This is a genomic window from Actinacidiphila rubida (assembly GCF_900110255.1).
Taxonomy (GTDB): domain Bacteria; phylum Actinomycetota; class Actinomycetes; order Streptomycetales; family Streptomycetaceae; genus Actinacidiphila; species Actinacidiphila rubida.
Window position 1 is genome coordinate 169,599 of sequence record NZ_FODD01000001.1, and the last position, 114,401, is coordinate 283,999.

The following is a 114,401-nucleotide window of genomic DNA, read 5'->3' on the forward strand; positions in this document are numbered from 1 at the left end:
CAGCGCCCACAGCGGGTCGCGGGCCGCGTCGGTGTCCCGCATCTCCCAGGCGTCGGCGAACGACAGGCGGGACGGGAGCACGTCCACCCGGAACGGGCGGCGGGCGCGCGGCAGGCCTGCGTCCCGCGCGGTTGCGGCCTCGCCGATCGCGGCGATCGCCGCGGCCTGGCCCTGGCCGGTGGAGTCGCCGTTCAGCAGCGCGACCTGCAACTCCACAGCGGACTCCGAGCGGTAGGCCCGGCCCGGCTGGATCTCCTCGGGGATCTTGCGCGGGTTGATCGAGATCAGCGAGAAGTCCCCGCGGTCCGCGAGCCGGAAGGCGATCTTGTCCTCGGTGAGGGTGGAGATGCGGCCGGCCATCAGGGTGCGGTCACCGGTGATGATCAGGTGGATACCGACGGACGCGCCCTCGCGCAGGAAGGTGAAGATCTCGTCGGTGAGCGCCCCGTGGTCGAGCTCGCCGAGCGAGGGCATGAAGCCCTCCCAGCGGTCCAGCAGGATCACGATGTGCGCGAGGCGCTCCTCCTCGGTGGCCGCGGCGGCCCGCTGTTCGCCGATGTCCGCGAACCCGTCCGCCGCCAGTAGCTCCTGACGGTGTGTCATCTCGGCCTTCAGCCTGCCGATGAGACGGATGGCCCGCTCCGACTGGGAGCGGCCCACCACGGCACCGCAGTGCGGCAGCCGGGTCAGCGCGTTCAGCGCGCCGTTGCCGCAGTCGATGCCGTACAGGTGGAGGTCGGCGGCGGACAGCGTCCGTGCCAGGGAGCCGGCGATGGTGCGCAGCAGCTGTGAGCGGCCAGACCGGGGCGCGCCCGCGGCCAGCAGGTGGCCGAACGTGTGGAAGTCGATGGCCACCGGCCTGCGGGCCTGCAACGCCGGCAGATCCTCGACGCCGTAGGGGGCAGCCGGCAGCGAGCCGAACGGGGCCGGCAGCGGCAGCTCGTCCAGCTGCAGGGAGTCGGGCAGCGCGGGCAGCCAGGGGCTGTGCTGGGCGGGGATGCCCATCCGCTCGTTGGCCCCGCAGATCGCCTCGACCAGCACCTTCAGGTCGGTGATCTCGTCGTCCTCGCCCTTGGCTCCCGCCGGGCGCTGCGGCGCGCTCCGGCCGAGCTGCGCCCAGTCCACGATGCCCACCCACGGGGCCACCGTCACGTTCTCCACCGCTCCGGGGCGGCGGCCGCCGACGCGCCCGGACTGGAACGGCACCAGGGACGTCGCGCCGAGTCGCACGAAGGCGCGACCGGGCGTGGACTTGGAGATGTTCCCCGCGTCCGGAGCGTCGATGACGTCGGACGACTCGCTGCCGTCGGTGACCCGCAGCGCGATGCGCAGGTTGGTGTTGGCCCGGATCTCCGGGGAGACGACACCGCTGGGGCGCTGCGTGGCGAGGAGCAGGTGGATGCCCAGGGAGCGGCCTCGCTGGGCGATGTTGACCAGGCCGGTGACGAAGTCGGGCAGTTCGCGGACCATCGAGGCGAACTCGTCGATGACGATGAGCAGCCGGGGCATCGGCTTGAGCTCGGGTGTCCGCTTGAGGAAGTCGGTGTAGTCCTCGATGTCCTTGGCGCCCGCCTCGGCCAGGATGTGCTCGCGGCGCTTCAGCTCGGCGCCCAGGGATTCCAGGGCCCGTTCGACCAGGTGCGCGTCGAGGTCGGTGACCATGCCCACGGTGTGCGGCAGCTGGACGCAGTCCTTGAACGCCGAGCCGCCCTTGTAGTCGACGAGGACGAACGTCATCGCCTCGGGGGTGTTGGCCACCGCGAGGGAGGCCACGATGGTCTGCAGCAGCTCCGACTTGCCGGAACCGGTGGTGCCGGCGATCAGGCCGTGCGGGCCGTCCTTGCGGATGTCGATCGCGAACGGGCCGTCGTAGGACTCGCCGACCATGGCCTGCGTGGAGATCGGGCTCACCCGCCAGCGGGCGGCGATCGCGTCGGGCGTGGGCGGTTCGAGCTGCAGGACGTCCAGCAGGCGGCTGGCCGACGGGATCGCGGAGTCCTCGGCGTCACCGCTGATGTCGCGGATGGGGGACAGGCAGCGGGCGAGCCGCGCGCACCAGGCGGGGGACACCAGGTCGGGGCGGACCTTGCGGATCCGGGCCGAGCCCGCCTGTTCCACGCGCAGCCGGAAAGCCCCGAACTCCGGTTCCACCTGCACCGCCTGGGCCTGCTGGGCACCCGCGTACCAGGCGTTGGCCGACGGGAAGCCGCCCTGCGGCCCGACGCTCCCGCGCGGCTGCGGCACCGAGGCGACCGGGGCCTGCTCGGTGAGGGCCTCGAACTCGGCGACCACCACGGCCTGGCACTCGCCCGGCAGGAAGCGCTCCTCGGAGTCCAGGCAGATCATGAACATCCCGACGCCCGGTCCCTCGCGGAGCAGTTGGACCACGCCGGGCATGGCCCGCAGCCGCCGTGAGCCGTCGAGGACCACCACGATGTCGGGGTCCTTGAAGAACGCCGCGTGGTTGGCGGCGCTGCCCGCCTTCTGCTTGGCCTTCTGGCGGCCGTCCAGGATGGAGCCGAGCTCGGCGATGCGGGCGGCCACCGTCTCCGCGTCGGTGCCCATCAGGGCGGTGGCGTCCTGGCCGTCGGTGGGACGGGCGTGCGGCAGCCACCGCACCCAGTCCCAGCTCTCCTGGCCCGCCTGCTCGGTGAGCACGTAGAACTGCACGTCCATCGGGCTGCTGAGGGTGGCCGCCTGCGCGACCGCCCAGCGGCCCATCGCCCTCGCTCCGTCGCCCGGAGCGGCGAAGCCGACCACGCCCAGGCGCCGGAGCTCCACGGCGACGGGGGCGTTCTCGATCTCCCAGTTGACCTTGCGCCGGTGCTCCTCCTGCTCCGGGTCGTCGAGCACGACCTCGGAGGGGAGCTTGGCGGTGCCGACGCGGATCAGCAGGTGGTCCGCGTCGCTGCGCCGCCGCTCCCACAGGCGGGTCCGCGGGCCCGTCGCGGTGTTGAGCACCGTCGCCGGGTCGGGCGACGCCGCCGCGCGGTCCTTGCGCTCGAGGTCGAGGGCGGTGTTCGCGTCGCCCTCGATGGCCTCCTTGCGTTCGCGGTACTCGGTGACGGTCTTCGCGAACGACTTGCGTCCGTTCTTCTTGTCGAGGAAGTAGTTGCCGACCATGACCAGGGGGCTGGCGACCGCCATGATCAGGTACGTCATGCGGTGCATCATGAACGCCATCGTGACGGCCATGATCAGCGGCATCAGCGCCATCAGCCACGGCAGCGGCCGGGCGTTGGGCTCCTTCGGCGGGCTGGGCAGCCGGAACATCGTGGCCCGCTCGGGCGGGGACAGGCGCGGCGGCCGGTTGTACTCGTACGTCGCGCCGTCCTCGCCGGCCTGCAGCGCGGCGTTCGGCGGCATGTAGGGGCCGAGTTCCAGGAGGCTGTTGCCGAGGGCGAGCTGGTCGCCGAGCGGCCAGTCCTTCGTCTCGCCGCCGATGGTCACCTGGCAGGTTCCGCCCATGCCGACCGTCAGCACGGCCGCGCGGTCGGCGAGTTCGGTGTCGTTGACGCGGACGCGCGCCGAGGGGCCGCGTCCTATCTCCACCCGGCCCAGGCCCAGTCGGTGGACGGCCCCCGCGTCCGGGCCGCCGGCCACGCGCAGTTCGACCATGCCGGCGGGCTCGCCGGGCAGGCAGCCGGCCGGGTCGTAGAGGCTGACCACGGCGCCCTCGCGCAACGGGGACTGCGCCACCGACCAGTTGGGGTCGAGCGCGTACCCGTCGACGTAGACGGCGGGCGAGCCGGGCGTGCGCGCGGCGCCGCCGGAGATGGAGATGATCTCCGCACCGCCGCCGCTCACCTTCTGCCCGAGCGCGCGCGCTACATCGGCGACGGTCGACGCCGGATCGGTGTCGACCAGGACATCGGCGCGGTCCCCGCCGAGCGGGTCGACCACGGTCAACGACAGACGCACGGCGTTCCTCGTTCCCCCGGGATTCGATGTGGTTGTCAAGGACGATAACGGCTGCGGACGGCTCGTGGGGCGCCCGGTGCGGCGCCTGTGGATAACTTGCGCGGGTTTATCCACAGGCCGGTATCGGGGCTGGACACGGGCCCGGGCAGAGGTGGCACAGTGGTCTCAAGCCGGAGCAAAGAGGGGTGGATGGGGCGGGAGTTGAATCGCGTAACGTGAGATGCACATGCCATCTCGCACGTTCTGTTCTGTTGCAAGCCTGTGAGTCGGTTGTCACGGGACACGCCTTGAGGCCCTTTGTAAGGCGCTGATAGCGTGCGGTGACTTGACATCGGCTTTGCGGTCGCCGGACAGAGCGCGACGATCTCTCCCCACGCAGCCGATATCTACAGGACACACGCCGGCTCGACGGGGGCAGTGACGTGAAGACCAGGGAACGATCCGCTGCGGGCGGCGGCGGTGGCCGCCGCGCCGTTCCTGCGCCGGCGCACGGTGCGCCGGTGGGCGGAGACCGGCTGCCGATGGCGCCCCGCGAGCGCAAGCCCGCGCTGGCCGCACTCGCCGTACTCCTGATCCTCGTCGGTGCCCTCGGCGCGACCGTCATGGTCCTGCGCGCGGGCAACAAGATCGAGGTCGTGGCGATCACGCAGGACGTCGCCGCCGGGCAGCCGATCCCCCAGTCGGCCATCAGGGACATCGAGATCTCCGACGTCACGGACATCCAGTTCGTCCGCTGGGGCCAGCGGGGCGACCTGACCAACAACTACCGGGCCGCCACCAACCTCAAGGCCGGCGTGGTGCTGACCGTGCCCCTGATCACCAAGGGCAACACCGGCCTGGCGCCCGGGAAGTCCATCGTCGGACTCTCCCTCAAGGACGGCCAGTTCCCCAGCGGCCTCAACCCGGGTGACACCGTCGCGGCCTACCGCGTGGGCATCGACGCCACCAAGAGCGGTTCCAGCAGCGGCTCCAGCGGCGGCAGCGACTCCCTCGGTTCCGACAGCTCCCTCATCAGCGACCACCTGATCGTGCAGACGGTCGACACGTCCTCGGGCGACCTCGGCTCGGGCAACACGTCCGTCAAGGTGCTCGCGGACTCCAGCGTCGCGGGCAGCCTGACGGTCGCCGCCTCGGCAGGCGACGTCGCGCTCGTGCTCGTACCCGGCAAGAACTGACCCGAGCGAGCGCAGACGTCATGGCACTCATCACCATCGCCGCGGACAAGGGCTCACCGGGCGTCACCACGACCGCTGTCGCACTCGCCGCGGTGTGGCCCCGGCGCGTCCTGCTGGCCGAGGCCGACCCGGCCGGCGGCGACCTCGTCTACCGGTCGCGCGCCGCACACGGCGGCGTCCTCGACCCCAACTCCGGCATGCTCTCGCTCGCCGCGACGGCCCGACGCGGCCTGGCCGCCGAGCAGTTGTGGGACCACGCCCAGCCGCTCACCGGCGGACTCGACGTCCTGGTGGGCCTCGGCAGTGCCGAGCAGGCAGCCGGCCTGTCCGGCCTGTGGCCGATGCTCGGCCAGGCCTTCGCCACGCTCGCCGAGTCGCCCAACGGCGCGGCGGACGTCATCGCCGACTGCGGCCGGATCGGCGCGGACTCGCCCACCATGGACCTGTTCGCACACTCCTCGCTGCTGCTGCTGGTCTCCCGCACCGAACCGGAACACCTGGCCCGCGTCCGCGACCGCGCCGGTGCGCTGTCCGCCAAACTGCACGGCTCCCAGCGCGGCGCCGCCGCGGCGCTCGGCCAGCCGCCGATCGGCGTGCTGCTCATCGCCGAGCCCGGCAGCAGCGCCAAGATCGCCGGCCAGGTCAACGACATGCTCGTCGCCTCGCAGATCTCCGCGCGGGTCGTCGGCACCATCGCCCACGACCCGGCCGGCGCCGAGATGCTCAGCGGCCGCCGCCGCGGCCGCCTGGACAAGTCGCTGCTGATCCGCTCCGCCCGCCAGATCACCGCCGACGTACCGCAGCGGTACGGGGTCTTCCGATGAGTGAGGTGGACCACCAGCTCGTCAAACGCTTCCGTCAGGAGGCGGGCGACCGCATCTCCGAGCAGCGGCGGCTGGACCAGGCCGCCAACCGCCTGGCGATGTCGTCCGAGGACGAGCGGCAGTTCGCGCGGGCGATCATCGCCCAGATCCTGGAGGAGTACGCCCGCTCCGAGATCACCACGGGGCGCACCCCGCCGGACGCGCACGCCGAGGAGGCGTACGCCGCCGCGGTGCACGCCGCCCTGTTCGGTGTCGGCCGGCTGCAGCCGCTGCTGGACGACCCCGAGGTCGAGAACATCGACATCAACGGATGCGACCAGGTCTTCGTCGGCTACGCCGACGGCCGCGAGCAGCAGGCCGAGGCGGTCGCCGAGTCCGACGAGGAACTCGTCGAGCTGATCCAGGTGCTCGGCGCCTACTCCGGCCTGTCCTCGCGCCCCTTCGACTCCGCCAACCCGCAGCTCGACCTGCGGCTGCCGGACGGCTCGCGTCTGTCCGCCGTCATGGATGTCACCCGCCGCCCCGCGCTGTCGATCCGCCGCGCCCGCCTCGGCAAGGTCTTCCTCAGCGACCTCGTCGGCAACTACACGCTCACGCCCGAGCTCGGCTCGTTCCTGGCCGCCGCCATCCTGGCCAGGAAGAACGTGATGATCGCCGGTGCCACCAACGCCGGCAAGACCACGCTGCTGCGCGCCCTCGCCAACGTCATCCCGCCGCACGAGCGCCTGATCACCGTCGAGCGCGCGCTGGAGCTCGGACTCGACCAGTTCCCCGAACTGCACCCCAACGTGGTGGCGTTCGAGGAACGGCTGCCCAACTCCGAAGGCCTGGGCGCGATCACGATGGCCGAACTCGTCCGCCGCTCCCTGCGCATGAACCCCTCCCGGGTCATCGTCGGTGAGGTCCTCGGCGACGAGATCGTCACCATGCTCAACGCGATGTCGCAGGGCAACGACGGCTCGCTCTCCACGATCCACGCCAACAGCTCCGGCGAGGTCTTCAACCGCATCTCGACCTACGCCCTGCAGGCCCGGGAGCGGCTGCCGGTCGAGGCGTCGCAGATGCTGGTGGCCGGGGCCATCGACTTCGTCGTGTTCGTCCAGCGGCGCAACGACTACCAGCGCGGCGGCACTCTGCACCGCGTCGTGACCTCCATCCGCGAGGTCAACGGCGTCGACGGACGCGTACTCTCAAGTGAGGTCTTCGCAGAGGGGCCGGACGGCGTGGCCATGCCCCACGCCCCCATCGCCTGTCTCGACGAACTCCTCGCCAACGGCTACCAGCCCACGGGGGTGTGGCGGTAATGACCGGGGTCTTCTCCATGTCCGTGATGTACGGACTCCTCGCCGGAGCGGTGGTGGGCGGCGGTATCGCGCTGTTCATCGTCGCGATGCGAGGCTGGGCGCCCAAACCCGTCCCGGCCGGACAGACGTCGGCCGACAAGGCGTCCGACCTCGTCCGCTTCCTGTCCCAGCGCGGCTCCATCGCCATCGTCACCGGCCTGGCGGTCCTCGCGCTCACCCGCTGGATCGTCATCGGCGTCGCCACCGCCGTCCTCGTCTTCACCTGGGACCGGCTGTTCGGCGGCGCGGCCGAGGAACGCGCGGCGATGAAGCGCGTCGAGGCCCTCGCCGGATGGACGGAGTCGCTGCGCGACACCATCGCCGGCGCCGTCGGCCTCGAACAGGCCATCCCGGCCTCCGCCCGGGCCGCGGCGCCCGCGCTGCGTGTCCACCTCGACTCCCTGGTGGACAAACTGCGTTCGCGCACCCCGCTGCCCGACGCGCTGCAGCATCTCGCCGACGAGATCAACGACGCCTCGGCCGACATCATCATCGCCGCCCTCATCCTCAACGCGAAGCTGCGCGGCCCGGGTCTGCGCGAGGTGCTCGGCGCCCTCGCCAAGTCCGCCCGCGAGGAAGTGGACATGCGGCAGCGGGTCATGGCCCAGCGGGCCAGCACCCGGCGCAGCGTCCAGATCGTCGTCGTCGTCTCCGTGGTCTTCGTCCTCGGCCTGGCCATCTTCAACCGCGGCTTCGTGAAGCCGTACGGCACCGCCCTCGGCCAGCTCGTCCTCGCCGTCGTGTGCGGGCTGTTCGCCGCCGGATTCTGGTGGCTGCGCAGCCTGTCGAAGATCGAGACACCCGACCGCTTCCTGGTGCAGGCGCCCGAACGGCTCGCCCAGCAGAGCTTCATGCCCGGCGCGTTCGTGCCGGGCGCGGCGCACGGCCAGCCCGCGGCGGGCCACGGCGGACCGCAACAACCGCTGCCGGGCCACCAGGCCATGCCGGGACAGGAGGCCGCCCGATGAACGCGATCTTCCTCACCTGCCTGGTCGGCGGCCTCGTCGGCCTCGGCGTCTTCGCCCTCGTCAGGGCCCTCATGCCCGGAAGGCGCAGCGCCGTGTCGGCCGTGGCGCAGGTCGACGCGATGCGTGCGGCGTCACCGACCGCCGCCGCGGGCCCGGCCGAGACCTCGGGGCTCCGGGGCCGGATCGGTCAGCGCGTCGCCGCGTTCTACCTGCAACAGGGCTGGGAACTGCGCTCGGTGCGCGCCGACCTCGCGGTGCTGGACCGCAGTTGGGAGAGCTTCCTCGCCGGCAAGCTCATGCTGGCGGCGGCCGGTGTCGTCTTCGGTCCCTTCCTGTTCGCCGTCGCCTGGGAAGTGGGCTTTGGCGTCAACCCGGTGATACCGGTGTGGCTCGCCCTGATCTTCGGTGGCGTGTTCTTCCTGCTGCCGGACATCGAGGTGCGGCGGGACGCGGCGGAGAAGCGCAAGGACCTCCGCCGGGTCATCGGCGCCTACCTCGACCTGGTCTCCATGAACCTCGCCGGCGGCCGCGGCCTGCCGGAGGCCCTGATGGCCGCCTCCGAAGTCAGTGACGGCTGGGCCCTGATGCGCATCCGCAACGCCCTCAACGACGCGCGGATCACCGGCACCAGCCAGTGGGTCGCGCTCGGACGCCTCGGGGACCAGCTCGGTATCGAGGAACTCCAGGACCTGTCCGTCACCCTCGGGCTGGTCGCCGACGACGGTGCGAAGGTCCGCGAGTCGCTGGCCTCCCGCGCCGAGACGATGCGCCACCGCGAACTCGCCGAGATCGAGGGGTCCGCGGGTGAGAAGTCCCAGTCCATGCTCGTCGCGCAACTCCTGCTGTGCGCGGGCTTCCTGGTCTTCCTGCTCTTTCCCGCAGCGATGCGTGTGTTCCAGGTCTGATCACCGCCACCACCCAAGCAAGTGACCAACGAGGGGACTCGAACGATGAACCGCATGCAGAACAGCAGTCCGCCACTCGAATTCATGCTCATCTACCTGCGGGCACGCATGGACCGCGTCCGCAACGAGGACATGTCGCGCGGCGCCTCCGCGGTGGAGTGGGTCGTCATCTCGGCCATCGTCGTCGGCATCGTGGCCGTCGTCGGCTTCGTGATCAAGCAGGCCCTGCAGGGCAAGGCCGACAGCGTCGGCAACTGCATCAACAGCACGACCGGCGACGCCAAGAGCTGCTGACCGCTCACCGGGGGACCGAGACATGAACCGAACGACCGACGTGCTGCGCCATGCCGTACGCCGCAGGCTGGACGCCACCCGCGGCGACAGCGGCGTGGGCAGCCGCGCGGGCCGGGGCACGGCCGCGGGCACCGCGGGCCGGCGCCCGTACGGCGACCGCGGCATGACCGCGATCGAGTTCGTGTTCCTCACCCCGGTGCTGTTCTTCATGATCTTCGCGACCGTGCAGTTCGCCCTGTACTTCTTCGCCGACCACGTCGCGCAGGCGGCGGCACAGGCCGGCGCCCGCAAGGCCAGGGCGGAGGCCGACGCCGATCCGAGCGGCTGGCAGGGCAAGGCCACCTCCACCGCACAGGACTACATCGACCAGCTCGGCCCGAACCTGCTGGACGGCCAGGCCATCACGCCGCTGCAGCCCGACCCGGCCACGGTCGGCGTGCTGGTGACCGCCCGGGTGCCCACGATCTTCCCCGGCCTGCACTTCACGGTGCACGAGGAGTCGCAGGGCCCGGTCGAGCGCTTCGTGCCGGACAACGGGGGCTGACCACCGATGGACACAGCGGGGGCTGAGGAGATGTGGACCAGGAAGGCCGCGCGATGGTGCGCGGCCCGATGGCAGGCGGCACCACGCGGTGACCGCGGCATCTCCACCGTCGAAGTGGTGATCCTCGCCCCGGTCATCATCCTGTTCGTGCTGGTCCTGGTCGCCTTCGGCCAACTCGTCGACGGGCGCGGTGCCGTGGACGGCGCGGCTCGCGACGCCGCCCGCGCCGGATCGCTGCAGCGCGACGCGGGCAGCGCCATGCAGGAGGCGCGCGCCTCCGCCGAGGCCGACCTCAACGACACGTGCGTGTCCGGCACGCTGACCATCCACCAGGACTCGGACTTCAAGCCGGGCGAGCTGTTCACGATCACGCTCAGCTGCCAGATCCGCGGCCTGAGCTCACTCGGCCTGGACATCCGCAAGACCCTCACGTCCCAGGCGTCCGCCCCCCTCGACCCCTACCGCCGGGCGGTGCAGTCATGAGCGACACGGCCGTCACGACCCGGAACCCCTCCCCGTCCCCGTCCAGGTGCCGCGCTCTCGCGCACTTCGGCCGGCGCGTGCGGGCGAGACTGCGCGACGACCGCGGGTCCGGCGCCGCGGCCGTCCTCATCTTCGCCCTGGTCTTCATGTCGCTCGCGGCGTTCGTCGTCGACGGCGGCCTGTCCATCTCCAAGCGCGAGCGCGCCGCCGACATCGCCGAACAGGCGGCCCGCTACGCCGCGCAGGACATCGACGTCGAGGCACTGCGCAACGCACCCGCCGGCACCCAGCCCGTGATCAACGACGGCGACTGCGACATGCGCGTCCAGTGGTTCGCCAAGAACTCCGGGCTCGACCAGGCCGACGTCGACGCCACCCACTGCACGCCCAACACCGGACCGCAGCGCGTCGAGGTGATCGTCCAGATCACCTACCGGCCCATGCTCTCCGGGTTCTTCTACGACCACGACATCGTCGTCCACGGAACGGCCGCCGCCGAGTCCGTGACCGGACCCGCCAACTGACCGCCCCACCGAAGACCCGCGAGACCGGCGAAGACCCGAACACCCCGACACACCCCCGAAGACCACCGCGAAGGCAGAGGAAGCAGAGGAACCCGCCATGGCACGCACGACCGCCACGGGACGTAACCGAGCGCAGCAGGGAGCAGCGGCCGCCCGTCCGCCGCGCCAGCGCCGTACGTTCGGCGACTTCGTACGGGCCTTGGGCGCGTTCCTCGCGCTGGCCGTACTGGTCGTCGGTGTGCCGGGCGCCCTGCTCTACTTCATCGGCTCGCCGCTCCCGCACCACTTCAACTCCGACCTGGTCAACCAGCCCATCACCTCCACGACCTTCCTGAACACGCTGGCCGTCGTGGTGTGGCTGGCCTGGGCGCAGTTCACCGCGTGCGTCCTCGTCGAGGCCAAGGCGGTGATCTCCGGGGTCGGCATGCCGCAGCGCGTGCCCGGCTCCGGCGCGAGCCAGCTGCTGGCCCGGCAACTCGTCGCGGCGCTGCTGCTGGTCGGCGTGAGCACCGCCGGCCTGGTGCCGGGGCTGTCCAGCCTCGGCCAGCACCACCAGGTGGAGAGCCAGGCCCGGCCCGGCGTCGCGGCCAGCGCCCAGCAGACGCCCGGGCAGCACCAGGCCCGCCAGGCCGGCACCGCCGTGCCGCAGCAGCAGGGCGCGCAGCACGCCGCCGCCTCCCAGGGCGCCGGGCAGACGACGCAGAAGGCCACGAAGTTCTACCGGATCCACCCCCCCGAGGGCCGCCACCACGACTCGCTGTGGGAGATCGCGCAGCGCCACCTCGGCGACGGGCGCCGCTACAAGGAGATCTACGAGCTCAACAAGGACCGCGTGCAGCCCGACGGCTCGCGCCTCTCCCAGGCCAGCCTGATCCGGCCCGGATGGGTCATGGAGATGCCCGCCGACGCGCACGGCGGCGACCTCGTCGAGATGCCCGTCGCGGCCCCGCACGTCGCCTCCGACGTGCAGCACTACGCCCAGCACGGCGGCGCCAAGGACACCACCGCGGAAGGCGCGCATGCCTCCGTGCAGACACCCGCACACGAGGCGGGCGGTGCCGGCGGTGCCGGTGGCGGCTCGGGAGCCGGCGGCGGTGGCGGCCAGCAGGCCGAGGCGGCACCGGAACACGCCGAGGCCGCGCCCGCGGCGCACGCCGAGTCCACGGTCACCGCCGTGTTCAGCGGCATCACGTCCGCCGGAACCCACGGGTTCGGCCTGTCCGAGGCCCTCATCGGCGCCCCGCTGCTCGCCGCCGGCCTGCTCGCCGCGCTCGGCCGCAGGCGCCGCACCGCCCTGTGGCAGTCCGTCACCGCGGGCGGACTGCGCACCCCGCGCACCCCCACCGGTGCGCAGGCCGACGCCGCCGACGCGCTGCGCGTGGGCGCCGACCAGAACACCGTGGCGTTCCTCGACCGCGCCCTGCGCTCACTGTCCGCGCGACTGGACGCCGAGGGCCGCAAGCTGCCCACCGTCTACGCCGCCTGGCTCACCGACGACGCGCTGCACCTCCAGCTCGCCTGGCCCGAGGGCCAGCCGCCGGCGCCCTGGGGCCTGGGCCAGGACCAGACGTTCTGGCAGCTGGACCGCGCCGACCTCGGCGAGGACGACGACGTGTCCGCGGCCGCGCCGTACCCCGGCCTCGTCGCGCTCGGCACCCTCGACGGCGCGCGGCTGCTGCTCAACCTCGAAGCGGTGCCGGGCATCGTCTCGTTGACCGGCTCCCCCGGCGACCGCGAGGCCGTCCTCGCGTCCGTCGCCGCCGAACTCGCCACCAACGGCTGGTCGGACCGGATGACGGTCACCCTCGTCGGCTTCGCCGAGGACCTCACCGCCCTCGCTCCCGCCCGCGTCCGCCACCTGGCCGACGTGCCCGAGGTCATCGAGACCATGTCCGCCGAGACCGCGCAGCGCGCCGGCGCCCTGCGCACCGCCGGACAGGACAGCGTGCTCACCGGCCGCACGGGACGCGCCCAGCACACCCAGTGGGCCCCGCACCTCGTGCTGCTCGCCGTCGAGCCGACCGAGGACGAGGCCGAGAAGCTGGCCGAACTCGCCGCCGACGCGGGACGCCTGGGCATCGGCTACCTCGTCGCCGCCGGCCGGGCCGACCTGCCCGGTGCCGCGTGGGAACTCGAAGTCACCGCGAACGGGCGGCTGCTCGCCCCCCTCCTCGGACTCGACCTGGAGGCGCAGATGCTGCCCGCCGACCAGTACCACGCCGTCCTGCGGCTGTTCAGCGAAGCCGGCGGCGAGGACGGCGGCCCCGGCCCCGACGCCCCGCCGTTCCTGGTGGACCTCAGCGACCAGGGCCGCCCCGGCGTCTACGCCCGGCTGCTCGGCCCGTTCGAGGTCATGGGCATCGAGGCACCCGCGGCCGAACGCAGCCAGCTGCTGCACGAGGCGCTCGCCCTGCTCCTGCTGCACCGCGAAGGCGTGCACCCCCGCGTCCTGGCCTCCGCGCTGTGGCCGCGCGGCGTCACGGAGGACGTCCGCGACGCCCTCATCGAGCGCTTGCGCGACTGGCTCGGCCCCGACCCGGGCGGCTCCGCGCGGCTGTCCTTCGACAGCACCGGCCGCATCGTGCTCGCCACCTCGGTCGTCTCCGACTGGGACGTCCTGCAGACCCTCCACCACGAGGCCACCGAGGGCTCGGCCGCGTCCGACCCCACCGCGCGCCGCCGCCTGCTCACCGACGCGCTGTCCCTCGCGCGGGGGCGGCTCATCGAGGACCGCGCGCCGGGCCGCTACGCCTGGCTCGGCCACGAGATCGTCGACGCGCAGCACCCCGTGCTGGTCGCCGAGATCGCCCTGGCGCTCAGCACCCTGCACCTCGACGCGGGCAAGCCCAAGGCGGCGGTGGCCGCGATCGAGACCGGCCTGGCCGTGTCGCCCGACGACGAACGCCTGTGGCTCGAACTCCTCCGCGCCACCCATGCCACCGGCGACCCGGCCCGCCTCGACGCGGCCGCCCAGTCGCTGATCGCCCGCAGCCAAGCGGTGAGCGGCCCCAGCCGGGGCCTGCCGCCGCGGGTCGAGGCCCTCCTCGACGAACTCCTCCCGGCCTGGCGCGGGAGCATCGCCAACTGACCTCTTCCGGAGAGGTTGTGGGACCGCGGAGGCGTCGACGATCTCCGCGGTGTCGCCGCGGTCGCTTGGGTTGACGCCCGAGGACGTCGGCGACAAGGGGCTCCGCACATGGCACTCCACGGGCGTGTCCGGCCGCACGCCGCGTTGACGTGGGAGGTCACCCGCACGCCCTCGGCCGACCCGAACGGGGCGATGGCGGCGTCAGGACTACCCGATGGGCTGGCATATGCCGAAGTGGCCGTAACCAGCGGGGAGATCCGGACCGTTGTCAGGCAGTGCATAGCGACAACGGACTGCGTCGGTCGGCGGTACGCCGATGACCGACCTCAGGGTGACCGATGACGTGCTCGCCGACGCGGAGCGGCTACTGGCCCAGCTCCACGCCGAGTTCGGCGGCATCCGTCACCATCGCGACGACCTCCGGCACGTCTGGGGCTCAGGTGCCGTCTCCGGCGCCATGGACTCCTTCGTCGACAACTGGTCCTGGTACCGGAAGAAGCTGCTGAGCAGCATCGAGTCCGTGGGCGGACTGGTCAGTTCGGCCCGCGACACCTTCCGGGAGGCCGACCGGCACCTGGCGAAGACCGGGTGAGCCGGCACCGCCGCCGCCCCCGCGACTGGCACCCCCTCGCCGCCTCCGACCCCGTGCCCGGCGACCCCGACGCGATCCTCGACGAGGTCGCCCACATGCGTCAGGTGGCACTGATGCTGCGGGGCGAGGCCAGGGACCTCCGCGTGATCGGACAGGGCGACGGCCTCAAGGGCCGTTACGCCGACGCGCTCCGCCACGGAGCGGACGGCCTCGAGGTCCACCTGCGCGAGACCGCCGAACGCTACGAGCGCGTGCACGGCCATCTCACCAGCTGGGCCCACGCGTTGGAGGACCTGCAGACCGAGGCCGACCGCATCCTGCGCAACGCCCGGACCGTCGCCGAGGTCAACGGGCTGGACGAGAACGGGCACGGGCACGAGAGCGGGGGCGGCAACGAGCACGGCTCCGGTGGCGACGACCCTCTCCAGGGCCACCGCGCCTCCCTGGCGAAGGTAGTGGCCCAGCATGAGGAGCGGGCCGCGCACTACGCGGCCCTCATCCGGCACGAGATCGACGACAAGATCAAGGACAGCCCCTGGGAATGGTTCAAGGACGCCGTCGACGACTGGAGCGGTGCGATCTCCCTCGCCGTCGACGCGATGAGCTACGCGGCCACCGTCATCGCCCTCGTCGCGATCGCCACCACTCCCGCGGGCTGGGTCGCCGGCCTCGCCATCTGGCTCTCCGTCGGCGTCCTCTCCGGCCACCTGCTGCTCGCCGCCGCGGGTGACGGTTCCTGGGCGGACATCGCCATGGACGTCTTCGGCCTCCTCACGATGCGGATCGGCACCGTGGCCCTCAACCGCCTGCGTGGCGTCCGCGAGGCCACGAAACTCGCGGCCCAACTCGCCGCCGAGGAGGAGGCCGCGGCCAACTCCGCCCGTGCGACGCGCACCCTGCGCGACCGGGCCTCCGCCGTCGTCAACCGCCGCGGCGCCACCCGGGCGGAGCGGTCCAGGGCCCGCCACGCCCGCAACATCGCTCGCGCGGCGAACCAGCGTGTGGGCCGCGAGGCGGCCGAGTCCGAAGCCGCCGTCCCCATGGCCCAGGCCTCCCGCTGGGAGGCGGCGTCCGTCGGCGGCGACGTCGAGGAGGCCAACCACTTCAAGGACGTGAAGCGCCTGCGCGCCGCGTACCCGCGCAGCCCGGAGGTGCAGCGAGCGAGCAACGGGGCGGAGCGGGCTCACCGGATGTTCAAGGGGGCGTGGATCGCGGCCTCCGCCAGCGACGGAACTGACAAGTTGCTCGGTAGCAGCGATGTCATTCCGCAGAAGCCCGCTTTCGGCCCGTACGGGGACCTCAAGAACCGATGCAGCAAGGAAGTGGGGAGCGCGTGGTGAGGGTGATGATCTGTGCCCTTGGAGCGGGCCCGGCGATCGTGCGAGGTGATTGTGTTCGACACTGAGACGTCCCATGACCCGCTACTCGCGCGGAGCGACAAGCTGATCCGATTGGGAGCCCTCGTGGCGCCGGTTGGCCTCTGCTTGTTCGCCATGACATCGAGGCTGTGGAATCCCACGAAGCTGGAATTCGAGCTGGTGATGTTCAGCCTGGCAGGGGTGGGCCAAGTGCTGGTCTGGCGCGGCATGCGAGGGGTGTACCTCACGCGAGGTTGGCTGTCTGGCGTGGTTGCCTACGTCTGGCTGGGCGGGGTGCTGAACGCCTGGGCGTTGGCGTTCACCGGGTCCTTCTCGCTCCTGCCCGCGGCGTTCGTCGCCCCCCTCGTCGCCACCGTCGCACGGTTCCGCATGCGCCGCGGGGCGAAGCACGCGGGGGTGCCCGAGTGAACGGGGTGGTGCCGCCCGGTACGTACAGTTTGTTGCTGCCGCCCGGATGGGTGCGGATTCCGTTGCGCGGCGGGACGCGCGAAGCGTTGGACGAGAAGGTGTTCCGGGGGATCGAGGAGATCCCGGCGGGGGTGCCGCGGGACCAGGGGATGGCGTACCGGCTGCATGTGCGGCGCAAGGTCGACCGGATGGTCGAGGAGGCGCGGCGGGCCGGCGGGCTGGACCTGTACGTGCCGGCACGGGTGCGGAGCCGCACCCTGATGGCTTCCTCGTTCCTGGTCTCCGAGATCGTCCGGGGCGAAGACGACGATGGGCGCGAAGTCGCCGGTGGCGAGCCCCGGGCCGAACTCGTGCTGGCGCGACTGGCCGGGGACCGGAGGGCCGGTGACGCGGGGGAGTTGCGGCTGGCGGGGGAGGCGATGGCGGTGCGGTGGGAGTACGTGGCCGGGCCGGACGGCTCGGATCCCGAAGTGGATGCCAGTTCACGGCATGTGGACTACGTGCTCGCGGTCCCGGGCGACTCCGGCCGCTGGCTGGCCGTGAGTTATTCGACGGCGGGGGACGGCGATCCGGACAGCGCGTTCACGCGTACGGCGACAGATCTCTTCGACGCGGTGATGTCCACGTTCCAGTGGAGTTGAGAGGTGGCGGGGCCCGGGTCAGACCCGGGCCTTGAGCCCCGCCTTCTTCGCGCGGTTCCCGCAGATGTCCATCGAGCACCACCTGCGGGTGCCCGGGCGTGAGTGGTCGAGGAACAGCGCGCCGCAGGTGGGGGACGCGCAGGGGCGGAGGCGGGCGAGCAGGGCGGGGGACGTCGCGAGGTCGAGGACGTCACGGGCGACGAGCGAGAGTGCTGCCGCCACCGGTGCGTCCGAGGTCCGGGTGACGGCGCCCGAGGCGGTGAGGCGGGGGACGGGAACGGGTGCCGCGGCGGCCCGGTTCAGGCGGGTGCGGGCCGCGGGGCCCACCACGTCGCCTTCAAGTGCCGCCGTCAGCAGGGCGTAGACGGCCTCCCGCAGTGCCCGCGCCTCGCGGACCTGGGCGTCGTCGGGCGACGGTACGGGCCGGCCGTCATCGGTGCCGAACTGCCGTACCCACTCGGCCAGCGCCTCGGGGTCGACCAGTTCCTCCTTCTGCGCCGGCGTGCCCCGATAACGGAGCGTCCGGACGAAGTCCAGGCACAGCCGGCCCGCACCTTCGCGAAAGCGCGCGGCCGGACCGGAAACCGGCTCGACGACCGGTGCTGCGGCGATGTCCGTCATGCGGTCAGCCTACTGCCCGAACCGGTTTAACTGGTACCGTCAACGACCGGAGAACCGGTTTAACCGGTTCGAGCTCGCAACCCCCGCACCCAGGCGCCCAAGCACCCGGCAGCACCCCTCGCATCGCCCCGGCATCCCGACGCCGCTCGCCCGCCGCCCACGCAGAGAGGCCCCGATGTCCCAGCCCGCCGACACCGCACGCCAGCAGGGACTCGCGCACCCCGCGCCGACGGCAGCGCCCAGCAGCGGGCCGCCCCGCAGCCTGATCGTGCTGCTCGCCGTCTCCTGCGGTCTGACCGTCGCCAACCTCTACTACGCCCAGCCGCTGCTGAGCGAGCTGCGCGCGACCTTCGGGATCTCGTCGGTCACCGCGGGCAGCCTCGTCACCGCGTCCCAACTCGGCTATGCGCTGGGCCTGGTGCTGCTCGTCCCGCTCGGCGACGTCCTGGAGAAGCGCCGGCTCGCGACCGTGCTGCTGGCCCTCACCGTCGTGGCGCTGATCGTCTCCGGCCTGGCGCCGGACTTCCCGGTCCTCGTGCTCGCCTCGCTGGTGTCGGGCACCACGCTCGTCGTCACCCAGATACTCGTGCCGTTCGCCGCCGACCTGGCGCCGGACGAGAGCCGCGGCAGGGTCGTCGGGCAGGTGATGAGCGGACTGCTCACCGGCATCCTGCTCTCCCGCACGTTCGGCAGCCTCCTCGCGGACGCCACCAGCTGGCGGGTGGTGTACCTGACGTCGGCGGGGCTCATGGCCGTGCTGACGCTGGTCCTGCGCACCGCGCTGCCCCGGCGCGCACCCGGGCAGGCCGCGGCGTCGCTCACGTACGGCGCACTGCTGCGGTCGACCGCCCGGATGCTCAAGGTCCACCCGCCGCTGCGGCGCCGGGCCGTCTACCAGGCGGCCATGTTCGGTGCCTTCTCCGTCTTCTGGACCACCAGCTCCTTCGTTCTGACCGCGGCGCCGTTCCACTACGCGCAGTGGCAGGTGGGCCTGTTCGCGCTGGCCGGCGCGGGCGGTGCGCTGGCCGCGCCGCTCGCCGGGCGCTGGGCGGACCGCGGCCTGGTCCGGCCCATGACGGCGGCGGCGTTCGTCGTCGCCGCGCTCGCCTTCGGACTGGCCGCGATCGGACGGCACCACATCCTGGCGCTCGGTGCGGCCGCCGTCGTGCTGGACATGGCGGTGCAGACCACCCTCGTCCTCGGCCAGCAGGTCGTCTACCAGCTCGACGGCGGGGCCCGTGCCCGGCTCAACAGCGCCTACATGGCCACCTTCTTCCTCGGTGGCGCGGTCGGCTCCCAAGCGGGTTCGTACGCCTACCACGCCGGCGGTTGGACGGCCGCGACCGCGCTGGGCGCCGCGATGCCCGTTCTGGCCCTGCTCGCCTGGGCGACCGATCGCCCGAACCGCCGGAAGAGCAAGGGCGTCCTCGACGGCTGAACGCTCCGAGGGCCATCAACCCCGATACGCCTGGGCCCTGTTGACCCCGTTGACCCTGTTGTGCCCGCGGTGGTCGCCCTACGTGCGGGCGACCACCGCCAGGATCTCCGGGAGGCGGTCCAGCAGCCGCGGTGCCGTCCAGCGCAGCACGGCGGAGGCCACCATCAGCCCGTAGACGGCGCCGCACGGCAGGACCATCCACAACAGACCGTGGTTGTCCGTCAGATGAAGGGCGACGGTGAGGGCCAGGACGGGCAGGCACAGCGCGGCTCCGCACAGGGTTCCGCCGAGGACGTTGAGGACGACCAGCCCGCCCTGCCCGGGTGCGGCGTTGCCGAACGGGTTGTCCTGCGGCACCGCATAGGGGAAGCGGACGCTGGCGTAGGCACCGGTTCCTATCAGCGCGCCGAGGAAGGCCAGCGACAGTCCCAGCGTCTCGGGCAGCGCATCCGTCCGGCGGAGCAGCAGCGCCGCCCCCGTGGTGACCACCGCGGTGTACGGCACCGCGATGACGGCCAACGCCAGGGCGCGCCCGCGCAGTTCCCTGACGGCGTCCTCGCGGGTGCCCAACGTCGCGGCGACCATCCAGAACGCGGAACTGTCCGTGCCGAACTGGTTGTACATCTGCATGCCGAGCAGGCCGCCCGCCCACAGGCACTGGTAGATCGTGCCGTGCTGGACCACCGCGACCAGCGGCAGCAGCAGGCCGACGGCCAAGCCCGTGGCCAGCGTCGCCCGCGAGCGCGGGTCACGCCACAGGTAGTGGAACTGGCGCTCCATCACCGGTGCCGTCCGCCCGGCGACCAGCCGCCGCGGCAGCAGGTCCACCACCCCCAGGGAACGTGCCCCGCCGTCCGAGGCGCTCGCACGGCGCCCCGCGCGGCCCAGGCGGATCACCCGGCCGGTCCGGCCCGGCGCCTGCGCGCCCTCCGGTCCCGCCGCCTGGATCGTGGAGGAGTCGGGCGAGACCATCAGCCTGGTCAGGCTGCGGTGCCACCAGCGCAGCAGCAGCGCCAGGAAGGCGGCGCCGCACGCGAACTGCACGCCCATGAGGACGTACGCCCCGCGCGAGGCCGAGCGGACGGCGTCCACGGCCGGTGCCGGCGGTATCCAGCGGAGCACCGCGGTCAGCGAGGTCATCCGGTGCAGGCCGTGGCCCGAGGACAGGGCGCTGGCCCCCAGGTTCGCCAGCTGGGCGCCCACCGCCACCACCAGGCCGCTGAGCAGGGCGAGATCGCGCCCCCTGCGGCTCGTCAGCAGCCGGGTGTTGGCCGCGGCGACCGCCCGCGACAGGGCGACGCAGGTGACGAGCACCAGGGCGACCGCGGGCACCGCCGCGGCCACGGCCGCGGTGCCGTGGGCGACGGCCACCACGGCGCCGGTCGAGGCCAGCAGCGTGAACAGCGGGCCGACGCCGATCAGGGACGACGTGAGCAGCGCCGTGATCAGAGGCCGGGGGCGCAGCGGAAGCATGGTCAGGCGCGTGGGGTCCAGCGTGTCGTCGCCGCCGAAGAAGAACAGCGGCATCACCGCCCAGCCCAGGCCCAGGACGAGTGTGAGGGTGACGGCCGCGGCGGGCGCGTAGTCGTTGCCGCGCAGCGCGATCATGCCGATGCCGAGCCCGAGCGCGTAGAGCAGCGAGAACACCACTCCGACCACCCAGCCGACGGTGCGGCCGCGCGACTGGCGCAGCCCGTTGCGGAGCACCGACACCTTGAGCCGCACGAAGACCGGCACCACCGAAGGCGGGCGTCCCGCGCGCCGGCCGGGACGTTCCGTCCCGGCGACGGACCCCGCGGCGGTCATCGCCCGCCCCTGCCCAGCCAGTCGAGGTCCTGCCCGCCGCCGCGCTCCGCGCCGACCAGGGCGAGGAACGCGTCCTGGAGCGTCGGTGCCGTGCCGCGCACATCGGCGAGCGGGCCGCTGGCGACGATCCTGCCGCCCGCCATCACCGCGACCCAGTCGCAGAGGCTCTCCACCAGCTCCATCACATGGGAGGAGAACACGACCGTGCCGCCGGTGGCCGTGTAGCGTTCCAGCACGCCGCGGATCACCTGCGCGGACACGGGGTCCACGCCCTCGAACGGCTCGTCGAGGAAGAGGACTTCGGGGTTGTGCAGCAGCGCGGCCGCGAGTCCGATCTTCTTGCGCATGCCCGTCGAGTAGTCCACGACGAGCTTGTGCCGGGCGCCCGACAGGTCGAGGACGTCGAGCAGCCGGCCGGTTCTGCGCTCGACCTCGGCGATGGGCAGACCGCGCAATCGGCCGGTGTAGACGAGTAGTTCACGCCCGGTCAGCCGCTCGAACAGCCGCAGGCCCTCCGGCAGGACGCCGATCCGGGACTTCACGGCCACTGGATCCGCCCACACGTCCCGTCCGACGATCTGCACGGCGCCGTCGTCCGGACGCAACAGGCCCGTCACCATCGACAAGGTGGTGGTCTTGCCCGCACCGTTCGGCCCGACCAGGCCCACGAAGCGGCCCGCCGGCACCTCCAGGTCGATCCCCGCCACGGCCGCCTGCTCGCCGAACCGCTTCCACAGCCCGCGCACCCGAACGGCGGGCGGCGGCCCGTCCCCGCCGTCATCGTCCGTGCGCGCGGAGCCGCCGTAGTACGGCTCCAGGCGAGCGGTCTCGCCGCGCGTGGTCCCGCCGGAACCCTGCGACCCGTCCATGGCGCGCCCCTCTCCCCGTGTCTCCCCGTCCACGACGCACGACGCGGCCCGCGTCCCGTGCCTCGTGCCGTGCCCGTCCGTCACGCGTCGCCGGACGTCCGGGCCGTCGGACCTCGTACCCGGCCCGTCCCGCACGCCGATCGCCGCGAATCGTCGTTACCGCAACCTTAGGGGGCACCACTGACAGTGACGATCGACCTGAGGGGTTATTGAGGGATCGCGGCCGCCGAACGGCCCGTCCGCCCCTCGCCGGCAGGGGAGTTCGCCCAGGTCGGCGCGGGGGAGGCCGACCCGCGAGGGGAGGTGAGGGATCGTGCGGAGTCGCCGCGGGAGGCCGTCCCGAGCGTGGCGGCCCGGAACGCGCCGTACCGATCGGCGCCGTCGAGCGCCCGCGACACGGGTCGGCGCCGCCGCGTCCCCGACTTCCCGGGCCGTCCTCGGCGCGGACCGGCGGACCGGCGGACCGGTGGTCCCGGCGCTCCGCCGCCGCGTCCCCGACGGCCCGGTTCAGCGCCGCCGCGAAGCCGCCGCGCTCCGCCCAGCCTGCGCCCCCACGCCCCCGACGCCGCCCACAGTGCCCCCCACCGTGCCCCGCCCGCCGGGCGCGGCCTGTGCGGCCCGTGCGGCCCGCGTGGGCGGGAAGAACGGGGTGGGCGCGGCGGGCGCCGTGGTCCGCGGATCGGCCGCGTCGCGCCCGCAGGCGTACGCCAGCGGATTCAGCAGCTCCTCCACGTCCGGCAGCCAGCGGTTCACCGCGGTCGGCCGGCGGGCCCACTGGACGCTGCCGCCCGCGCACATCCGGGTGGGCGGCGCGGCGATCCAGTCGCCCTCGCCGCGCACCAGCAGGTCGAGGGAGTCCGGCGCCCAGCCGAGGCGGCGCAGGAGTTCCGGCACCTTGGCCGTGGCGCCGGGCAGCACGAAGAACGCCATCCGGCGCGCGGGCGTGGAGATCACCGGCCCGAGCGGCAGCTCCATCCGCTCCATCCTGGCCAGGGCGAGGAAGCCGGAGCTCTCGGGCACGTCGATCGCGTCGAACGTCCGCCCGGTCGGCAGCAGTACCGAGGCGTGCGGCTGCCCGTTCCACATCCTGCGCACCTCCGCGGCGTTGCCGCTGGCCTGCGTCGCCCAGTCGGGCCGCGTGGGGTGCGCGCCGGGCGCCGGGCAGGCGGCCGAGGTGCAGGAGCAGCGCGGCGCCGCGCCCCCGGTCATCTCCAGCCACGTACCGGGCAGCACGTCCCAGTTCCGTTCCTCCGCGTAACGGACCGCGGTGTCGAGCAGTTGGCCGGTGAGCTGCCGCGGCGCTCCGAGGGTGTCTTCCACGCGCTGCACAACTCCCCTCATCAGCGGGGGTTACGGGCCGCCGGGCACGTGCGGCTCATGGCAGGCGCACGGATGCACGGCCGGGGGCGCAGACGGGCACCACGGCCGTGCACGGGTAGTCAACTCGAAGCGGCGAAGTCGCCCTATGAGGGTGAATCGCCGCCAATGTGCGCGTTGTCCCGGCGGTGGGCGGGAAGCGACGCCTCGGAGGGACGACGAGGGGGGAACGATGGCCGCACGACCGCTGGTGGCCCGGCAGCCGAACGAACGGCTGCAGGCGCTCATCCAGGAAGCGGGGTGCTCGAACGCCGGGCTGGCCCGCAGGGTCAACCTGTGCGGGGCCGAGCACGGCCTCGACCTGCGCTACGACAAGACATCCGTGGCCCGCTGGCTGCGCGGCCAGCAGCCACGCGGCCGGGCGCCCGGCATCATCGCCGAGGCGCTCGGGCGCAAACTCGGCCGGGCGGTGTCGATCGACGAGATCGGCATGGCCAACGGCAAGAACCTGGCGACCGGCATCGGCCTGACCTTCGCGCCCACCGTGCCCGCGGCCATCGAGCAGGTCTGCGAGTTGTGGCGCAGCGACGTCGGCCGCCGCGACTTCCTCAGCGGCTCCACCGTCGCCGCCTCCGCGCTCGTCGAGCCCAGCCGCGACTGGCTGATCACCCGGCCCGACCAGGGCGTGGCGCGCAACGGCGGCGCCCGTGTGGGGATGTCGGACGTGGAGGCGGTCAAGGCCACCACACAGGCGCTGACCGATCTCGACCACCGCTTCGGCAGCGGCCATGTGCGGCCGGTCGTCGTGCACTACCTCAACAGCGTGGTGTCCGGGATGCTGGCCGGGAGCTACCGCGAGGCGGTCGGTCGGGAACTGTTCTCCGCCGTCGCCCGGTTGACGGAACTGGCCGGCTACATGGCGGTCGACACCGGCCAACCCGGCCTGGCCCAGCGGTACTACATCCAGGCGCTGCGCCTGGCGCAGGCCGCCGGAGACCGCGGCTACGGCGGGTACATCCTCGCCGCGAGCATGAGCCACCTCGCCGCCTCGCTCGGCAACCCGCGCGAGATCGCCCAACTCGCGCGCGCCGCGCAGGAAGGCTCCCGCGGTCAGGTCACCCCGACCGTGCAGGCGATGTTCCACGCCGCGGAGGCCCGCGGGCACGCCCTGATGGGCGACGCCCGCACCTTCCAGGCCGTCGCCGGCCAGGCGGTCGAGGCGATGGAGCGCTCCGAGCCCGAGCGCGACCCCGTCTGGATCGCGCACTTCGACCAGGCGTACCTCGCCGACGAACTCGCCCACTGCCACCGGGATCTGGGCCAGTCCGCCGACTCGGCCCGGCGCGCGGAGGAGGCCCTCGCCCTGCACCCCGTCACCCGCTCCAGGCGGCGTGCGATCGACCTGCTGCTGCTCGCCGAGGCCCAGGTGCAGGAACGCGACCTCGAACGGGCCTGCCACACCGGCACCCAGGCCGTCACCCTGCTGTCCGGCCTGCGTTCCGACCGCGGCGCGGAGTACCTGGACGACTTCCGCGCCCGCCTCGAGCCCTACGCCGGGGAGGCCGTCGTCCGCGAGTTCAGCGCCCGACTGGAGGAGCGTGAGGCCGCCTGACCGCCCCTGACCGCCCCTGACCGCCCTGCGCCCGGTGGACGGGGTCCGGGCCCTGCCGTGGCCGGGGCGGGCGCGTCGGGCGTCGGGCGCCTGACGAGGCCTTCACCCGGCGTGTGACGGGATGTCGAACGGGGCGGGCGGACGGGGCGCCTGACAGGCCGTGGGCCGACCCGCGCACGAGGCACGCACCGCCCTGCCGGAACGACCGCAACTGGGCCTGCGCACCGAATCGTTACCGGACCGACACCAGACATCCGCAGGCCCGGCAAACCCCTGCGCAAAGCCGCCTCTACCGGGTGGTAGGCCGCCCGTCGCCGTCGACGCGCGGTGTGTGCTGCCGCTCACTCTTTCGGGCACGTGGTCCGGCCCGGGATTGACCGGGTAGCGTGGCCGCTGGTTGCGACCACAGGCAGACGGCTCACAGAGGCGGGAGTGTACGGCGATGCACAGCAGCGGACGCGGCGAGGAATCGCCCGAACCGTACCGGGGCGTCGTCCTCCCCTCGGGCCAGGGCCAGCCGCCGATGACGTACGGCGAGCACGTACAGCCCGCCGCCGGGACGCCCTGGGGCAGCACGCCGGCGCCCGGCGCAGCCCCGCTTCCGCCCCCTGCGGCGGACGCCACGCAGATGCTGCCGCCCTACCCGGGCGGTGTTCCGGCGCACGGCATGCCGCCCGCCGACCCGATGGCGTCGGTCCCTGTGGCGGACGCCACGCAGATGCTGCCGCCCTACCCCGGCGGCGCGCCCATGATGCCGCCGCAGCCGGCCCAGATGCAGGGCGGGGTGCCGCCCGTCCCGCCGCAGCAGCCGCCCCACCAGCCGTACCTGCCCCCCACCCCGCCGCAGGGCCCGCAGCCCGAGGCCCCCGCGGAGGCGACCCAGGCGCTGCCCCTGTCGATATTCCAGGAGCAGGACAACGCCGAGCCCGCCTCCTACGGCGCCGCGCCCTACGGCCAGCAGCCCGGCTACGACCAGGGGTACGGCGGCCAGGACTTCGGTGGCCAGGACTTCGGCGGAGCCCCCCAGGACGGGCAGTCCGGCGTCCAGCACGACAGCGACTACGACCACCTCTTCCGCCAGGACGTCCCGAGCCCGGCGCCGGTGCGGCCGCACATCATCCAGCCGCACGACCGCCAGCAGGCCCCGCAGGGGTACGGCCAGGGCCCCGGCCCCGGCGGACCCGGTTACGGCCAGCAGGGCGGCTACGAGCCGCCGCAGTACGGCTACGACGACGCGGGCGACGGCGGCCGCCGCAAGATGTCGCCCAAGGTGCTGATCGGCATCGTGGTGGCCGGCTGCGTGGTCGCCGGCCTGGTCGTCGGCGGGCTCCTCAACAGCGGCGGCAACGCCAGCGCCGACAACGCGGGCGGCAAGCAGTCCACCGGGGCCGGCACGCCCAGCGCCTCCGCCAGCGGCAGCTCCGCCTCCGGCGACGCCGCCAAGCAGCAGGCCGAGGCCCTGGACGCGCTGCTCAAGACCAGCGGCAGCAGCCGCAGCTCGGTCGTCAACGCCGTCGAGTCGATCAAGAACTGCGACAACCTCGACGGTGCCGCGGGCGACCTGCGCGCCGCGGCCGGCCAGCGCAACGGCCTGGTGACCAAGCTCGGCACGCTGTCGGTGGACAAGCTTCCCGGCCACGCCGACCTCACCGACGCGCTCACCAAGGCGTGGCACGCGTCGGCCTCCGCCGACAGCCACTACGCGAGCTGGGCCGACCAGGCCAAGAACCCCAAGGTCTGCAAGGGCGGCCACGCCCACAGCACCAACGAGCTGCAGACCGCCAACCGCGAGAGCGGCTCGGCCACCGAGCAGAAGAAGCGCGCGGTCAAGCTGTGGAACGCCATCGCCAGCCAGTACGGCCTCACCGAGCGCCAGTACAGCCAGCTCTGACCCGTTCCCCGGCCGGCAGGTCCCTGTTGGTCCCGTGCCCCCCGCGTGCCGCCTGAAGGGCGGCCGTAGGGGCGTCACGCCCTCCTCGACGCCCTTCGGGGCAGAGCAGCGGCCGAACCCCGGAACCCGGTGGGCCGGGAGTGTCCCGGAAACACGCGAAAGGCCCGGAAGGTCCGCACCCTTGTGAGGTGGAACCTCCGGGCCCTCTCCGTCCGTCCGGCGTCAGGTGGGCATCAGGTGGCCGTCAGGCGGTCGTCAGTGGTCCTGCGACAGCGTCGCGGTCAGGTCGATGAAGCCGGGCCGGGCCGACACCAGGCGTCCGTTGCTCACCTGCTGATAGGTGACCTTGGTGTTGACCAGTCGCGAGTAGCCGACGATGCCGCGGGTGTCCGCCTCCGTCCAGCCCAGGCTCGGCGTCAGCCCGCCCGTCGACAGGTTCGTGGTGTGGTCCATCGCGTGCTGCAGGGAGGCCCGCGTGACCGCGGTCTTCGCCTTCATCGCCGACACGACCTTGTCCAGGACCGTGTACGCGATCCACGTGGTCTGCGCGCCCGGGTCGTCCACGTCGATCCGGTCGTCGTTGAAGGCGTACTTGGTGACCGCCGCCTTCATCTCGTTCCACTCCGGGTCGCTCGACGGCGGGTACCAGCCGGTGACGTACGCGTTCTCCAGCGGGCTGTGGGCGCCTCCGGTGGAGTCGACCAGGGACTGCGTCACGCTGCCCAGCACCGACGAGACGCGCACCTTCAGCGGCTCGTCGGTGACGTGCCGCAGCGAGTCGAAGAAGGTGCTGGTGTGGTCGCCGAGCACGGCGGAGACGCAGTCCGTCGTCTTGTTGCGGCCCACCGCGGTCGCGGCGACGTCCGAGTACTGGGTCGCGTTGTCGGGCGTCCGCAGGTCCTTGGCGTCGGCCTTGCCGCCCGCGCGCAGGCCGTCGTCGAGGAAGAACGGGTACTGGTCGCCGGTGGTCGTGTCCGGGCGGACCAGCGTCACCTTCTTGCACAGGTCGGCCAGCTGCCGCCCGTTGCCGGCCAGCAGCGCCGGCAGCCCGCCGTTGATCGGGTACGACTCCACGCTCTGGAACTCGTCCTCGGTGATGCCGAAGCCGCCGATGTACGGGATGTCGTACGTCTCCAGGGCGGAGATGAAGTCGGCGCCCTTCTCGCTGTACGAACCCACGACCGCCACCGCGCCCGCGTCGTTCGCCTCCTGCGCGCACTTCCTGACCGCGACGATGTCGTCCCGCTCGTTGCAGGTGAGGACCTTCAGCGGACGGCCGCCGAAACTGTCGTGGTCCTTGGCGTACTTCTCGTACACCTGGGCCATTGCCAGCATTCCGGGCATATTGGTCGCATTGGTGTCGACCGGGGCCCACGTCATGACGACCACGGGGCCCGGGGAGCCCCCCGTGCCCCCCGGAAGGACCCCGCAGGCACTGAGCAGCGCGGATGTGGCGACAAGAGCGACGGCGGCCCGGCGGGTCCCGCGCACACGCTGTTCAGTCATGTCTCCGGAAGATTCCGTTTTCGTCCCAACGTGGGGGTGACCCGAGGGGAACGAGCGGTCACTTTCGGGTGAATTACAGGTGCTGGTGTTCGAGTGCGTACGATCGGGGACCGTGCAAGGTTCGGAGAAGTCTTCCCGTCGTGCCCGCCGCTCCTCCACGATGGGAGGCATGCCGCACAACGACATGCCGTGGTGGCGCTGGCGCAGCAACGTGCGTTCCGCGCTGCACATGATCAGCGACCCGGTCTTCCAGCGCGACGTCTGGCAGGCCGGCGTGCCGGGCTACGGCGACGTCACCGACGCCGTGTACCGCCTGGTCGAGGACACGTGGCTCGACAACTGGTCCGCCGAGAAGTACGTCGGCACCATATTCCGGGACGCCCAGGAGGCGGCTCTGGTCGACGTGGCCGTGCTGCGCGTCCTCAAGATCCTCCACCAGGTCGGCGCCGACGCACCGGTCCAGGCGTACCTCGACCACCCCGCCTGGCCCGAGGCCGTGAACGCCGCCCGCGAGGCCCATGTGAGGCTCGCCACGGCCGACCAGGACGACGTCGACGCCCCGCCGCGCTCGCTCGAGGTCCTGGCGATCCTCAACCGGACCGCGTGACGCACCCGGCGCACAGCCGACCCACCCGGGGACTCCCACCACGCGCCGGCCCGTCACGGGTGGTCCCACCGCACGCCCCCGCGCCGGACTCCCGTCCGCGTGCCGGACACGTCTGCCCGCGCCGGCCCGCCTGTGCGAGGCTTGCGGCGTGAACGAACAGCCGTCGCCCGCCGCCGGGCCCGCCGCGCGGCAGCAGTCCGCGCAGCAGGAGCAGGCACCGCAGCGGGCCGCCGAGCAGCCGCGCCCGCAGTACGTGCTCACGCTGTCGTGCCCCGACAAGCAGGGCATCGTGCACGCGGTCTCCAGCTACCTGTTCATGACCGGCTGCAACATCGTCGACAGCCAGCAGTTCGGCGACCAGGACACCGGCCTGTTCTTCATGCGCGTCCACTTCTCCGCCGAGCCCGCGGTCACCGCGGACAAGCTCCGCGCGAGCTTCGCCGCCGTGGCCGGCGCCTACCAGATGGAGTGGGCGATCCACCCCTCCGACGAGCGCATGCGCATCGTGCTCCTGGTCAGCAAGTTCGGCCACTGCCTCAACGACCTCCTGTTCCGCAGCAGCATCGGCGCGCTGCCGGTCGAGATCGCCGCCGTCGTCTCCAACCACACCGACTTCCGCGACCTCGCCACCTCCTACGGTGTGCCGTTCCACCACATCCCCGTCACCCGGGAGAACAAGGCCGAGGCCGAGGCCCTGCTGCTGGAACTGGTGGAGAAGGAAGGCGTCGAACTCGTCGTCCTCGCCCGCTACATGCAGGTCCTCTCCGACGACCTGTGCGGCAAGCTGTCCGGGCGGATCATCAACATCCACCACTCCTTCCTGCCGAGCTTCAAGGGCGCCAAGCCCTACCACCAGGCCCACGCCCGTGGCGTCAAGCTCATCGGCGCGACCGCGCACTACGTGACGGCCGACCTCGACGAGGGGCCGATCATCGAGCAGGAGGTCGAGCGCGTCGGCCACGAGGTCACGCCCGAGCAACTGGTCGCCGTCGGCCGCGACGTGGAGTGCCAGGCGCTGGCGCGTGCCGTGAAGTGGCACAGCGAGCACCGGGTGCTGCTCAACGGGCACCGCACCGTCGTCTTCGCCTGAGGCGTCAGTACCCGCACGGAAGTACCCGCACGGAAGTACCCGCACGGACCAGGCCCGTTCGACGCTCCTCGCCCGCTCGGGCCCTTCTCCGGCCCCTCAGCCCATGGACCCTCCGGCCCTTCAGCCCGTCGGCCCGTCGGCCCTACCGTCCTACAACCGGGACAGCGAAGCCGCCGAGTAGAGCACGTCGTGGATCGCCGCGCGATCGCCGTCCTTGCCCGCCGCGGCGTGCTCCGGCTGCAGATGGCCGGCCGCCAGCTGGCAGAACTCCTGCCCGTCCATGGCGACATGGGCGACCATCCCCTCCGCGGACGCCGAGGCGCCCGGCGAGTCCAGCGGCAGATACCAGTTGCCGCCGCCCTCGCCCTCGATCTCCAGCCGCAGCGACCGCCCCGGCGCGCCCGCGGGCAGCAGCCTCGACGGGGACTCGGCCAGTCCGGACCGCCGCCGCGCGGCGAGCGCCGACGGCAGCAACCGCGCGGCCAGGTCGATCATCCGGTGCAGGTGGCGGGGCGCCGGCGGCTCGTACGGGTAGTCCACGGCCTCGGCGATGTCCCCGGCGTGCAGCCAGCACTCGAAGGCACGGTCGACGAACGCGTCCCGCAACGGCAGCGAGGACTCCCCGTAGTCGACCTCCAGCCCCGACGCGCCGGAACCGGCGAACGACACCGTGCGCACCAGGGTGTGGCTCTGCTCGCGCCACGACGACCGCAGCGTGGCCCCCGGCAGGTCGCGCGCGGCCGCCCAGTGGGCCTCGGTCCGCTGACCAGGGTCGACCGGCAGCTCGGCGTCGCCGCGGGCACGCCAGAAGCGCGCTCTCGTCGCCGGTCCCGGACCGCCCGAGCCCTCTGGCTGCTGCCCCGGCGGGACCAAGCCGCCGCCGGGACCCGGCAGGCCCAGCGCCCGCGCGACGAGGCTGTCCACCGCCGTGAGGTGCGCGATGACCTGTCCCACCGTGAACTGCCGCGACACCGGCTCCTCGTCGAACCAGCGCAGCTCGACCGGCGCCTTCCAGTAGCCGTCACCCAGGTCGCGCAGCAGGGCGTCGAGCCGCGCCGCCTCCGCGTCGTAGGGGCCCGCCCAGTCCGGCACCGGGATGCGCGCCGGGCGGCGGCCGAGACAGCCCTCCAGCACCCGCGCGCGCAACAGCGGGTCGAGGTCGAGCGACTCCTCCTGGTGCAGCAGCCCGACGGCGTCCCGCAGCCGCAGCGCCTCGTCCGCGCAGGCCGCGCAATCCGTCAGGTGCACCTCGACGGCGAGCGACTCGTCCTGCGAACAGGCGGTCAGCGCCCAGGCACCGAGCAGGGATTTGAGCGTGGTGTGGTCGTACTGGGGCAGGCCGGCGGATGCGGGCGGCGCCACGGGTCCGCCGCCGCCCGAACTCCGGTCCAGGCCCCTGGCCGTGAGCGAGGGGACAGCCGGCGGGCCGGGCAGCCCCGGGCCGTCGGGACGCCCGTCGTTCGCGTCGTTCGCGTCGGCCCCGTCGGCCCCGTCGGCCCCGACGGTTTCGTCGCGGCGCTCGGGCCGGCCGTGTTGTTCGGCCTCGTCGTGCGGCTCGGGCTCGTCCTGCCGCTCGGATGCGTCGTCCGGCTGGGGTCCGCCGTGCTGCTCGTACTGCTCGGGCTCGGCGTGCTCCTCGAACGGATGGTCCGCGGGCCCGTACGGGCCGCCCTGCCCACCGCCCTGCTCGCGCTGGTGCGGCACGCGGGGCACGTCGCCGTCCTCGTCGTTGCCCCCGCCCTCGCCGCCGTTGCGGTACGCCTGCCCGCTCACCGCACACCTCTCGGCCCGCGGGAGTCCAGGGGGTGCGGCGGCTGTTCGGCGGTCTCCATCGCCGTCGACAGCAACTGAAGCCCCAGGCGCAGCCGGCGCCGGGCCTCGTCCTCGCTCACGCCGAGGCCGGCGGCCGCGGCACGGTAGTCCAGCCGCTCACGGTAGGCGAGTTCGAGCGCCGCACGCAGCGGCGCGGGCATCGACGTCACGATGAAGTCGGCGCGCGCCGCGGTGTTGGCCTCGCGGACCCGCGCCTCGACCTCGGCGGGCGTGGACCGCCCGCGGTGCTCGTACTGCCGCAACTGGTGGACCGCGTGGCGCTGCGTCAGGGAGGCGATCCAGGAACGCAGCGAGCCGTGCTTGGGGTCGAACGCGTCCGGGTTCTCCCAGATGTAGCCGAACACCTCACGCGTGATGAGGTCGGCCGCGTCGTCGTCGTCCATCACGCGGTGGGCCAGGCTGTGCACGAGCGAGGCGTAACGGTCGTAGAGCTCGGCGAGCGCGGCCTCCTCGCCGCGAGCGAGCCGCTGCTGCATCTTGCGGTCCCAGCGCGGCGGTGCGGGTGTCGCCATCTCCCGTCCCCCTTCGCCTCGTCCCACCCTGTCGTCGTCCGTGTGCCCCGTATCAGGCCGGGTACCGACCGTGGCCGGTGGTGCCCGGGCGGTCCGGAGCGCTCCGCACCGACGGTACCGGCCGTCTGCGACGGCGTACGCCGGTTTGCACCAACCTGCTGACGGTCGTGACCGGTTTTGGCGCTCTGTTATGCGGGTGTGACCGGTGAGCGGCAGAGTTACGGCGGAGAACGGGCATAGGGTCGACGGGACGACGAGCTGGCAGGCGACGGCAGGGCGAGGTGGGAACCGGTGCTGGTGACCCGGGCCGAGCGGGACGGCTGGGTGGTGGTGACGGTCGAGGGAGAGATGGACCTCATCTCCTCGCCCGCCGTCCGGCAGAAGGTGCACGACGTGGTGGCCGACGGGCGGCGCAGCGTGGTGCTCGACCTCTCCGACGTGCGTTTCTGCGACTCGAGCGGCGTGGGCGTGCTGATCGGCGCACGCCGGCTCATGCGCTCCTGCGCGGGCCGGCTGCGCATCGTGCTGCCCGAGCACGGCGAGGCCGCCACCGGCGGCGGCGCGCACGTCAACCGCGTCCTCGCCGCACTGGGAGTGCGCCGGCTCTTCGACGTCTACCCCGACCTCGACACGGCCGCCCCGATGTCGGCCTGAGAGCCGGCTTTTCCTCAGCTGTCCTCGTCCCCGACCCCGTCCCCGTCCTCGTCGCCGTGTCCGACCTCGACCTCGACCTCGACCTGCGACGTGCGGACCGCGTAGCCGGCCAGTGACGGCTCCAGCCGGCCGAACGCCTCCCGCGCGGTGGCGTCCAGCGCCGCGAACACCTCCTCCTCGCAGGCCCCGCGCCGCACCCGGCGCTGTGCTTCGGTGAACAGCAGCCGCAGTACCGTGCCCAGTTGGGCCGCGGCGTGGCGCGGCACGAACGCGTCCGGCTCCTCGCCCGCACCCGCCGCGATCACCACGGACAGCGCCTGTTCCTGGTGGTCGAACAACTCCCGCAGTCTCGCCCGCAGTACCGGGCTGTCGTCGATCAGCCGGGTGAAGCCCGGCTGGGTCCACCCCAGCAGCGGGTCGTGCCGCTCGACGGCCGCGAGGTAGTCCCGTCGCACGGCGTCCAGCGCGGACTCGCCGACGCGGCGGGCGGCGACGGCGCGGGCCGGACCGGTGACCACCTCCTCGTGCATGTCGAAGAAGAGGTCCTCCTTGCGCGGGAAGTAGTTGGTGACCGTCATCTTCGAGACCCCCGCGACCTCGGCGACCTCGGCGATCGTCGTCGCCTCGAAGCCGCGCTCCATGAACAGGGCGGTGGCGGCGTGGGTGATCGACCGGCGGGTCTGCTGCTTCTTGAGCTCACGGAGTTGGGCCATGCCGACCAGTTTACTGGGTCGGACCCAAAAATGTGCTTGACTCGGAGATGGGTCTGACCTAAATTTATGTCCAGTACAGCGGATCGAGTGGTCGCGCTGGCCGAACAGGAAGGAGGCCCGTCATGGTGCTGCGGATCATGGCCGTGCACGCCCATCCCGACGACGAGTCCAGCAAGGGGGCCGCCACGCTGGCCCACTACGCCGCGCAGGGCGTCGAGGCGACCGTCGTGACGTGCACGGGAGGCGAGCGCGGCGACGTGCTCAACCCGCTGCTGGACACCCCCGAGGTGCGCGCGGACCTGCCGGCGGTGCGGCGGCGTGAGATGGCCGCCGCGGCCGCCGTCCTCGGGGTTCGCCAGCGCTTCCTCGGCTTCGCCGACTCGGGCCTGGTGGCCGAGGGCGAGCCCCTGCCGGACGGCTGCTTCGCCCTGCAGGACGTCGCGGTGGCGGCAGAGCGGCTGGTCGCGGTCATACGGGAGATCCGCCCGCACGTGGTCGTCACGTACGACCCGTCGGGCGGGTACCCCCATCCCGACCACGTCCAGACCCACCGCGTGGCGGTGGCGGCGTTCGACGCGGCGGGGGAGGAGGCCGCCTATCCGGACGCGGGACCGGCCTGGCGGCCCGACAAGCTCTACTACCTCGCCGCGTACTCGCGGTCCTGGTTCGAGACCCTGCACAACGGCATGCTCGCCGCCGGCGTGCCGTCGGCGATGGGCGCGGTGCTCGACGACTGGCCGGACTGGGCGCCTGACCTCTCGCCCACCACGCGGGTCGTCTGCGACGGCCACTTCGCCACCCGGGACCGGGCGTTCCGGGCCCACGCCACCCAGGCCGCCCCGGACGCCCCGTTCTTCGCGCATCCGCGCGACCTCGAGCGCCGGCTGTGGCCCACGGAGGACTACGTCCTGGCCCGCTCGCGACGACCGGCGCGCCTTCCCGAGGCCAATCTGTTCGACGGCATCCAGGAGTGAGGTCACTATGACCCCATGGTTCAGCTCACCTTCGTCCAGGGCGACATCACCGAGCAGTCGGTGGACGCCATCGTCAACGCGGCCAACTCCTCGCTTCTCGGCGGCGGGGGTGTGGACGGCGCCATCCACCGCAAGGGCGGCCCCGAGATCCTCGCCGCCTGCCGGGAGCTGCGCGCCGGCCACTACGGCTCGGGCCTGGCCACCGGACAGGCGGTCGCGACCACCGCCGGCAGGCTCCCGGCGCGGTGGGTGATCCACACCGTCGGCCCGGTCTGGCAGCCGGACGAGGACCTGTCCGCTCTGCTGGCCTCGTGCTACCGCGAGTCGCTGCGCGTCGCGGACGAGCTCGGTGCCAGGACCGTCGCCTTCCCGGCGATCTCCACGGGCGTCTACGGGTGGCCGATGGACGACGGCGCTCGCATCGCCCTGGAGACCGTCCGGGAGACCCCCACCGCCGTGGAAGAGGCACGGTTCGTGCTCTTCGGAACCGACGCATATGAGACATTCACCGCTCATCGGTGACCGATGAGGGGCATCCTTGCCCGGTTACGGAGCGTCCGCACGGTGTTGTGTCCGATGCGTGACTTGTTACGCCGTGGAGTCGGGGTGGTCCTCGGGTACGCTCCATCGGGTGCGCGTGCGTTCAGGGGTTCCTCAAGGCGCCGCCCGGCCAGGCCGGGCGGGCGTTGTGCCTGGGCGCGCAGTCCCTCGCCGTGTGCGCCGCACAGTATGCAACACGCCCCCGTCGTCGCGCTGGAATATGCCCGAAGCGCTTGTTGGGGTGACCGTAGGTCAACCATGCTGTGTGATGCCCGAGTCACGCACGGTGATCTTGGGCGGGCGTCAGGCGATGTGTCCGCCGGTTCGGATGGTGTGAACAGTGCAAGCGCTTCAGGTGCAGCTGGAGGTCGGTGTCGATCCCGCGGAAGTGGGGCGGGCCCGTCGATGGGCGCGTTCGCGGCTGGCGGGTTCCGGCATAGGAGCGGATGAGCCGGTCGCCGAGACCCTGATCCTGCTCATCTCGGAGCTGGTCACCAACGCCGTGGTGCACACCGGCTGTCCGGCGGTGCTGCGCATGCTCTTCCCTGTCGCGCCGGCCGCGCCGGTCCGCGTCGAGGTCGCCGACAACAGCGTCTCCCCGCCCGCTCCGCGGCACGCGCAGCGGGACGAGACCGGCGGTCGCGGGCTGGAACTGGTGGACGGCCTGGCCGACCGCTGGGGCTGGCAGCCCGAGGGTGCGGGCAAGCAGATCTGGTGCGAGGTCGACCGTGCGGCCCTCACCTGAACTGGCCCACACCTGAACCATCTGGTGCCCGAACCAGCTGCTGCCTGAACCGCCCCCTACCGGACCTGCCCGCCCAGCCGGATCACCTGGCCTGAGCGGTCTGGAAGGTTCTGCGGTACGCCGTCGGTGAGACGCCCAGCGCGGTCTGGAGATGCTGGCGCATGGACGCGGCCGTGCCGAAGCCGGAGGTGCGGGCGACCTGGTCCACGCTCATATCCGTTGACTCCAGCAACTGGCGTGCGTGCTCGACGCGTTGCTGCGTCAGCCACTGCCCGGGGCTGAGTCCGACCTCCTCGCGGAAGCGGCGGGTGAAGGTGCGCACGCTCATGGACTCCCGATCGGCCATCTCGCGCAGCGACAGCGGATGTTCGAGCCGGCTCAGCGCCCACGCCCGCGCCCTCTCGGTGCTGGCCAGCTGGGGTTCGGGCAGCGGCCGCCGGACATACTGCGCCTGGCCGCCCTCGCGGTGCGGGGGCACCACGGTCCGCCGGGCGACACCGTTGGCGACGGCCGTGCCGAAGTCCCGGCGCACGATGTGCAGGCACAGGTCGATGCCCGCGGCCACACCGGCCGAGGTGAGGACGTCGCCGTCGTCGACGTAGAGCACGTCGGGGTCGACCCTGATCCTCGGGAAGAGCCGTTGGAAGTGGTCGGCGCTGCTCCAGTGCGTCGTGGCCGGGCGGCCGTCGAGCAATCCCGCGGCGGCGAGGAGGAACGAGCCCGTGCAGATGGACACCACGCGCGCTCCCGGCCGGATCGCGGCCATGGCCTCGGCCAGCGGCGGGGTGAGACGGCCCTCGGCGTAGACCGGGCCGAGCTCGTGGGAGGCGGGGAAGACCACGGTGTCCGCCTCGGCGAGGGCCTCCATGCCGTGCTCGACGACGATCGGGAAGTCGGCGTCCGTGTGGACCTCGCCGGCGCGGACGGAGCAGGTCACCACCTCGTAGAGGTGCGAGCGGTCGTCGGGGTTCTCGGCCGCGCCGAAGATCCGCAGGGGGATACCGAGTTCGAACGGGATGACGCCGTCCAGGGCGAAGACCGCCACCCGATGCCGGCCGGGGTGGCGGAAGACGGAGTGCCGTCCCGCGCTGCCCGCGCCCCCTGGCCTCCCCCGGCCCTGCCGACCCTCCGCGCCCCTCTGGGGCAGCACCTCAGCCATGGCCCGATTCTTGCACACCATGGCCCTCCGGCCACTCGTCGCGGCGAGCCCGGGTCCGGACACTGGTGGGGTGACGCAGACCTCTCCGCCTTCCCCGCCGGTCACCGGCGCCGTCTCCGCCGCTCCTTCGGATGCCGCGCGCCGGCCACGCTTCGGGCTGCACCGCGCCTGGGCGGTCGCCGGGGTGACGTTCGTGGCGCTCGTCGGCGCGGCCGCCTTCGCCTCGCTCCCCGGACTGCTGATCGACCCGCTGCACACCGAGTTCGGCTGGTCCCGGGGCATGATCGGCCTCGCGGTCTCGCTGAACCTGGCCTTGTACGGGCTCACCGCGCCCTTCGCCGCCGCCCTGATGGACCGCTTCGGGATGCGCGTGGTGGTGGCCTGCGCGCTGGCCACCATCGCGCTCGGGTCGGGCCTGACCGTGTGGATGACCCAGAGCTGGCAACTCGTGCTGTGCTGGGGCCTGCTGGTGGGCCTGGGCTCCGGGTCGATGGCGCTGGCTTTCGCCGCGACCGTCACCAACCGCTGGTTCGTGGCCAAGCGCGGACTGGTCACGGGCATGCTCACCGCCGGTGGCGCGGCCGGGCAGTTGGTGTTCCTGCCGCTGCTGTCGTGGATCACCGAGCACCACGGCTGGCGGCCCGCGGCGGCCACCGTGTCCGTGGCGGCGCTCGCGGTGGTGCCGTTCGTCTGGTTCCTGCTGCGCGACCATCCGGCCGACGTGGGCCTGGCGCCCTACGGCGCGACGCAGTTCGTGCCCAAGCCGGTGCCGGCGAGCGGATCGGCGCTGCGGGCCGTCAAGGCGCTGCGGGAGGCGAGCCGCACCGGCACGTTCTGGCTGCTGGCCGGCACGTTCGCGATCTGCGGCGCCTCCACCAACGGCCTGGTGAAGACCCACTTCGTGCCCGCCGCGCACGACCACGGTCTGCCGGTCACCACCGCGGCGTCGCTGCTCGCCGTGATCGGGGTGTTCGACATCGCGGGCACGGTCGCCTCGGGCTGGTTCACCGACCGCATCTCGCCGCGCCGCCTCCTGGCGATCTACTACGGTCTGCGCGGGCTGTCGCTGATGTTCCTCCCCATGCTGCTCTCGGACAGCATCCACCCGCCGATGGTGCTGTTCATCGTCTTCTACGGCCTGGACTGGGTGGCGACCGTGCCGCCGACCATCGCCCTGTGCCGCGAGCACTACGGCGAGAACAGTGCGATCGTCTTCGGCTGGGTCCTGGCGTCCCATCAGGTCGGTGCCGCGCTGGTGGCCTATCTCGGCGGCGTCGCCCGTGACGCGCTCGGTTCGTACGACGTGGTCTGGTACACCTCCGGTGCGCTGTGCGGGATCGCCGCACTGATGTCCCTGGTCATTCGCCGCCGTCCGGTCGTCGCCGTACCCGCGGTGGCGCTTGCCGGGTGAACGCCCGGAAAAGTCGCGGTTGTTCCGGTTCCGGCCCGCCGTCACTCCCACGGGTGACGGCGGGCCGCTGTCGCCGCCGGGTTCAGGGGCGGCGGGCAGGAGCCGTGCGTGAGGCGTCAGGCGGTGCGGGACACCGAGCGGGCGATCCGCCGGGCGTCGATGGCCATTTCCCGGAACATGCCGCTGATCGGGTTGGTGAAGCCGGTGAAGTACAGGCCGGGCGCCCCTGGCGGGTTGGCGGCGCCGTGCACGACCGGGCGGCCGCGCCCGTCGAGCACGTCGAGGTGGCCGACCAGCTTCTCCAGGCCGCGCCGGTAGCCGGTCGCGGCGATGACGACCTCGGGGCTGATCCGGGTGCCGTCGGACAGCCGCACCGTGTCGTCCTCGAACGACTCGACGGCGGCGACGGGTTCGACCGTGCCGGACCGTATCGCGTCCACGATGCCGACGTCCTGCACCGGGATCGCCCCGTCGAGGACCCGTGAGTAGAGCCCGGACTCGGGTCTCGCCAGGCCGAACTCGGACAGGTCGGGGACGCTGAACCGTTCGATGTAGGGGGCGAGGCGGTCCACCGCGCGCACCGGCAGCCGCCGGACCAGGATGCCGCTGGCCTGCGCGGGCCAGCCGGCGGTGGAGCGGCGCATGATGTGCGGCGGTGTGCGGACCGCGAGCCGGACCCGGGACGCGCCGCCCTCCACGAGGTCGACGGCGATCTCTGCGCCGGTGTTGCCGACGCCCACCACCAGCACGTCCCGCCCGGCGTAGGGGGCGGGGTTGCGGTAGTCGGAGGCGTGCAGAAGATCGCCGGAGAAGGTGTTTCGCCCGTTCCAGTCGGGTATGTACGGCGTGTGGTTGTGTCCGGTGGCCACCACCACCACGGGGGAGGAGAGCACCCGGCCCCCGGTGGCGGGCAGTTCCCAGCCGGCGCCCGCCCGCTCGATCCGCGTCACCTCGATCCCGGTCGCCACGTCGAGGTCGTGGTACTCGGCGTAGCGCTCCAGGTAGCGGACGACGTCGTCGCGGGCCACCCACCGCCCGTACGCGCGGGGTATGGACAGCCCCGGCAGTGCGGACAGCCGGCGGGTGGTGTGCAGGTGCAGCCGGTCGTAGTGGCCGCGCCAGGAGGCGCCGAGCTGTTCTGCGCGCTCCAGCACGAGCGGCCGCAGGCCGCGTTCGCGCATCGCCGCTGCCGCGGCCAGCCCACCGGGTCCCGCGCCGACGACGAGGGCGTCGGGCGTCGCCGCGGCGGTGGGGGCGCCGTGTGCGGCGGTGTTGGGGTCGGCCATCGTGGAACTCCCGGAACCTGAGAAGTCCTTCGGTGAGGAAGGGTGGTGGTATCGGAAGTTAACAGGTCAACCCGATCGTGTGGCGTTTCGGTACAGGGTGAGGGCGGCATCCCCGAGGATCGGGCTGTAGGAGACGCGGTCCGTGGTACCGCCGCCGTCCAGGCCGCCGATCACGCCGATCACGGTGCCGCTGCGTGTGCGGGTGGTGTAGTCGAGGATCCACGGGCTGCCCGAGGTGCCGGTGTAGAAGCCCTCGCAGTCCATCTGCAGTTCCTGCTCGCCCTCGAGCCGCCCGGTCGTGGTGGTGCAGGTGACCGCCTGGTCGGTGGGGTCGTCGGCGCTGTGCGGATAGCCGATGACGGTGACGCGGTTGCGGTAACCGGGCGTGCGCGCCAGCCGGTTGGCACCCGTCAGATCCTCCAGCCGTTCGCCGCGCGGTCCGGGGTCGACGGTGGCGAAGGCGAAGTCGTAGTCGGAGGCGGCGTCGTCGTCGGGGGACCAGCGCGGGTCGGTGAACTCCTTGCCGACCGCCCAGATCCCGTACGGCTGGTGGGAGGTGCCGGTGCGGTAGTCGGGGACGAAGCCCAGGTGCGAGCCGCCCACGCAGTGCGCGGCGGTCATGATGAGGTCACGGCCGGGGCTGTGGACGACGCTGGCGGTGCAGAAGTGCGCGGCCAGGTCGCTGCCGACGGAGAAGAGCATGCCGACGGTGGGGATGCCGTCGAAGTGCACGGCGGAGCCGATGCTGGCCAGCGGGCCGACGCCGGTCCCGGACGGCGCGACGGGTTCCGCCGGGTCGACGGGGTCGGAGGGCGGTCCGGAGTCCGGCATGGAGTCCGCCATGCGTTCGGGCGTCCAGAAGCGCGAGGCGGCCTGGGCGGTCCAGCCCCGCGGGGCCGGCGCGTGGGACTCGCCCGGCAGCACGGCGGCGGCCAGGGCGATCACCGCGGTGCACAGTGCGGGCAGCAGCAGCCGGCGGGTCATGGGCGTCCGTTCAGCGCCGCTTGCGCAGCAGGGCCACCGCGCTGAGCGACTGCGTGATCGACACGACGGACAGCAGCACGTACAGCACCCGCCTGAGGGCGTCGGGGTGGGACCACCACTGGGCGCTGATCCAGACCGGCAGCAGCAGGGCCCAGACCGCCGCGTAGGTGCGCAGTTGCACCGTGGAGGAGTCGGGACCCGGGGACAGGAAGCGGGACAGGGTGCCGCGCCGCGGCTTGCCCGGCGTCGGACGGCTGCTGGTCATGCCGCACATCATGCCCGGCCCGGCGCCGTACGTCGCGTGTCCGCGGGTGCGGCGGAACGCGGCCCGGTCGGCGGTGCGCGGCGGGCCGGTGGGCCGGGGCGACCGCTGGCGTGTGGCGGGACAGCGGCGGCCGAAGGCCCGGGGAGACGTCCGCTCCCGCCCGGGCCGCTACTTGGTGGGCTTCTTGCCGGTGACGCCGAGGTGGACGATCAGCGCGAGGCTCGGCTTGAGGTCGGCCTGCTTGACGCCCGTTCCGCTGAAACCTTTCTGGTGGGCGGCGACGGCGGCCAGCATGGCGACGAGCGAGCCAGCGACGGCCGGCGCGCTGACGTCCTTGTCGACCCTGCCCTTGCTCTGCAACTCCTTGACGGAGTCGGTGAGGGAGCCGCTCACCGCGGTGAGGATCCGGGTGCGGATGCGGTTGAACCGCTTGTCCCCTTCGGCCGCGCCCAGGTCGACGACCCGCAGGATCGCGTCGTGCTTGCGCCAGAAGGAGAGGAAGCCGTCCACGAGGTCGTCGGCGGTCTGGGCGCCCGCTTTGCCGACCCAGGAGCGGCCCGCGAGCAGTTCGGTCAGCCCGGCGCCCTCCTTGGCCATCTCGTCGGCGAGCTCCAGCACGGCGCCCTCGACGTCGGGGAAGTACTGATAGAACGTCGCCGGGGAGGTGCCCGCCATCCGGGCCACGTCGATCACCTTGACATCGCGGTACGGCGACGTGCTGAGCATCTCGCCGAGGCAGTCGAGCAGCTTCTGCCGCGTGGCCTGCCCGCGGCGGCCTGCCACACGGCCGTCGACGGTGCGAACTTGTCCTGTCATGCCGTCAGTTTACCGGCGGGTGATCAGCGCGCGATCTGACGGCGTACAAATGGGGAGCACCCCGTTCCGCTTGGTGAATCCGCAGTTCAGAAGGGCTTTCCCGGCCCGGAGGGAAGCCTTCCGCCGCTGTCCGGATTGGTATGAACGGGCGAATTGGGCACCGGCTGGGCGCGCCGCGGGAAAATTGACCGTATGTTCGAATAGAAGTCCGTGCGGTGACCTGGGTCACTGGCTACGGTGGCCACCGAACAGGACATCGGACGTACGGGAGAGGACCGACATGTCCGCATTCAGTGAAGGCGCCCCCTGCTGGGCCGACGCCTCCCTGCCCGACCTGGAGGCCGGGCAGCGCTTCTACGGCGAACTGCTCGGCTGGACGTTCCAGGACACCGGCGAGGAGTTCGGGCACTACACGATGGCGCTGCGCGACGGGAAGAACGCCGCCGCGCTCATGGGCAAGATGGACCCCTCGATGCCCACCGCCTGGAGCGTGTACCTCGCGACGGGGGACGCGGCCAAGACCACGGCCGCGATCCGCGAGGCCGGCGGCCAGGTCGTCTTCGGCCCCGACGTCGTCGGCGACGTCGGCACCATGGCGGGCGCGGTGGACCCCGGCGGCTCCTTCTTCGGCGTCTGGCAGCCCGACACCCACCCCGGCTTCGGCATCGTCAACGCGCCCGGCGGCTTCTGCTGGGCGGAGAACCACACCAAGGACGCGGCCGCCGCCGACCCCTTCTACGAGAAGGTCTTCGGCTACAGCGGGCAGCAGATCGGCGACGGCGAGCAGTTCGACTACAAGGTGTGGAGCGTCGCCGGCCAGGCCGACCCCGTCGCCGGCCGCATGCAGCGCGGCGACCTGCCCGCCGACGCGCCGTCCGCCTACCGCGTCTACTTCGTCGTCGAGGACTGCGACGCCTCCGCCGACGTGGTGCGCCGGCTCGGCGGCCGGGTGATCGGCGAGCCGGCGGACTCGCCCTTCGGTCGGATGGCCGAGGTCGCCGACGACCAGGGCGCGACGTTCGCGATCATCGACGTCACCCGCCGGGTCGGTCCCCCGCCGGCCGGCGCGTAGGCGCTCGCCCCGGCCCCACCCGCACCCCCTGACGCTGCGGCCCACCCGCGCCGCATCCACCGGGGGTGCGGGCGCGTCCTCATGAGAGGCAGGGGATGATAACGAGTTCGCTCCGAGGGCGTGTCGTTGTGCCCTGGGTTAGCAACCGGAGGCCATCCCAGGAACAATCAGGCCCGTACTCTGGCGCGTGAGCCAGCGACGGGCCGCACGGGGCCGGAGTACGGGGAACGGCCGCGGAGGCGCGGGCACGGGGAGGTGGACAGGGCAGTGGTGGAGCAGCTGAACCAGCACGACCCGAGACGGATCGGCCCTTTCGAGGTCCTGGGACGGCTCGGCGCCGGCGGCATGGGGCTGGTCTATCTCGCCCGCTCGGCCTCCGGGCGGCGGGTGGCGATCAAGACCGTCCGCGCGGAGCTCGCCGAGGACCAGCTCTTCCGGGTCCGCTTCACGCGTGAGGTCGAGGCGGCCCGCGCGGTCTCCGGCTTCTACACCGCCGCCGTCGTGGACGCCGACCCGCGTGCCGCCGTGCCGTGGCTGGCCACCGCCTACGTTCCGGCGCCCTCCCTCGAGGAGATCGTCAACGAGTCGGGGCCGATGCCCGCGCAGGCCGTGCGCTGGCTGGCCGCGGGCATCGCCGAGGCGCTGCAGTCCATCCACGCGGCCGGCCTGGTGCACCGCGACATGAAGCCGTCGAACGTGCTGGTGGTCGAGGACGGCCCGCGCGTCATCGACTTCGGCATCGCCTCGGGCGTCTCCAACACGCGGCTGACGATGACCAACGTCGCCGTCGGCACGCCCGCCTACATGTCGCCCGAGCAGGCTCGCGACTCGCGGAGCGTGCGCGGCGCCAGCGACATCTTCTCCCTCGGCTCCACCCTGGTCTTCGCCGCGACCGGCCACGCGCCCTTCCACGGCGCCAACCCGGTCGAGACGGTGTTCATGCTGCTGCGCGAGGGCCCCGACCTGGCCGGGCTGCCCGACGAGCTGCGGCCGCTCATCGAGTCCTGCATGCGCATGGAGGCCGAGCGCCGCCCCACCCCGGCCGACCTCCAGGCGCAGCTCGCCCCGCACCTGTTCTCCGCCGGTGGCGACGACACCGGCACCGCGTCGGCCTGGCTGCCACCGGGGGCCGTGGCCTTGATAGAGCAGCGGCGCAGCGGGCGCGGTGCGGTGCCCGGCTTCGGCGGGCGCGGCGGCGCGCACGCGGCGGGCAGGCCCGCGGGCGTGCAGCCCTCGGGCCCGCAGGTCCCCGTCTCCGCGCCACCCCAGCCGCAGGCGCCGCCCGGTGCCCAGCCGGTCCCGCACGGCGGCGCCCACGCGGCACCCGCGGCCGCGTCCGCCGCTCCCGTGCAGCTCGCGGGTTCGGCGCCGATCGGCCCGGGGCTGCGCGTCGCCGAGGTCTCCGACCGCAAGGTGTCGGCGGCGCCCGCACCCGGCACCGAGTGGGTGCGCCACCGGGCCGGCTCGCACCGTGCGGGCGACCCCGTGCCGCCGCCGATGACCGCGCCCGCCCCCGTCCCCTCGCAGGCGCCGCCCGCGGCACCGCAGGGCGAGTGGCGGCCGTGGCGTTTCCGCATGTCGAACGACGTGTGGGGCACGCCGGCGGTCAGCGACGGGCTGCTGTACGTCACCTCGTTCGAGGTGCACGCCCTGGACGTGGCCAGCGGCCGGCGCCAGTTCAAGACCCGCGACGTGGCGTGGACGATGGCCGTCTCCGGCGGACGCATCCACGCGTCCGACGGGCCCAGCCTGTTCGCCCTCGACGCGGCGGACGGCAGCGAGCGCTGGCGCACCGGCATCGACGGCTGGGTGTACACGGTGCGCACCGACTCCCGCGGGGGCGGCTCCGTCGTCACCGGCGTGCGCGGCGGCGGCGTCCAGGCGTGGGACGCGGCCCGCGGCGGGCTGCGCTGGGAGCGCGGCGGCGCGCAGACGGAGTTCGAGCAGCCGGACTCCGGGCCCACCGCCGTCGACGGCACCGTCTACTACCAGGGCGGCGGCCTGCTGCACGCGGTCGACGTGATGACCGGCGGTGAGCGCTGGTCGTTCCCCGTCGGGGAGCCCGGTGCCGCCGGTTCGGTGCCGACCCGCCCGGTCGTCGCCGACGGCGTCGTGTACCTGACCGCGGGCACCCGCGTGCTGGCGCTCGACGCGCGCACCGGCAGCGAGCGCTGGCACTTCGGGGCACCCGCGGTGATGTTCGCGCCGCCGGCGCACGTACCGGGCGCGGCCTCCGCGGGCGGCGGCGTCTACGTCACCGACCACCTCGGCACCGTCTACGCGCTGGATCCGGCCGACGGCCGGGACCGCTGGCGGGTGGCGACCGAACCGCGGCAGTCCCTCGAACCGGTGGTCGTCGCGGCCGGCGCCGTGCACCTCGGGGCGGGCAGCGCGCTGTACACGCTCGACGCGGCGGCCGGCACGCCGCGGTGGCGGTTCGCCGCGCAGGGCGAGGTCGTCGGATCGCCCGCGGTCGCCGACGGCCGGGTGCACTTCGGGTCCAAGGACCACTGCCTGTACACGCTGGACGCGCAGGGCGGCCAGTTGCGCTGGCGGCTGGAGACCGGCGGTGAGATCACCGGTTCCCCGGTGGCCGCCGACGGAGTCGTCTACGCCTGCTCCAAGGACCGCTGCGTGTACGCGCTGGACGCGGCCAAGGGCACCGGGGCGGCGTCCCGCCGGACCTGACGCGACGGGAACCCGCGGCGCCCGGCCCGACACCGGCGTGGCCGGCGACGACCGTCCGTCCCCGCCGTCACCTGCCCGGCGGCGGGGGGTCGTACGGCGGCGCCGGCTTGAGCGGCGGCGCCCCCTCGTCGTACGGCTGCTTCTCGTACGGGTTCTCGTCGTACGGGCGGGCCTCGTCGTGGGAACCGGTGCCGTCGTGGGAACCGGTCCCCTCGTACGACCCCGTCCCGTCGTAGGAGTGCGGGTCGCCGTACGCACGCGTCGCGCCCTGCGGGGTCGCCTCGTCGTACGGGTTCCGGTCGTACGGGGCGGTGTCGTACGAGCCCGTGTCGTAGGCGGGCTCGTCCCCCCGGGGCTCGCCGCGGTCGACGGGGACGACGGGTTCGCCGTAGTGCAGTGGGCGGTTCCGGTCCGGGAGCACGAACGCGGCGGCGATCAGCAGCAGCCCGCCGAGCACCGCGAAGGCGACGCCCGTGTCGAGGCCGTTGCCGCCGGCGGTCAGCGAGTGCGAGAACTGCGCCTGGCGGACCATCCACAGGATGGTGAAGCCCAGGACGATCACCCCGGCCGCCGCCACCACGAGACGGGAGCGCAGCAGCAGTCCGAGTGCCGTGAGCAGCGCGGCGAAGAGCATGGGGAGAAAGAGGGAGCCGAGCAGCGCCGCGCCGTGCGGGGTGACACCGACGTCGGTGAAGAGGTCGTCCACCCGGATGTCGGAACCGTGGCGCCCGCCGTACCACGCACGGAAGGGGCTCCAGACGGCCACCGCGGCCCCGGCCAGCGCGAGCAGGGACCCCAGCATCGTGCGGAACATCGGGTTCCACCGCCTCGTGTCGGCCCGCTCGGCCCCCTCGGGGCCGACGCTACGCCGGGGGCCGTCGCGCTGCCAGGCGAGGCGGGCCGGACGCGGCGGCGGGCGCCCGGCGGGATGATCACCGGCCCGGATCCGGCGGGACGTTCACCGGCGCGCGAAAAGGACTGACCGCGGCGCCCCCTCCGCGCCGCGGTCAGTCCTGCCGGCCCAACCGGGAGCGCGCGTTTCCCCCTGCGCTCCCGGTTCCCCCTGGACTTCCCCCTGGTCCCCGATCTCCTCCGGCCCCCCGGCCGTCCCCCGTGGACCCCCCCGTTGCCCCCGTGGATCCCCCGGTGTCCCCCGCACTCCTGACCTCCCTCCGGTCAGGAGAACCTGTCCGGGCCCGCCCGCCCGCGAGTGACGCGGCGTCGGACCCGACGTCACAAAAGGTGCGTCAGGCGCCCTGCTTCAGGAACGCTGCGTCACGAACGCGGCGTCAGGCCTTGGTGCCGTCGATGTGCCAGTTGTCGGGCTGCACGTCGCCCGGCTTGGCGGCCGGCTTGGCCGCCGGGTTGCCGGTCAGCAGGCCGTCGGGCGCCGCCTGCTTGGTGCCGTCGATGTGCCAGTTGTCCGGGTCGACCGTCCCGCTGTCCTTCGTGACGGGAGCGGTCGGCGTGGTGGGCTGCTCCGGCGTGGTTTCGCTCATCGTGCTCTCCTGTGCTGTGGGGACGTGCTCTGTGAGCCCTCTGTGAGCCCACCCGGCGAGGACCCCCGTGCATCGCCGGGCGGGCAGCTCGTGCAGTGATGGAATCCTGACAGCCACTGATAATCAACTGATAAACGGACTTGTTGAGCGAATGAGCGCCCGGCAAGTGGAATTCAGCGGCGGCGCCGAAGGCGCACTACACCGCGAGGGTCGTGGCCGACGTGGAGTCGTCGCCGAGCAGCCGGCGGACGTCCTGCGCCTCGCGTGCCGCACCGATCGCACTGAACAGGCCCAGCGCGTCATGCCAGCAGGCGTGCGCGCGCACCGGCTGGCCCATGCCGGCCAGCGCCCGGCCCAGCAGCGTCAGGGCGTTGGCGACCCGCCACTCACCGCCGACCTCCTGCAGCAGCACCAGTGCCTGCTCGACGTGCGAGGCGGACTGGCGCCAGCGGTTGGCGGCCAGATGGACGGCGGCCAGCCGGAAGAGCGTCATGCCCTCCCAGAACTGCTGCCGGGCGTCACGGAAGATGTGCAGCGCCTCCGTGTGGCAGGCGAGGGACTCGTCGAGCCGGTCCGCGGCGCTCAGTGCGATCCCCATCGCGTAGAGGCCGTTGCCGAGGCGGAACCCGGCCCCGAGCTGCCGGTAGATCTCCACGACGCGCGCGGTGGCCGCCAACGCCGCTTCCGTCGAGCCGAGTTCGAGCTGGGCGCGGGACAGGTTGCTCAACGCGGCCGCCTCGCCGTGCTGGTTGCCGTCGCGCCGGAAGTGGTCCAGGGCGCTGTGGCAGTACTCCGCGCACTCGACGAACCTGCGGTCCTGGTAGGCCAGCGCGGCCCGCAGGTTCGGCGCGTAGCTGCACGTCAGCGGGTCCTCGGCGGCCATGCCGAGCAGCAGGGCCCGCTGGACCTCGGTCTCGGCCTCCGCGAACCGGCCCGACATCCGCAGCAGTTGGCCGCTCAGCAGCCGGCTGCGGCCCTCGACCAGCGGGTCGGCGCAGTCGTGCGCCGCGGTCGCCAGCGCGCGCACCGCCTGCTCGTACTGGCGGGCGTAGATGCCGGACTCCATGACGTCCTGTGCGGCGAGGAGGAGGTCGACGCCGCGGCGGACGCGGTCGTCGCAGCCGTCGGCGGCGGTTTGCTGGACGGCGGCGAGAAGGCCCTGGGCCTCGGAGAACATCCATTCCAGGGCTTCGTCGCGGGTGCCGAACGCGAGGCCGCCGCGGGTGGTGGGGGCCAGGTGGTCGAGCATGCGGTCGCCGGGGTTCTCGAGTTCGTAGGCGCAGGCGGCGGTGGCGAGGTAGAAGTCCAGGAGGCGGGAGAGGGCGCCGCAGCGGGCTTCGGGGGTTTCGTCGCGTTCGGCGCATTCGCGGGCGTAGAGGCGCAGCAGGTCGTGGTAGCGGTAGCGGGCGGGTGCCGCGGACTCGATGAGGCTGATGTCGACGAGGGCTTCGAGGAGTTCCTCGGTGGCGTAGGGGTCGAGGTCCAGGACCGCGGCGGCGGCGTCGAGGGAGATGTCGGGGCCGTCGGCGAGGGACAGCAGGCGGAAGGCGCGGGCCTGGGCGGTGGACAGGTGGCCGTAGCCGAGGGCGAAGGTGGCTTTGACGGCGAGGTCGCCGGCGCGCAGTTCGTCCAGGCGGCGGCGCTGGTCGGCGAGTTTGCGGGCCAGGGCGGAGACGGTCCAGGTGCGGCGGGCGGCCAGGCGGGCGGCGGCGATGCGGATGGCCAGGGGCAGGAAGCCGCAGGCGCCGACGACGTCGAGGGCGGCCTGGCGTTCGCCGGCGACGCGGTCCTCGCCGACGATCCTGGTGAACAGCTGGAGCGCTTCGCCCGGTGACATGACGTCGAGGTCGACCAGGTGGGCGCCGGCCAGGTCGACCATGCGGACGCGGCTGGTGATCAGGGCGGCGCAGCCGGGGGTGCCGGGCAGCAGGGGGCGGACCTGGGCGGCGTCGTAGGCGTTGTCCAGCAGGGTCAGCACGCGGCGGCCGTCGAGGGTGGAGCGGTACAGGGCGGCGCGTTCGGCGAGGGTCTCGGGGATGGCCTGGTTGGGTACGCCCAGCGCGCGCAGGAACGCGGCCAGGACCGTGTCCGGGTCGGCCGGACGCGGTTCGGTGCCCTGCAGGTCCACGTACAACTGGCCGTCGGGGAACGCCTCCCGTGCGGCGTGCGCGACATGCACCGCCAGCGTCGTCTTCCCCACACCACCGATACCCGCCACCGCCGACACCGCCATGACGCCGGACTCCGCCGACGCGTGCGCGAGTTGGTCGCCCAGCTCGCGGACCGACGCCGTGCGGCCGGTGAAGTCGGCGACACTGGCGGGCAGTTGCGCCGGGCGCGGGTGGTCCGAGGCGTGACGGGCGGCACCGGCGGGCGCCGCGAGTCCGGCGTCGGCCTCCAGGATGCGCTGGTGCAGGTCGCTGAGTTCGGCCGACGGGTCGATGCCCAGCTCGTCGGCGAGCAGCCGGCGCGTGTCGGCGTAGACGCCGAGCGCCTCGGCCTGCCGCCCGCTGCGGTACAGCGCGAGCATCAGCAGCGCCCGCAGGCGTTCGCGCAACGGCTGCTCGGCGGAGAGCGCGGTGAGTTCGGAGACCGCTTCGGCGTGCGCGCCCATCTCCAGGTCGAGTTCGAGGCGGCTCTCCAGCAGCCCGAGGTGCCATTCGGCGAGCCGGCTGCGCTGCATCTCCGCGTGCGGGCCCGGCAGCCCGGCCAGCGGCTCCCCGTGCCACATCTCCAATGCGGCGTGCAGCAGTTGACGGGCGTGCGCGGGATCCCCGGCGCGGCTCTTGTCGGCCTCGGAGGCGAGCCGTTCCACCACCGCGTAGTCGAGGGCGCCCTCGCCGACGTGCAGGGCGTAGCCGCCGGAGTCCGTGACCAGGGCATCGGGGCCGAGCGCCTTGCGCAGCCGGAACGCGTACGAACGCAGCGCCGCCAGCGCGGTGTTGGGCGGGGTCTCGCCCCAGACCGCGTCCAGGAGCTCCGACGCGGTCGCGGTACGGCCGCCGCGCAGGAGGAGCGCGGCCAGCAGGGCACGCTGCTGCGGGGCCCCCGTGGCGATCGGCTCGTCGTCGCGCCAGGCGCGCACCGGGCCGAGCACCGCGAACCGCAGGCCCGAGCCCGGCTGCGTGCTGGTCACCATCTCTGCCCCCTGAGCCGTCGACGAGCCGGTCCTTCCCCGGGGGCCGACTCTTCGCGCGTATATCGATCGTTCATCGCTGGACGGAACAGTTGTCCGCACGGCACGGGGAGCCGGGAGTTCGGCCCCGTCCGTGCCAGTTTGCCGTGTCGGACGGCCGGGGTCACCCCGTGCATGGTCCCGATCCGGCCTCCCGGCAAAAGTTGGGCTGAATTTGAGGTTCCGTCTGTGCGTGCGCGGAGGTTGTGCTGTGTGGGGAAGGTTCGGGTCCGTGTGCGTTGTGCGACGGGGCTGGTGACGGAGCGACCATGTGTGAATGGTGCACGCCGGGTTCCTCCGGTATGTCGACTTTCTCTCCGTCCCAGGGTGATTGGCCGGAACCGGCCCACGTGGCGGCGGCGGACGCCCGGACTTCCGGTACGGCTCGCGGCCGCCACCGCCGCGGCCCTCGCCGCGGCGGCCGCGCCGCCGAGCGGGGCGTCCGGCTGGTCCGCGAGGCCGGCCCGGTGCAGGCCCTGCCGCCGGCGGCAGGGGCCGCGACCGGGGGAGCGCCCTCGATGAGCGGCGCGCCCGGCGGAGGCGGCGGCAGCGGCGGCCCCGGAACGGGCGGCGGGGGCCGCGGCGGCTGGTCGGGCGGAGTGCGGCCGTGGTCGGGCGACATCGGCCGCCTGCCGGGCCCGCTGCTGCGGTACCACGCCGAGCGCCACCCGCAGGCCGTGCCCGAACTCCCCTACGACACGTCCGCGGTGATCGGCACCGCCGGGTGCACCTTCGCCGAACTCGACCGCCGGGCACGGGCGGTGGCGGCCCGGCTCGGCAGCATGCTGCAGCCCGGCAGCCGGGTGATGCTCGTCTACCCGCAGGGCCCCGACCTGGCCGGCGCGTTCTTCGGCTGCCTGTACGCGGGCATGGCCGCGATCCCGGTCGTGCTCAGCGCTCCCGGACCCGCGGGCGCCGTGCCGCGCGCGGTCGCCCGCTGCGCCCCCGACCTGGTGCTGACGGGCGCGGACGCGTGGTCCCCGCTGGCCATCGACCGCAACCGCACGAGCGTCACGGAGGCCGACGGCATCCGGGTCGGCGGCGAGCCGGTGTGGCGGCTGGCGCAGACCTGGCATCCCGTGGGCGTCATGCGCACCGCGCCCGCCTACCACCGCTACCACGACGACGGCGTGGCCGGCGGCCGCCTGGAGCCCGCGATGGGCCACGGCGACCTCTCCGACGTCATGGGCGAACTGGCGCAGGCCGTGCGGCTGGGCACCGACGAGGAGAACATCGGCTGGATCGCCGCGGTCCACGGCGTCGAGGACGCGGTCTGGCGCATCCTGCTGCCCGTCCGGGTCACCGCCTGACGCGCGGCCGCGGCTCGCGCGAACGGTCCAGCCAGGTCCCGTGCGGTCCGGTGCCGTGCGAGTCGTGCCGCGGGAGCGCTGATCCGACGAGTGGTGATCGTACGAGTGACGGTCGCACGAGTGACGGTCATTTGAGCGATGGTCATTTGAGCGACGTTCGTCTGAGTGGCGGTCGTCTGAGTGGCGGTCGTTTGAGTGACGGTCGGACGGATGATGATCCGACGGCCCCGATCGGGTGACCGGCCGATCCGAAGAAGGACGATCGGCCGGTCCGGTGATCCGATCGGAGCCGTGCGGTTACTTGCGGCCCAGCCAGATCGGGTTGGTGATCGCCGCCGCGGGGCCCGGCAGCAGCGACGCCGTGTCGGTCTGCGGGTGCCGCACCTCCGCGCGCACATAGGAGGAGACGGCCGCGGTCGTCGTCCACTCGACGGCCCCGGACGCCGGGAGCAGCGCGCCGAACGTCTGCCCCTCGTCGGTCAGCAGCCGCAGCAGCGACGTCGCGGGCACGCCGCTGACCTCCAGCCGCACCGTCACCGGGGCGTCCGGGTCGACCGCCAGGCGCTCGCCGAGGCCGGCGTGCTCGCCGCGCGGGCCGGTGGCGGTCAGGGACAGCTGGACGTCGGCGTTCTCCGCGATCCACGAGCGGCCGGCGCGGATGCCGTCCTGCAGCGAGCGGCGGTTCAGGCCGTCGGCCAGCACCACGGTCTGCGGCAGGCCCACGACGTCGGGGTCGCGGTGGGCGTCGGAGTTGCCCATCGCCGGGATCCACCGGCCGTCGCCGCGGCGGGCGGCGCCGGTCAGCATGTTGTCCCAGGTGAGGAGCGTCGCCTCGTCGTCCGGGGTCCACGCGCCGTTCCACACCTCGACGGCGTCGACGTTGTCGTAGCCGAACTTCCACTGGCTGGCGAGGCTGAGCCCGTACGGGTGGGCCGGCACCACGATGCCGCCGGCGCGCCGGATCTGGCGGGCGAAGCGGTCGAAGGCGTCGTCGCGCGCCCGGTAGCGCCAGTCGATCCACTCGCCGGCGTCAACACCGATGGCCAGGAAGTGACCGTTGCGGGTGGTGACCTCCTCACCCGTCATGATGAGCAGATCGTCGCCCGCCTCGGGGCCGAGGTAGGCGTGCGCCGAGTTGGTGTTGTGGTCGGACGAGTTGATGAAGTCCAGCCGGGCCGCGCGCGCCAGCGACGCCAGCTGCTCCAGGGTGCGGCCGCCGTCGGAGTAGACGGTGTGCAGATGGCAGTCGCCGCGGTACCAGTCGCGACCGCGGCCGGGCGCGTGGTCCGGCGGGTAGTCCGGTACGACGGTCGTACCGGGGTCGCCGAAGCTGAGGGTGACGGTCACCGAGTAGTCCAGGCCCTGCGGCGCCACCGTGTACGGGCCGAGCACCACGTGCCACGTGCCGGCCTCCACCGGTCCCGCGAGGTAGCCGGGTGTCGCCTCGCCGGCGCTGATCGCGAACTGGGTGCGGGCGCCACCGGACCAGCCGCGGAAGCCGTGGCCGCCGACGTCCGTGCCGCGCTGGTCGAAGATGCCGATGTCGCAGGCGTTGCCGAGGATCCCGGGCGGCACCGTCGGCCGGTCGTAGCCGTACGACACGGCGATCTGCCGGACGCCGCGCGGCACCTCGATCGGCAGGTACACGAAATCGGCGGTCCCGGTCGGCAGGTGACCGGTGATCGTGCGGGTCCGGTCCGCGCCCGACCCGCCGGGCACGCCCCCGCCGGCCGGAACGCCGGAGCCGGAGTCGGATGCGGCCGCGAAGTCCACAGGGGCCAGCGTAAGCACACTGGTGGCGCCCGCGAGTGCGGAAAGCTTCAGTACGTCTCGTCGGTCCATAGCATCCACGGTCACCTGCGCGGGTGACGTGCGCGTGGCCGCACCCTGTGCAACGGGGTACGGAAAGCAGCAGGATCAGTGCCGGGCGGTCCACGGCCGGCCCCTTCACACCCTCGGATTCACCACTCTCGGAGGCACGAGTGCGCATCGCGGCGACCCTCTTCCTGACCGATGAGACGATCACACCGGTCCATGTCGCCCAGGCGCTGGAGCAGCGCGGCTTCGCGGGCCTCTACCTGCCCGAGCACACCCACATCCCCGTCTCCCGCGCGACCCCCTACCCGGCGGGCGATCCGCTGCCCGGGGAGTACGGCCGCACCCTCGACGCCTTCGGCGCGCTGTCGGCGGCCGCGGCCGTCACCCGCACGCTCGAACTGGGCACCGCGATCACCCTGGTGGCGCAGCACGACCCCATCGTGCTGGCCAAGCAGATCGCCACGCTCGACCACCTGTCCGGCGGCCGGTTCACCCTGGGCGTCGGATTCGGGTGGAACCGGGAGGAGGCCGAGGACCACGGCGTCCCCTGGCGGCGGCGCCGCGCGTCCGTCCGCGACCGCATGGCCGTGATGCGCGCCCTGTGGTCGGCGGAACCCACCGCCCACGACGGCGACTTCGCGTCCGTCCAGGCCAGCCACGCCTACCCCAAACCGTCCGGCGGCACGGTACGCACCCTGGTCGGCGGCTCTCCCGGCCCGCTGACGTTCGCGCAGGTGACGGCGTACGCGGACGGCTGGATGCCGATCGGCGGCGGCGGTCTGGCCGACGCGCTGCCCGCGCTGCGTGACGCCTGGCAGGAGGCGGGCCGCGGCCCCGCCGCCCCACTCGTCGTGCCCACCGCCGTCCTCCCCAGCGCCGGGAAGCTGGCGCGGCTCGCCGACCTGGGTGTCGAGGAGGTCATCGTGCAGTTGCCGGCCGCCGGCCCCGACGAGGTGCTGCGCACCCTCGACGACTACGCGCAGTACCTGTGAGGCGCCGGTGAGCGGATATTCCCGAACGGGTGACCCACCGGCCCGACGAGCAGGTGATATTGCCGACAGGACATCGGACCACCGCGCCGCCCCGCGCACCGCCGGCCTCACCGGGCGGCCGCATATCCTCGTGGAATGACCGTGCCGCTGCCGTCGCCGCCGTCGCCACCCACTCCGACCGCCATGCGCCGCGCCCTGCACCGCGCGGAACAGGGCGTCGCCCTCGACACCGGCGAGGCCGCGGTACTGCTGCAGGCCCGCGGCGAGGACCTGACCCGCCTCGCGTCGACCGCCGCGCGGGTGCGCGACGCGGGACTCGACGCCGCGGGCCGTCCCGGCGTCATCACCTACTCCCGCAAGGTGTTCATCCCGCTGACCCGGCTGTGCCGCGACAAGTGCCACTACTGCACGTTCGTCACCGTGCCCGGCAAGCTGCGCCGCGAGGGCCACGGGATGTTCCTGTCGCCCGACGAGGTGCTGGACATCGCCCGCCGTGGCGCGGAGACGGGCTGCAAGGAAGCCCTGTTCACCCTCGGGGACCGGCCCGAGGACCGCTGGCCGGAGGCCCGCGAGTGGCTCGACGCGCACGGCTACGACGACACCCTCGCCTATGTGCGGGCGATGTCGATCCGCGTGCTGGAGGAGACCGGCCTGCTGCCGCACCTGAACCCCGGTGTGCTGTCGTGGACGGACCTGCAGCGCCTCAAGCCCGTCGCGCCCTCCATGGGCATGATGCTGGAGACGACGGCGACGCGTCTGTGGTCGGAGCCGGGCGGTCCGCACCACGGCTCTCCGGACAAGGAACCCGCCGTGCGGCTGCGGGTGCTGGAGGACGCCGGCCGGTCCAACGTCCCCTTCACGACCGGCATCCTCATCGGCATCGGCGAGACGTACGGGGAGCGCGCCGACGCCCTGTTCGCGATCCGCCGCACCGCCCGCGCGTACCAGGGCGTCCAGGAGGTCATCGTCCAGAACTTCCGCGCCAAGCCGGACACGGCGATGCGCGGCATGCCGGACGCCGAACTCGACGAACTCGCCGCCGCGATCGCCGTCGCCCGCCTCGTGCTGGGCCCGGCCGCCCGTATCCAGGCGCCGCCGAACCTCGTCGACGGTGAGTACGGCCGGTTCATCGACGCGGGCATCGACGACTGGGGCGGCGTCTCGCCGCTGACCCCCGACCACGTCAACCCCGAGCGTCCCTGGCCGCAGATCGACGAACTCGCCCGCCGCACCGCCACCGCGGGCTTCACGCTCAGGGAACGCCTCACCATCTACCCGGAGTTCGTCCGCCGCGGCGAGCCGTGGCTGGACCCGCGGCTGCTCCCGCACGTGCGCGCGCTCGCCGACCCCGCCACCGGCCTGGCCCGCGAGGACGCGGTGGTCACCGGCCGCCCCTGGCAGGAGCCAGACGAGGCGTTCGCGGCCGCCGGCGCGGGCCGCACCGACCTGCACCGCACCATCGACACCGAGGGCCGCACCGGTGACCGCCGCGACGACTTCGACGACGTGTACGGCGACTGGTCGGCGGTCAAGGAGCAGGCCGCGCCCGGGCTGGTGCCGGACCGGGTGGACGCCGACGTGCGGGAGGCGCTGTCGGTGGCCGCGGACGATCCTGCCCGGCTGTCGGACGCGCAGGCGCTGGCACTGCTGCACGCGGACGGACCGGCGCTGGACGCGCTGGTGCGGATCGCCGACGACCTGCGGCGCGACACCGTCGGCGACGAGGTGACGTACGTCGTCACGCGGAACATCAACTTCACCAACGTCTGCTACACCGGCTGCCGTTTCTGCGCGTTCGCGCAGCGCCGCACCGACGCCGACGCCTACACCCTGTCGATGGACCAGGTCGCCGACCGGGCCGAACAGGCGTGGCAGGTCGGTGCGACCGAGGTGTGCATGCAGGGCGGCATCCACCCGGACCTGCCGGGCACCGCGTACTTCGACATCGTCCGCGCGGTCAAGGCCCGGGTGCCGGGCATGCACGTGCACGCCTTCTCGCCGATGGAGGTCGTCAACGGCGCCACCCGCACGGGGCTTTCGATCCGCGACTGGCTGACGGTCGCCAAGGAAGCCGGACTCGACTCCATCCCGGGGACCGCTGCCGAGATCCTCGACGACGAGGTCCGCTGGGTGCTGACCAAGGGCAAACTGCCCACCGCCACCTGGGTCGAGGTCGTCTCCACCGCCCACGAGCTGGGCATCCGCTCCTCGTCGACGATGATGTACGGCCACGTCGACCAGCCCCACCACTGGCTCGGGCACCTGCGGCTGCTCGCCGAGATCCAGCAACGCACCGGCGGCTTCACGGAGTTCGTGACCCTGCCGTTCATCCACACCAACGCGCCCGTCTATCTCGCCGGCATCGCCCGGCCCGGCCCGACCGCGCGCGACAACCGGGCGGTGACGGCGATGGCCCGGCTGCTGCTGCACCCGCACATCCCCAACATCCAGACCAGCTGGGTCAAGCTCGGCGCCGACGGCGCCGCCGAGATGCTGCGCTCGGGCGCCAACGACCTCGGCGGCACACTGATGGAGGAGACCATCTCCCGCATGGCGGGCTCGGCGTACGGCTCCTACCGCTCCATCCACGACCTCGTCGCCATCGCCGAGGCCGCCGGACGACCCGCCCGCCAACGCACCACCCTGTACGGGCAGGTCACTCAGGAGCGCATAGACGCCGGGCTGGCCTCCGACGGCCACCTGCCCGAACTCCTCCCCGTCCTGGGCGACTGACGCCCCGGCCCCGGGCGCGCCACCACCGACCGGTCGGCGCGCCCGGCCACCACCGCGTGCGAGGGCGGCCGAACCGCCCCTGACGTGCGGAGACCTCACCGTCCCTGCCGTGGTGGCACCTTCCACCGCGGGCCCGCCACTCGGAGGAATTTCCCACCTGGCCACGGCCAAGTTCCCCCACGTACTTGCCGCGGCACCGCCGGAGTGATGAAGTCCCGCGTGAAACCAGTGAGTTGCGGCGCCCTTTGGGGGAGATGTGACGCGGAGCAGCAGGTGGGAGCGGGCAGGAATCCGGTGGGGAGCGGGCGCGCTGGCCGCGTTGGGTGTCGCGGCGGGCACCCTCGCCGGCGCCTCGGGCGCCACCGCGGACGGCGGTCTGCCGCTGGACAACGTCGAGCAGCTGGCCCAGGGAGTGCAGTACGGGCAGTTCACGGTGACCGCCTCCCACGGCACCGTCCACGGCCACGTGATCTCCGTCGACCTGCGCGACCCGCACGGCCGGGTCGACCTGCTGACGCCCGGCGCGGTCGCGGCCCGCGGCGCGGTCTCCGCGCTCGCCGACGCCCGACAGGCGGTCGGCGCGGTCAACGGCGACTTCTTCAACATCACCGAGGACCAGCACCCCGGCGTCGCCCCCACCGGCTCCTCGGACGGTCCGGAGATCGGCTCCGGCCGCGACCTGAAGGCCGCCGTGCCCGACGCCCAGCGCTTCGGCCCCGCCATGCCGCCCGGCGAGACCACCCACGACGTCCTCGGCGTCGGCGTGGACCGCCGGGCCCGCCTGGACCGGCTGGACCTGGAGGGCGACGTCCGCACCCCGCAGGGCACGTACCCGCTCGGCGGCTACAACCAGTACGCCCTGCCGCAGGGCGGCATCGGCGCCTACACCGCCGGCTGGGGCACCGTCTCCCGCCAGCGCGCCGTGTGCGGCTCGGACACCTCGCGCGGCGCCGGATGCAGCACCGACACGTACGAGGTCGCGGTGAGCCACGGCCGGGTCCAGTCCGTCGCGGACACCCCCGGCGCGGGGCCCATCGCACCCGGCACCACCGTGCTGCTCGGCCGCGACGCCGGCGCGGACAGCCTGCGCGCCCTCCACGTCGGCGACCACGTCGGGGTCGGCGAGGGCCTGGCGGCGGCCGGGACGCACATCCCGTACGCGTTCGCCGTCGGCGGCTTCCCGATCCTGCGGGACGGCCTGCCGCTGGCCGGCCTCGACGCCAAGACCGCCGCGACCCGCACCGCCGCGGGCTTCGGCGACGACGGCCACAGCCTGTACCTGCTGGCGCTCGACGGCAGCGCCGAGTCCAACGCGGGCCTGAGCATCGCCGAACTGGCCACCGTCATGCAGCAGTTGGGCGCCGACAACGCGGTGAACCTGGACGGCGGCGGCTCCACCACACTGGTCACCCGGGGTCCGGACGACCCGGCCGCGGTCGTCCGCAACCACCCCTCGGGTGGCGCCGAGCGCCCGGTGGCCAACGCGATCGGGGTCTTCTCCACCGCCCCCTGACCGCCGCCCGCCCGAACCCGATCACCCCTGACCGCGCCCCACCGACACCCGTCGCCCCTGACCGCCGCGCGCGGCGGCGGCCGGCACGAGGCACGTCACCGCCGGTGCCGCGCCGTGCCGATCCGCCCGGCCCGCCCGGCACCGGACGGCGGCGCCCCGCACCGCCCGGCGCCGCCCTGCCCGGCCCGCGTCCGGCCCCTCGGCCGGCGGGCCGGGCATTCCCGCTCCATCGCCGCGTTCGGACCGTTCACGGACAACCCACAGCCAATGCACCGCCTGGTCAGCCCGGTCGGCGGCGGCCCTGCCGCCGCGCGCGTCGTCGGATATCGTGCTGGCGCAGAACGGGTTCAGATCGGGGGATGATCGAAGGGGACCGCTTTGACCGCTGTCTGGGGACGGGCGCAGCAGCAGGACTTCCGCAGCCGCGTCCGCGGATGCCTGCTCGGCGGGGCGATCGGCGACGCCCTGGGCGCGGGCGTGGAGTTCGAGTCGCTGGAGGCCGTGCAGGCCGCCCACGGTCCGGACGGCGTCACCGACTACGTGCCCGCCTACGGCCGGCGCGGCGCGATCACCGATGACACGCAGATGACGCTGTTCACCGTCGAGGGCCTGATCAGGGCCCAGGTCCGGCGGGACACCGGCGCCTGGCACCCGCCGACGGACATCCACCGCGCCTACCTGCGCTGGGCGGCCACCCAGACCGAGTGGGGCCCGGACGAGCGCCGCACGGACAGCGGCTGGCTGGCCCGCGAGGAGTGGCTCTACGCGCGGCGCGCACCCGGCGGCGCCTGCCTGAGCGGCCTCGCCGACGACACGATGGGCACGCTCGAGACGCCGAAGAACCCCGGCTCCAAGGGCTGCGGGACGGTCATGCGGTCGGCGCCGTTCGGGCTGCTCGTCGGCTGGGAACCGCAACTGGTCTTCCAGCTGGCGGTGGAGTGCGCGGCCCAGACCCACGGCCACCCCACCGGCCAGCTCGCGGCGGGCGCGTTCGCCGTCATCGTGCACGGCCTGGCCCGCGGCGAGGCGCTCGACGGCTCGGTGCAGCACGCGCTCGCGCTGCTCGGGGCCCGCCCCGGCCACCAGGAGACCACCGACGCGCTGCAGAGCGCGCTGGGCGCGGTCCGGCAGGGCCTGCCGACACCGCAGCGGGTGGAGGCGCTCGGCGAGGGCTGGACGGCGGAGGAGGCGCTGGCGATCGGCGTGTACTGCGCGCTGGTCGCCGAGGACGTGCGGCATGGCCTGCTGCTCGCGGTCAACCACTCCGGCGACAGCGACTCCACCGGCTCCATCTGCGGCAACCTGCTGGGCGTCCAGCACGGCGAGACGGCGCTGCCGCCGGCGTGGATCGCGGAGCTGGAGGGCCGGGCGACGATCCTCCAACTGGCCGACGACTTCGCGATGGAGATGACGCAGGCCCCCGCCCTGCACGGCCCCTCGGGCGCCAGCCCGGCCTGGCTGGACCGCTACCCGGCCTCCTGAACGGCCGTTGCTGAACGGCCTTTGGTGAACGGCCTTTCCTGGACGGCCCCTCGGAGCGGTGCCTCCTCTGGCGCCTCCCGGGCGGACTCCCGCGGGTCCCGCCGTCACACGCCCACCGCACCGTGCACGGCGCGCGGTGTCCGGCGCCCGTTCCCAGAGAGGCGTGGCGCCCGGCGCCCGTTGCGCAGCGTTCTCGGCCCGGGCCGAGAACGCCGGCGGCGACCGCAGGCGACTCGCAGCCACCTCCGGCCGCCGCGGCGGCATTTCCGGCCGGACCGGTCGAAGGACCTCAGTCGCCCACCGTGGTCGACCCCAGCACCGAGTCGCCGGCCGCGGCCGGCTCCGGCAGCGCCACCGACTCCCCGTCCGGGCCGTCGCCGTTGACCTTCGCCAGGATCGCGTCGCGCTCCGGGGTGTCCTCCGGCTTGATGTAGCCGATGACGATGTAGAGGAAGAGCGAGATCGCCACCGGCACCGAGATCTGGTACTCCAGGTTGACCCCGCCCGAGACCGCGTCGTTGATCGGGTAGTTGAGCAGGTAGAACGCCAGCAGGCCCATCGCCCAGCTGACCAGGGCCGCGGTCGGGCCGGACCGGCGGAACCGCGGGATGAGGCCGAGCAGGAACGGGATGGCGATCGGGCCGACGAGTCCGGCCACCCACTTGATGACGATGGTGATGATGTCCTTGAACGTCGGCGAGTTGACCTGCGTGGCCACCGTCATCGACAGGCCCAGGAACAGCAGCGTGCACACGCGGGCCGCGATCAGGCCGATGCGGGTGCTCCATTCGCGGGCCCTGCGGGACACCGCGGGCGCGATGTCGCGCGTGACGACGGCGGAGATCGCGTTGGCGTCCGAGGAGCACATGGCCATGGTGTGCGAGAAGAAGCCGACCACCACCAGGCCCAGCAGGCCGTGCGGCAGCAACCGTTCGGTCAGCAGCGCGTAGGAGTCGGACGCGTCGGGCTTCTTCGCGTGCACCAGCAGCGGCGAGATCCACATCGGGAAGAACAGCACCAGCGGCCAGACGAACCACAGCGCGGCCGACAGCGTGGCACTGCGCTGCGCCTGCTTCGCCGAACCCGTCGCCATGTAGCGCTGGGCCTGGTTCCACATGCCGCCGTTGTACTCGAAGGTCTTGATGAACAGGTACGCCACCAGGAAGATCGCCGTGTACGGGCCCGCCGTCGGGTGGTTGTGGTGGTGCAGTGCCGGCTCGTCCCACACGTTCCACAGGGAGCTGATGCCGCCCAGCTTGGCCAGGGCGGCGATGAGCATCGCCAGGCCGGCCACCAACTGGATGGCGAACTGGCCGAGTTCGGTGAGCGCGTCCGCCCACAGGCCGCCGACGGTGCAGTAGACCGCGGTGATCGCGCCGGTGATGACGATGCCCTGGGTGATGGTCACACCTGTGAACACCGACAACAGGGTCGCGATGGCCGCCCACTTGGCGCCGACGTCCACGATCTTCAGCAGCACGCCGGACCACGCCAGCGCCTGCTGCGTGGGCAGGTTGTAGCGGTCCTTGAGGTATTCGAGCGGCGACGCCACGTGCAGCCGCGAGCGCATCCGGTTCAGCCGCGGCGCGAACAGCTTGGCGCCCAGGGCTACTCCGATGGCGATGGGGAAGGCCCAGGTGAAGTAGGACGTGACGCCGTATGTGTAGGAGATGCCCGCGTACCCGGTGAACAGCACGGCGCTGTAGCCCGACATGTGGTGCGAGATGCCGGACAGCCACCACGGCATCCTGCCGCCGGCGGTGAAGTAGTCGCCGACGCTGTCGACGCGCTTGTGAGACCAGACGCCGATCGCCACCATCACGCCGAAGTACGCGATGAGCACAGCCCAGTCGAGACCATTCATGTCCCCTCCAGGGGGTCCGCCTTGTGAACGAGAGCGCACTTCGCTGCGACGCTCCGTCGGGCGGTCGCCCCCGTGCGGGAGTGGGGACTTCCGGGGATTGAACCCCGGTCCAGGGTGCCGGTCAAGGGTCCATGTGTTCAAGAGTCTGAACCGAGATCAGGCGGCCGAACGATTTTGCTTCGTCTTTACTTACCTTGGCATTGTGATGACCCTGATCGCGAACCCACGATGAGCGGGCACTTCGCTGGACGTCCGGGCACGCGCACGCGTGCCTTCCGCACCACGGGCAACAGCCGTACGGGATGCGGGTCCCGTACGGCCGGGGAAGGAGGTGGGTCAGCGCGTCAGCGGAACGCCTTCGCGAGGCGCGTCAGCCCCTCGGCGATCTCCCGCGGGGTGTGCGTCGTGAAGGACATGCGCAGCGTCGCCGCGTCGGGGGCCGCGGCGAAGAACGGCGCGCCGGGCACGAAGGCGACGTCATGCGTGATCGCCCGGCGCAGCACCGCGGTCGCATCGTGACCGTCGGGCAGCCGCACCCACACGAACATGCCGCCTTCGGGGCGGTTCCATCCGCTGCCCTCCGGCAGCGCGTCCGGCAGCCCGGCGAGCAGCGCGTCGCGCCGGGCCCGGTACTCGGCCCGCACGCGGTCCAGGTGCGCGTCCAGATCGCAGTCCGCCAAGTAGCGGGCCGCGGCGGCCTGATCGACGGTCGAGGTGTGCAGATCGGCCGCCTGCTTGGCGATCACGCAGGCACGCAGCAACCCGGCGGGAGCGCGCAGCCAGCCCAGCCGCATCCCCGGCGCCATCACCTTGGAGAAACTGCCCAGCAGCACCGTGCGGTCGGCGGCCTCCTCCAGCGAGGCGATCCACGGCTGGAAGTCGCCCTCGAACCTCAACTCCCCGTAGGGGTCGTCCTCGGCGATCCACAGCCCGTGCCGCGCGGCGATCCCGGCGATGGCCCGGCGCCGCTCCCGCGGCAGCGTACGGCCGGTCGGATTCTGGAAGTTGGGCACCAGGTAGAGCAGCTTCGGGCGCTCCCGCAGGACCAGCTCCTCCAGCGCGTCCGGGAGCACCCCGTCCGCGTCGGTCGGCACCGGCAGGACCCGAGCGCCCGCGAAACCGAAGCACTGCAGGGCCGCCAGATACGTGGGGTCCTCCACCAGCACCGCGTCACCGGGCTCCAGCAGCACCGTCGCCAGCAGCGCCAGGCCCTGCTGCGAACCGCCCGTCACCAGAAGGCCGGTGGCCTCCGTGGCCAGCCCGCGGCCCGTCAACCGGCCCGCCACCGCGGCCCGCAGCGCCGGGTCGCCCTCCGTCGTGGAGTACTGCAGCACCCGCTGGGGCTGCTCCGCGAGCACCCGGTCGTACGCCGCCCGGATGCCCTCGCCGTCGAACAGCTCGGGAGCCGGCAGCCCCCCGGCGAACGAGATGACCTCCGGCCGCGCGGTCAGCGCGAGGATCTCCCGTACCGCCGAGGCGCCCACATCGCGGGCGGCCAGGCGGGGCGGAAGGGCGGCGGCGGTCGTCATGCCACCGCAGCCTACGAGGAATCGTTGCCGTGTCCAGCTACTTTCCAGGATGCGGGCAACCGCCCGGCCGCGAGGGGCCTTTCCGTGCGGTTCCCACCTCGCGTGCGCATGCGCAGAGCCCCCTCGGCAAGGACGGCGGCCGGTCGAGAGGGCTCTGCGGAGGTGCGGTTCACGGCCCGGTCGGGCCCGTGAACGGAGTGTGCGGCCCGCGGATCAGCGCAGGTCGAACGCGCCGCCGTCCACGTCGGTGACGAACGACGCCCAGGCGTCCGGGGAAAAGGTCAGGACCGGTCCCTGCGGGTCCTTGGAGTCGCGGACCACCACGGCCTCCACGGCCGGGGACTTCACCTCCACGCAGGCGCCGTTGCCGGTCGATCGCGAGGACTTGATCCATGCGGGGGTGCTGCCCAGTGTGATAGCCATCTCTGCTCCGGTCTGTGCTGGTGACGGCGGCGCGGCAGACGCCTTTGCGCCATTGACTGAACGCCAACGACGCTACTCGCCAACATCACCGGCCGCCGGGTCTCTTCACCCGACTGGATGGCATATTCCCTTCACCACTTCCCAGTCGGGCACGCGGAGGTGTACGGTGCCGCGCCCGTTCCGGGGAGCCGCTTCGATGACCCCCCGCAACTCACCTAGGCGTAGCGCTGGTTGGCCTCGTCGATGAAGGTACGGGACAGCTCCGCGCTCAGCGCCTGGGCCCGAAGGTGCTCGTACATGACGCTGTACGCCTGCACGTCGGTGTCCTTCTCCAGGTAGAGGTCGCTGTTCACGCCCTCCAGGTACACCACCGTCGCGTCGGTGGCGTCGGTGAACTCCAGCACCGCGAACTGCCCGCTCAGACCCGGGTGCGCGCCCGCCTCGAACGGCAGCACCTGCACCGTGACGTGCGGCAGGTGGCTCAGCCGCACGAGATGCGTCAACTGCTCCCGCATCGTGGCGTTGTCGCCGACCTTGCGGCACAGGGCGGCCTCGTCGATCACCGCCCACATCCGCAGCGGCGTCTCGTCGTCGGTGATCCGCTCCTGGCGGCGCATCCGCACGTTGACCCGCTTGTCGACCTGCTCGGACGTGGCCTCCGGGAGGTTGCCCGCGATCACCGCCGACGCGTACGCCGGGGTCTGCAACAGGCCCGGCACCACCTGCGGTTCGAAGACGCGCAGGCTCGCCGCCTCCGTCTCCAGCCCGATGTAGACGCTGTACGGGATGTCACCGAACGCGTGCCACCAGCCCTGCTGGCGCGACTCCTTGGCCATCTGCATCAGCGAGTCGACGATCCTGACGTCCTCGACGCCGTACACCCCGCACAGGTCCCGCACGTCGCGCTGGCTGATGCTGCGCCGCCCGTTCTCCAGACGGCTGATCTTCGACTGCGAGACGAGCAGGCGGGCCGCCACCTCCTCGGCCGTCATGCCCTTCTGCTCGCGGAGCTTGCGCAGCTCCGAACCGAGCCGGCGGCGCCTGACGGTGGGGTTGACGTTGGCGACCACTGGGACTGCACCTCCACGCAGAACGTACTGATGGTCAGCAGCCTGCCACTACCGGTCATCGCCGCGCTGGCGAATGAGCGGAACAAGCTTGCCCGTGCCCGTCCATTTCCTGTCCGGGCGCCCGTTTGCCGCCCGGACGGCGCGACATGGGGCGGATCGGCACTTGCGCGGAGAGCAAGGAGAGCGCGAAGAGCAAGGAGAGCGCGGATGGGTGCGGACGGTTCCGGACGGGGCGGACCGGGTGTGCGCGGACCGGCGCGGGGCCGGAAAGCGCGACGCGCGGTCCGCCGGCGTCCTGAGTGGTCAGAACGCCGACGGCCCGCGCGTCGCAGCGGCTCCCGGAAGGGTCTTCACCGCGGACGGCCGTCCGGCCGCGAGGCGGGCGGCGGCGGTGTCCGGTCCCTGCCGGCGGACACCGCGGCCGTCCTGTGTTCGAGGTGGTACGTGCAGTGCGAGGTGGTGCCAGGTGGTGCCCGGTGCGAAGTCCCGTCGCGTACGGAACGCGAGGGAACGCGCCGGAATCCGGTGGAACCAGCCGTACCTGATACGACGTGATGGAACGTGTGGAACCAGGAGCGCCGCGGACCGCGCTGCCGTGCAGCGAGCCTGCGGGGCGTGCCGTGCGGCCGTACGTGGCGATCAGTGTGCGGTGCTGCCGTTCAGCGAGCGCCTGCCCGGGCCATCGTGCTGTGCCCCGCCGGGCGCTGCGCCTGGGCCGGCGGCCGTTTCGGCTGCGCCGCCACCCCGTTCTGCACGTCCATCACGGCGTGCGCGACGAGGCCGCCCATCGGGTCGTACCGGATCAGGTCACGCAGGCGCGATCGCGACGACCGGCCCTCGTTCCCCGGGTAGAGGTGCTTGCCGAGCCCCACCGAGTGGGCGAGCGCGGCGAGCGCCGCGGTCCGCGGGTCCGGCGGTACACCGGTGCGGATCGCCGAGTCGAGCCGAGCCCTGATCTCCCGGCTGACCGCGCTGTCGGTCGCCTGGTACCGGGTGGTCGGCAGCACCCCGCACATCTGGCCCGGCACGGCGTGCACCATGCCGCACCGCTCCAAGTGCGCGAGATACGTCTGGCGCAGCCCCAGGCGGGGCCCGCCGATCCAGTGGACGGCGCGCACCGGGCTGCCGCGTCGGCGCAGCAGTTCGAGCGCGGAGTCCAGAGTCGGATCTCCAGTCGGCCGTGGGTGCACCACGGCGATACGATCCCCGTCAGGGGCTATCCGTCCGGCCAGGGCGAGCTCGACGAGCTGCGCCCCGGCGAGGCCGAGGTCGAGCGACTGAGGCTGCGCCGTTGTCCCCGTGGCCGGGTCCAAAGCGAGCAGCAGCAGCTCTTCCGGAATTGTTCTGCGGCTCTTGCCCATCCATGCCTCCCCGCGTGGATGAATGACAGGGTGACGCCTCTCACACCGGCCTGTCGAGAGCGCCTTGGCCATATCGGCGGGAACCGGGTGGTATGTCGTTCTCGTCTACGGGGCGGTGGGGTGTCGCGGTCGGCCTTCGGCCCAGTCGCGGGACACTTGCCGGTATCGGCGAGCAGGGCACGGGCGTCATCCGACGACGCCCTTCGCGATGTGTGCATGACTGATGACAATCTGTGGAGGAGGTCTGCGTGGCGGGCGAGTCCCCCGGCAAGAAGCAGGACGAGGAGACATCGGGGGAGGTCACCGACCGCGTGGCCGCGGATCCGAGGCTGGCGGTGTTCCGTACCGCCACGGGGACGCGTGAGGTGCGTGAGGCACGGCTGACCTCCGACATCCGCGAGGAGCGCACCGCTCCCGCGACGGTCGGCGCGGCGTCCGCTTCCGCCGCCGCGTCCCGGACCCCGACGGACGGCGCCGCCTCCGACGTGCGCCCGCGATCGGGCCCGGCGTCCACTTCCCCGTCGACGGGGAATACGGCGAACGACGTAGCTTCCGTCGAGTCCCCAGCCGCGGCTTCCGCACCTTCGGACCCCCCCGCCCCACGCGCCGCGGCCTCCCGGCCCGTGAAAACGGAACCGAATCGTGATGCGGCAGTTGAGGTGGAGGGGGCTGACGAGCCTCCTGAGGCTGCTGGTGCGGACGAGGCCGGGCCCGGCGGCGAGGACGCTGGCGACGCCACCCCTGTGGCCGAGTCGCCCTCCCGATCGGGCGCCGACCAGCCGGCTGACGCTGCCGGCATCGCTCCCGAGGACGCGCCGGACGTGGACGCCGCGAAGGCGGCCTCCGAGGCCGCGCCCAAGGGGTCGAGCGCCAACCCCGCACCTGAGGAGGCGGAGCCGAAGCCCGCGCCCAAGGACGCGGGGGAGAAGGCGTCACCTGAGGACGCGGAGGGGAAGCCGGCGCCTAAGGACGCGGGGCCCAAGGCCGTGCTCAAGGACATCCCCACCACGCAGCTCAAGGTGGGCACCGACGTGCCCAGGACGGCCCCCAAGGACGCGAAGCCCGCACCTAAGGAGGCGGAGCCGAAGCCCGCACCTAAGGAGGCGGAGAAGCCAGCACCCAAGGGTGCCGAGCCGAAGACCGCACCCAAGGACAAGGAGCAGGGCGAGGCCGACTCCAAGGGCGGGCCGGTCGTGCGTCCGCTGGTGTCGGACCTGTACGGCGGGCTGACCGGTGAGAGCGGCGCCGTGGCGTTCGGTGCGCCCGGCACGCCCACCAAGGCCCGGTCGGTGCCGCCGGCGCCGTCCGCGCCGCCCGGGAAGGCGCCGCTGCCGGCTGCCGTGCCCGAGGGGGACAAGGGCGCCGCCAAGGATGCCGAGGACGGCAAGGCCGAGTCCCTGGGTCCGCAGGGCACCCGGACCATGCCGGTGCCGCCGAAGCCGGACAAGGACCCGATGAAGCTCCTCGCGGAGCTGACCAACACCCCGCCACCGCGGCAGACGGCCCTGCGTACCGTCGCGCGGCGCTTCAAGATCTGGACGCCGCTGGCCGTCCTCCTCGTGCTGGCCTTCGTCCTGGTGCAGGCGCTGCGCCCGCTGCCGTCGCCGTCGCTGGTGTCGACCGTGGCCGCGACGTACCGCTTCGGCGGCACCCCGCTGCCGCAGTCGATGCCGTGGCCCACCCAGGGCCAGTCGGTGGTCGAGGTGGAGGGCCTGGGCTCGCTGGGTGTGCACGGCGCCCAGACGCCGGTGCCGATCGCGAGCGTCACCAAGGTGATGACGGCCTTCGTGATCCTGCGCGACCACCCGCTCAGCGGGAAGCAGAACGGCCCGGTGATCCCGGTCGACGCGCAGGCCGCGCAGGAGTCCGGATCCACGGAGGAGTCGACCGCGAAGGTCAAGCTGGGCCAGAAGTTCACCGAACGCCAGATGCTGCAGTTGCTGCTCATCCCGTCCGGCAACAACATCGCCCGCCTGCTGGCCCGCTGGGATGCCGGCACCCAGGAGGCGTTCGTCGCCAAGATGCAGAACACGGCGACCAGCCTCGGCATGACCCGCACCACGTACACCGGGGCGAGCGGCTTCGAGTCCACGACGCAGAGCACCGCGGTCGACCAGTTGAAGCTGGCCCGCGAGGTCATGAAGAACGACGTGTTCCGCTCGGTCGTGGCGTTGCCCAACGTCGACATCCCCGGCGTCGGCACGATCTACAACAACAACAACGACCTGGTGAACCTGGGCGTCGTGGGCGTGAAGACCGGGTCGAGCACCCCGGCCGGCGGCGCGCTGATGTGGGCCGCGCACAAGACGGTCGAGGGCAAGCAGCAGCTCGTGCTCGGCGTGGTGCTGCAGCAGCGTGGCGGCGTCACCGTCAGCGACAGCCTGAACGTCGCGCTCCAGCGCAGCCAGGCCCTGATCAACTCCGTGCAGGGCGGCATGACGTCGGCGACGATAGTGAAGAAGGGCGAGGTCGTCGGCGAGGTCGACGACGGGCTCGGCGGCAGGACGCCCGTGGTGGCGGCCTCCGACCTGAAGGCGATCGGCTGGCCCGGGATGACCGCGGGCCTCACGCTCACCGCGGAGGACGGCGGGCTCCCGCACGACGCCAAGGCCGGCACCCAGGTCGGCACGATCGGCTTCGGCACGGGCACGGCCCGCACCACGGTGCCGGTGGTCCTCCAGACCGACCTGCACGCGCCGTCGTTCGGCAAGAAGCTGACCCGCCTGGGCTGACGCCCCGGCCGCAGTCCGCACCCGGGCCGCCCGCCTCCTCGATCTCCGAGGGCGGCGGGCGGCCCGGTTCTTACCCGTGGTCGTTCACGCCGACGCCAGTTCGCGTTCCAGGGGTGTGCGGAAACGCGGTGTGACCCGTACGCCCCCGAGCCGGGCGGTCAGTTCGGCGGCGGCCGTGTCGACGGCCTTCGCGGCGGCCGCGCCACGGTCGGACAGCTGCCGCCACACCACGGTGCCGTCGGCCTGCTGGCCCCAGCCGCCGATCACCTCGCCGCCCCACCACACGGTGGGCCCGACGTTGCCGGTCCGGTCGAACAGCGCGTCGCGGTGCTCCCGGGGCAGGTACCAGTCCCGGTCCTGCCACCCCATCGGCGCCGGGTCCAGGGCGGGCAGCAGGGCGGCGGCGGGCGTCGGCGGCTCGGTCGCGGCGGCGTCGCCGGGCAGCACGTAGCCGGTGGCGTCGCCCGCGCCCGTGGTGAGCCGCACCGCCTCGGCGCCCAGGGCCGCCAGCGCCTTCCTGACGGCGGTGAGCGGCCAGCCGGTCCACCACTTCAGGTCGGCCTCCGTCCCGGGCCCGTACGCGCCGAGCCAGGCCCGTACGACGGCCGCGCGGGCGGCCTCCGCGGGCCGGTCCTCCAGGGGCTGCGCGGGCGCCCAGCGGAACTGGCTGCTCGTCCACGTCCCGGCGGGCCGGCGCCGCTCGATGCGGTTCTCCGCGGCCATGGTGCGGATCACGCGGCTCGCCACGTTCTGCGTCGCCTCGTAGGGCTTGCCGCGGGCGACCACCACCTGCTCGCGCAACTGCGGCACCAGACGCGACAGCTGGGCCCCGCTGAGCTCCCCGCCGCCGGTCAGCGCCGCCGTGACCGCGTCCTCGGCGGCGGCGAGCCACTTCTCGTCCCAGCCGCCGCCCTCCGCGAGGAACGCGAGCAGCTTCTTCCGCTCGTTGGCGGCGATGGGGCGCCCGGCGGCCGCGTACACGTCCGGTGCGAAGGCGCGGGTGACGACGAACATGGTGCGGCGCATCGCCAGCATCCGCGCCAGGGGCGCCCCCGGCCCGTACAGGGCCTCCTCGACGGCCTGTACGGCCCTCTCCGGGGCTGCGAGCCTCGCGCCGACCGAGAGGAACACCGTGGCCGGATCGGTGGCGTGCAGCGCCACCAGAGCCTCCGCCACCTCCTGTGCATCGCCCGCACCCCGCGCGAGCAGCCGGTGCGCCGCGCGCGCGGTCCGCTCCTGAGCCGTGACCTGCCACTGAGCCGCCATCCCCCCATCCTCACACCGGCGCACGCGCCGCGACCCGGACATCGGGCAACGGCGCGCCGGTCAGGCGGACTTCACCGCGGCAGCGGCCGGAACCCGCGCAGCCGCAAGCTGTTGCCGACCACGAAGACCGACGAGAACGCCATCGCCGCGCCCGCGATCATCGGGTTGAGCAGGCCGGCGGCGGCCAGCGGGATCGCCGCCGTGTTGTAGGCGAAGGCCCAGAACAGGTTCGCCTTGATGGTGCCGAGCGTCCTGCGGGACAGCCGGATCGCGTCGGCGGCGACCGTCAGGTCCCCGCGCACCAGCGTCAGGTCGCCGGCCTCGATGGCCGCGTCGGTGCCCGTCCCCATCGCCAGGCCCAGGTCGGCCTGGGCGAGGGCGGCCGCGTCGTTGACGCCGTCGCCGACCATGGCGACCGTGCGGCCCTCCTCCTGCAGCCGGCGCACGACCGCGACCTTGTCCTCGGGCAGCACCTCCGCGTGCACGTCGCCGGCCGCGATGCCCACCTGGGCCGCGACGGACGCGGCGACCGCCGCGTTGTCGCCCGTCAGCAGCACCGGGCGCAGGCCGAGCGCGCGCAGCCGGCGCACCGCCTCCGCGCTGGTGGGCTTCACCCGGTCCGCGACCGTGAGCACCGCGCGCGCCGCGCCGTCCCAGCCGACGGCGACGGCGGTCGCACCGCGCTCCTCGGCCTCGGCCCGCGCCCTCGCCAGGGAGGGCGGCAGGGCCATTCCGGCGTCCTCCAGCAGCCGCACCCGCCCGGCCAGCACCAGGTGCCCGTCGACGGTGCCGCGCACGCCCAGCCCCGGCAGGTTCGCGAAGTCCGCCGCCACCGGCGGCAGCCCGCCCACCGCGTCGGCCGCGCCCGCGGCGATCGCCCGCGCCACAGGGTGCTCGGAGGCGTTCTCCAGTGCGCCCGCCAGCCGCAGGACCTCGTGCTCGGACACGCCGTCGACGGCGTGCACGCCGGTCAGCGCCATCGCTCCTGTGGTGACCGTGCCGGTCTTGTCCAGCACCACGGTGTCGACGGCCCGCGTCGACTCCAGCACCTCGGGGCCCTTGATGAGGATGCCGAGCTGCGCGCCGCGTCCGGTGCCGACCATCAGGGCGGTGGGTGTGGCCAGTCCCAGCGCGCAGGGGCACGCGATGATGAGCACCGCGACGGCCGCGGTGAAGGCGGCCGTCGGGCCCTCGCCGAGCGCCAGCCACACGCCGAGCGTGCCCAGTGCGAGGGCGATCACGACCGGCACGAACACGGCCGAGATCCGGTCGGCGAGGCGCTGCGCCGCCGCCTTGCCGTTCTGGGCGTCGGCCACCAGCCGGGCCATCCGTGCGAGTTGCGTGTCGGCGCCGATCTTGACGGCCTCGACGACGATGCGTCCTCCGGCGTTGACCGTCGCACCCGTCACCGTCGACCCCGGTCCGACCTCGACCGGGACGGACTCACCCGTCAGCATCGAGGCGTCGACCGCGGACCCGCCCTCGCGCACCACGCCGTCAGTGGCGATCTTCTCGCCCGGGCGCACCACGAAGCGGTCGCCGACCGCCAGTTCGGCCACCGGCACGCGCACTTCGCGCACGCCGTGGCCGTCCTCGCGCAGCACGGCCACGTCCTTGGCGCCGAGTTCCATCAGCGCCCGCAGCGCGGCGCCCGCACGGCGCTTGGCCCGCGCCTCGAAGTAGCGCCCCGCCAGGATGAACGCGGTGACGCCCGCCGCCGCCTCGAGATAGATCTGCCCGCCGCCGTCACCACGGGAGACGGCGAAGCTGAACGGGTGCTTCATCCCGGCCATCCCCGCGGTGCCGAAGAACAGCGCCCACAACGACCAGCCGAAGGCGGCGAGGGTGCCGACCGACACCAGGGTGTCCATGGTGGCCGCGCCGTGCCGGGCGTTGATCCACGCGGCGCGGTGGAACGGCCAGGCGGCGTAGACGACGACCGGGGAGGCCAGCGTCAGCGCCAGCCACTGCCAGTCGGTGAACTGCAGCCCCGGGACCATCGACAGGACGACGACGGGCACCGCCAGGACCACGGCGGTCGTCAACCGCTGGCGCAGCGTCACCAGTTCCGGGTCCTCGGCGCGGTCACCGGACCCGGCAGGCGAGGCCTCGGCGCCGGGTGACGGCGGCGGGGGAGCGGGCGGCGCGGGCTGGGCGGCGGTGTATCCGGTCGCCTCGACCGTCGCGATGAGATCGGCCACCGCGACGCCGGCCGCGTCGTCGAACGCCACCTTCGCCTTCTCCGTGGCGTAGTTGACGGTGGCGGAGACGCCGTCCATCCGGTTGAGCTTCTTCTCGATCCGGGCCGCGCACGACGCGCACGTCATGCCGCCGATCTCCAGCTCGACCTGCTGCCGCTGCCGCTGCGCCGTCCCGCCGTCGTTCCCCGCTGTCGTCGCCACGTCCGTTCGCCTGCTCCCCTGATCCCTCGTGTCGTACTCATGCGCTCATGTGCTGGTGGGCTCGTGCGCTCGTCGGCCCGCACGGTCACCGGATCGGGTGAGCGTCCGTCCGGTCATCCCGTCGGACCATCCGCTCGGCTCGTCACCCGGTCGTGTGCCCTCCCCGGCGTGCGCACCACCCCTCGGTGCGTCCGCGGCGCGTCCTCAGGCGCGGCCGACGAGCTCGTAACCGGCCTCGTCGACGGCGGCGCGGATCGCGTCGTCCTCCAGCGGCGCCTCGGAGGCGACGGTCACCAGCCCCGTCTTCGCCACGGCCGTCACCGAGGTGACGCCGGGAATCGCGGTGACCTCCTTGGTGACCGCGGACTCGCAGTGACCGCAGCTCATCCCGGAAACGGAGTAGACGGCCTCGCTCATGGTGCGCTCCTCATGCGTGTGTCGTACGGCGCGCCGCACAGGCGCGGTGCGAAGCCGGTCCCCGAAGGCGGTGTCCGGCCCTTCGTCTCCACCATATACCCCCTAGGGGTATCGCGTGAAAATTCCGTGACAGGGCGGCCACGCCGTGGTCCGGCCGTCACTCGTCCGCCGCGAGCCGGTCCAGCAGGCCGGCGGCCAGCCGCAGCAGCTGGCGCTCGGTGTCGTTCAGCTCGGTCTCCATGCGCGCGCGCAGCCATGCGTCCCGGTGTTCCACGTCGCGCGCCATGGCCTCGAAGCCGCTCTGCGTCAGCTCGATCCGGTACTGACGGCCGTCGTCGGCGTCCCGCACCCGCGTCACCAGGCCGTCGTGCTCCAGCGCTGCCAGCGTTCTCGTCAGCGACTGCGGCTGGACGTGCAGTGCGGCCGCCATGGCGCCGGGGCTGCTCGGGCCCTCGCGGTAGAGCTGCGCCAGGGCTCCGAGCCTGCCCGTGGGCAGCGAGTCCGGCAGGCGCTCGGAGCGCATCCGGCGGCCGAGCCGGTTGACGGCACGGCGGAGCACCGACGCGGGGTCGTCGGGAGGGGGAGGAAACATGCCTGCCATTTTCTCAGCTCTGCGTATTATCTAGAGGTCTGGTCTTCGGGGTGACGAGGGTGACATCCCCCATCAGATGGCATTCTTGTGTGACGGTCGACGCGGACAGCCACTCGTTCGAGGTGCAAAGTCCTACGCCTGACGTAGAGATTGTCTGATGAGTCCAGTGAGGTGTCACAGGGTGACGGTACGTACGATCGTCCGACTGCGAATGATCGATCCTGGCGGCGTGCAGTGGCGGGTCGCCGTACGCACGGTCATCGCCGCGGTCGCCGCGCTCCTGCTGACCGACGCGGTCGTCCGATCCGCTCGTCTGCCCGGCGGCATGGTCGTGATCGCGACCGTGCTCGCCGTCCTGCTCTCCCGCTCGCTGCACGCGACCAGCCTCCCGCACCGGCTGTCGGCCCTCGTCTACGTCCCCGCGATCGGCATCGCCGCCGCCTTCACCGGACGGTTCATGCTCGGCCACGCCGTGCTCGGCGCCGCGGCCTTCGTCGCCGCCGTCGCCGCGTCCCGCTACCTGATGCGCTTCGGCGGCACGGTCCGCCGGCTCGGCCGGCTCGCCCTGACCCCGCTCGTGTCCGTCCTCGTCGTGCCGGTGCCGCCGAGCGCTGCGCGCGCCACCGGCCCGATGTGGGGCGGCGTCGCCGGACTGGTCGCCGTCGTCTGCGTCGTCACCGTGACCGCGGTACTGCCGACCCGGCCCGCCCGGGAGGCCGCGGCCGCCGCCCGCGACGTCCTGCGCGCCGCCACCCGCCTGCGGGCGCTGCCCGTCGACGCACCCGGTCGGGTGCGTGCCCGCGCCGTACGGGACCTGCACCGCGCCGCCCTCACCGTCGAGGACCGGATGGCCGCGGCCCGCCTCCCCGAGGGCGCCGATCACGGCCCGCTGGACGCGCTGTCCGCCGCCGTCCTGCGCGTCGAGGTCCTCGCGGCGGACACCGGTACCGCGCGCGGCGACCGAGCCACGGGCGCACCCCTCGGCGACGACGTCCCGGCACCCGGCGCCGACCGCTGGACCGCCGCACTCGCCGCCGTCCGCACCCACGCCGCCGCCGTCCGCGCGACCCCCGCCCGTGAGTGGCCGGCGGCCGACCCGCCCGCCGCCCGCCGAAGCGCCCGCGGATGGCGCGACCCGCAGCCGCAGACCCGCCTGACCGCCCAGCTCGCCGCGGCGATGGCGGCCGCGTTCGCCGTCGGCCACCTGGCCTTCCCGCACCGCTGGACCTGGACCGTCATCACCGCGTTCGTGGTGTGCAGCGCGGCCCGCAGCCGCGGTGACGTCGTGCACCGCAGCGGCCTGCGCGTCGCGGGTGCGTTCACCGGCGCGATCATCGGAACGCTCGTCGCACACCTGGTGGCCGGTGAGGCGCCGCTGGCCGTCGTCGTCATCCTCGGCTTCCTGCTCGCCGGGGTGTGGCTGCGCGATGTCACCTACGCCGCCTGGGCGTTCTGCGTCACCAGCATGCTCGCCGTCCTCTACACGATGGACGGCGAGCGAGGCGCCGCCCTGCTCGTCCAGCGTCCCGAGGGCATCCTGCTCGGCTCGGCGTGCGGCATCGCGGCGGCCTGCTTCGTGCTGCCGCTGCGCACCGAGACCGTGCTGCGCGGCCGCGCGGCACGCGCGCTGCACGTGCTCCAGGACCTGCTCGGCGCCGCCCGTGCCGACGAGCCGCAGCCCGCGGAGATCCGGCGGCTGGCCCGCGCCTTCGACCGCGCCACCCGCGACCTCACCCAGGCCGCCGCGCCCGCCCGCGCCCACCGCTCCCTGATCCACCGCTCCCTGTCCCACCGCCTCCGCACCCGCGTGCCTGCCGCCCTGGACCAGCCCCTGCCCCTCCTCGCCCCCGCAGCGGATCCCGCCACCGGGCCCGCATCCGGCGACGGCCGGAGTCCCGGCTCCGGGTCCGGCTCCGGCAAGGGCGCCGACCGCCGGGGACTCCTCGCCCGCGTCCCACGCCCGCGAGCGGCCCGCCAGGCCGCGCCGGCGAACGATCGCGCCACGCACGCCGCCGACTGGGCCGACGCGCTCGCCTCCTGCGCGCCCGCCATCCGGGCCATCGCCGCCGGCGACACCGCCGAGCTCGTCGCGTCACGGCCCCAACTGGGCCTGGCCGCGCTCAACACCGGGCAGGTGCGGCGCCGGCTCGGCCACCGGCCCGACGCCGAGCCCCCGCGCCGGGCACGTGGTGGCCCCCCGCACCTGGTGCGCCTGAACGCCGCACTGGCCGACCTCTACGACCGACTCCCCGGCGACGGCCCCGTGCGGCAGCCGCCCGCTCCCGCCACCGCCCCCGCGGCAGGCTGAGCCCGGCCCGGCCTACCCGCGCCGCCGCACCCCCTGCCACCGCTGAGATCTTCCGCACTCCGCCCGGGGCCCCCGGTTCCGCCCGGCGGCCGGGGCCCTACCCTGGACGCGTCGGCGCGTACCGCTCCCGCGGACGCGACCAGCCCGTTCACCAGGAGGCGGCACCGTGCTGCGCACCATGTTCAAGTCCAAGATCCACCGGGCCACCGTGACCCAGGCGGATCTGCACTATGTGGGCTCCGTGACCATCGACGCCGACCTGATGGACGCCGCCGACCTGCTGCCCGGCGAACTCGTCCACATCGTCGACGTCACCAACGGCGCACGCCTGGAGACGTACGTCATCGAAGGGGAGCGCGGCTCCGGCGTGATCGGCATCAACGGCGCCGCCGCGCATCTGGTCCACCCCGGCGACCTCGTCATCCTGATCAGCTACGCGCAGGTCGACAACGCCGAGGCGCGGGCTCTCCGCCCGGCCGTCGTGCACGTCGACGCCGACAACCGCATCGTGGCGCTCGGCAACGACACCGCCGAGCCGGCCCCCGGCTCGGACTCCGTCCGCCCGCCGCACGCGGCCCCCCCGGTCCCCGCGCAGGTCTGACCCCCTCCCGCGCCACCGCCCCACCACGTGGGTCCGCCCCGTCAAGGGCCGCCGCGAACCGGTCGGGCGGTCCGGGCGGGTCACTCGGAGGTGCCGGCCACAGGGGTCGCAGGGCCGCTGGGCCGCATGGGGTACAGGGATCACAAGGCAGCGGGCCCTAGAGACCACGAGGTCGCGGAGGTCGCGCGGGCCGTGCGGCTCAGGCCGCGGCCGACGGCCTCCGCCGGCCCGGCTCACTCATCTCTTCAAGCAGCGGTGACCACGGCCGACCCGTTGACAGGTCCGGACACCGGTCGTATCTCCAGACGGACGCCGCGCACGGCCGCCGTCCATTCGGCGCGCAGCCGTGCCAGCTCCCCCAGCTCCTCCGGCGTCCACGGCCGGTCGCCGTGCTCCTGCACGTAAGCGCGCAGGACCGCGTTCGCCGAGTGGGCCGCGTCCATCGCGCTGACGGGCTCCTCGGCGTTCGTCTGATCGAGACTTCCCCCAAACATGTGAACCACCCTAGGGCGCACCACTGACAATCCCGAATCCGTTTCACCACGGCGTGTGGCCGCCCCTGCACGCGCCGGTACCGCCCGGACCTGCGAAGACCAGCGGACGCCCGACGGCTGTCGGTGCGGCCTGCCATGCTGGATGTGAGGGAGGACACAGCGTCCGAATCCGGCACAACCCCACCAGAGCGCTCCTCCCCGACGGTTCCCGCACAGCTCATGGAGGACGGCACCATGCTCACCACCGACTACGTGCCCGGCGCCCCCGACTGGGTCGACCTGGGCAGTCGTGACACGGACGCCGCAGCCGACTTCTACAAGGCCCTGTTCGGCTGGGAGTTCCAGTCGGCCGGCCCGGAGGCCGGCGGCTACGGCATGTTCCAGCTGGGCGGGAAGACGGTCGCCGCCCTCGGCCCGCTGCAGGACGAGAAGGCCACCCCCGCCTGGACGGTGTACTTCGAGACGGCCGACGCCGACGCCACCACCAAGGCGGTCGAACAGGCGGGCGGCACCGTCCGGTTCCCGCCCATGGACGTCTTCGACCAGGGCCGTCTGGCCGGCTACACCGACCCCACCGGCGCCGACTTCGCCGTGTGGCAGCCCGGCACCAACAAGGGCCTGGAGAGGGTCGGCGAGGGCGCCCTGTGCTGGACCGAGCTCTACACGCCCGACGCCGAAGGGGCCAAGGCGTTCTACCAGAAGGTCTTCGCCTGGGACTCCATGGGCATGCCGCTTCCCGACGGCGCCGGCACATACCACGTGGTCTCCCGCACCGGCGGCGGCCAGGAGGGCTCCCACGGCGGCATCATGCAGCTCGGTGCCGACCTGCTTCCCGACGGCAGCCCCTACTGGCAGCCGTACTTCGCGGTCGCCGACTGCGACGCGGTGGTGGCGACGGCCACCGGGAAGGGCGCCACGGTCCTGATGCCCGCCACCGACATGCAGGGCGTCGGACGCATCGCGCTCCTCCGTGACCCGGAGGGCGCGTTCTTCGCGCTGCTCAGCCCCGAACCGCCCGCCGGATCCGGCTCCTGACGGAGCGCCGGCCGAGGAACGTCCCGCTCCTCGCGCCGTGCCGGCGGACCGCGACCCCGGCGTCGTGCCGGCGGCGCACCGGTGCGGCCGGCAGGGCGGTCACGCCCCGAGGTGCCGTTCGTTCCCGTCCGCCGGCCACGCGGACAGCTCGCGCGTGCTCGCGAACCGCATCGCCCGCCCGCTCAGCGGATCGGTGAACTCCAGAGCTCGCGCGAGCAGTTGCAGCGGCCGCCCGAAGTCCTCGTCCTCGTCCGCCCGCTCGGGCAGCACCCGCGGGTAGACGGGGTCGTGGAGCAGTGGCAGGCCCAGCGCGTTCATGTGGACCCGCAACTGGTGGGTGCGGCCCGTCGCCGGCACCAACCGGTAGCGGCCCAGCACGCCTCGGTGCTCCAGCAGTTGGACGCGGCTCTCCGCGTTCGGCGGACCGGGTTCCTCCCGTGCCGCGATCACCCCGCGGTCCTTCACGATCCGGCTGCGCACCGTCCGCGGCAGTACCACGGCCGGGTCGTACGCGGCCACCGCCTCGTACTCCTTGCGCACCCGGCGGTCCCGGAACAGCGTCTGATACGCCCCGCGGTCCTGCGGCCGCACCACGAACAGGGCGAGCCCGGCGGTCAGCCGGTCCAGCCGGTGCGCCGGCGCCAACTGCGGCACGCCGAGGTCCCTGCGCAGCCGGGCCAGCGCCGTCTCCGTGACATGCCGCCCGCGCGGCATGGTGGCCAGGAAGTGCGGCTTGTCCGCGACGACGATCCGCTCGTCCCGGTACACCACCTCCACCGCGAACGGCACCGGCCGCTCCGGCTCCAGGTCGCGGTGGAACCACACCCAAGCGCCCGGCCGGTAGGGGGTGGCGGCGTCCACCGGCCCGTCCTCCGTGACGAACGCGCCGTCCGCGAGCATCGCGTCCAGCCGCGGCACGCCGACCGCCGCGCCGTAGCGCGCGTACAGGTACGCGCGGACCGTCGGCCAGTCACCCTCCCCGCGCCCGGCGCCGCCGATGCCGCCCCCGGGAGCGGCGCCGGCCACGTCCCCCGGATCGGCTCCGGCCACGTTCCCAGCGCCGGGGAGCCGCAGGCGCACCGGATCGACGCCCGCCCGCTGAGCCAGCGGAGCGGGCGGTGCCTTGCGGCCCGGCCTGCGCGCCATCGTCCTGTTCGTCTCCTTGTATGTCCGGTCGTTTGCCGTGGGCGGCCGGTCGTATGTCGGGTGTGAGTGTCCGGTGTGCGTGTCCGGGCGTTTCCGGCCGGTTTCCGGGCGCCGCCCGCCGTCCAGGCTACGGCGCGCGGGAGTGCAGGCCGATGATCGCCGGAGCCGGGTGAGAGCGCTCTCTTGACGTGTTGGCGTGTACACGACTTCAATCGTTGTCGGTCAGTCCCACACCCCCACTTGGACGCAGCCCCGTGCTGCCCGTCGCCCCACCTCCGGAGCCGACCATGTCCGATCACGCACGACAGTCCCCCCATTCCTCCTCCGCACGCCTGGCGTCGCTGCTGCGGCGCTGGCGTGCCGTCGCCCTGGCGGTCGCTCTCGGTGCGGTCGCCCTGTTCGGCGCCGAGGCCCCCGCCGCGCAGGCCGTCACCGTTCCGCCGCCGCCGTCCGGCTGGTCGACGGTCTTCAGCGACGACTTCTCCGGCGCCTCGGGCAGCGCGCCCAACGGCTCGAAGTGGACGTACGACACCGGCCCCGGCTCGAACTTCGGCACCGGTGAGATCGAGACGATGACCAACTCGACGAGCAACGTCCACCTCGACGGCAACGGCCACCTGAACATCACCGCCCTGGGCAGCGGCAGCAACTGGACCTCGGGCCGGATCCACACGCCCACCGCCCTGGTGGGCGCGCCGGCCGGCGGCAAGCTCGAGGTGACCGCGTCGATCCAGCAGCCCTCGCCGGCCAACGGCCTCGGCTACTGGCCCGCGTTCTGGATGCTGGGCTCCGGCCAGTGGCCGGAGAACGGCGAGATCGACATCATGGAGGACGTCAACGCCCTCTCCGAGGTGGCGGGCACGGTCCACTGCGGCACCTACCCGGGCGGCGTCTGCAACGAGGGCAACGGCATCGGCAGCGGCCTGCGCGGCTGTTCCGGCTGTCAGAGCGGCTTCCACACGTACACGATGATCCTGGACCGCACGAACACCTCGGCCGAGTCGATCACCTTCTACCTCGACGGCTCTGCCTACTTCACGGTCACCGAGGGCCAGGTCGGCGCCTCCACCTGGCAGCAGGCGTTCGACCACAACATGATGATCATCTTCGACCTCGCCATGGGCGGCGGCTTCCCGAACGGCGTGTGCGGCTGCACCTCGCCGAGCGGGTCCACCACCTCCGGCGGGACGATGAGCGTCGGTTACGTCGCCGCCTACTCCACCAGTGGCGGTGGCGGCAACCCGCCGCCGTCCAACGGTGCGGCCATCACCGGCTACGCGGGCCTGTGCCTCGACGACCGCTCGGCCAGTACCGCCAACTACAACCCCGTGCAGGTCTACACCTGCAACGGCTCCGCGGCCCAGCAGTGGACCGTGGTCCAGGCCGGCAGCACCCTGCACGTCCTCGGCAAGTGCCTGGACGTGTACGCGGCCGGCACCGCCAACGGGACGGCCGTCGACCTCTACGACTGCAACAACACCGGATCGCAGGTGTGGATACCGCAGTCCAACGGGTCGTTGTACAACCCGCAGTCCAACAAGTGCCTGGACGACACGGGTTGGTCCACCACACCCGGCACCCAGGTGGAGATCTGGGACTGCACCGGCGGCGCCAACCAGGTCTGGCACCTGCCCTCCTGACCGCGCCCGCCCTACGCGCGAAAGCCCGCACCTTATATAAGGTGCGGGCTTTCGCGTTCCGCCGTCCGCCACCGAGCCGGCCACTGTGCCCCAGGCAGGATTCGAACCTGCGACACCAGCTTTAGGAGAGCTGTGCTCTATCCCCTGAGCTACTGGGGCGCGGACGCGCCAGGTCGTGGCAGGCGGCGCGTCGACAGTGTACCGGCTGCGCGTGGCTGCCGAGGAGCAGGAGCGCTGCGCGGACTCGGGGCGCGGACTCCGGACACGGACTCGGGGCGCGGGCAGGGGACGCCGGTCGTGAGCGGCGGGGGCCGCGGGTGGCCGAACGGTTGCGGAACGTCACCTGGGTGCCGGCCGGAATAGGGGTGCACCCTCCTCCGTTGAGGGTGATTGAATGGTCAACCAAATGGGACGGGTGAAAGTGATGCAGTTCGGAATCTTCACTGTCGGCGACGTCACGACGGACCCCACCACGGGACGCACGCCGAGCGAGCACGAGCGGATCAAGGCCATGGTCGCGATCGCTCAGAAGGCGGAGGAGGTCGGCCTCGACGTCTTCGCGACCGGCGAGCACCACAACCCGCCGTTCGTACCGTCATCTCCCACGACCATGCTCGGATACGTCGCCGCCCGGACCGATCGTCTGATCCTCTCCACGTCCACGACGCTCATCACCACCAACGACCCGGTGAAGATCGCCGAGGACTTCGCGATGCTGCAGCACCTGGCGGACGGCCGCGTCGACCTCATGATGGGCCGCGGCAACACCGGCCCGGTCTACCCGTGGTTCGGCAAGGACATACGCCAGGGCATCGAGCTGGCGGTGGAGAACTACGCCCTGCTGCACAAGCTGTGGCGCGAGGACGTCGTCGACTGGGCCGGGCGCTTCCGTACCCCACTGCAGTCGTTCACCTCGACGCCGCGCCCGCTGGACGGCGTGCCGCCGTTCGTCTGGCACGGCTCGATCCGCAGCCCGGAGATCGCCGAGCAGGCCGCCTACTACGGTGACGGCTTCTTCGCGAACAACATCTTCTGGCCCAAGGAGCACTTCAAGCGCCTGATCGAGCTCTACCGCGACCGGTACGCGCACTACGGGCACGGTACGCCGGAGCAGGCCGTCGTCGGCCTGGGCGGCCAGGTGTTCATGCGGAAGAACTCGCAGGACGCGGTGCGCGAGTTCCGGCCGTACTTCGACAACGCCCCGGTCTACGGGCACGGGCCGTCGCTGGAGGAGTTCACCGACCAGACCCCGCTGACCGTCGGCTCCCCGCAGGAGGTCATCGAGAAGACGCTGGCCTTCCGCGAGACCTTCGGCGACTACCAGCGCCAGCTGTTCCTGATGGACCACGCGGGCCTGCCGCTGAAGACGGTCCTGGAGCAGCTCGACATCCTCGGCGAGGAGGTCGTGCCGGTGCTGCGCGAGGAGTTCGCCAAGGGACGCCCGGCGCAGGTCGCCGAGGCCCCCACCCACCAGGCGCTGGTCGCCCGGCGCGACGCGGAACTGCAGGAGGTCCAGGCATGACGAAGACGCTGGTCGCGGTCGCGGCGGGGCTCAGCCGCCCCTCCTCGACGAGGCTGCTCGCCGACCGGCTGGCCGGCGCCGTCCAGCAGCACACCGGCGACCCGGACACCCGGGTGCAGGTGATCGAGCTGCGCGAGCTGGCCAACGAGATCGCCCAGAACATGGTGACCGGCTTCCCCGGGCCGCGGCTGCGCGACGCCGTGGAGGCGGTCACCTCCGCCGACGGGCTGATCGCGGTGACCCCGGTGTTCACCGGCTCCTACAGCGGGCTGTTCAAGTCGTTCTTCGACATCGTCGACAAGGACGCGCTCGCGGGCACGCCGGTGCTGATCGCCGCCACCGGCGGCACCGCGCGGCACTCCCTGGTGCTGGAGCACGCCATGCGGCCGCTGTTCTCGTACCTGAGGTCCGTGGTCGTGCCGACCGCCGTCTACGCGGCCTCGGAGGACTGGGGCACGGGCGGCGACGATGCCCTGGCCGGGCGTGTCGACCGCGCGGCGCGGGAGCTGGCCTCCCTGGTCGACGCGCGGCCCGCCCACCCGGACGTCCCCGACGTCGACGTGCCCGTCGTGCCCTTCGCGCAGCAGCTTGCGGCACTGGCCGTGGGCCAGGAGTGACGTGCACGCGTGGGTGACCTCCCGCCCGCCGGGCCGACCGCCACGGACGAGTGACCTGCGGGTCGCGGCGGTGCGGCCCGGTCACCCGGGCGAGGTGCGGCCGCACGGAAAGCACGCGATCACTCGCGAGGGTGGCATGCCGGGCCCCGGCTACGGCGAAGTCACCCTCGTGGCGCGCGGTTGACGGGTGTCGTCGAGGAACTCGATGATCGCCAGCGCCGCGACCGCCACCAGCGCGATCCAGAAGACGACCAGCCCGGTCGGGTAGGACCACACCAGCATCACGATCGCGGCCACCACCACGACCGCCCACCGCAGCGCGTACCGGTAGCGGTGCACCCACGGGCCCACGGGCCCCAGCGTGGTGATGCCCAGCCCCTGCCGTACCGCGCCGATGCCGGACTCCCACACGTCGCGCACCTTCAGCGCCCACCGGCCCGGCCCGCTCACCCACGCGCCGAGCGCGACGACCACGCCCAGGACGATCACGGTGCGCACCGACAGCCGCAGGAAGCGGACGAGCTGGTCGTAGATCGCGCCGGCCGCCCGCTCGTTCGTGTTCGCGGGCAGATGGTTGAGGTAGACCACGCGGAACACCGTCAGCGCGATGCCGAGAAGGACCGCGCCCACGGCGAAGGCCAGCGCCGCCGTCACCAGCGCGCGTCTGCGGCGCACCGCGAGCAGCACGCCGCCGGCGGCGAGCACGACCGCGATCACCGGCAGCCAGTTCCCGATGATCTGCAGGAGGCGGAATCCCGTCCTGGCGTTCTTCACGTCCTGCGACTTCACCAGGGTGTAGTCGGTGTGCACGGTCGGGATGTGCGCCACGACGCCCAGCCCGCGGTTCGCCAGCCTGGCCTTGACCTGGTCGACGACCGGGGCCAGGTCCAGCACCACGGCGTCGCCCCGCACCTTCACCGCAGTGTTGTTCTCGCCGGTCAGCGCCCCGGTGAACGCGGTGTGCGCCTGGCGGTTCAGCTGCGTCCACAGCTGCGCGAAGGCGTCGGTGGCCACGAAGTTCGCCACCGTCTGGTGCACGAAGTCGCCGATGCCGCTGGTGATGGGGCCGCGCAGGTTCCCCAGCGCGCTCTCCAGCCGCGGCCGGTCGGACGGGGTGACGTTGGACAGCAGCGAGTTGATGTCGACGTGCGCCATGACGGCCTCCGTCACCCGGTCGGTGACCGCCGCCTGGACGTCCGGGTGACGGGCGAGCGGGGCGACCGTCGCCACGTAGCGGTCGGTGTCCGCCATCAGGTCGGCCACCCATACGGCCACCGCGCTCAGCGGCACGAGCACGGCGGCGACGGTGATGAGCACCGCCGAGAAGAACGAACGCCAGCGGTGCCGCGGGGTCACCCGTTTACGCAGCGAGGCGAGTTCCGCGCGCTCGTCCTCGGCGAGCGGTTTGCCCTCCTGCGAATCGCCGTCCTCCGCTTCGCTGCCCTCCGGTTCGCTGCCCTCGGGGTCGTCGTCCGGGGGGAAGCGGTCGGCACGGGTCGCCATGTGCGTTCTCCCCTCATATGACGGTCGGACAGCGGGGTCCTGCGGTCATCGGACGAAAGGGCCGTCCTCTCATCAGAAAACGGCCATCGGCCGCTGCCCGCCCGCCGGGTTACTGCGTCCGGGCGCCATGCGCCGTGCGGGCACGCCGGACGGCCTACACCAGCCGGTGATGATGTGCTCGTCGGGTCACGCCAACCGAGTGACGGTGAGTTAGCCGTATGAGATGGCCGGTTACTCATCGTTGTGTCCGAGCCGCACCTCAGCGGTGCGGCCGAACACTCCGTGACCGTCATCGCCACCTGGGACGGTCGTCCGATGACGGTCGCGGGTGAGCTCCCGCTGGTCGGACCGGCTGCCGCCGTAGGGGCCGTGGAACGGGGGAGCCGCCGCCGCGGCCGGTTTCGGGGACCGGCCGCCGGCGGCTCCTCGCCACGTCACCACCCTGCGACCTGCGGCACCTCCCCCACATGGCGGAGGTGCTGACCTGCGCTTAGCGTGGGAGCCAGGGGGCGCGCAGTCGCGCAAAGGGAGACGCATGCCATGGTCCGCAGTACGCAGGACACCTCCACAACCGCCCACACCGGGCGCGGAGCCGGCAAGGCGGCAGGCAAGGACGCCGACGGCTCGCACCTCCGATGGTGGGTGCTCGTCGTCGTCGGCATCGCCCAGCTCATGGTCGTGCTCGATGCGACGATCGTGAACATCGCGCTGCCGTCCGCGCAAAAGGATCTCGGGTTCTCGGACGGCAACCGCCAGTGGATCATCACCGCGTACGCGCTCGCCTTCGGCTCGCTGCTGCTCTTCGGCGGCCGGCTCGCCGACCTGGTGGGACGTAAGAAGACCTTTCTCACCGGCCTGGTGGGCTTCGCGGTCGCCTCGGCCATCGGCGGCGCCGCACCCAGCTTCGAAGTGCTGGTCACCGCCCGCGCCGCACAGGGCGCGTTCGGCGCGATCCTCGCGCCCGCCGCCCTGTCACTGCTGACGACGACCTTCACCGTTCCCAGAGAGCGGGCGAAGGCGTTCGGCATCTACGGCGCGATCGCCGGCGCCGGAGCCGCGGTCGGCCTGCTGCTCGGCGGCATCCTCACCGAGTACCTCGACTGGCGCTGGTGCCTGTACGTCAACCTGATCTTCGCCGCGCTGGCGTTCATCGGCGGCGCACGCCTGCTGCGCTCCGGCGTACCGGGGGACCGTCCCAGCCTGGATGTGCCCGGCACGCTCATGGTCACCAGCGGTCTGTTCTGCATCGTCTACGGCTTCTCCAACGCGCAGCGGCACCCCTGGAGTGCGCCCACCACCTGGGCGTTCCTCCTGGCCGGTGTCGTCCTGCTGCTGGGGTTCGTGCTGTGGCAGCAGCGCGCGAAGCATCCGCTGCTGCCCATGCGGGTGGTGGGCGACCGCGACCGAGGGGCGTCGTTCCTGGCGATGTTCCTGTCCGGCGCGGGCATGTTCGGCGTGTTCCTGTTCCTGACGTACTACATGCAGCGCACCCTGCTGTACTCGCCGATCAAGACCGGGCTGGCCTTCCTGCCCCTGGTGGCCGTCCTGGTCGTCGCCTCCGTGGTGGCGCAGAACTCGCTGCTGCCGCGCGTCGGCGCCAAACCCATCGTGCCGCTGGGCATGCTGTTCGCCGGCGGAGCCATGGCGTGGTTCACCGGGCTCGACGCGAACAGCACCTACGCGGCGCACATCCTTCCGCCGCTGATGCTGCTCGGTCTCGGCCTCGGCCTGGTCTTCGCCACCTCGATGAACCTCGCCACCTCCGGGGTGCGGCCGAACGACGCCGGTGTGGCGTCGGCGATGGTCAACACCAGCCAGCAGGTGGGCGGCTCGGTCGGCACCTCCCTGCTCAACTCGCTGGCCACCACCGCCGTGACCAGCTACCTCGTCGGCAAGCGGCCCACTCCGGCCGTGGTCGGCCAGGCGCAGCTGCACAGCTACACCGTCGCGTACTGGTGGTCGGCGGCGTTCTTCGCCGCCGGTGCGCTGATCACGTTCCTGCTGTTCCGGCCGGGCCCGCCGAAGGCGATGCAGGGCGATGGCGGGGGAGCCCCACCACCGGCGGTGTGAGCCGGGCTCCAGCGCCCGATTCCCAGCGGAACCCCGGCCCGGCCGGGGTTCCGCTCCGTTCGCCGTGATCGCCCGGCCCATCCGTATGGCGGAACGTCCGGCCGGAACATGCTCTATACAGCTATCGTTCCCGCCATGACAGCCAACGGGACGGACGCCGCCCCCGGCGGCAGCACACCGGCCGTCGTCGCCGCGCTCGACGGCGCGAGCGTGCGCCGCTACACCACCGGTCAGGTCATCCTCGACGACATCACCTGGACGGTCAGGTTCGGCGAGCACTGGGCGCTGCTCGGCGCCAACGGAGCCGGCAAGACGACGGTCCTGCGGCTGATCGGCGCGCTGATGCACCCGACCACCGGCACCGTCGAGGTGCTCGGCCACCGGCTGGGCCGCGTCGACATGCGTGAACTGCGCGCGCGGATCGGCCTGGTGTCCTCCGCGCAGAAGGTCCCGCAGGACGCCACCGCGCACACCGTCGTCCTGACCGGTCACAGCGGCACCGTGCAGCCGCTGTGGCGCACGTACGACTCCGAAGTGCGCGACCGCGCCCACGCGCTGCTCGCCGAACTCGAGATCAAGGACCTCGCCGACCGCGCCTACGGCGTCTGCTCCGGCGGGCAGCGCGCCCGCATCCTGGTGGCGCGGGCGCTGATGGCCGACCCGTCGCTGCTGCTGCTCGACGAGCCGTTCAACGCCCTCGATCTGCCCTCGCGTGAAGATCTGATCGACGCCATGCACGGGCTCGCGGTCACCCGTTCGGGTCTGGCGACGATCACCGTCACCCATCACCTGGAAGAGTTGTCGCCCGCCATCGGGCACGTGCTGCTGCTCAAGGAGGGCAGGGTGCTGACTTCGGGCGGTGCCGAGCAGGTGCTGACCGCGGACTGGATGACCGCGTGCTTCGGACGGCCCATCGAGGTGAGCCGTCACGAGGGGCGCTGGCTGGCGCGCTCGGGGCGCCGCTGAGGCGGTCGGCGTGGCCAGGGCCCGTCCGGTCAGCGCAGCCAGGGGACGTCGGCGCCGTCGGGGCCGTGCAGGCCGTCCGCGATGATCCGGGAGATCTCGGCGAGCTGGGCGGTCTGATCATCGGTGAGACGGTCGAAGATCGCGGCGCGCACGGCGTCGACGTGACCGGGTGCGGTGCGCACCACCTCGTCGTATCCGGCGTCGGTCAGGACCACCACCTGCCCGCGCCGGTCGGACGGGCAGCTCTCGCGGCGCAGCCAGCCGTTGCCCTCCAGACGGCTGACCGCGTGGGACAGCCGCGACCGGGTGATCTTCGTCCGCTCGGCGAGCTCGGTCATCCGCATGCTGCGGCCGGGCGTCTCCGACAGCGTGCTGAGCAGTGCGTAGTACATGTGCGGCATGCCCGCGTCGCGCTGGAGCTGGCGGTCGAGGTGGTCCTCCAGAAGCGTGGTGGCCTGCAGGAACGCTCGCCATGCCGCCTGCTCGTCTTCTGTCAGCCATCGCATGCTGTTCATGATAGAGCTACTTCTTGAAGCTTCAATAAACTGACGCCCCGGCGATCATGTGACGATCCGACGCAGATGTGGCGCAAATGTGATGCGGCTCACATGATGAGCGGGAAATATCCGGGGACCGACTCCCCGTTTAGCCATACGAGTGCGAAACGGGGAGTCGTTGTCCGTTTCTGTTTCAACAGTCTGTATCACCCTGTATCACCCTGCGCGGCTCTCACACGGGGAGCCGCACCGGACGACCGACCAACCGAGGGGAGCGCGCCGTGATGACCGACCTGGACGCCGTGGCCAAGCCGCGCACGGCGCGCCTGCGCGCCGACGCCTCCCGTAACCGCGACCGCATCGTCGCCGCGGCCACCGAGGCGCTCGTCGAGTTCGGGCCCGACGTCCCGCTCGACGAGGTCGCCCGCAGGGCCGGCGTCGGCAATGCCACCCTCTACCGCCACTTCAGCGACCGCGGCGAACTCGTCCGCCAGGTGGCGCTCTCGGTGATGGCTCGCACCGCGAAACGCGCGGAGGACGCCCTCACCGAGGAACCCGACGCCTTCGCCGCCCTCTACCGCTTCGTGTTCGAGGCGGCCGAGGAGCGAATAGGCGCCCTGTGCCCCATGCTCTCGGAGGCCTTCGACCGCGAGGACCCCGACGTGGCCGGACAGGCGGAGCGTATGGAACGCGCGATCAACGCGATCCTGGACCGCGCCCAGCGCAACGGGCTGCTGCGTCCCGACATCGCCGTCGGCGACCTGATGGTCGCCATCACCCAGCTGACCCGGCCGCTGCCGGGCACCGGGTGCGCGGGTTTCGACCGCTTCGTCCACCGGCACCTGCAGCTCTTCCTTGACGGGCTCCGCGCGCCTGCGCGATCGGTGCTCGTGGGGACCGCCGCGACTCTGGAGGATCTGAAAGCCGGCAGAAACTAGTTCGCACGCCATCCCCGTCGGGCTGTAGCGTTGACGACTTCGTCAACGCCGAGCCGTCGGCGTCACCGGATCGGGTCTCCGCACAAGGACCGGTCCGCAGGCCGATCCCGACCCGAGAAGCCACCGACGTCAGAGAAGACCGCTCGTCCTCCCGGACGCCGGCAACGGATCCAGGTTCCGGATCCACGGCCGGACGAACTCGCTGACACACGTCCCCACGTCCTGTCACTCCGCATCCCTTTAGTGAGACCAGTCATGCCTGAAACGCTCAAGCCCGATCCCAAGCGGTGGACCGCGCTGATATTCATCGCGATCGCCCAGCTGATGGTGGTCCTCGACGCGACCGTGGTGAACATCGCACTGCCGTCCGCCCAGGCCGACCTCGGCATCTCTGACGCGAACCGCCAGTGGGTCGTCACGGCCTACACCCTGGCCTTCGGTGGCCTGCTGCTCTTCGGCGGCCGCGTGGCGGACCTGTGGGGACGCAAGAACACCTTCATCGTCGGCCTGTTCGGCTTCGCCGCGGCCTCCGCCATCGGCGGCGCGGCGGTGAACACGTCCATGCTGCTCGGTGCCCGCGCCCTGCAGGGTGTCTTCGGCGCACTGCTGGCGCCGGCCGCCCTGTCGCTGCTCGCGGTGATGTTCACCGACGCCAAGGAGCGCGCCAAGGCCTTCGGTATCTACGGCGCCATCGCCGGTGCCGGTGCCGCCGTCGGCCTGATCCTCGGCGGTGTCCTCACCGAATACCTGAACTGGCGCTGGGCTCTCTTCGTCAACATCGCCTTCGCCGTCGTCGCCATCATCGGTGCGGGCCTGTACATCCGTGAGCCGGCCCAGGGCCGCAACCGCAACCGCCTGGACGTCCCCGGCGTGATCCTCGCCAGCGCCGGCCTGGTCTCGCTGGTCTACGGCTTCACCCGTGCGGCGTCCGACGGCTGGGGCGCCGGCCTGACGATCGGCCTGTTCGTCGCCGCCGCCGTCCTGCTCCTCGCCTTCGTCGTGGTCGAGAGCCGGGTCAAGGCCCCGCTGCTGCCGCTGCGTGTGGTGACCGAGCGCAACCGCGGCGGCGTCTACCTGTCGCTGGGCCTGGCCGTCATCGGTATGTTCGGCCTGTTCCTCTTCCTGACGTACTACCTGCAGATCGTCATGGGCTACAAGGCGCTGACCTCCGGGTTCGCGTTCCTGCCGATGGTCGCGGGCATGATCGTGGGCTCCACCCAGATCGGTGCCCGGCTGATGCTGCGTGTCCGTCCGCGCTACCTGATGGCGCCGGGCTTCCTGGTCGCCGCGATCGGCATGGCCATCCTGGCCCAGATCAAGGTGGACTCCAGCTACGCCGCCGTCCTGCTGCCCGGCCTGGTCCTGATGGGCCTCGGCATGGGTACGGCGTTCATGCCGGCCATGAGCATGGCGACGCACGGAGTGCGCCCGGAGGACGCGGGTGTCGCGTCCGCCATGGTCAACACCTCGCAGCAGGTCGGCGGTTCCATCGGTACCGCGCTGCTCAACACCCTGGCCGCCAGCGCCACCACCTCGTGGATCGGCAGCCACCTGACCAGCCCGGCCGACCTCAAGAAGCAGCTGTTCATCAACGAGGCCGCCGTGCACGGCTACTCCGTCGCCATCTACTGGGCGACGGGCATCCTGCTCCTGTCGGCCGTGCTGGCCTTCGTCCTCGTCAACGCCGGGGTGCAGAACAACCCCGAGCGCACCGAGGGCGACGACTCCGTCGAGGACGTCGCGGTGCCCGTCATCGCGCACTGACACGCACGAGTGACAGGACAGGACAGGTCCTGACGCGGTGGCGCCGCGAGAGCCCGCCACCGCGTGAGCACGTGAGCACGTGAGCGTGTGAGAACGGCAGGTCCCCGCCGCTCCGGTCATCCGGAGGGACGGGGACCTGCCGTTTCGTCGTACCTGGCGCGCCGGACTGCCGGCGTCCTGTCCCTCGGGGCGGCCCTACAGGCCCTGCGGCCAGTTGTAGGACGCGGGGACCTGCACCTTGGTGGCGGGCGAGCCGTAGACGACCGCGATCTCGGCGTGTGCCGCGAGCTTCAGCGCGGCCGGATCACCGGTCTGCTCCTTGCCGTTGACGAAGACGTGCAGCTCCTTGCCGCCGCCCGTCTTCAGCGGGCCGAGGGCGTCCTTGGAGATCGGCACGCTCCACTCGGTCATGAACTCGCCGAGGGTGAAGTCGGTCTTCACCGGCGACTCGATGTGCACCACGCCGGACGTGTCGTGCGTGTGCAGCGGGCTGATCTGCTGCTTGTTCAGGTCGATGCCGATGTCGGCGGGGACGGTGACCTGCTTGCCGTCCACGAAGACGTCCAGGTGGCTGTGGATGTGCAGCACCTGCCCCTCCTGCCCGAGCATGGGCAGCCCCGCCGCCTTCGCCTGCGCCGTGGCGTCGGCGGGCGCGGGCCACGCGACCGAGGACGCGGCGGGCTTGCTGTCTGCCGCGGCGGACGCCGTGTCGGTGGCACTCGCCTTCTTGGCGTCCGAGCCGCACGCGGCCAGGGTCACGGCTCCGGCCAGGACGGCCACGCCGATCGCGATGCGTCGCTTCTGCATGAGGTGGGTGTCTTCCTGTTCAGCCGAGCTGGATCGAGCGCTTGGCGAGGCCCATCCAGAAACCGTCGATGATGCTGCGCTGGCTGCCGAGATCCGCCTCGGCAGCGCCGAGCGTAACGAACAGCGGGGCGAAGTGCTCGGTCCGCGGATGCGCCAGCCGGCCCGCGGGCGAGGTGTGCTCGAAGTCCAGCAGCGCGTCGACGTCCTGCGCGTCCAGCGCCCGGTGACCCCAGTCGTCGAACTCCGCGGACCAACTCGGGACACCCCCGGCATGCCGCAGCGCGGCCAGGTTGTGGGTGAAGAATCCGCTGCCGACGATGAGCACGCCCTCGTCGCGCAGCGGCGCCAGCCGCCGGCCGATGCGGAACAACTCCTCGGGCTCCAGCGTGGGCATGGACACCTGCAGCACGGGGATGTCGGCGTCCGGGTACATCTCCACCAGCGGCACATACGCGCCGTGGTCCAGGCCGCGGTCGGGCACGTCCTGTACGGCGTGGCCCGCGCCGCCCAGCAGCTTGCGCACGGATCGCGCGAGCTCGGGGGCGCCGGGCGCGGCGTACGTCACCTGGTAGTAGTGCTCGGGAAAGCCCCAGAAGTCGTAGACCAGCGGGACCGTGGTTGTCGCGCCTATGGCGAGCGGGGCCTCCTCCCAGTGCGCCGAGACCATCAGCACGGCCTTGGGGCGCGGCAGCCCCGCCGCCCAGGCGGCCAGCTCCCCGGGCCACACGGGGTCGTCGGCGAGCGGCGGGGCGCCGTGCGAGAGATAGAGCGCCGGCATCCGCTCCGGAGTCGCTGTGGTCATCGCAGGGGCCTCCTTGAAGTTTCAAGCGTAGTGTTGACGATAGACCGCTTTGCTTGAAAGTTCAAAGAGTGTCTCAGAGCAGAGCAGTGCGGCGCTGGGGGCTGGGGACTGGGACTGGGCTGCGGTGCGTGGTGTGTGCTGTGCGCTCAGGGCAGGCGCTTCTCGAACCACGCCACGTCGTGATAGGCGCCGAACTTCCGCCCCACCTCGCCGTAGACGGCGATCTGCTCGAACCCGAGCCTGCGGTGGAGACGCACCGACGCCTCGTTCGGAAGAGTGACTCCCGCGTACGCGCGGTGCACGTCCTCACTCTCCAGAGCTTCGAAAAGCTGCTGGTAAAGCAGTGTGCCGATGCCGCGGCCGCCCGCGCCGGGCGCCAGGTAGACGGTCGTCTCCACGGAAGTGGCGTATGCGGCCTTCGGGCGGAAGGGGCTGCTGGTCGCGTATCCCAGGATCGTCCCCGGTGGACCCGGCTCCCGAGCAACCAGAAGGCGGTGCGGGCCGTCTTCCGGGTGGGAGAGCAGCCACGGCCGGCGCTCGTCGGGCGTGAGGGGAGTGACATCGAATGTGATGGCCGTCTCACGGATGTAGTGGTTGTAGAGCTCCGTCAGAGCGGCGAGGTCATCATCCCTGCCCGGGCTGACCTGCACTTCTCTACGATCTGACACCAATTGCCCTCTCTGTGTGGTGGCACAGGGTACTGCATGATCATAAAAAACAGGTGACGACTTGGGAATTGTGTCCGGTTTCCAGTCGTTATCTCGATCGGATGGGGCAGCCGGAAGGCAAGAGCCACAACACGGCGGAAGGCCGACCAGCCACCCCGACACCACCCAGACCGCACGCACCTTTCGTAAGGGAGCTCGCATGGCAACCCGTGCCGTCGCCCGTCGTAACGCAGGCGGGACCAGTAGCGTTCGCGCCGCAGGCGGGGAAGTCGCGGACCGCGACCTCGTCGGCATGTACCTGGACGAGATCGCGCGTACACCGCTGCTCGACGCCGCCAGGGAGGTCGAGCTGTCCCGCGACATCGAAGCGGGCGTGTACGCCGAGCGGATCCTCACCGCGGACACCGACCTTCCCGCCAACGCGGGCACCGACGCCAACCGCGAGGAGCTGGAAGCCCTCGTCGCGGCAGGCGAGCGCGCCAAGGACGTCTTCATCCGTTCCAACCTGCGCCTCGTCGTCGCCGTAGCCCGGCGCTACCCGCGCAGCGGACTGCCGCTCCTGGACCTGATCCAGGAGGGCAACGCCGGCCTCGTCCGCGCCGTCGAAAAGTTCGACTATGCGAAGGGCTTCAAGTTCTCCACGTACGCGACGTGGTGGATCCGGCAGGCCATCACGCGGTCCATCGCCGACCAGTCGCGCACGATCCGGCTGCCCGTGCACCTCGTGGAGGAACTCGGCCGCATCCGGCGCGTGCAGCGCGAGTTCAACCGGGAGAACGGCCGCGACGCCGAGCCCGCGGAGATCGCCGCCGAGCTCAGCTCCACCCCGGAGCGCGTCGCCGACGTCCTGGACTGGGCCCGCGACCCGGTGTCCCTGAACATGTCCGTCGACGCCGAGGGCGAGACCGAGTTCGGCGACCTCGTCGAGGACGGCGCGGCCCCCTCCCCGGAGGACTCCGTGCTCGTCATGCTGCGACGCGAGGAACTCGACGGGCTCATCGACCGCCTCGACGACCGCACCGCGTCCATCATCCGCGCCCGCTACGGGATCGTGGACGGCCGCGAGCGGACGCTCACCGAGGTCGGCAAGGAACATGGCCTCACCCGCGAACGGATCCGTCAGATCGAGAAGCACGCCCTCGCCGACCTCAAGCGCATGGCGCGCGCCACCGGCCTGGACTACGAAGCCGCCTGACCCGCGGCCGACCAGGCCCCCATAGACCCGGACCCCGGTGCATCCCCCCCCGCGCCGGGGTTCGGCCTGTCCGGACGACACCACCGAGGCCGCAGGTGAGACGCTGCTTCCCATGAACGACGACTCCGCGCCCGGCGCCGACGCGGGAGCGCCCCGCGGTTCTCACCCGCGGGAACCCCACCACAACGGGCTCGGCACCCGCCTGAACTGGCTGCGGGCCGCGGTCCTCGGAGCCAACGACGGCGTGGTCTCCACGGCCGGACTGGTCGTCGGCGTCGCCGGCGCGACCGACTCGCGCTCCGCCCTGCTGACCGCCGGCCTCGCCGGGCTGCTCGCCGGCTCGCTGTCGATGGCGGCGGGCGAGTACGTCTCGGTCAGCACGCAGCGCGACTCCGAGCAGGCCGCCCTCGCCCTCGAACGCGCCGAACTCGACGCCACCCCGCAGGCGGAACTCGACGAGCTCACCGGCCTCCTCGAGGACCGCGGCATCAGCCACCACCTCGCCCGCGAAGTCGCCGAACAGCTCACCGAACGCGACGCCCTCGGCGCCCATGCCCGCGTGGAACTCGGCATCAACCCCGACGAACTCGCCAACCCCTGGCACGCCGCCTGGGCCAGCTTCGTCTCCTTCACCGTCGGCGCGCTGCTCCCGCTCCTGGCGATCGTGCTGCCGCCTCAGGGATGGCGGCTGGCGGTCACCGTGGTGTCGGTGCTCATCGCCCTCGTCTGCTGCGGCTGGATCAGCGCGCGGCTCGGCAGCGCGCCCGTCCGGCCCGCGATCGTACGCAACGCCGTCGGCGGCGCCATCGCGATGGCGGTGACCTACGCGGTAGGGGTGTTGCTCGGCGCGGCTGGAGTCTGAACCCCTGCGGCCGCCTCCGCGGCCGCCCGGCGGGCCTCGCCCTTCTTACCGGTGCGGACGGTGTAGGCCACGAGCAGCGCGGTCACCGCCAGGGGCATCACGCTGGAGAAGCTCACCATCGTCCCCGTCGACAGGTGGTAGACCAGCACGGCCTTGACGGTCGCCTCGGCGAGGAAGGCCACGCCCCAGATCACCGTCAGCCGTCGCTGCACGGCCCGGAATCCCGGATAGGCGTCCCACATCCCGTTCCAGCGAGCGACACCCGCCTCGGTGCCGTCGGTCGCGAACCTCCGGCCGAAGTAGAAGATCAACGGGCGCCTCAGTGCCAGGCTGACCAGGAACGCCAGCCCCACCAGGCCCGTGAGCGCGGAGTCCTTCAGGAAGATCATCTTGCTGCTGTTGTAGGCGAGCGCGCCGGCCGCACCAAGGAGCAGTGTCAACAGGATCAGCATTCCGAACTCGTCCACCCGCCGGTGCAGCGCGAAGTAGAGGCCGATCTCCAAAGCGGGCCACGCCGAGATGATCAGCAACGCCGGGACCTCGGGCACCCCGCGGGCTGAGAGTTGGTTGTAGGTGACCCAGGGCAGCACCATGCTGAACAGCACGGTCGGCCCCCATATGAGCAACAGCGCCTTCCCCCGGCCGTCGCCCCTGCCTGAATCAGCAGCCGTGTCCGCCGTGCGGGCATCGGTCATGACGTCGTCTCGCTTCCCCGTAGATCCCCGTGGCGAACGAGACTCCTGGCGCAGGTCCTGGCGCGGCGCCCCCGCTCGCCCGCGCGATCGTACGGTCACACGTACTCGCGTGTCTGCAGGGACACGCCAACCACCACGGCCCCGGCACACACGAACCCGGCCCACAGCACACCGTGCGTCCCGGTCCACGTACACGCCAGAACGCCCAACGCAGCCACGGGCAGGGTGAGTTGCTGCGCCATGCCGTGCTTGCTGTGCCGCGAGTGGAGCAGCCACACGGTGAACAGGAATGCCGCGGCCGGCACCGTCACCGACCACGTGGCCGCCCGCGTCGAGACATGGGCCGAACCGACGGCCTGCTCGACGGCGATCTCCAGTCCTGCGCCGATCGCCGCGGCCGAGGTGAACACCGCGTAGTGCCCGTACCCCCAGAGGAACGCCTCACGGTTGGACGCCAGATAGTCGTGGATGGGTACGGCGAAGTAGATCCACCACGCCGAGAAGACGATCAGCAGACCGCCCGCCGCGATCGGCAGCAGATCACCCAGAGCGCTGTGTTCGTCGACCGCCGACTGCACAGCGACGGTTGCCGCTGATACGGACTCTCCCAGGACGATGATCGTGAACAGCCCGTACCGCTCGGCGATGTGGTGCGGGTGCCACGAGGTGGGCTCGGTCCGTTCTGCCAGCGGTGGCACGGCCAGCTCGGCGGCGGCCATCACCAGGAACGCCCATGCCGGCGGAGCGCCGTAGGGCAGCAGCAGAGCCAGCCAGCCGACCTGGCAGAGCGTCACACCGATCGCGTACCGGACGGCCGTCGTGCGAGCCCCGGCCTCGTCCTCTCCACGTGCCGCCTGCGCGGCACGAAGCCACTGCGTCACCAACGCCAGGCGCATCACGGCGTAGCCGATGGCCACCAGCCGGAAGTCACCGTCGTCGAACGCCCGCGGCACACCCGCCGCGAGCAGCAGCACGCCAACGATCTGTACCAGCGTGGTCACCCGGTACGGCACGTCGTCCGTGTCATAAGCGGAGGCGAACCAGGAGAAGTTCATCCACGCCCACCAGATGGCGAAGAACAACGTCAGGTAGCCGGACACGCCGTGCCCCGGGTGGCCATCGGCGATCGCGTGCACCAGACGGCCACCCGCCTGCGCCACGGCGACGACGAAACAGAGGTCGAAGAACAACTCCAGCGGCGTGGAGGCGCGGTGCTCTTCGTCGCGGCTGCGGGCGGTCATCCGCCGCAGGGCGTCGCCGGTGCGGGCAGCAGGTCCCTGAGGAGCGGGCGGGACGGTGGAATCGCTCATGCAGGACACCTTGGGCCAGCAGGCGCCCGCCGCCAACCTCAACCCGCTTCCGGCGCCGACCTGTCGGCGCCCGGACCTTCCAGTACACCGCTCTGCAGGAATTCCTCCAGTCGCTTCACGTAAGGCCCGATGGCGATGCCCTGCGACGCCAGCCAACCGTCGGAGTAGTACTTCTCCACATAGCGTTCGCCCGGGTCGCACAGCAGCCCCACCACGCTGCCGTGCTCCCCGCGCTCACGCATCTCGGAGATGATCCGGAAGGCCGCCCACAGACCGGTCCCGGTGGACGCTCCCGCCCGGCGCCCCAGGAGGCGCTCCAGGACGCGGATGGCGGCGATCGACGCAGCGTCCGGCACTCGCATCATCCGGTCGATCGCGCCGGGAACGAAGCTCGGCTCCACCCGCTGCCGGCCGATTCCCTCGATCCGCGACGCCGTTTCCGTCGTCGCAGACGCGTCGCCGTCCCGCCAGCCCGGGAAGAACGCCGAATTCTCCGGGTCGGCCACGCAGATCCCCGTCGTCGCCTGCGCGTAGCGGACGTAGCGGGCCAGCGTCGCCGAAGTGCCGCCCGTACCCGCCGTCGCCACGATCCAGGCCGGGACGGGGTGCCGCTCCTCCGCCATCTGACGGAAGATCGACTCGGCGATGTTGTTGTTGCCCCGCCAGTCCGTCGCCCGCTCCGCGTACGTGAACTGGTCCATGTAGTGGCCGCCCGTCTCCCGGGCGAGACGCGCCGCCGTCCCGTACACCTCGCACGCGTCGTCCACCAGGTGGCACGTGCCCCCCTGGAACTCGATCAGCTCCACCTTGGCCCGTACCGTCCCACGCGCCATCACGGCCACAAAGGGGACACCGATCAGCCGGGCGAAGTACGCCTCCGAAACGGCCGTAGACCCGCTGGACGCCTCGATCACCGGACGGCCGGGCCGGATCCACCCGTTGCACAGGGCGTAGAGGAACAGTGAGCGGGCGAGCCGGTGCTTCAGCGAGCCTGTCGGGTGCGTCGACTCGTCCTTCAGATAGAGGTCGACGCCCCAGTCCGCCGGGAGCGGAACTGACAGCAAATGGGTATCGGCGGACCGGTTGGCGTCGGCATGGACCTTCGCCACAGCCTCGCTCAACCAGCGGCGGTACCGGAGGTCGCTTCGGTCGATGTCCAGCACCTCCGCGGCCGCGGACGCCGGAACGGGGGGCTGCATCGGCTTCGGGGTTTCCATGGGGCCAGGTATATCCGTCCGAGCGGCTCAAACGGACACTTGGGGTATCTCCGTACAGCTCCTTGGAGAGGCCGGACGTTCGGCGCTCCGCCGGACCGCCGTAGGCTGGGGACATGAGCACCGCCGACGACCCCGCCCCCACGCCCGACACCGCAGCAGCGGAGGTCTCGGAGGACGCTGCAGCGGGTTCGGCTCCGGCGGGCCGACCGGGAGCAGCCTCCTCAGGCGCTGCGGGCTCCGGACACGGCGGCTCGGGACTCGTCTTCGACGACCCGTTCGACCGCCCGTCCTCGGACGACACGGACCGCGGCTGGGGAGGCACGACCTCCGACTCGTCGGACGACGACTTCACCAGGTTCCTCAACGAGAAACCGCCCCACCACCTCTGAACGCGATCGGCTGCCTGCTTCAGATGCGTCCAAGCGGTCTTTGCCGCCTGGGAGAGTTCGTTCAGCACAGTGTCACCGCCAGGGGGGACGACGCGGCCGCACCGGAGATCGCGGCGGCGACCCCGCGTGGCACGCTGAGGACGACCAGCGCACCCCCGGTCCCGCTCCCCACGCCGTCGCGCCCGGCCGTCAGGGCTGAGGCCAGGTCCGGGTCCGGGTCCGCGGGAACGTCGACGACCCTGGCTCCCGAGGCCACCACGCGGAAAGCCGCGAGTACGTCCACGCAGCTTCCGGGGCGCAGCAGCCGCACGGCGCCCGCATCAGCGATCCGGACCGGGGCCCGCACGACGACCGCACGTTGTGGCCGGGGAGGTGGAGGGGCAGCCCGGCCAGGTGGAGCCGCGGCGACGGGCCGAGGCGTCGCGCTGTTCGCTCCCGAGACCAGCAGGGCGGCAGCGGCCAGGGCGAGCGCGACTGCGAGGGGGCCTCGCCGACGTCGCACGGCCCTGCGCAGCAGGCGTCTGCCACCGCGCCCGCCGGGCCGGATCGGTGGGAAGTCGGGGACTTCCCACCGCGGTGGCGTGTAGGGCGCCGGCGCGGTGAGCGTCGGAAGGCAGCTCAGGTCAGCGGACCCCTCGGGCTGAGCCGAGAGACTGGGGAGCAGGGGCGGGAAGTGTGCGGAAGAAGGCATGGCAAGCACCGCCTGGCGAGAGGAACGCCGACCGTGACCCGGCCGACGCACCCACCTTCGCGTACTTCACGGACAGCGCTCCGAGGACCTGTGGACAACTCCACGACCTGTGGAAAACCTCGCCACCCGCAGGAGTGACCTCCGTGCTCGGGCAGCCGTGGCCGACCTGCCCGCTTCCCGGTTGAACCCGTCCAGAGGGCACCCCGCCTACGGCAGAGTGATGCCGGGCTCCTGCCCGCCGAGGGGGTTGGTGCACAGGCAGTCGCGGTCCGCGGTGTCCGGCAGCGCGCCGATCACGTCGAACAGCACGTCCCGCAGCCTGCCCACGTTGGAAGCGAAGACCTCGAGGACCTCCTCGTGCGACACGCCCTCGCCGGTGTCGGCGCCCGCGTCCAGGTCCGTCACGAGCGTCATCGACGTGTAGCAGAGCCCCAGCTCACGGGCCAGAACGGCCTCCGGATGCCCGGTCATGCCGACGACGGACCAGCCCTGCGCCGCGTGCCACAGCGATTCCGCGCGGGTGGAGAACCGCGGTCCCTCGACCACGACGAGCGTGCCGCCGTCCACCGCGTCCCAGCCGGCCTGGCGGGCCGTGCCCACGGCTGCCTTCCGTCCCACGGGACAGTAGGGGTCGGCGAACGTCACGTGCACGACGTTCGGGACCTGACCGTCGGCGCGTTCCTCACCGTCGAAGTACGACTGCGCCCGGGACTTCGTACGGTCCACGAGCTGGTCGGGCACGAGCAGCGTCCCGGGGCCGTACTGGGCGCGAAGGCCGCCGACGGCGCACGGGCCCAGCACCTGGCGGGCTCCCACCGACGCCAGCGCCCAGAGGTTCGCCCGATAGTTGATCTTGTGCGGCGGAAGATGGTGCTCGCGCCCATGCCGCGGAAGGAACGCCACGCGCCGTCCGCCGACGTCGCCCAGGAACAGTGAGTCGCTCGGTGATCCGTAGGGCGTCTCGACCGTGACCTCCGTCACGCCCTTGAGGAACGAGTAGAACCCCGACCCGCCGATGACACCGATATCGGCCCGTGTCCGCCCACCGCTGCTGCTGTTCTGCGCCATGACCGTCACCCTAGTAGGCGCTTCGGGACGCACTGAACCCCCGCCGTGTGAAACGGCGGGGGTTCGTAAGATCTACGGTCGCCTGCGGGCTGACCTGCGCGCTCAGGCTGCCGACGTGCTGCTCGACGACGACGAGGAAGAAGAAGACGAGGTCGACGTCGACCCCGAGGTCTTGCTCGCAGAGCTGCTGCTGCCGGAGTCCGAACTCTTGCTCTCGGACTTGGCGGCCGGACTGCTGCTGGTCGACGAGCCGCGGCTGTCGGTCCGGTAGAAGCCGGAGCCCTTGAAGACCACGCCCACTGCCGAGAAGACCTTGCGCAGGCGTCCGCCGCAGTTGGGGCACTCGGTCAGCGCGTCATCGCTGAACTTCTGCACCGCCTCAAGGGCTTCGCCGCACTCGGTGCACTGGTACTGGTACGTCGGCACTTGGCTCCTCCTGGCACTCGCGTTCGTTGAGTGCTAACGACGCTCAATAGTGCAGTATTTCCCGCTGTCAGTCCACCGCGACCGGCGGACGGTGACCGATCACACCTCCGGCCACCACCCCGCGCGGCCGCGACACCAGGCGTCCGCGCAGCCCCAGCAGCACCACGAGCGCGATGGCGGTGCCGGCGAGCGGCACGACGAAGCCCGCATGCGACCCGGCGCGATCCGTCAGCAGCCCCGCGATGGTGACGGCGGCCGCCTGCCCCAGGGCGACCGATCCCGTCATCCACGTGAAGGCCTCGGTGCGTGCGCCGGCCGGGACCAGCGACTCGACCAGGGTGTAGCCGGTGATCAGCGGGGGTGCGATGCACAGACCCACGACCATGCCGAGCCCGCCCAGCAACGGTGCGGTGTGCATGAGCCACAGCGGAGCGCAGGCCACGGCCAGGCCCCCGTAGGCGGCGAGCAGGCGGGTCCGCGGCCCGCGGCGCCATGTGATCGCGCCGTAGACCACGCCTGCCAGCATGTTGCCGGCAGCGAAGATCCCGTACAGAACCCCGTTGATGCCGGGGTCGCCGATCTCCTGGCTGAACGCCGCCATGGACACCTGCATGCCGCCGAAGACCGATCCGATGCCGAGGAAGGCCACCGCGAGAGCGCGCACCCCCGGCGCCGAGAGGGCGGAAGCCTGCCTCGCACCCGCTCCTGCGGGAGCGTGCTGCACCTTGGGCGCGGACTTGCGCTGTGCCGCGAAGAGCGAGCCGCCGACGACCGTCAGGGCTGCTTCGGCGGCGAGGCCCGCGGCGGGGTGCACGCCTGTGCACAGGGCTGTGGCGAGGACGGGGCCGATCACGAAGGTGAACTCGTCCGTCACCGATTCGAAGGCCGCAGCCGTCCCCAGAAGTGCGGGGGAGTGGTCCAGCGCGGCTGCCCAGCGCGAGCGCACCATAGGGCCGATCTGCGGGACCGTCGCGCCGGCGGGAACGGCGGCGGCGAGCAGAGCCCACACGGGAGCGTGCGCGAGTGCGAGCGCGATCAGGCCGCAGACGGCGGTGGCATGCAGCGCGATGCCCGGCAGAAGCACGGGTCGCTGCCCGAAGCGGTCGACGAGCCTTCCGGCGCGGGGCGCGCACAGCGCCATGGCGACGCCGGTGACAGCCGCCGCGGCACCCGCGGTCGCGTACGAGCCAGTGGTGTGCTTCACGAGCAGTACGAGGCTGATCGTGAGCATCGCGAAGGGCTGTCGTGCCGCGAATCCGGGCAGCAGGAACGTCCACGCACCGGAGGTGGCCAGCAGTTGCCGGTAACCCGGCTTCCGCGGCTCGCTCATGGTGGGCATTTCGGGCAGGGGTGAAGAGGTGGGCACCTTGGATGCCACAGCCTGGTCTTTCTGCTGCCTGGTAGCGCGGGAGCCGGTCAGAGCCAGGGTCACCGCGCCGAGGACCGTCCGCTCAGCGCGGAGTCCCGCGCCGGCCCTGCGTCAAGCAGAGGTTGTACTCGACAAATACCGGTCCATCATACGTATCCCGCTTCGCGGTCGTGGCTTGTGACCTGGGGCACTCGGCTGCCGGCCGGCGCTAGTCGCCGAGCCAGCCCGCCAGCTTGCCGCCCCGGCCGACCGCCCGCAGACGGTTCTCCGCGGCGTCGCGTACGGGGTCGGTCGCGACGACGAGCAGCTCGTCGCCGCGTCGCAGCACGGTGGTCGGCGACGGCACGAAGCTCGTCCCCTCGCGTACGACGAGGGTGACCGCCGCCCCGGACGGCAGGCGCAGTTCTCCGACCTCCACGCCGTGCATACGGGAGGCCTCGGGAATGGCCACGGACAGCAGGTGGCCGCGCAGCCGCTCGAGGGGCGCCGACTCGATGCCGAGGTCCGCGGCGTCCGACCCGTTGCCTTCGGTCAGGTGCAGTCGCTTCGCCACCCATGGGAGGGTCGGCCCCTGCAGGAGCGTGTAGACGATCACAAGTACGAAGACGATATTGAAGATCTTCCGACTGTCGGTCACGCCCGACACCATCGGAATCGTCGCCAGAACGATGGGCACGGCGCCCCGCAGTCCCGCCCAGGACATGAGGGCCTCCTCACGCCACGGGACGCGGAACGGCAGCAGTGAGGCGACGACCGAGGCCGGCCGTGCCACCAGGGTCAGGAAAAGTCCGATGATGATCGCGGGAACGATGTCGTCGCCCAGCTCGTGAGGCGTGACGAGCAACCCCAGCAGGACGAAGAGGCCGATCTGGGCGATCCAACCGAGCCCTTCGGCGAAGCCCCGTGTGGCCGGCCGGTGGGGCAGCTTGGCATTGCCGAGGATCAGAGAGGCCACGTAGACGGCGAGGAAGCCGGAGCCGTGTCCCGTGGCACCGACGGCGTACGCGGCCACGGCGATCGCCATGACGGCGATCGGGTAGAGGCCGGAGGCGGGTAGTGCGACGTGCTTCAGCCCGTACGCGCCGATCCAGCCGACGGCCAGGCCCACCGCGGCGCCGATGGCCAGTTCCAGGGCGATCTCGCCGATCAGCTGGTACCACTGGTCGACCGGGCCCGCGGTCGAGAAGGCGACCACCAGGATCACCACCGGGGCGTCGTTGAACCCCGACTCGGCCTCCAGCACCCCGGTCACGCGCTTGGGCAGCGGGACGTTCCTCAGGACGGAGAACACCGCTGCGGCGTCGGTCGACGAGACCACGGCACCGATGATCAGTGCCTGCCGCCAGTCGAGGCCCACCAGATAGTGAGCGGCGCCGGCGGTGATGAACACGCTCACCAGGAGGCCCAACGTCGCAAGCACGGCAGCCGCCGGTACGACTGGCTTGATTTCGTCCCACTTTGTCCCGAGTCCGCCCTCGGCGAGGATCACGACGAGTGCCGCGTAGCCGAGGACCTGGGTGAGTTGGACGTTGTCGAAGGTGAAGCCGAAGAGGCCGTCCTGCCCGATGACCACACCGATGCCGAGATAGATCAGAAGGGTGGGCAGGCCGCTGCGTGACGCGAGCCGCACGGCGACGACGGCAACCAGCAGCACGGCGGTGCCGATCAGCAGAATCTCGTTCAGGTGGTGGACAGTCAGGGGCCTGGTCCTTTCAACTTCGTTGCCTTACCTAACATTTTACCTGCCCTTGACGAAGCCCCGCCCACCGGATGGGTCATCCGGACTCCGTGTCCTGTGCTCAGGGGCCGTGCGCCTATGGTTGCCCTTGCACCACACGAGCATGAGTTCACCGTTCCGCCCTGCCCCCGCGAAGGACAGCGATGCCCGCACGGAAGAAACCTCGCCGCGTACGCCTCATCCTGATCGCGTTCGCGCTGCTGCTGGTCGCGGGCATCGGCTACGGGTCGTACTGGAGCGTGAGCACCGTCCGTGCCTCCTTCCCGCAGACCAGTGGATCGCTCAAGCTCAAGGGGCTCGCCGCGCCCGTCGACGTCAAGCGCGACGGCAACGGCATCCCGCAGATCTACGCCGACAACCCCGACGACCTGTTCATGGCCCAGGGCTACGTCCAGGCCCAGGACCGTTTCTACGAGATGGACGTACGCCGCCACCTCACCTCGGGCCGGCTGTCGGAGATGTTCGGCAAGGGGCAGGTCGAGACCGACGCGTTCCTGCGGACCCTGAACTGGCATGGCATCGCGCAGCAGGAGTACGACCACCAGCTCGACGCGAAGACGAAGGCGTACCTGCAGGCCTACACCGCGGGCGTCAACGCGTACCTCGACGACCACAGCGGTTCCGCGCTGTCCGTCGAGTACGCGGCCCTGTCGTTCAGCAACAACTACAAGCCGGAGCCCTGGACGCCCGTCGACTCGGTCGCCTGGCTCAAGGCGATGGCGTGGGACCTGCGCGGCAACATGCAGGACGAGATAGATCGCTCGCTCATGACCAGCAGGCTGAGTCAGGCGCAGATCAAGCAGCTGTACCCGGAATACCCATACGACCGTAATGCACCGATTGTCGACGCGGGTTCGGTCAACGCGGTCACCGGCGAATACGAGCAGGCGGGCTCGAAGGGGCCGATCGCGCTCAACTCCACCGTCAGCAGCCAGCTCGCCGGCATCTCGAAGATCATCGACCAGATGCCCGCGCTCCTCGGTCCGAGCGGCAGCGGCATCGGCTCCAACTCCTGGGTCGTCTCCGGCGCCTACACGACGACCGGCAAACCGCTGCTGGCCAACGATCCGCACCTCGCGCCGCAGCTTCCCTCGCTCTGGTACCAGATGGGGCTGCACTGCCGCACGGTGAGCTCCGCGTGCCCGTACGACGTCGCCGGCTACACCTTCTCCGGGATGCCCGGTGTGGTCATCGGGCACAACCAGGCGATCGCCTGGGGAATGACGAACCTCGGTGCCGACGTCACCGACCTGTACCTGGAGAAGGTCACCGCCAACACGTACTTGTACGACGGTAAGCAGATCCCGTTCGTCACCCGCAAGGAGACCATCAAGGTGGCCGGCGGGAAGGATCGTACGATCACCGTCCGGCAGACCAGTGACGGAATGCCGCTGATCTCCGACCGCGACGACGAACTCAGGACCGTCGGGGACGTCGCACCCGTCACCGACCCCCCGGGCGGCGTCAACAGCGGCTTCGCGGTCGCCCTGAAGTGGACCGCGCTCGCCCCCTCGAAGACGATGGACGCCGTCTTCGAACTGGACCGGGCGACCGACTTCACCCAGTTCCGCAGCGCCGCATCCGACTTCGCGGTCCCGTCGCAGAACCTCATCTACGCCGACACCAAGGGCAACATCGGCTACCAGGCCCCCGGCCAGGTCCCGATCCGCCCCGCCGGTGACACCGGTGCATGGCCGCAGCCCGGCTGGGAGCGCCAATACGCATGGACGGGCCAGTACATCCCGTTCAAGTCCATGCCGTACGAGTACAACCCGCCGCGCGGATACATCGTCACGGCGAACCAGGCCGTCGTCGACCAGAGCAAGTACCCCTACCTGCTGACCAGCGACTGGGGATACGGCACCCGGAGTCAGCGGATCAACTCCCTGATCGCGTCGAAGATCAAGGACGGCGGGAAGATCTCCATGGACGACATGCAGTCCATGCAGAACGACTCCAGCAGCGACATCGCCAAGCTCCTCGTCCCGGCACTGACGAAGATCAGCATCAGCAACGACAAGGGCGACTACGTCCGCGAAGCACAGCAGCTGCTCGTCGGATGGGACTACAACCAGGATTCCGACTCGGCGGCGGCCGCCTACTTCAACGCGGTGTGGCGCAACGTCCTCAAGCTCGCGTTCGGCAACAAGCTGCCCAAGGAACTGCGTCCCGAGGGGCAGTGCCTGCGGGTGCCGCCGGCCGGGCAGACGGGACCGGTCGACAACCTCGACGGTGCGCCCAAGACCATAGAGGAGTGCGGCGACCGTGCCGCCGACCAGGCGCAGCCCGACGGCGGCGACCGGTGGTTCGAGGTCGTGCGTGACATCTGGAACCAGCCGAACAACCCGTGGTGGACGATGTCGACCACCGCCTTCTTCGGCGTGGACACCAACAAGGCCCACCACAGCACCCGCGACCAGCTGCTCGAGCAGGCCATGAAGGACGCCCGCTACGAGCTGACCGCCAAGCTCGGCAAGGACATCAACACCTGGAGCTGGGGTCGCCTGCACAAGCTGGACCTCAAGAACCAGACGCTGGGAACCAAGGGCCCGGGTGTCATCAAGTGGATGCTCAACCGCGGCCCGTGGCAGCTCAGCGGCGGCGAGGCGGCGGTCGACGCCACCGGCTGGAACGCGGCGGGCGGGTACGACGTCGTCTGGGTGCCGTCGATGCGGATGATCGTCAACCTGCAGGACTTCGACAAGTCCCGCTGGATCAATCTCACCGGTGCGTCAGGCCACGCCTACAACGACCACTACACCGACCAGACCAGCCTGTGGGCCGACGGGAAGCTGCTGCCCTGGTACTTCTCGGACAGCCGTGTCGACCAGGCCTCCAAGGCGAAGATGGCGCTGACCCCGTGATCAGCTGATCAGCTGGTCGACAAGGCCGATGGCCGGATCGTTCGCCGATCCGGCCATCGGCTTTCGTCTCACCGTGCGAAGTGATGGACGCCGACCGGTGTGATCACCGCATCCACGAGATGATCGTGTGCCTCGCGGGGGACGGACTCCACCACTTCGTTCGCGTAGAGAAGGACGACGAGAGCGGGACTCTTCCCGGCGGCCTCCAGGCGCGCGAGGACGCGGTCGTACGATCCGCCGCCGCGACCCAGCCGCACACCACTTCTGTCCACCGCGAGTCCCGGCAGCAGCAGGGCCTCCGCTTCGGTGACGGCCTGCGGTCCCAGACGGTCACCGGTCGGCTCCAGCAGCCCGCGTTCGGTACGCCGCAGCGCGTCGGGCCCGTCGTACCGCGCCCAGTCCAGGTCGTTGTCGGGCAGCAGGACCGGCAGCAGGACACGCCGGCCGGCGACCCGCAGGGACTCGATCAGCCCATGGGTGCCGGGTTCCGATCCCATCGACACGTAGGCCGCGACCGTATGCGCTCTTGCCAGTTCCGGCAGGTCCCGTACTCTGCTTTCCAGTGCGGTCCCGGCCAGGTCACGCGCGTCGGCGGACAGCCCGCGCCTGACTCTGAGGAGTTCCGACCGCAGTGCCGCCTTGAGTGCTCGCGGGTCACGCATACCATCCACAACCGTCACCTATTAGCCAGCATCCATCGAATATTCATCTTCCGCATATACAGGGTCGCTACAGTGCCTGCCATGACGCACTCACGGCCCCGGATCAGCAAGGCTGTCATCCCCGCAGCGGGCCTCGGAACCCGGTTCCTGCCCGCCACGAAGGCGACGCCCAAGGAGATGCTGCCGGTGGTGGACAAACCGGCGATCCAGTACGTCGTGGAAGAGGCCGTCTCGGCCGGACTGTCCGATGTGCTGATGATCACAGGTCGCAACAAGCGTCCCCTCGAGGACCACTTCGACCGCAACTACGAGTTGGAGGAGGCGCTCACTCGCAAGGGTGACGCCTCCCGTCTGGCGCGCGTCCGCGAGTCCAGCGACCTCGCCACGATGCACTACGTCCGCCAGGGCGACCCCAAGGGCCTCGGCCACGCCGTGCTGTGTGCCGAGCCGCACGTCAGCGACCAGCCGTTCGCGGTCCTGCTCGGCGACGACCTCATCGACCCGCGCGACCCCCTGCTGTCCCGGATGATCGAGATCCAGGAGCGGCACGGCGGCAGCGTGGTGGCACTGATGAAGGTCGAACCGGAGCAGATCCACCTCTATGGTTCCGCGGCCATAGTTCCCACAGGTGACGACGACGTCGTGCAGGTCACGGACCTGGTGGAGAAGCCCGAGGCGAGCCAGGCGCCGTCGACGTACGCCATCATCGGCCGCTACGTGCTCGACCCGTCGGTGTTCGAGGTGCTGAAGAAGACCGGGCCGGGCCGGGGCGGCGAGATCCAGCTGACCGACGCCCTGCGCGAACTCGCCCAGCACACCGAAATCGGCGGCCCCGTGCACGGCGTGGTCTTCACCGGCCGCCGCTACGACACCGGCGACCGAGGCGACTACCTGCGTGCGATTGTCCGACTGGCATGCGAACGTGAGGACCTGGGTCCCGATTTCCGGACCTGGCTGCGTTCGTACGTCAATGAGGAGTTGCCCGAGTGAGTCACGGCGCCGACCGCGTGTGGTCCGTCTCCGAACATCTGGAAAGCATCCTGGCCCAGCTCAAGCCACTCGACCCGATCGAGCTGCAACTGCTGGACGCCCAGGGGTGCGTACTGGTCGAGGACGTGACGGTGCCGGTGGCGCTGCCACCCTTCGCGAACAGCTCCATGGACGGGTACGCGGTGCGCGTCGCCGACGTCCAGGCCGCCACCGCCGAACACCCCGCGGTGCTCGACGTGATCGGCGACGTCGCCGCGGGAACTGGTGACCTCCCCACCGTGGGCCCCGGGCAGGCCGCCCGCATCATGACCGGTGCCGCGATGCCACCGGGGGCCGAAGCCGTCGTACCCGTCGAGTGGACCGACGGCGGCACGGGCGGCGGACCCGCCACCGCCATGTCCGCGCACAGCGTGGATCCGACGGGTGCCGGCGGTGAGGTGCGCGTGCACCGGCCCGCACACAGCGGGCAGTTCGTTCGCGACCGCGGAAGCGACGTCGCCGCCGGGGAACTGGCGCTGCCCGCGGGCACCGTGCTCGGCGCGCCGCAGATCGGACTGCTCGCGGCGATCGGGCGGGGGACGGTCACCGTCCGGCCCCGGCCGCGGGTGGTGGTGCTGTCGACGGGAAGCGAACTGGTCCAGCCCGGCGAACCGCTGGGCCCCGGTCGCATCCACGACTCCAACAGCTTCGCGCTCACGGCCGCCGCGCGCGCCGCGGGTGCCATCGCGTACCGGGTCGGCGCGGTCACCGACGAGGTCGAGACGCTGCGCGCCACCATCGAGGACCAGCTCATCCGCGCCGACATCATCGTCACGAGCGGCGGCGTCAGCGTCGGCGCCTACGACGTGGTGAAGGAGGCGCTGTCGTCGATCGGCGACTCCTTCGGCGGCGAGGGTGACGGGACGCTCGGCCATGTGGAGTTCCGCAAACTCGCGATGCAGCCGGGCAAGCCGCAGGGCTTCGGCCGCATCGGCCCCGACCGGACGCCGCTGCTCGCACTGCCGGGGAACCCGGTCAGCGCCTACGTGTCGTTCGAGCTGTTCGTACGACCGGCGATCCGCACGCTGATGGGGGCACCGTCGGTTCATCGGGAAGTCGTACGCGCCGTGTGCGTGGCGGAGATCGACAGATCACCCGAAGGACGGCGGCAGTTTCTGCGTGGACGATACGACCGTAGGACCGCGACGGTCACTCCTGTGGGTGGCGCCGGATCCCACCTGGTCAAAGCCATGGCCCACGCCGACTGCCTGATTGTCGTACCCGAAGCCGCCACGTCCGTCTCCGCCGGTGGGGAAGTCGACGTCGTCCTGCTGGACTAGTGCCGAGCGGACGCAAACACGGGACGGTATGGGCCCCCGGCCCGACGGCGACTCCGTGCCGGTACGGTGTCTGCCCAAGAGACCGTCACGGGAGAACGATGAGCAGCGGCCAGCACCACCTCACCCATATCGACGAGGCCGGAGCGGCCCGCATGGTCGACGTCTCGGGCAAGGACGTCACCGCGCGCACGGCCCGCGCCAGCGGCCGCGTTCTCGTCGCGCCCCGCGTCGTCGAACTCCTCCGAGGTGACGGTCTTCCCAAGGGCGACGCCCTGGCCACCGCACGGATCGCCGGCATCCTCGGCGCCAAGCGGACGCCGGAGCTCATCCCGTTGTGCCACCCGCTGGACGTCTCCGGTGTCACCGTCGACCTGGCCGTCGCCGACGACGCGGTGGAGATCAGCGCGACGGTGAAGACGACGGGCCGCACCGGCGTCGAGATGGAGGCGCTCACCGCGGTGAGCGTCGCGGCCCTGACCGTCGTCGACATGGTGAAGGCCGTTGACAAGGCGGCGGTCATCACCGACGTCAGGGTCGAGGAGAAGTCCGGTGGCAAGTCCGGCGACTGGCGCCGGCCGTGACCGCCCCTGCGTCGCACCGCTCGCTGCGGGCGCTGGCGGTCACCGCGTCCAACCGGGCCGCCGCGGGAGTGTACGAGGACCGTGGCGGGCCGCTAATCGTCGACACCCTGACGGGTCTCGGCTTCGACGTCGACGGCCCTCGCGTCGTGCCGGACGGCGAGCCGGTGGGTGAGGTACTGCGCGAGGCGGTCGCCTCCGGATACGACCTGGTGGTCACCACGGGCGGCACGGGGATCTCGCCGACCGACCGCACACCTGAGGTCACCCGTGCGGTCCTCGACTACGAGGTGCCGGGCATCGCGGAGGCGATCCGCGCCGCCGGCCGCGCGAAAGTCGCCACGGCGGTGCTCTCCCGTGGCGTGGCGGGGGTCAGCGGACGCACCCTTGTGGTGAACCTCCCCGGTTCCACCGGCGGGGTGAAGGACGGCCTGGCCGTGCTCGCTCCGCTTGTCGTACATGCCGTCGATCAGATCCACGGCGGCGATCACCCGAATGTCCACGCGGATGACCATCTGAATGATCATCCGGATTCCGCTCCTGGGAGACCGAGCTGAACGGGTCCTGGCCGGCCGAACTGGTGGACGGTGACGTCACCCTCCGCCCGATCCGGATGCGCGACCAACGCGCCTGGCGCGAGGTCAACCGCCGCAACCGCGACTGGCTGCGGCCGTGGGAGGCGACCGTGCCGCCCGCGCCGCCCGGCCATGTCGCGCAGCGGCCGACGTACCGCCAGATGGTGCGCCATCTGCGCAGCGAGGCCCACGCGGGGCGCATGCTGCCCTTCGTCATCGAGTACCAGGGCCGGCTCGCCGGTCAACTCACCGTCGCGGGAATCACCTGGGGCTCGATGTGCTCGGCGCACATCGGCTACTGGGTGGACGAGGCGGTGGCCGGGCGCGGGGTGATGCCGACGTCGGTGGCGCTGGCCGTCGACCACTGCTTCCGGCGCGTCGGCCTTCACCGGATCGAGGTCTGCATTCGCCCGGAGAACGGGCCGAGCCGGCGTGTGGCCGAAAAACTCGGCTTCCGCGAGGAGGGCCTGCGGCCGCGCTATCTCCATATCGACGGCGGCTGGCGCGACCATCTCGTGTATGCCCTGACCGCGGAGGAAGTGCCGGACGGCCTCCTCCACCGCTGGAGGCAGGCAAGGCCCGGAACCGCACGTAAATAAAACGATTGTTCGAAATAGAAGTCAATCGCAAAAAAATCTCGGCCTATCAGCCAGATCGTGCGACACACCGGGCCAAATTGCGTATGGCGTGTCTCGATCACCCCTACCGTGTAGCCCGTGAGCAGTAGCGGCCTCATCTACGCAGTCATTGTCGGGGCCTGGGCTGCCTATCTGGTGCCGATGTGGCTCCGTAGGCAGGACGAGCTCAACGAAGCGCGGCCGACCGAACGCTTCAGCACCGCCATCCGGCTCCTGTCCGGGCGGGCGGCCATGGAGCGTCGCGTGGCCAAGGCGCGAGCTGAGAACGTCGAACCGGGTACCGACGTGCACGAGGACGACGCGGAGGACACCGACCTGGGCGGTGCGGTGGACGTCCGCGCCCTTGCCGTGCCCGCGACCGAGGTCAAGCGTCCCGTCGCGGGACGCCAGGTGCAGCCCCGGCCCGTCGATCCCCGCGCCCGGGTGCTCGCGGCCCGGCGCCGCACGACCACGCTGCTGTTCCTCGCCTTCACCGTGGGTGCGATCGCGGCGGCCGTCGGCGGCCTCACGCTCCTGTGGGTGCCCGCCATCCCTGCCGGGCTGCTGACCGTGTACATCGGCCAGATGCGCCGCCAGGAGCGCCGCCGCTACGAGGTGCGCCTGGACCAGCACCAGGCCGCCGAGGCCGCCCGCAGGATGCGGGCCCGCGCCCAGGCGCCGGCGCCGCACGCCCGCGAGGAGCGGCCCGTCACACAGGAGCCCGCCGGGCCGCCGGCGCGTGCCCAGGCGTCCCAGCCGGCGTCTCCGGCGGCCTCGCCGCGGACCGCGGACCGGCGGGCGCTGGTCGAGCAGACCGACCACGCAGAGTGGGTGGACCAGCAGCGCGCCGAGCAGACCGCGGACGACGGCTGGGACCCGGTTCCGGTGCCGCTGCCCACCTATGTGACGGCGCCCGTCGCTCCCCGCACTCCGGGCGGCATCGACCTGGGTGCGCCCGACACGTGGAGCTCGGCGCGTTCCGGCACGACGCCGGGTGAGCCCGCACCGTCACGCGACCACCACGCCTCCGGCGGCGAGGGGCGCGAGGCGACCCGTGAGCCGCGGGAACAGCAGGCGCCGGTCCGTCGCGCGCGCGGCAGCCGCACCCCGCTCTTCGACCAGTACGCCGACCCGGACCGTCCCCGCGCCGCCAACGAGTGACGGTGGCGCCGGGGCGCGGGTGGACCAGCCGATATGGCGTTCACGACCACCCCCACCGGGGTGCTAGAGTTTTCCTCGTTGCAAGGGCCTGTGGCGCAGTCCGGTAGCGCACCTCGTTCGCATCGAGGGGGTCAGGGGTTCGAATCCCCTCAGGTCCACAACAACAAAGCAAAGCCCCTCCCAGGGTCATCCCGGGAGGGGCTTTGTCGTGCTGTGCGAGAGCCGTGCGGTGCGGCTTCAGGATGCGAGGGCCGGCGCTGCGCACTCCGCGTGCGGGGAGAGGTGGCGGCCGCCTTACGGCCGTCCCCCTTGTGCCGATCGGCTGATGCCCTGTCAGCGCCCCTCAGGTGAGGAGGTAGGCGATCAGTGACAGGGAGGCCATCGAGAGCAGCGTGGACAGGAGGACGGTGTCGCGGGGGAGGTCGGTGTCCAGGCCGTACTCGGAGGCGAAGATGAAGGCGTTCTGGGCGGTGGGGAGGCCGGAGCTGAGGACCACGGCGAACAGGGCGTGGCCGGTGAGGCCGAACAGGCCGCGGGCGAGGGTGTAGGCGAGGGCCGGCTGGACGGCGGTCTTGAGGGTGACCAGGATGCGGCGCTGGGTGCGGCCCTCGGGGGAGGTGCGAGCGCGGGTGTTGAGGGACATGCCGAGCGCGAAGAGCGCGGAGGGGACACCTGCGCCGCCCAGGGTGTGCAGGGGAGACGTCAACTCGGTGGGCAGGTGGTCACCCTCACCCAGGGCGGCGACCAGGAGGCCGGCGGCGGACGCGGCGACGACGGGGTTGCGGAAGGGCAGTTGCAGGATCCGCAGCCACAGTCGGCCGACGCCGCGGTGGGTGTCGAGGTCGATCAGGATGATGATCAGCGGGGTGATGAACAGCATCTGGAACAGTGCCGCGGCGATGATGAACGACGTGTCGTGGAGGACGTTCACCGCTATGGGTATGCCGAGGTTCGCAGAGTTGACGTAGGACGCGCACATGGCGCCGATGGACTGGTCGGCCAGCCGGCGGCGGAACACCCAGCGACTGAGCGCGAGTCCGGTGCCGAAGACGGTCAGCAACGCGAGCGCGAACGCCGCGACCCCCGGCGTGGCGACGTCGCCCACGTGGGACCGGGACATCGTCAGGAACAGCAGCGACGGCATGGCGAAGGTGAACGCGAAGCGGCCGAGGACGGTTTGGGCTTCGTCGCCGAGGATGCGGTGACGGCCGGCGAACCAGCCGAGTGCGGTCACCGCCCAGATGGGGAGGAAGCCGCCGATTACGGCGCGCACGCCGTCGCCGTCGCGTGTGCTTGTCCGATGATCGCCCCGTCCACGGGTGTCCAGCATGCCGGAGTGCGCTCCGGCGGCTGCGGGCGGGTTCGGCGCACGGGGTGCGGGAGGGCGGAATCGCAGGCGGGCGTGGGCTGTTGATGCTTCCGCCGGACGATCCGATGGTGTGATCGGTATGTGACCCGGGACACACTTGTCGCGTGCGGAAATAATCGGGTCCTCGCAAGAGCTTGATATTTCAAGATCTTATGAGGGAGTCGTCATGTCGGTAGACGCAAGTCCGGTGCCCGCCGCCGGCATCCGCACCAAGGTGCGCGTTCCGCTCCGGTTCCCCGACGGGTGGGGGAC

At 72.2% G+C, this 114,401-nt stretch carries 96 protein-coding genes, 2 tRNA genes and 1 pseudogene (2 of these 99 cut by a window edge); 54 read left to right on the forward strand and 45 right to left on the reverse strand.

The genetic code is table 11. The annotated features are described in order from the left end of the window. On the reverse strand, positions 1–3,921 hold the 5' portion of the coding sequence (locus BMW99_RS00775; RefSeq protein WP_069463778.1) for an FtsK/SpoIIIE domain-containing protein. The gene continues 615 nt to the left of window position 1, outside the view; the window shows 3,921 of its 4,536 coding nt (coding positions 1–3,921); its start codon is at positions 3,919–3,921; the stop codon falls past the left edge of the window. 500 nt (positions 3,922–4,421) lie between these two features. On the opposite strand from BMW99_RS00775, the gene BMW99_RS00780 reads away from it, so the two are divergent. From BMW99_RS00780 to BMW99_RS00845, 14 genes are all read left to right on the forward strand, one after another. Then, positions 4,422–5,096 (forward strand): hypothetical protein, encoded by a 675-nt coding sequence (locus BMW99_RS00780; RefSeq protein ID WP_245791115.1) that lies wholly within the window; start codon positions 4,422–4,424, stop codon positions 5,094–5,096. A gap of 20 nt (positions 5,097–5,116) precedes the next feature. Next, positions 5,117–5,920 (forward strand): MinD/ParA family ATP-binding protein, encoded by an 804-nt coding sequence (locus BMW99_RS00785; RefSeq protein ID WP_069463776.1) that lies wholly within the window; start codon positions 5,117–5,119, stop codon positions 5,918–5,920. Beyond that, positions 5,917–7,224 carry a CpaF family protein gene (locus tag BMW99_RS00790; RefSeq protein ID WP_069463775.1) on the forward strand — a complete coding sequence of 436 codons (1,308 nt, stop codon included), beginning with the start codon at positions 5,917–5,919 and terminating at the stop codon, positions 7,222–7,224. Before BMW99_RS00785 ends, BMW99_RS00790 begins: the two co-directional genes overlap by 4 nt. After that, the gene (locus BMW99_RS00795; protein WP_079138445.1) at positions 7,224–8,231 is read left to right on the forward strand and encodes a type II secretion system F family protein; all 1,008 of its coding nucleotides are present in this window, start codon (positions 7,224–7,226) and stop codon (positions 8,229–8,231) included. Before BMW99_RS00790 ends, BMW99_RS00795 begins: the two co-directional genes overlap by 1 nt. Continuing rightward, positions 8,228–9,136, forward strand: a complete 909-nt coding sequence (locus BMW99_RS00800; RefSeq protein WP_069463774.1) for a type II secretion system F family protein — start codon at positions 8,228–8,230, stop codon at positions 9,134–9,136. The genes BMW99_RS00795 and BMW99_RS00800 overlap by 4 nt, the downstream gene beginning before the upstream one ends. Positions 9,137–9,190: 54 nt before the next feature. Beyond that, on the forward strand, positions 9,191–9,430 hold the full coding sequence (locus tag BMW99_RS00805) for a hypothetical protein (RefSeq protein ID WP_245791116.1): 240 nt from the start codon (positions 9,191–9,193) through the stop codon (positions 9,428–9,430). A gap of 163 nt (positions 9,431–9,593) precedes the next feature. Continuing rightward, positions 9,594–9,974, forward strand: coding sequence for a TadE family protein (locus BMW99_RS00810; protein ID WP_069463790.1), 381 nt, complete (start codon positions 9,594–9,596; stop codon positions 9,972–9,974). 30 nt (positions 9,975–10,004) lie between these two features. Continuing rightward, entirely contained in the window at positions 10,005–10,457 is a 453-nt protein-coding gene (locus tag BMW99_RS00815; RefSeq protein ID WP_069463772.1) for a TadE/TadG family type IV pilus assembly protein, read from the forward strand. Then, complete coding sequence (locus BMW99_RS00820) at positions 10,454–10,981, forward strand: TadE/TadG family type IV pilus assembly protein (protein WP_079138444.1); 528 nt, start codon at positions 10,454–10,456, stop codon at positions 10,979–10,981. Before BMW99_RS00815 ends, BMW99_RS00820 begins: the two co-directional genes overlap by 4 nt. Before the next feature lie 97 nt (positions 10,982–11,078). Beyond that, a complete protein-coding gene (locus tag BMW99_RS00825) occupies positions 11,079–14,069 on the forward strand; it encodes a BTAD domain-containing putative transcriptional regulator (RefSeq protein WP_069463771.1) in 2,991 nt (996 codons plus the stop codon). 316 nt (positions 14,070–14,385) lie between these two features. Beyond that, complete coding sequence (locus BMW99_RS00830) at positions 14,386–14,661, forward strand: hypothetical protein (RefSeq protein ID WP_069463770.1); 276 nt, start codon at positions 14,386–14,388, stop codon at positions 14,659–14,661. Continuing rightward, positions 14,658–16,001: a hypothetical protein gene (locus BMW99_RS00835; RefSeq protein WP_075016046.1), complete on the forward strand. Its 1,344-nt coding sequence runs from the start codon at positions 14,658–14,660 to the stop codon at positions 15,999–16,001. Before BMW99_RS00830 ends, BMW99_RS00835 begins: the two co-directional genes overlap by 4 nt. A gap of 153 nt (positions 16,002–16,154) precedes the next feature. Further along, positions 16,155–16,448 carry a hypothetical protein gene (locus tag BMW99_RS00840; RefSeq protein ID WP_141726150.1) on the forward strand — a complete coding sequence of 98 codons (294 nt, stop codon included), beginning with the start codon at positions 16,155–16,157 and terminating at the stop codon, positions 16,446–16,448. 86 nt (positions 16,449–16,534) lie between these two features. Continuing rightward, the gene (locus BMW99_RS00845) at positions 16,535–17,089 is read left to right on the forward strand and encodes a hypothetical protein (protein WP_143080507.1); all 555 of its coding nucleotides are present in this window, start codon (positions 16,535–16,537) and stop codon (positions 17,087–17,089) included. A gap of 18 nt (positions 17,090–17,107) precedes the next feature. Here the strand turns inward: BMW99_RS00845 and BMW99_RS00850 are convergent, their stop codons facing one another. After that, positions 17,108–17,710, reverse strand: coding sequence for a CGNR zinc finger domain-containing protein (locus BMW99_RS00850; RefSeq protein ID WP_075016048.1), 603 nt, complete (start codon positions 17,708–17,710; stop codon positions 17,108–17,110). 175 nt (positions 17,711–17,885) lie between these two features. On the opposite strand from BMW99_RS00850, the gene BMW99_RS00855 reads away from it, so the two are divergent. Beyond that, positions 17,886–19,148: an MFS transporter gene (locus BMW99_RS00855; RefSeq protein WP_079138652.1), complete on the forward strand. Its 1,263-nt coding sequence runs from the start codon at positions 17,886–17,888 to the stop codon at positions 19,146–19,148. Between the two features lie 78 nt (positions 19,149–19,226). On the opposite strand, the gene BMW99_RS00860 is transcribed toward BMW99_RS00855, so the two are convergent. The 3 genes and pseudogenes from BMW99_RS00860 to BMW99_RS00870 all read right to left on the reverse strand — a co-directional run. Continuing rightward, positions 19,227–20,954, reverse strand: a complete 1,728-nt coding sequence (locus BMW99_RS00860; RefSeq protein WP_069465031.1) for a transporter — start codon at positions 20,952–20,954, stop codon at positions 19,227–19,229. Continuing rightward, the gene (locus BMW99_RS00865; protein ID WP_079138653.1) at positions 20,951–21,823 is read right to left on the reverse strand and encodes an ABC transporter ATP-binding protein; all 873 of its coding nucleotides are present in this window, start codon (positions 21,821–21,823) and stop codon (positions 20,951–20,953) included. Before BMW99_RS00865 ends, BMW99_RS00860 begins: the two co-directional genes overlap by 4 nt. 687 nt (positions 21,824–22,510) lie before the next feature. Continuing rightward, positions 22,511–23,164 (reverse strand): annotated as a pseudogene (locus tag BMW99_RS00870) (bifunctional DNA primase/polymerase); the annotation flags it as partial. A 208-nt stretch (positions 23,165–23,372) separates the two neighbouring features. Between BMW99_RS00870 and BMW99_RS00875 the strand changes: the two are divergent. Both BMW99_RS00875 and BMW99_RS00880 read left to right on the forward strand, forming a co-directional pair. Further along, complete coding sequence (locus BMW99_RS00875) at positions 23,373–24,752, forward strand: transcriptional regulator (protein WP_069466689.1); 1,380 nt, start codon at positions 23,373–23,375, stop codon at positions 24,750–24,752. A 442-nt stretch (positions 24,753–25,194) separates the two neighbouring features. Beyond that, positions 25,195–26,643 (forward strand): hypothetical protein, encoded by a 1,449-nt coding sequence (locus tag BMW99_RS00880; RefSeq protein ID WP_075016049.1) that lies wholly within the window; start codon positions 25,195–25,197, stop codon positions 26,641–26,643. A gap of 255 nt (positions 26,644–26,898) precedes the next feature. Here the strand turns inward: BMW99_RS00880 and BMW99_RS00885 are convergent, their stop codons facing one another. Next, on the reverse strand, positions 26,899–27,978 hold the full coding sequence (locus BMW99_RS00885; RefSeq protein ID WP_245791117.1) for a type 1 periplasmic-binding domain-containing protein: 1,080 nt from the start codon (positions 27,976–27,978) through the stop codon (positions 26,899–26,901). A gap of 331 nt (positions 27,979–28,309) precedes the next feature. Between BMW99_RS00885 and BMW99_RS00890 the strand changes: the two genes are divergently transcribed. Together BMW99_RS00890 and purU are read left to right on the forward strand one after the other, a co-directional pair. Next, positions 28,310–28,756 (forward strand): SCO4402 family protein, encoded by a 447-nt coding sequence (locus tag BMW99_RS00890; RefSeq protein WP_069464391.1) that lies wholly within the window; start codon positions 28,310–28,312, stop codon positions 28,754–28,756. Positions 28,757–28,904: 148 nt separating this feature from the next. After that, positions 28,905–29,846: a formyltetrahydrofolate deformylase gene (gene purU / locus BMW99_RS00895; RefSeq protein ID WP_079138549.1), complete on the forward strand. Its 942-nt coding sequence runs from the start codon at positions 28,905–28,907 to the stop codon at positions 29,844–29,846. A gap of 150 nt (positions 29,847–29,996) precedes the next feature. Here the strand turns inward: purU and BMW99_RS00900 are convergent, their stop codons facing one another. Together BMW99_RS00900 and BMW99_RS00905 are read right to left on the reverse strand one after the other, a co-directional pair. Continuing rightward, positions 29,997–31,619, reverse strand: coding sequence for a maleylpyruvate isomerase N-terminal domain-containing protein (locus tag BMW99_RS00900; RefSeq protein ID WP_079175884.1), 1,623 nt, complete (start codon positions 31,617–31,619; stop codon positions 29,997–29,999). Continuing rightward, positions 31,616–32,191 carry a sigma-70 family RNA polymerase sigma factor gene (locus BMW99_RS00905; RefSeq protein WP_069461813.1) on the reverse strand — a complete coding sequence of 192 codons (576 nt, stop codon included), beginning with the start codon at positions 32,189–32,191 and terminating at the stop codon, positions 31,616–31,618. Before BMW99_RS00905 ends, BMW99_RS00900 begins: the two co-directional genes overlap by 4 nt. A 297-nt stretch (positions 32,192–32,488) precedes the next feature. On the opposite strand from BMW99_RS00905, the gene BMW99_RS00910 reads away from it, so the two are divergent. Beyond that, complete coding sequence (locus BMW99_RS00910) at positions 32,489–32,845, forward strand: STAS domain-containing protein (protein ID WP_079138162.1); 357 nt, start codon at positions 32,489–32,491, stop codon at positions 32,843–32,845. Between the two features lie 14 nt (positions 32,846–32,859). Here BMW99_RS00910 and BMW99_RS00915 read toward each other — a convergent pair whose 3' ends face one another. Further along, positions 32,860–33,558, reverse strand: a complete 699-nt coding sequence (locus BMW99_RS00915) for a TetR/AcrR family transcriptional regulator (protein ID WP_069461815.1) — start codon at positions 33,556–33,558, stop codon at positions 32,860–32,862. A gap of 122 nt (positions 33,559–33,680) precedes the next feature. Between BMW99_RS00915 and mca the strand changes: the two genes are divergently transcribed. The 3 genes from mca to BMW99_RS00930 all read left to right on the forward strand — a co-directional run bounded on the left by mca (position 33,681) and on the right by BMW99_RS00930 (position 35,817). Further along, positions 33,681–34,532 carry a mycothiol conjugate amidase Mca gene (mca, locus tag BMW99_RS00920; RefSeq protein ID WP_069461816.1) on the forward strand — a complete coding sequence of 284 codons (852 nt, stop codon included), beginning with the start codon at positions 33,681–33,683 and terminating at the stop codon, positions 34,530–34,532. A gap of 15 nt (positions 34,533–34,547) precedes the next feature. After that, entirely contained in the window at positions 34,548–35,054 is a 507-nt protein-coding gene (locus BMW99_RS00925; RefSeq protein WP_069461817.1) for an O-acetyl-ADP-ribose deacetylase, read from the forward strand. A gap of 358 nt (positions 35,055–35,412) precedes the next feature. Then, positions 35,413–35,817 carry an ATP-binding protein gene (locus tag BMW99_RS00930; RefSeq protein ID WP_069461818.1) on the forward strand — a complete coding sequence of 135 codons (405 nt, stop codon included), beginning with the start codon at positions 35,413–35,415 and terminating at the stop codon, positions 35,815–35,817. 82 nt (positions 35,818–35,899) lie between these two features. Here BMW99_RS00930 and BMW99_RS00935 read toward each other — a convergent pair whose 3' ends face one another. After that, positions 35,900–36,976, reverse strand: coding sequence for a GlxA family transcriptional regulator (locus tag BMW99_RS00935; protein WP_079138163.1), 1,077 nt, complete (start codon positions 36,974–36,976; stop codon positions 35,900–35,902). A 70-nt stretch (positions 36,977–37,046) separates the two neighbouring features. Here BMW99_RS00935 and BMW99_RS00940 point away from each other — a divergent pair, with 70 nt between their 5' ends. After that, positions 37,047–38,387 carry an MFS transporter gene (locus BMW99_RS00940; protein WP_069461820.1) on the forward strand — a complete coding sequence of 447 codons (1,341 nt, stop codon included), beginning with the start codon at positions 37,047–37,049 and terminating at the stop codon, positions 38,385–38,387. A gap of 116 nt (positions 38,388–38,503) precedes the next feature. Here BMW99_RS00940 and BMW99_RS00945 read toward each other — a convergent pair whose 3' ends face one another. The 4 genes from BMW99_RS00945 to BMW99_RS00960 all read right to left on the reverse strand — a co-directional run bounded on the left by BMW99_RS00945 (position 38,504) and on the right by BMW99_RS00960 (position 41,738). Further along, on the reverse strand, positions 38,504–39,673 hold the full coding sequence (locus BMW99_RS00945; protein WP_069461821.1) for a flavin-containing monooxygenase: 1,170 nt from the start codon (positions 39,671–39,673) through the stop codon (positions 38,504–38,506). Between the two features lie 66 nt (positions 39,674–39,739). After that, positions 39,740–40,657 (reverse strand): trypsin-like serine peptidase, encoded by a 918-nt coding sequence (locus BMW99_RS00950; RefSeq protein WP_069461822.1) that lies wholly within the window; start codon positions 40,655–40,657, stop codon positions 39,740–39,742. A 10-nt stretch (positions 40,658–40,667) separates the two neighbouring features. After that, on the reverse strand, positions 40,668–40,922 hold the full coding sequence (locus tag BMW99_RS00955; RefSeq protein WP_069461823.1) for a hypothetical protein: 255 nt from the start codon (positions 40,920–40,922) through the stop codon (positions 40,668–40,670). A gap of 168 nt (positions 40,923–41,090) precedes the next feature. After that, positions 41,091–41,738, reverse strand: a complete 648-nt coding sequence (locus tag BMW99_RS00960) for a TetR family transcriptional regulator (protein ID WP_069461824.1) — start codon at positions 41,736–41,738, stop codon at positions 41,091–41,093. Positions 41,739–42,018: 280 nt separating this feature from the next. On the opposite strand from BMW99_RS00960, the gene BMW99_RS00965 reads away from it, so the two are divergent. Together BMW99_RS00965 and BMW99_RS00970 are read left to right on the forward strand one after the other, a co-directional pair. Further along, positions 42,019–42,810: a VOC family protein gene (locus tag BMW99_RS00965; RefSeq protein WP_075016050.1), complete on the forward strand. Its 792-nt coding sequence runs from the start codon at positions 42,019–42,021 to the stop codon at positions 42,808–42,810. Positions 42,811–43,077: 267 nt separating this feature from the next. Then, positions 43,078–45,498, forward strand: coding sequence for an outer membrane protein assembly factor BamB family protein (locus BMW99_RS00970; RefSeq protein WP_176735683.1), 2,421 nt, complete (start codon positions 43,078–43,080; stop codon positions 45,496–45,498). Positions 45,499–45,565: 67 nt separating this feature from the next. Here the strand turns inward: BMW99_RS00970 and BMW99_RS00975 are convergent, their stop codons facing one another. The 3 genes from BMW99_RS00975 to BMW99_RS00985 all read right to left on the reverse strand — a co-directional run bounded on the left by BMW99_RS00975 (position 45,566) and on the right by BMW99_RS00985 (position 50,136). Beyond that, complete coding sequence (locus tag BMW99_RS00975; RefSeq protein ID WP_075016051.1) at positions 45,566–46,312, reverse strand: hypothetical protein; 747 nt, start codon at positions 46,310–46,312, stop codon at positions 45,566–45,568. Positions 46,313–46,787: 475 nt separating this feature from the next. Next, positions 46,788–46,997 carry a hypothetical protein gene (locus BMW99_RS00980; RefSeq protein WP_075016052.1) on the reverse strand — a complete coding sequence of 70 codons (210 nt, stop codon included), beginning with the start codon at positions 46,995–46,997 and terminating at the stop codon, positions 46,788–46,790. Positions 46,998–47,193: 196 nt separating this feature from the next. Continuing rightward, entirely contained in the window at positions 47,194–50,136 is a 2,943-nt protein-coding gene (locus tag BMW99_RS00985; protein WP_069467456.1) for an AfsR/SARP family transcriptional regulator, read from the reverse strand. 554 nt (positions 50,137–50,690) lie between these two features. On the opposite strand from BMW99_RS00985, the gene BMW99_RS00990 reads away from it, so the two are divergent. Beyond that, entirely contained in the window at positions 50,691–51,482 is a 792-nt protein-coding gene (locus BMW99_RS00990; RefSeq protein WP_079175886.1) for an AMP-binding protein, read from the forward strand. A 297-nt stretch (positions 51,483–51,779) separates the two neighbouring features. On the opposite strand, the gene BMW99_RS00995 is transcribed toward BMW99_RS00990, so the two are convergent. Further along, positions 51,780–53,324, reverse strand: coding sequence for a CehA/McbA family metallohydrolase (locus tag BMW99_RS00995; protein WP_069465037.1), 1,545 nt, complete (start codon positions 53,322–53,324; stop codon positions 51,780–51,782). 140 nt (positions 53,325–53,464) lie between these two features. Here BMW99_RS00995 and BMW99_RS01000 point away from each other — a divergent pair, with 140 nt between their 5' ends. The 4 genes from BMW99_RS01000 (at position 53,465) to BMW99_RS01015 (ending at position 60,020) form a co-directional block, all read left to right on the forward strand. Further along, the gene (locus tag BMW99_RS01000; protein WP_069465036.1) at positions 53,465–54,292 is read left to right on the forward strand and encodes a TIGR03619 family F420-dependent LLM class oxidoreductase; all 828 of its coding nucleotides are present in this window, start codon (positions 53,465–53,467) and stop codon (positions 54,290–54,292) included. Positions 54,293–54,427: 135 nt separating this feature from the next. Further along, entirely contained in the window at positions 54,428–57,025 is a 2,598-nt protein-coding gene (locus BMW99_RS01005; RefSeq protein ID WP_069465035.1) for a bifunctional FO biosynthesis protein CofGH, read from the forward strand. Between the two features lie 256 nt (positions 57,026–57,281). Continuing rightward, positions 57,282–58,538 carry a phosphodiester glycosidase family protein gene (locus tag BMW99_RS01010; RefSeq protein ID WP_245791118.1) on the forward strand — a complete coding sequence of 419 codons (1,257 nt, stop codon included), beginning with the start codon at positions 57,282–57,284 and terminating at the stop codon, positions 58,536–58,538. 378 nt (positions 58,539–58,916) lie between these two features. Then, complete coding sequence (locus BMW99_RS01015; protein WP_069463317.1) at positions 58,917–60,020, forward strand: ADP-ribosylglycohydrolase family protein; 1,104 nt, start codon at positions 58,917–58,919, stop codon at positions 60,018–60,020. 289 nt (positions 60,021–60,309) lie between these two features. Here BMW99_RS01015 and BMW99_RS01020 read toward each other — a convergent pair whose 3' ends face one another. From BMW99_RS01020 to BMW99_RS01040, 5 genes are all read right to left on the reverse strand, one after another. Then, positions 60,310–61,884 (reverse strand): sodium:solute symporter family protein, encoded by a 1,575-nt coding sequence (locus BMW99_RS01020; protein WP_069463318.1) that lies wholly within the window; start codon positions 61,882–61,884, stop codon positions 60,310–60,312. Between the two features lie 344 nt (positions 61,885–62,228). Further along, entirely contained in the window at positions 62,229–63,413 is a 1,185-nt protein-coding gene (locus BMW99_RS01025; RefSeq protein WP_069463319.1) for an aminotransferase-like domain-containing protein, read from the reverse strand. A 213-nt stretch (positions 63,414–63,626) separates the two neighbouring features. Further along, entirely contained in the window at positions 63,627–63,836 is a 210-nt protein-coding gene (locus BMW99_RS01030) for a DUF397 domain-containing protein (protein ID WP_069463320.1), read from the reverse strand. A gap of 215 nt (positions 63,837–64,051) precedes the next feature. Further along, positions 64,052–64,906, reverse strand: coding sequence for a helix-turn-helix domain-containing protein (locus BMW99_RS01035; RefSeq protein ID WP_069463321.1), 855 nt, complete (start codon positions 64,904–64,906; stop codon positions 64,052–64,054). A 659-nt stretch (positions 64,907–65,565) separates the two neighbouring features. Continuing rightward, entirely contained in the window at positions 65,566–66,267 is a 702-nt protein-coding gene (locus BMW99_RS01040) for a GOLPH3/VPS74 family protein (RefSeq protein WP_069463322.1), read from the reverse strand. An 821-nt stretch (positions 66,268–67,088) separates the two neighbouring features. Here BMW99_RS01040 and BMW99_RS01045 point away from each other — a divergent pair. Next, positions 67,089–68,999 (forward strand): D-alanyl-D-alanine carboxypeptidase family protein, encoded by a 1,911-nt coding sequence (locus BMW99_RS01045; protein WP_245791119.1) that lies wholly within the window; start codon positions 67,089–67,091, stop codon positions 68,997–68,999. A gap of 84 nt (positions 69,000–69,083) precedes the next feature. Here the strand turns inward: BMW99_RS01045 and BMW99_RS01050 are convergent, their stop codons facing one another. The 4 genes from BMW99_RS01050 to BMW99_RS01065 form a co-directional block, all read right to left on the reverse strand. After that, on the reverse strand, positions 69,084–70,265 hold the full coding sequence (locus BMW99_RS01050) for a winged helix DNA-binding domain-containing protein (RefSeq protein WP_075016053.1): 1,182 nt from the start codon (positions 70,263–70,265) through the stop codon (positions 69,084–69,086). Positions 70,266–70,336: 71 nt separating this feature from the next. Continuing rightward, positions 70,337–72,592, reverse strand: coding sequence for a heavy metal translocating P-type ATPase (locus BMW99_RS01055; protein WP_075016098.1), 2,256 nt, complete (start codon positions 72,590–72,592; stop codon positions 70,337–70,339). Between the two features lie 279 nt (positions 72,593–72,871). Then, on the reverse strand, positions 72,872–73,084 hold the full coding sequence (locus BMW99_RS01060; RefSeq protein ID WP_075016054.1) for a heavy-metal-associated domain-containing protein: 213 nt from the start codon (positions 73,082–73,084) through the stop codon (positions 72,872–72,874). Positions 73,085–73,241: 157 nt separating this feature from the next. After that, a complete protein-coding gene (locus BMW99_RS01065; protein ID WP_069467555.1) occupies positions 73,242–73,676 on the reverse strand; it encodes a MarR family winged helix-turn-helix transcriptional regulator in 435 nt (144 codons plus the stop codon). A 211-nt stretch (positions 73,677–73,887) separates the two neighbouring features. Between BMW99_RS01065 and BMW99_RS42600 the strand changes: the two genes are divergently transcribed. After that, positions 73,888–75,984 (forward strand): FUSC family protein, encoded by a 2,097-nt coding sequence (locus BMW99_RS42600; RefSeq protein WP_075016055.1) that lies wholly within the window; start codon positions 73,888–73,890, stop codon positions 75,982–75,984. A gap of 166 nt (positions 75,985–76,150) precedes the next feature. Then, entirely contained in the window at positions 76,151–76,585 is a 435-nt protein-coding gene (gene panD, locus BMW99_RS01075) for an aspartate 1-decarboxylase (protein ID WP_075016056.1), read from the forward strand. 245 nt (positions 76,586–76,830) lie between these two features. On the opposite strand, the gene BMW99_RS01080 is transcribed toward panD, so the two are convergent. Further along, complete coding sequence (locus tag BMW99_RS01080) at positions 76,831–77,079, reverse strand: hypothetical protein (RefSeq protein WP_141726667.1); 249 nt, start codon at positions 77,077–77,079, stop codon at positions 76,831–76,833. A gap of 234 nt (positions 77,080–77,313) precedes the next feature. Between BMW99_RS01080 and BMW99_RS01085 the strand changes: the two genes are divergently transcribed. Beyond that, positions 77,314–78,114 (forward strand): VOC family protein, encoded by an 801-nt coding sequence (locus BMW99_RS01085; RefSeq protein WP_075016099.1) that lies wholly within the window; start codon positions 77,314–77,316, stop codon positions 78,112–78,114. Positions 78,115–78,213: 99 nt separating this feature from the next. Here BMW99_RS01085 and BMW99_RS01090 read toward each other — a convergent pair whose 3' ends face one another. Next, entirely contained in the window at positions 78,214–79,260 is a 1,047-nt protein-coding gene (locus BMW99_RS01090; RefSeq protein ID WP_075016057.1) for a pseudouridine synthase, read from the reverse strand. Between the two features lie 287 nt (positions 79,261–79,547). Between BMW99_RS01090 and BMW99_RS01095 the strand changes: the two genes are divergently transcribed. Then, positions 79,548–80,900 (forward strand): ricin-type beta-trefoil lectin domain protein, encoded by a 1,353-nt coding sequence (locus BMW99_RS01095; protein WP_075016058.1) that lies wholly within the window; start codon positions 79,548–79,550, stop codon positions 80,898–80,900. Between the two features lie 86 nt (positions 80,901–80,986). On the opposite strand, the gene BMW99_RS01100 is transcribed toward BMW99_RS01095, so the two are convergent. Beyond that, positions 80,987–81,059, reverse strand: a tRNA-Arg gene (locus BMW99_RS01100). A gap of 265 nt (positions 81,060–81,324) precedes the next feature. Here BMW99_RS01100 and BMW99_RS01105 point away from each other — a divergent pair. Both BMW99_RS01105 and BMW99_RS01110 read left to right on the forward strand, forming a co-directional pair. Next, positions 81,325–82,422, forward strand: coding sequence for an LLM class flavin-dependent oxidoreductase (locus BMW99_RS01105; protein ID WP_075016059.1), 1,098 nt, complete (start codon positions 81,325–81,327; stop codon positions 82,420–82,422). Next, on the forward strand, positions 82,419–83,039 hold the full coding sequence (locus BMW99_RS01110; RefSeq protein WP_075016060.1) for an FMN reductase: 621 nt from the start codon (positions 82,419–82,421) through the stop codon (positions 83,037–83,039). Before BMW99_RS01105 ends, BMW99_RS01110 begins: the two co-directional genes overlap by 4 nt. Before the next feature lie 150 nt (positions 83,040–83,189). Here the strand turns inward: BMW99_RS01110 and BMW99_RS01115 are convergent, their stop codons facing one another. Then, positions 83,190–84,542: a hypothetical protein gene (locus BMW99_RS01115; RefSeq protein WP_177226044.1), complete on the reverse strand. Its 1,353-nt coding sequence runs from the start codon at positions 84,540–84,542 to the stop codon at positions 83,190–83,192. Positions 84,543–85,082: 540 nt separating this feature from the next. On the opposite strand from BMW99_RS01115, the gene BMW99_RS01120 reads away from it, so the two are divergent. Then, positions 85,083–86,612 carry an MFS transporter gene (locus BMW99_RS01120; RefSeq protein ID WP_079138285.1) on the forward strand — a complete coding sequence of 510 codons (1,530 nt, stop codon included), beginning with the start codon at positions 85,083–85,085 and terminating at the stop codon, positions 86,610–86,612. Positions 86,613–86,747: 135 nt separating this feature from the next. Then, positions 86,748–87,578, forward strand: a complete 831-nt coding sequence (locus BMW99_RS01125; protein ID WP_069462769.1) for an ABC transporter ATP-binding protein — start codon at positions 86,748–86,750, stop codon at positions 87,576–87,578. Between the two features lie 29 nt (positions 87,579–87,607). Here the strand turns inward: BMW99_RS01125 and BMW99_RS01130 are convergent, their stop codons facing one another. Beyond that, positions 87,608–88,084 (reverse strand): MarR family winged helix-turn-helix transcriptional regulator, encoded by a 477-nt coding sequence (locus BMW99_RS01130; protein WP_245791120.1) that lies wholly within the window; start codon positions 88,082–88,084, stop codon positions 87,608–87,610. A gap of 275 nt (positions 88,085–88,359) precedes the next feature. Between BMW99_RS01130 and BMW99_RS01135 the strand changes: the two genes are divergently transcribed. Both BMW99_RS01135 and BMW99_RS01140 read left to right on the forward strand, forming a co-directional pair. After that, positions 88,360–89,013, forward strand: coding sequence for a TetR/AcrR family transcriptional regulator (locus tag BMW99_RS01135; protein ID WP_069462767.1), 654 nt, complete (start codon positions 88,360–88,362; stop codon positions 89,011–89,013). Between the two features lie 255 nt (positions 89,014–89,268). Then, positions 89,269–90,777, forward strand: coding sequence for an MFS transporter (locus BMW99_RS01140; protein WP_069462766.1), 1,509 nt, complete (start codon positions 89,269–89,271; stop codon positions 90,775–90,777). Between the two features lie 195 nt (positions 90,778–90,972). Here the strand turns inward: BMW99_RS01140 and BMW99_RS01145 are convergent, their stop codons facing one another. The 3 genes from BMW99_RS01145 to BMW99_RS01155 all read right to left on the reverse strand — a co-directional run bounded on the left by BMW99_RS01145 (position 90,973) and on the right by BMW99_RS01155 (position 93,057). After that, positions 90,973–91,584, reverse strand: a complete 612-nt coding sequence (locus BMW99_RS01145) for a hypothetical protein (protein WP_079138284.1) — start codon at positions 91,582–91,584, stop codon at positions 90,973–90,975. Between the two features lie 19 nt (positions 91,585–91,603). Beyond that, positions 91,604–92,386, reverse strand: coding sequence for a dioxygenase family protein (locus BMW99_RS01150; RefSeq protein ID WP_069462765.1), 783 nt, complete (start codon positions 92,384–92,386; stop codon positions 91,604–91,606). Between the two features lie 146 nt (positions 92,387–92,532). Continuing rightward, a complete protein-coding gene (locus BMW99_RS01155) occupies positions 92,533–93,057 on the reverse strand; it encodes a GNAT family N-acetyltransferase (protein WP_069462764.1) in 525 nt (174 codons plus the stop codon). A gap of 196 nt (positions 93,058–93,253) precedes the next feature. Between BMW99_RS01155 and BMW99_RS01160 the strand changes: the two genes are divergently transcribed. Both BMW99_RS01160 and BMW99_RS01165 read left to right on the forward strand, forming a co-directional pair. Beyond that, on the forward strand, positions 93,254–94,249 hold the full coding sequence (locus tag BMW99_RS01160) for a sigma-70 family RNA polymerase sigma factor (protein WP_069462763.1): 996 nt from the start codon (positions 93,254–93,256) through the stop codon (positions 94,247–94,249). A 112-nt stretch (positions 94,250–94,361) separates the two neighbouring features. Then, entirely contained in the window at positions 94,362–95,111 is a 750-nt protein-coding gene (locus BMW99_RS01165; RefSeq protein ID WP_069462762.1) for a VIT1/CCC1 transporter family protein, read from the forward strand. Here BMW99_RS01165 and BMW99_RS01170 read toward each other — a convergent pair. From BMW99_RS01170 to BMW99_RS01180, 3 genes are all read right to left on the reverse strand, one after another. Then, entirely contained in the window at positions 95,072–95,806 is a 735-nt protein-coding gene (locus BMW99_RS01170) for a VC0807 family protein (protein ID WP_069462761.1), read from the reverse strand. The two genes, BMW99_RS01165 and BMW99_RS01170, sit on opposite strands and share 40 nt — an antisense overlap. Before the next feature lie 95 nt (positions 95,807–95,901). Beyond that, on the reverse strand, positions 95,902–97,116 hold the full coding sequence (locus BMW99_RS01175; RefSeq protein ID WP_079138281.1) for a low temperature requirement protein A: 1,215 nt from the start codon (positions 97,114–97,116) through the stop codon (positions 95,902–95,904). A gap of 38 nt (positions 97,117–97,154) precedes the next feature. Next, on the reverse strand, positions 97,155–98,333 hold the full coding sequence (locus BMW99_RS01180; protein WP_069462759.1) for a PLP-dependent cysteine synthase family protein: 1,179 nt from the start codon (positions 98,331–98,333) through the stop codon (positions 97,155–97,157). Between the two features lie 113 nt (positions 98,334–98,446). On the opposite strand from BMW99_RS01180, the gene BMW99_RS01185 reads away from it, so the two are divergent. Next, complete coding sequence (locus tag BMW99_RS01185; RefSeq protein WP_069462758.1) at positions 98,447–98,722, forward strand: hypothetical protein; 276 nt, start codon at positions 98,447–98,449, stop codon at positions 98,720–98,722. Between the two features lie 61 nt (positions 98,723–98,783). Here the strand turns inward: BMW99_RS01185 and BMW99_RS41855 are convergent, their stop codons facing one another. From BMW99_RS41855 to BMW99_RS01210, 5 genes are all read right to left on the reverse strand, one after another. After that, on the reverse strand, positions 98,784–99,068 hold the full coding sequence (locus tag BMW99_RS41855; protein ID WP_245791121.1) for a hypothetical protein: 285 nt from the start codon (positions 99,066–99,068) through the stop codon (positions 98,784–98,786). A 552-nt stretch (positions 99,069–99,620) separates the two neighbouring features. Then, entirely contained in the window at positions 99,621–100,481 is an 861-nt protein-coding gene (locus BMW99_RS01195) for an S-methyl-5'-thioadenosine phosphorylase (protein WP_069462757.1), read from the reverse strand. A 102-nt stretch (positions 100,482–100,583) separates the two neighbouring features. Then, positions 100,584–100,907: an FmdB family zinc ribbon protein gene (locus BMW99_RS01200; RefSeq protein ID WP_075016061.1), complete on the reverse strand. Its 324-nt coding sequence runs from the start codon at positions 100,905–100,907 to the stop codon at positions 100,584–100,586. Between the two features lie 67 nt (positions 100,908–100,974). Further along, positions 100,975–102,237, reverse strand: a complete 1,263-nt coding sequence (locus BMW99_RS01205) for an MFS transporter (protein ID WP_079138286.1) — start codon at positions 102,235–102,237, stop codon at positions 100,975–100,977. A 247-nt stretch (positions 102,238–102,484) separates the two neighbouring features. Further along, the gene (locus tag BMW99_RS01210) at positions 102,485–103,975 is read right to left on the reverse strand and encodes a potassium/proton antiporter (protein WP_069462755.1); all 1,491 of its coding nucleotides are present in this window, start codon (positions 103,973–103,975) and stop codon (positions 102,485–102,487) included. 182 nt (positions 103,976–104,157) lie between these two features. Between BMW99_RS01210 and BMW99_RS01215 the strand changes: the two genes are divergently transcribed. Beyond that, on the forward strand, positions 104,158–106,878 hold the full coding sequence (locus BMW99_RS01215; protein WP_176735438.1) for a penicillin acylase family protein: 2,721 nt from the start codon (positions 104,158–104,160) through the stop codon (positions 106,876–106,878). Between the two features lie 68 nt (positions 106,879–106,946). On the opposite strand, the gene BMW99_RS01220 is transcribed toward BMW99_RS01215, so the two are convergent. Then, complete coding sequence (locus tag BMW99_RS01220) at positions 106,947–107,540, reverse strand: 5-formyltetrahydrofolate cyclo-ligase (RefSeq protein ID WP_069462753.1); 594 nt, start codon at positions 107,538–107,540, stop codon at positions 106,947–106,949. Positions 107,541–107,621: 81 nt separating this feature from the next. On the opposite strand from BMW99_RS01220, the gene galU reads away from it, so the two are divergent. The 7 genes from galU to BMW99_RS01255 all read left to right on the forward strand — a co-directional run bounded on the left by galU (position 107,622) and on the right by BMW99_RS01255 (position 112,938). Continuing rightward, on the forward strand, positions 107,622–108,530 hold the full coding sequence (galU, locus tag BMW99_RS01225; RefSeq protein ID WP_069462752.1) for a UTP--glucose-1-phosphate uridylyltransferase GalU: 909 nt from the start codon (positions 107,622–107,624) through the stop codon (positions 108,528–108,530). Beyond that, positions 108,527–109,849, forward strand: coding sequence for a molybdotransferase-like divisome protein Glp (gene glp / locus BMW99_RS01230; protein ID WP_069462751.1), 1,323 nt, complete (start codon positions 108,527–108,529; stop codon positions 109,847–109,849). The genes galU and glp overlap by 4 nt, the downstream gene beginning before the upstream one ends. A 98-nt stretch (positions 109,850–109,947) precedes the next feature. Continuing rightward, positions 109,948–110,430, forward strand: coding sequence for a cyclic pyranopterin monophosphate synthase MoaC (gene moaC, locus BMW99_RS01235; protein ID WP_069462750.1), 483 nt, complete (start codon positions 109,948–109,950; stop codon positions 110,428–110,430). Then, positions 110,427–110,984: a MogA/MoaB family molybdenum cofactor biosynthesis protein gene (locus BMW99_RS01240; RefSeq protein ID WP_079138280.1), complete on the forward strand. Its 558-nt coding sequence runs from the start codon at positions 110,427–110,429 to the stop codon at positions 110,982–110,984. The genes moaC and BMW99_RS01240 overlap by 4 nt, the downstream gene beginning before the upstream one ends. Further along, a complete protein-coding gene (locus BMW99_RS01245; RefSeq protein ID WP_075016062.1) occupies positions 110,981–111,601 on the forward strand; it encodes a GNAT family N-acetyltransferase in 621 nt (206 codons plus the stop codon). The genes BMW99_RS01240 and BMW99_RS01245 overlap by 4 nt, the downstream gene beginning before the upstream one ends. Positions 111,602–111,718: 117 nt before the next feature. Continuing rightward, a complete protein-coding gene (gene sepX, locus BMW99_RS01250) occupies positions 111,719–112,780 on the forward strand; it encodes a divisome protein SepX/GlpR (protein ID WP_069462749.1) in 1,062 nt (353 codons plus the stop codon). Positions 112,781–112,864: 84 nt separating this feature from the next. Further along, positions 112,865–112,938, forward strand: a tRNA-Ala gene (locus BMW99_RS01255). A gap of 185 nt (positions 112,939–113,123) precedes the next feature. Here BMW99_RS01255 and BMW99_RS01260 read toward each other — a convergent pair. Next, entirely contained in the window at positions 113,124–114,053 is a 930-nt protein-coding gene (locus BMW99_RS01260) for an AEC family transporter (RefSeq protein WP_069462770.1), read from the reverse strand. A gap of 262 nt (positions 114,054–114,315) precedes the next feature. On the opposite strand from BMW99_RS01260, the gene BMW99_RS01265 reads away from it, so the two are divergent. Beyond that, positions 114,316–114,401, forward strand: the start of a protein-coding gene (locus BMW99_RS01265) for a GTP cyclohydrolase II (protein ID WP_069462748.1). It continues 547 nt past the right edge of the window; the window shows 86 of its 633 coding nt (coding positions 1–86); the start codon lies at positions 114,316–114,318; its stop codon lies beyond the right edge, outside the window.

Bases quoted from the DNA above. Each gene is read 5' to 3' on its own strand.
- BMW99_RS00785 (WP_069463776.1), top strand. From the start codon at position 5,117: ATGGCACTCATCACCATCGCCGCGGACAAGGGCTCACCGGGCGTCACC.
- BMW99_RS00790 (WP_069463775.1), top strand. From the start codon at position 5,917: ATGAGTGAGGTGGACCACCAGCTCGTCAAACGCTTCCGTCAGGAGGCG.
- BMW99_RS00795 (WP_079138445.1), top strand. From the start codon at position 7,224: ATGACCGGGGTCTTCTCCATGTCCGTGATGTACGGACTCCTCGCCGGA.
- BMW99_RS00800 (WP_069463774.1), top strand. From the start codon at position 8,228: ATGAACGCGATCTTCCTCACCTGCCTGGTCGGCGGCCTCGTCGGCCTC.
- BMW99_RS00805 (WP_245791116.1), top strand. From the start codon at position 9,191: ATGCAGAACAGCAGTCCGCCACTCGAATTCATGCTCATCTACCTGCGG.
- BMW99_RS00810 (WP_069463790.1), top strand. From the start codon at position 9,594: ATGACCGCGATCGAGTTCGTGTTCCTCACCCCGGTGCTGTTCTTCATG.
- BMW99_RS00815 (WP_069463772.1), top strand. From the start codon at position 10,005: ATGTGGACCAGGAAGGCCGCGCGATGGTGCGCGGCCCGATGGCAGGCG.
- BMW99_RS00820 (WP_079138444.1), top strand. From the start codon at position 10,454: ATGAGCGACACGGCCGTCACGACCCGGAACCCCTCCCCGTCCCCGTCC.
- BMW99_RS00825 (WP_069463771.1), top strand. From the start codon at position 11,079: ATGGCACGCACGACCGCCACGGGACGTAACCGAGCGCAGCAGGGAGCA.
- BMW99_RS00830 (WP_069463770.1), top strand. From the start codon at position 14,386: ATGACCGACCTCAGGGTGACCGATGACGTGCTCGCCGACGCGGAGCGG.
- BMW99_RS00840 (WP_141726150.1), top strand. From the start codon at position 16,155: ATGACATCGAGGCTGTGGAATCCCACGAAGCTGGAATTCGAGCTGGTG.
- BMW99_RS00850 (WP_075016048.1), bottom strand. From the start codon at position 17,710: ATGACGGACATCGCCGCAGCACCGGTCGTCGAGCCGGTTTCCGGTCCG.
- BMW99_RS00855 (WP_079138652.1), top strand. From the start codon at position 17,886: ATGTCCCAGCCCGCCGACACCGCACGCCAGCAGGGACTCGCGCACCCC.
- BMW99_RS00860 (WP_069465031.1), bottom strand. From the start codon at position 20,954: ATGACCGCCGCGGGGTCCGTCGCCGGGACGGAACGTCCCGGCCGGCGC.
- BMW99_RS00865 (WP_079138653.1), bottom strand. From the start codon at position 21,823: ATGGACGGGTCGCAGGGTTCCGGCGGGACCACGCGCGGCGAGACCGCT.
- BMW99_RS00875 (WP_069466689.1), top strand. From the start codon at position 23,373: ATGGCCGCACGACCGCTGGTGGCCCGGCAGCCGAACGAACGGCTGCAG.
- BMW99_RS00880 (WP_075016049.1), top strand. From the start codon at position 25,195: ATGCACAGCAGCGGACGCGGCGAGGAATCGCCCGAACCGTACCGGGGC.
- BMW99_RS00885 (WP_245791117.1), bottom strand. From the start codon at position 27,978: ATGCTGGCAATGGCCCAGGTGTACGAGAAGTACGCCAAGGACCACGAC.
- BMW99_RS00890 (WP_069464391.1), top strand. From the start codon at position 28,310: ATGGGAGGCATGCCGCACAACGACATGCCGTGGTGGCGCTGGCGCAGC.
- BMW99_RS00905 (WP_069461813.1), bottom strand. From the start codon at position 32,191: ATGGCGACACCCGCACCGCCGCGCTGGGACCGCAAGATGCAGCAGCGG.
- BMW99_RS00915 (WP_069461815.1), bottom strand. From the start codon at position 33,558: ATGGCCCAACTCCGTGAGCTCAAGAAGCAGCAGACCCGCCGGTCGATC.
- mca (WP_069461816.1), top strand. From the start codon at position 33,681: ATGGTGCTGCGGATCATGGCCGTGCACGCCCATCCCGACGACGAGTCC.
- BMW99_RS00925 (WP_069461817.1), top strand. From the start codon at position 34,548: ATGGTTCAGCTCACCTTCGTCCAGGGCGACATCACCGAGCAGTCGGTG.
- BMW99_RS00935 (WP_079138163.1), bottom strand. From the start codon at position 36,976: ATGGCTGAGGTGCTGCCCCAGAGGGGCGCGGAGGGTCGGCAGGGCCGG.
- BMW99_RS00945 (WP_069461821.1), bottom strand. From the start codon at position 39,673: ATGGCCGACCCCAACACCGCCGCACACGGCGCCCCCACCGCCGCGGCG.
- BMW99_RS00950 (WP_069461822.1), bottom strand. From the start codon at position 40,657: ATGACCCGCCGGCTGCTGCTGCCCGCACTGTGCACCGCGGTGATCGCC.
- BMW99_RS00955 (WP_069461823.1), bottom strand. From the start codon at position 40,922: ATGACCAGCAGCCGTCCGACGCCGGGCAAGCCGCGGCGCGGCACCCTG.
- BMW99_RS00960 (WP_069461824.1), bottom strand. From the start codon at position 41,738: ATGACAGGACAAGTTCGCACCGTCGACGGCCGTGTGGCAGGCCGCCGC.
- BMW99_RS00965 (WP_075016050.1), top strand. From the start codon at position 42,019: ATGTCCGCATTCAGTGAAGGCGCCCCCTGCTGGGCCGACGCCTCCCTG.
- BMW99_RS00975 (WP_075016051.1), bottom strand. From the start codon at position 46,312: ATGTTCCGCACGATGCTGGGGTCCCTGCTCGCGCTGGCCGGGGCCGCG.
- BMW99_RS00980 (WP_075016052.1), bottom strand. From the start codon at position 46,997: ATGAGCGAAACCACGCCGGAGCAGCCCACCACGCCGACCGCTCCCGTC.
- BMW99_RS00985 (WP_069467456.1), bottom strand. From the start codon at position 50,136: ATGGTGACCAGCACGCAGCCGGGCTCGGGCCTGCGGTTCGCGGTGCTC.
- BMW99_RS00990 (WP_079175886.1), top strand. From the start codon at position 50,691: ATGAGCGGCGCGCCCGGCGGAGGCGGCGGCAGCGGCGGCCCCGGAACG.
- BMW99_RS00995 (WP_069465037.1), bottom strand. From the start codon at position 53,324: ATGGACCGACGAGACGTACTGAAGCTTTCCGCACTCGCGGGCGCCACC.
- BMW99_RS01005 (WP_069465035.1), top strand. From the start codon at position 54,428: ATGACCGTGCCGCTGCCGTCGCCGCCGTCGCCACCCACTCCGACCGCC.
- BMW99_RS01020 (WP_069463318.1), bottom strand. From the start codon at position 61,884: ATGAATGGTCTCGACTGGGCTGTGCTCATCGCGTACTTCGGCGTGATG.
- BMW99_RS01025 (WP_069463319.1), bottom strand. From the start codon at position 63,413: ATGACGACCGCCGCCGCCCTTCCGCCCCGCCTGGCCGCCCGCGATGTG.
- BMW99_RS01030 (WP_069463320.1), bottom strand. From the start codon at position 63,836: ATGGCTATCACACTGGGCAGCACCCCCGCATGGATCAAGTCCTCGCGA.
- BMW99_RS01040 (WP_069463322.1), bottom strand. From the start codon at position 66,267: ATGGGCAAGAGCCGCAGAACAATTCCGGAAGAGCTGCTGCTGCTCGCT.
- BMW99_RS01050 (WP_075016053.1), bottom strand. From the start codon at position 70,265: ATGGCGGCTCAGTGGCAGGTCACGGCTCAGGAGCGGACCGCGCGCGCG.
- BMW99_RS01055 (WP_075016098.1), bottom strand. From the start codon at position 72,592: ATGACGTGCGCGTCGTGCGCGGCCCGGATCGAGAAGAAGCTCAACCGG.
- BMW99_RS01060 (WP_075016054.1), bottom strand. From the start codon at position 73,084: ATGAGCGAGGCCGTCTACTCCGTTTCCGGGATGAGCTGCGGTCACTGC.
- BMW99_RS01065 (WP_069467555.1), bottom strand. From the start codon at position 73,676: ATGTTTCCTCCCCCTCCCGACGACCCCGCGTCGGTGCTCCGCCGTGCC.
- BMW99_RS42600 (WP_075016055.1), top strand. From the start codon at position 73,888: ATGATCGATCCTGGCGGCGTGCAGTGGCGGGTCGCCGTACGCACGGTC.
- BMW99_RS01080 (WP_141726667.1), bottom strand. From the start codon at position 77,079: ATGTTTGGGGGAAGTCTCGATCAGACGAACGCCGAGGAGCCCGTCAGC.
- BMW99_RS01085 (WP_075016099.1), top strand. From the start codon at position 77,314: ATGCTCACCACCGACTACGTGCCCGGCGCCCCCGACTGGGTCGACCTG.
- BMW99_RS01090 (WP_075016057.1), bottom strand. From the start codon at position 79,260: ATGGCGCGCAGGCCGGGCCGCAAGGCACCGCCCGCTCCGCTGGCTCAG.
- BMW99_RS01095 (WP_075016058.1), top strand. From the start codon at position 79,548: ATGTCCGATCACGCACGACAGTCCCCCCATTCCTCCTCCGCACGCCTG.
- BMW99_RS01105 (WP_075016059.1), top strand. From the start codon at position 81,325: ATGCAGTTCGGAATCTTCACTGTCGGCGACGTCACGACGGACCCCACC.
- BMW99_RS01110 (WP_075016060.1), top strand. From the start codon at position 82,419: ATGACGAAGACGCTGGTCGCGGTCGCGGCGGGGCTCAGCCGCCCCTCC.
- BMW99_RS01115 (WP_177226044.1), bottom strand. From the start codon at position 84,542: ATGGCGACCCGTGCCGACCGCTTCCCCCCGGACGACGACCCCGAGGGC.
- BMW99_RS01120 (WP_079138285.1), top strand. From the start codon at position 85,083: ATGGTCCGCAGTACGCAGGACACCTCCACAACCGCCCACACCGGGCGC.
- BMW99_RS01125 (WP_069462769.1), top strand. From the start codon at position 86,748: ATGACAGCCAACGGGACGGACGCCGCCCCCGGCGGCAGCACACCGGCC.
- BMW99_RS01130 (WP_245791120.1), bottom strand. From the start codon at position 88,084: ATGCGATGGCTGACAGAAGACGAGCAGGCGGCATGGCGAGCGTTCCTG.
- BMW99_RS01135 (WP_069462767.1), top strand. From the start codon at position 88,360: ATGACCGACCTGGACGCCGTGGCCAAGCCGCGCACGGCGCGCCTGCGC.
- BMW99_RS01140 (WP_069462766.1), top strand. From the start codon at position 89,269: ATGCCTGAAACGCTCAAGCCCGATCCCAAGCGGTGGACCGCGCTGATA.
- BMW99_RS01145 (WP_079138284.1), bottom strand. From the start codon at position 91,584: ATGCAGAAGCGACGCATCGCGATCGGCGTGGCCGTCCTGGCCGGAGCC.
- BMW99_RS01150 (WP_069462765.1), bottom strand. From the start codon at position 92,386: ATGACCACAGCGACTCCGGAGCGGATGCCGGCGCTCTATCTCTCGCAC.
- BMW99_RS01160 (WP_069462763.1), top strand. From the start codon at position 93,254: ATGGCAACCCGTGCCGTCGCCCGTCGTAACGCAGGCGGGACCAGTAGC.
- BMW99_RS01165 (WP_069462762.1), top strand. From the start codon at position 94,362: ATGAACGACGACTCCGCGCCCGGCGCCGACGCGGGAGCGCCCCGCGGT.
- BMW99_RS01170 (WP_069462761.1), bottom strand. From the start codon at position 95,806: ATGACCGATGCCCGCACGGCGGACACGGCTGCTGATTCAGGCAGGGGC.
- BMW99_RS01175 (WP_079138281.1), bottom strand. From the start codon at position 97,116: ATGAGCGATTCCACCGTCCCGCCCGCTCCTCAGGGACCTGCTGCCCGC.
- BMW99_RS01180 (WP_069462759.1), bottom strand. From the start codon at position 98,333: ATGGAAACCCCGAAGCCGATGCAGCCCCCCGTTCCGGCGTCCGCGGCC.
- BMW99_RS01185 (WP_069462758.1), top strand. From the start codon at position 98,447: ATGAGCACCGCCGACGACCCCGCCCCCACGCCCGACACCGCAGCAGCG.
- BMW99_RS01195 (WP_069462757.1), bottom strand. From the start codon at position 100,481: ATGGCGCAGAACAGCAGCAGCGGTGGGCGGACACGGGCCGATATCGGT.
- BMW99_RS01205 (WP_079138286.1), bottom strand. From the start codon at position 102,237: ATGAGCGAGCCGCGGAAGCCGGGTTACCGGCAACTGCTGGCCACCTCC.
- BMW99_RS01215 (WP_176735438.1), top strand. From the start codon at position 104,158: ATGCCCGCACGGAAGAAACCTCGCCGCGTACGCCTCATCCTGATCGCG.
- BMW99_RS01220 (WP_069462753.1), bottom strand. From the start codon at position 107,540: ATGCGTGACCCGCGAGCACTCAAGGCGGCACTGCGGTCGGAACTCCTC.
- galU (WP_069462752.1), top strand. From the start codon at position 107,622: ATGACGCACTCACGGCCCCGGATCAGCAAGGCTGTCATCCCCGCAGCG.
- moaC (WP_069462750.1), top strand. From the start codon at position 109,948: ATGAGCAGCGGCCAGCACCACCTCACCCATATCGACGAGGCCGGAGCG.